This is a genomic window from Mycobacterium sp. 23, assembly GCF_048287075.1.
Classification (GTDB): Bacteria; Actinomycetota; Actinomycetes; order Mycobacteriales; family Mycobacteriaceae; genus Mycobacterium; species Mycobacterium gordonae_B.
Genome location: NZ_JBLVUX010000005.1, coordinates 6,741,656 through 6,855,772, shown reverse-complemented (window position 1 = coordinate 6,855,772; position 114,117 = coordinate 6,741,656). Strand labels below are relative to the sequence as shown.

Here is a 114,117-nt window from a genome sequence, read left to right as displayed (position 1 = left end):
GGTTTCAGGCACCCCGAGCAGAACGCTCACCACGCACTCGCGGCACCCGGGGCCGCGGACCGCGCAATCGTCGCAGTCAATCACCACCGGCTCCCCCGGCCTGGCCGCCGCGCCACCGGCCCTTTCGGTTCCGCTGCTGTGTGCCATCTGGCTGGGTCCTCTCCCTAGCGCTTCAACTCTTAAGTCGAACTGCACCGCACGGTAACGCCGGGCACCGACAACAGCTCCCGGCGTGGGAACCGATGGGTGTCAGTGCGGATGCCTAACGTCACCGCCATGGGTGCGACCGGCGGGACTCAACTCAGCTTCGCCGGGCTGGACGACCTGCGCGCCCCCGACGAAACGCAGCTACGCGAGACCACTTTCGTCGTCGTCGACCTCGAAACCACCGGCGGCCGCGCCAAGGGCCGGGAAGGCGTGACCCCGGACGCGATCACCGAGATCGGTGCGGTCAAGGTGTGTGGTGGCGCGGTCCTCGGTGAGTTCGCGACCCTGGTGGACCCGCAACGCAGCATCCCCCCGCAGATCGTCCGCCTGACCGGGATCACCACGGCGATGGTCTGCGACGCCCCGACCATCGAGGTCGTCCTGCCGATGTTTCTCGAGTTCGCCGGCGACTCGGTGCTGGTGGCCCACAACGCCGGCTTCGATATCGGCTTCCTGCGCGCCGCCGCCGAGCGGTGCCGCATACAGTGGCCGCGACCCCGGGTGTTGTGCACGGTCCGGCTGGCTCGCCGGGTGCTGAGTCGCGAAGAAGCTCCCAGCGTGCGGCTGGCCGAGCTGGCACGCATCTTCGCCGTGGCGACCCAGCCCACACACCGCGCTCTCGACGATGCCCGCGCCACCGTCGACGTCTTGCACGCGCTCATCGAGCGGGTCGGCAACCAGGGCATCCACACCTACGCCGACCTGCGCTCGTATCTGCCCGACGTCACACCCGCTCAGCGCCGCAAGCGTGTCCTGGCCGACGGGCTACCGCGCCGGCCGGGCGTTTACCTGTTCCGCGGGCCGGCGGGTGAAGTCCTCTACGTGGGCACCGCGGTGGACCTGCGCCGCCGGGTGAGCCAGTACTTCAACGGCAGCGACCCACGTGGCCGGATGAAGGAAATGGTGGGCCTCGCGACCGGCGTGGACCACGTCGAGTGCGCGCACGCGCTGGAAGCCGGCGTGCGCGAGTTACGACTGCTGGCCGCGCACGCCCCGCCCTACAACCGCCGCTCGAAGTTCCCGCACCGCTGGTGGTGGGTGGTGCTGACCGACGAGGCGTTCCCCCGGTTCTCGGTGATCCGAAATCCACGCCACGAACGCGCCATCGGCCCGTTCCGGTCGCGTACCGACGCAGCGGACACCGCGGCACTGCTGGCCCGCTTCACCGGTGTACGGACGTGCACCAGACGGCTGGCCCGGTCGGCGCTGCACGGTCCGGTCTGCCCCGAGGTGGAGCTGGCACCCTGCCCCGCGCCGCGCGACGTGACGGCCGCGCAGTACGGCGACGCGACGCGGCGTGCCCAGGCGTTGATCGACGGGTCGGACAACTCACCGCTGGGCGCCGCCGTCGACGAGGTCGCGGCCCTGGCCGCGCGGCACCTCTACGAGAGCGCGGCCCGGCTGCGCGACCACGTCGCCACCGCGGTCGAGGCGTTGTGGCGGGGGCAGCGCCTGCGGGCCCTGAGCGCGCTGCCCGAGCTGATCGCCGCGGCACCCGACGGAGAGGGCGGCTACCAGTTCGCGGTCATCCGGCACGGCCGGCTCTCGGCCGCGGGCGGCGCCCGGCGCGCCGTGCCCCCGATGCCGGTGGTGGAGGCGCTGCAGGCCGGTGCCCAGACGGTCCTGCCGGCGCAGGCCCCGCTGGGTGGTGCACTGGTCGAGGAAACGGCGCTCATCGCGCGCTGGCTGGCCGCACCCGGGGTGCGCATCGTGCGGGTGAGCGCCGGCGACACGGGCTGGGCGTCGCCGCTGGGCGCGGCGGGCGCGTGGGCGGAGTGGGCGGCCACCGCAAGGTCCGCGCGGCTGGCCGGCCGTCAGGCCGAAAAGCAGTCAGACCTGCTGGCTGAACCGCACCCATCGCGCGAGCAGGTGTTCGGCCGCGCCGCTGTCGATCGCGGCGGCGGCCCGCCGCAGCCCGTCCTCCCACGCCGGCAACCATTCAGCGCGGCTGGATAGCCCGGCGTGTGCGACGAGTGCCCCTGCGGCGTTGAGCACGACCGCGTCGCGCACCGGCCCCTGAGTGCCGGCCAGCACCGCGTGCACCTCAGCGGCGTTGGCCGCGGCGTCACCGCCGCGCAGCTCGTCGAGCTCAGCGCGCGCGAACCCGAATCCGGCGGGGTCGAACTTCAGCTTGTCCACGGTGCCCGCCTGCACCCGCCAGATGGTGCTCGTCGTGGTGGTGGTGAGCTCGTCGAGTCCGTCGTCGCCATGCACCACCAGCACGCTGGACCGGCGTGCAGCAAACACCCCGGCCATCACCTCAGCCAGGTCGGCGAACGCGCAACCGATCAGTCCAGCTCGCGGCCTGGCCGGATTCGTCAGCGGCCCAAGCAGATTGAACACCGTGGGCACCCCGATCTCACGGCGCACCACCGACGCGTGGCGGTAGGACGGATGAAACTGTGGCGCGAAGCAAAACCCGATCCCCACCTCGGCGAGGCTGCGCGCGACCTCCTCGGGTCCCAGGTCGATGCGCACCCCGAGCGCCTCGAGGGTGTCCGCACCGCCGGACAACGAGGACGCCGCCCGGTTGCCATGTTTGACCACCGGCACGCCGGCGGCCGCCACCACGATGGAAGCCATGGTGGACAGATTCACCGTGTTCACCCCGTCGCCACCGGTTCCGACGATGTCGACCGCGTCGTCGGGGATGGCGCCGGCCGGCATCGCACGGGCATGGTCGAGCATCACGCCGGCCAGTTCGCTGACTTCGTCGGACGTCGGCCCCTTCATCTTCATCGCCACCGCGAACGCCGCGATCTGGGCCGGTTGCGCCGCGCCGGTCATGATCTGGTCCATCGCCCAGGCAGCCTGACCCCGCAGCAAGTTCTGCCGGTCCGTCAGCCGCCCCAGCACCCGCGGCCAGGACGGCGCGGCGGGCGAACAATCCTCAGACGACGCAGCCACGTCGCCGATGGTCCCACGAGAATCTCCCCTGCTCCCAACCACGCGCCCGGAAGCGCCGAAGACCCCACGCGACACGAAATCTCAGAAATTTGTGACCCGGGTAGTCTTCGACAACTACAAAGCGTCATACTTGCGGATGTGACGAGTGCTGTAGGGACCTCGGGTACTGCGATTACGTCGCGAGTCCATTCGCTGAACCGCCCCAACATGGTCAGTGTTGGCACCATAGTGTGGCTTTCCAGCGAGCTAATGTTCTTTGCTGGCCTGTTCGCGTTCTACTTCACGGCGCGAGCGCAGGCCGGCGGGAACTGGCCTCCGCCGCCGACCGAGCTGAATCTGTATCAGGCGGTGCCGGTGACGCTGGTGCTGATCGCGTCGTCGTTCACCTGCCAGATGGGCGTGTTCGCAGCCGAGCGCGGCGACGTTTTCGGCCTGCGCCGCTGGTACGTGATCACCTTCCTGATGGGGCTGTTCTTCATCTGCGGCCAGGCATACGAGTACGTGCACCTGGTGACGCACGGGACGACCATTCCCGGCAGCGCCTACGGCAGCGTGTTCTATCTGGCCACCGGGTTCCACGGCCTGCACGTGACCGGCGGTCTGATCGCGTTCATCTTCCTGCTGGTGCGCACCACGATGAGCAAGTTCACTCCGGCCCAGGCCACCGCGAGCATCGTCGTCTCGTACTACTGGCACTTCGTCGACATCGTGTGGATTGCGTTGTTCGCCGTGATCTATTTCATCCGATGAGCCCGCGGCTCCGAATACACCAATGAACAGGAGTGCTCGGTTGAAGAAAATGGGGTTCACCCGATTCGGTGCCGGTAAGAGCGACCGGTCCCGGCGGCGTCTGCACCGTCGGTTGTCCGGCGGACTCTTGCTGCTGATCGCGCTCACCATCGCCGGTGGGCTGGCGGCCGTACTGACGCCGACGCCGCAGGTTGCGGTCGCCGACGAGTCGGGCTCGGCGTTGCTGCGGACCGGCAAGCAGCTCTTCGACACGTCATGCGTGTCCTGCCACGGCGCCAACCTGCAGGGCGTGCCCGACCACGGGCCCAGCCTGATCGGCGTCGGCGAGGCGGCCGTCTACTTCCAGGTGTCGACCGGCCGGATGCCCGCCATGCGCGGCGAGGCTCAGGCACCGCGCAAGGAGCCGATCTTCGACGAGGCTCAGATCGACGCGATCGGTGCCTTCGTGCAGTCCAACGGTGGCGGCCCCACCGTCGTACGCAACCCCGACGGCAGCCTGGCGATGCAGTCGCTGCGCGGCTCAGACCTGGGGCGCGGCGGCGACCTGTTCCGGCTCAACTGCGCTTCCTGCCACAACTTCACCGGTAAGGGCGGGGCCCTGTCGTCCGGCAAGTACGCGCCCGACCTGGGCGAGGCCAACGAGCAGCAGATCCTGACCGCGATGCTGACCGGCCCGCAGAACATGCCGAAGTTCGCCGACCGCCAGCTGTCCTTCGAGTCGAAGAAAGACATCATCGCCTACGTTCGGACCGCCGCCGAGGAACGCTCCCCGGGCGGCTACGGACTGGGTGGATTCGGACCCGCACCTGAGGGCATGGCGATGTGGATCATCGGCATGGTCTCGGCGATCGGGCTGGCACTGTGGATTGGGGCGCGCGCATGAGCGACGAGTCTGAAGTGACACAAACCGCGAAGACCGGTTCCGACACCGACACCACCACGCACGCGGGCCGGACCGAGCCCGACGACGCGGCGCTGGCGGGCATGTCCCGCGAGGAACTGCTCGCGCTCGGCAGCGAGATGGACGGCGTCCAGATCGTCTACAAGGAGCCGCGCTGGCCCGTCGAGGGCACCAAGGCCGAGAAGCGCGCCGCGCGCGGCGTCGCCACCTGGCTTTTGCTGGGCGGCTTCTTCGGGCTGGCCCTGTTGCTGGTCTTCCTGTTCTGGCCGTGGGAGTACAAGCCGAACGGCAGCTCGGGCAACTTCCTGTACTCGCTGGCCACCCCGCTGTACGGCTTCACCTTCGGAATGTCGATCCTGTCGATCGCCATCGGCGCAGTGCTGCTGCAGAAACGCTTTATCCCCGAAGAGATCACGATTCAGGACCGCCACGACGGCGCCTCCCGGGAGATCGACCGCAAGACGGTGGTGGCCAACTTGGCCGACGCCTACGAGGGATCGACGGTCGGTCGCCGCAAGCTGATCGGCGCGTCGCTGGGGATCGGCCTGGGCGCGTTCGGCCTTGGCACCCTGGTCGCGTTTGCCGGCGGCCTGATAAAGAACCCGTGGAAGCCGGTCGTTCCCACCGCTGAGGGTATGAAGGCGGTGCTGTGGACCTCGGGTTGGACCCCGCGCTTCAAGGGCGAGACGATCTACTTGGCGCGCGCGACCGGGGCCCACGACGGGCCTCCGTACACCAAGATGCGCCCCGAGGACATGGACGCCGGCGGGATGGAGACCGTCTTCCCCTGGCGCGAGTCCGACGGCGACGGGACCACCGTCGAGTCGCACGAGAAGTTGTCGGCGATCTCGCTGGGTGTGCGCAACCCCGTGATGCTCATCCGGATCAAGCCCGGCGACGTGGACCGCGTGGTCAAGCGTCAGGGCCAGGAGAGCTTCAACTTCGGCGAGTTCTTCGCCTACACCAAGGTGTGCTCGCACTTGGGTTGCCCCGCATCGCTTTACGAGCAGCAGTCCTACCGGATTCTGTGCCCGTGTCACCAGTCGCAGTTCGACGCACTGCACTTCGCCAAGCCGATCTTCGGCCCGGCGGCCCGTGCGTTGGCGCAGCTGCCCATCACAATCGACTCCGACGGGTATTTCGTCGCCAACGGTGACTTCATCGAACCCGTGGGACCGGCATTCTGGGAGCGCACAACAACATGAGTCCAAAATTGAGTCCCCCGAAGATCGGCGATGTCCTGGCGCGCCAGGGCAATGACATCGACTCCCGCTACCACCCGTCAGCGGCGGTGCGTCGTCAGCTCAACAAGGTGTTCCCCACGCACTGGTCGTTCCTGTTGGGTGAGATCGCGCTGTACAGCTTCATCGTGCTGCTGATCACCGGCGTGTACCTGACGTTGTTCTTCGACCCGTCGATGGCCGAGGTCACCTACAACGGCGTCTATCAGCCGCTGCGCGGCGTCGAGATGTCGCGGGCCTACGAGACGGCACTGAACATCTCCTTCGAAGTCCGCGGTGGCCTGTTCGTCCGGCAGATCCACCACTGGGCGGCGTTGATGTTCTCGGCCTCGATCATGGTGCACCTGGCCCGCATCTTCTTCACCGGCGCGTTCCGCCGGCCGCGTGAGGCCAACTGGGTGATCGGGTCGCTGCTGCTGATCCTGTCGATGTTCGAGGGCTACTTCGGCTACTCGCTGCCTGACGACCTGCTCTCCGGTATCGGACTGCGCGCGGCACTGTCGTCGATCACGCTCGGCATGCCGATCATCGGTACCTGGCTGCACTGGGCGCTGTTCGGCGGCGACTTCCCCGGCACGATCCTCATCCCCCGCCTCTACGCCCTGCACATCCTGTTGATTCCGGGCATCATCCTGGCCCTGATCGGCGCACACATGGCGCTGGTGTGGTTCCAGAAGCACACCCAGTTCCCCGGCCCGGGCCGCACCGAGCACAACGTGGTCGGCGTGCGCGTCATGCCGACGTTCGCGGTCAAGTCCGGCGCGTTCTTCGCCTGCATCGTCGGTGTGCTGGGCCTGATGGGCGGGCTGCTGCAGATCAACCCGATCTGGAACCTGGGTCCCTACAAGCCATCTCAGGTGTCGGCGGGCTCGCAGCCGGACTTCTACATGATGTGGACGGAGGGCCTGGCCCGTATCTGGCCGCCATGGGAGTTCTACTTCTGGCACCACACCATTCCGGCCGTCGTGTGGGTCGCGATCATCATGGGGCTGGTGTTCGGCCTGCTGGTCGTCTACCCGTTCCTGGAGAAGCGGTTCACCAAGGACTACGCGCACCACAACCTGCTGGTGCGGCCGCGGGACGCTCCGGTGCGCACCGCGATCGGCTCGATGGCGATCACGTTCTACATGGTGCTGACGCTGTGCGCGATGAACGACATCATCGCGTTCAAGTTCCACATCTCGCTGAACGCGACGACATGGATCGGGCGTATCGGCATGGTGATCCTGCCGCCGCTGGTCTACTTCATCGCCTACCGGTGGGCCGTGGGGCTGCAGCGCAGTGACCGTTCGGTGCTCGAGCACGGCATCGAGACCGGCATCATCAAGCGGCTGCCGCACGGTGCCTACATCGAGCTGCACCAGCCGCTGGGACCGGTCGACGACCACGGCCACCCGCTGCCGCTGGAGTACCAGGGCGCGGCACTGCCCAAGAAGATGAACAAGCTGGGCTCGGCCGGCTCACCGGGCAGCGGTAGCTTCCTGCGCGCCGACCCGGCTTCGGAGGACGCGGCACTGCGCGAGGCGAGCCACGCCTCTGAGGTACGCGCCCTGACCGCCCTGCGGGAGCACCAGGAGGGCTCTAACGGCTCCTCTAACGGCTCCAACGGGCACTCCAATGGGCACGGGTAAAGCTCCCAGCTGAGCGCAAAAGACGCCGTCTCCGGATTCCGGAGGCGGCGTCTTTGCTTATGGTCGCTACGGGTGTGCGCCCAGGGCGTCGGGTGTGCGCCCCGGGCGTCGGGTGTGCGCCCAAGGCAGCCTCGCGTTAGGAATCCCGCCATCGCTGCACACTCGAAGCCGTCGACGCACACCAGAACGCGCGCACCACCCCAAGAGCGCCGCGAAACTCAGTGCGCTACCTGGCCGCGACGGAGCTGACGCACATAGAGGATCTCGATCGCCGGCAGACCCGCGGCGATCACCCCCGCGAACCCGTAACTGACCCACGACGCGCCCTCGTGTCCGGCGGCCATCAGATATGTCGCCACCGCGACGGCGATCAGCGACGTCCCGATAGCGCTGGTCAGTGCCAGTGCCCCGCGCAGCCAGATCCGGTCCACTACCGCACCGGACCATTCATCAAGCGCGCCATAGGCTTTGACCGACTCGCGGCGTGACTGCTCGATCGGGATGCGCGACCCGGAGCGACTGACCTGCTTGGCGGGCCTGACGGCGCCGCCCTGCAGGGCTCGCGAGCGCACCACCGGTTCGGCCTGCGTCATCCGGCGGGCCCGCAACAACACCGGGATAGCTCCGGCGATGATCAGCGCCGAGACGACGATGACGGCATAGAGCACCCAGGTGGTGTGTGGGGTGCGCGCCATCTTATGAAAGCCCCGACCCAGATCGGCCAGCGCGACCGCCGCCGCGACGCTGACGCCGACAAGCACCAGCCAGATCGCGGCGCAGGCGCCGATCATGACGCGGTCGATGATATTCGGATTGACCACGGGGTCCGGGCCACGCCGGTATGCCGAATACTTGCTGACCATCAGCAGCTCGTCTGCGGTGAGTCGTTGGTGTTGGAGGACAACACCGTTCCGTCACTGGTGATGATCGAGCAGTTGAGTCGGCTGACGCGGAAGAGACTGGACGCCTCCACCGAACCCACATCCGACTGCGAGATCGGTGTGACGGTCATCGACCACGGGATGTAGACGTTGTGCTGCGTCCGCCGGCGGCCGGAGGCGTCGACGTAGGTCACCGAGATGATGTCGCCGGGGGCTTTGGTGCCGGTCACCGAGTAGGTGACCTGCCGTGGCCCGGCCGGCGTCGTGGTTGCCGGGGGTGGTGCCGCGGCGGTGGTGCTGCTCGCAGGAGGCGGCGCGGCCGTGGTCGCGGGCGGCGGCGGTGGTGGTGGCGGCGGGGGCGTCACGGTTACTGTCTGCGTCTCCGTTGGAGGTGGTGTTTCGGGCGGCGGGGGCGGCGGGGGTGGCTCCGAGGACGGCGGTGGCGGCTCCGACGAGGGTGGCGGCTTGGTGGTGGTGATCTGGTCCTGCACCGGCGGCGCCGACGAGGTGGTGGTGGTCGCCGGGTTGGCCAGCTGACTGGTCCCCGTGCGCGTAACCAGCAGCGACACCGCCACCACCAGTGAGATCGCCGCCAGGATCGCGGCCACCCCGACGACCCACGGCCAACGCGGGGACCGCTCGTCGTCGCGGTCGGCCTCGTCGTAACTGTCGTAGTCGTACAGGGCCAGATCGCCGGGCATATACGGGCTGCTGAACAGTTCGGACTCGGGCGCCGAGTAGGCCCGGGAGTAGGCGTCCGTCTCGGCTGGCGGCTCCACGTCGCCGCCGTCGAGCGGCTCGAGGCCATCGCCGTCGCTCAACTCATCGCTGCCGGATTCCAGGTCGTCAGGCTCGCTGACAGGGTCGGGTTCGTCTGGATCCCGTCCCGGCGGATTCGGCCCGCTCATGTCTGCCTACCCTGTCCAACTGCCCAGCCAGCGCGCGGGGATCCGCGGCTGCATCCGTGCACTCCGTGAGTACTCATCGTGCCTCGGCAAACCCTACCCAACCGGCCGGTGCACAGGTCCCACGGCAAACTGACCACCGGTCAACTGGTGACCAGATTGTGACCTTTGCGGATGCAATCAGTGCTTTTCGGGTCCGACGTAGTACTCGAAGACAAGCCCGGCCGCCGAGGAAAGGATGAAGACGACGCCCGCGACGATCAGCCACGGCAGCCACAGAGCGATACCGACGGCACACACCGATCCGGACAGGGCGATCATGATCGGCCACCAGCTGTGCGGGCTGAAGAAACCCAATTCCCCTGCGCCGTCACTGATTTCAGCGCCTTCGTAGTCCTCGGGGCGGGTGTCGAGGCGGCGCGCCACGAACCGGAAGAAGGTGGCGACGATCAGCGCCAGCCCACCGGTCAGCGCCAGCGCGGTGGTCCCGGCCCACTCGACGCCGCCGTTCGCGAAGATGGCGGTCAGAATCGCGTACAGCACCGTCACCAAGACGAAGAAGGCGGCGATGAACTCGAACAACCTGGCTTCGATATGCATGAACTGTCCTAACCTCTTGGGCTCGGGGCCAATTCGCCGCGGCGGGTTTCGAACGGATGGGTGGTGGTCGCCAGCGGTGGCTGGTTGATGGCCTGCAGCGCTTCGGCATTCGTCTTGCCGGCGATGCGCTGCTGCAGGAAGGCCACGAAGTCGTTCGGCTCCACCACCCGGACCTCGAAGTTCATCATCGCGTGGTACGTGCCGCACAACTCGGCGCAGTGGCCGACGAACGCGCCGGTCTGGGTGATCTCCTCAACCTGGAAACGGTTCTCCGAGTGGTTGGCTTCGGGGTTGGGTATCACGTCGCGCTTGAACAGGAACTCCGGCACCCACCAGTCGTGGATCACGTCGGCCGAGGCCATCTGGAACTCGATGCGCTTGTGGGCAGGCAACACCAGGACCGGAATCTCGGTGCTGGTGCCCAGGATCTCGACCTTGTCGAAGTTCAGGTAGGTGCGGTCTTCGGTGTTGAGACCACGGATCGGTCCGACCAGTTCTTCCCCGTGGCGGTCCTTACCCTCCGGCTTGGAGGTCATCGCCTTCTTCTTGGCGGCGTCGGCGCCCTCGTAGTTGAACGTGTTGTCCTTGAAGGCCACCCGCTGGTAGCCGAACTTCCAGTTCCACTGGAACGAGGTGATGTCGATGACGACTTCGGGATCGCTGGCCAGGTGCGTCATCTTCTCCTGCACCACGACGGTGAAGTAGAACAGCACCGAGATGATCAGGAAGGGTGTGACGGTCAGCACCAGCTCCAGCGGCATGTTGTAGCCGAACTGACGGGGGAACTCGTCGTCGCCCTTCTTCTTCCGGTGGAAGGTGCAGGCCCAGAAGATCAGAGCCCAGACGATGACGCCGACGACCAGCGAGGCGATGACGGCGCCGATCCACAGCTCGCGGTTGAGGTGGCCTTCGTGGGTGATGCCCTTCGGCCAGCCGAGCGCGAGCGCGTCCTCCCACGAGCAGCCGCTCAGGGTGACCGCCAGCACGCCCAGCGTCACTGCCATAGCGATCGGGCGGAGACGACGGGACAGGCCCCGCGCCTCTCCGGAACGGTGCCGAGACCTGCTCTGCGACAAGCTCTGCGAACTATCGTGCCCGCGACGTGCCACGTTGACGCCTCCTGTATCGCAAGCTGGGCCGGCCGGCTTTCGGCCGAGTCGGCTAACTCGGATGTCGAATACTACGCAGCGTAGACCACACCGCTTCCCGGGCGACTGCCTGGTCACCGCGACCCGCCGGGCGCGGCGCGCACGGCGACCCGACATGGTCTTCCGGACTGCGGCATACTGGGGCGCCGTGTGTGGATTGTTGGCCTTCGTCGCCGCTCCGCCGGGCCCGGACGGGCCTGCCGGAGCCGATGCCGCGGCAGCGCATGCCGCCGAGGCCGACGGCGCGATCGCGCGGGCATCGCACCTGATGCGCCATCGCGGACCCGACGAACCGGGCACCTGGGCCGACCCTGACGCGGACGGTTCGGTGGTCTTCGGTTTCAACCGCCTCTCCATCATCGACCTCGCGCATTCCCATCAGCCGCTGAGCTGGGGACCGCCTGAGGCGCCGGGCCGCTACGTGCTGGTGTTCAACGGCGAGATCTACAACTACCTGGAGCTGCGCGAGGAACTGCGCACCCGGCACGGGGTCGTATTCGCCACCGACGGCGACGGCGAAGCCATCGTCGCGGGCTTCCATCATTGGGGCACTGACCTGCTCAAGCGGTTGCGCGGCATGTTCGCGTTCGCGCTGTGGGACACCGTCACCCGGGAACTCTTCTGCGCCCGCGACCCGTTCGGCATCAAGCCGCTGTTCATGGCGACCGGCGCCGGCGGCACCGCGGTGGCCAGCGAGAAGAAATGCCTGCTCGACCTGGCTGACTTGATCGGCTTCGACGCCGGGGGCTCCGGGATCGATGAACGCGCGGTGCAGCACTACACCGTCCTGCAGTACGTGCCCGAACCCGAGACGTTGCACCGCGGCGTGCGCCGGCTCGAGTCGGGCTGCTACGCCCGGATCCGGCCGGGGTCTGCGCCGGCGGTCACGCGATATTTCGTTCCGCGGTTTGCCGCGGTGCCGATTACGTCGGGCACCGAACAGGCCCGCTACGACGAGATCACCGCGGTGCTCGAGGACTCGGTGGCCAAGCACATGCGCGCCGACGTCACGGTCGGGTCGTTTCTGTCCGGCGGCATCGACTCAACGGCCATCGCGGCCCTGGCGATCCGGCACAACCCGCGCCTGATCACGTTCACCACCGGCTTCGAACGCGAGGGCTTCTCCGAACTCGACGTCGCGGTGGCATCGGCGGAGGCGATCGGGGCCCGGCATATCGCGAAGGTGGTGAGCGCCGAGGAGTTCGTGGGCGCGCTGCCCGAGATCGTCTGGTACCTCGACGAGCCGGTCGCCGACCCGGCGCTGGTGCCGCTGTTCTTCGTCGCCCGCGAGGCGCGCAAGCACGTCAAGGTGGTGCTGTCCGGCGAAGGCGCCGACGAGTTGTTCGGCGGCTACACGATCTACCGCGAGCCGCTGTCGCTCAAGCCGTTCGACTACCTGCCGCGGTCGCTGCGACGGTCGATGGGCAAGGTGTCCAAGCCGCTACCGGAGGGGATGCGCGGCAAGAGCCTGCTGCACCGGGGCTCGCTGACGCTGGAAGAGCGCTACTACGGCAACGCCCGCAGCTTCTCCGACGCGCAGCTGCGCGACGTGCTGCCCCGATTCCGGGAGGACTGGACCCATACCGACGTCACGGCGCCGGTGTACGCCGAGTCGGCGGGCTGGGACCCGGTGGCGCGGATGCAGCACATCGACCTCTTCACCTGGCTGCGCGGCGACATCCTGGTCAAGGCCGACAAGATGACGATGGCCAACTCACTGGAGCTGCGGGTGCCGTTCCTGGACCCCGAAGTGTTCGCTGTGGCCTCGCGGCTGCCCTACCAGTCCAAGATCACCCGCACCACGACCAAGTACGCGCTGCGGCGCGCGCTGGAGCCGATCGTGCCGGCGCACGTGCTCAACCGCCCCAAACTCGGGTTCCCGGTGCCGATCCGGCACTGGCTGCGCGCCGGCGAACTGCTGGAGTGGGGCTACGAGATGGTCGACAAATCGCAGGCCGGCCACCTCGTCGACCTGGCCGCAGTGCGGCGGATGCTCGACGAGCACCGGGTGGGCACCAGCGATCACAGCCGCCGGCTATGGACGATGCTGATTTTCATGCTGTGGCACGCGATCTTCGTCGAGCACAGCGTGGTGCCGCAGATCAGCGAGCCGGTCTACCCGGTCGAGCTCTGACGAGCAGACGCAAAATCGCCCCGGAGCATATGCTCCAAGGCGATTTTGCGTCTGCTCGCGGAACTCAGGCGAGCACTGCGGCGATCTCGGAAGCCGCCTCGTCGCCGTAGGCGCCGGCCAACCGCGCAACCGCGCTCGCCCGGTCCCACTCCCAGTTCTGGGTCCCGACCGACTCCAGCACCAGCACGGCGACCAGCGAACCCAGCTGCGCCGACCGCTCCAGGCTCAGGCCGGCGCTGCGTCCGGTCAGGAAGCCGGCACGGAACGCGTCGCCGACGCCGGTGGGGTCGGTCTGGCTGGTCTCCGGCACCACGCCGACGTGCACCTTGGCGCCGTCGCGCTCAAAGATGTCGACTCCGTCGGCGCCGAGCGTGGTGACCCGCAGGTCCACCTGGGCCATCACGTCGGCCTCGGTCCAGCCGGTCTTGGACAGCAGCAGGTCCCACTCGTAGTCGTTGGTGAACAGGATGGCGGCGCCGTCGATGAGCTGCTTGATCTCCTCACCCGACAGTCGGGCCAGCTGCTGGGACGGGTCGGCGGCGAAGGCCAGGCCGAGTTTGCGGCACTCCTCGGTGTGCAGGAACATCGCCTCGGGGTCGTTGGCGCCGACGATCACCAGCTCCGGGGTACCGACAGCCGTCACCACGTCCGCCAGCTTGATGTCGCGGGCCTCGGACATGGCGCCGGGGTAGAACGACGCGATCTGGGCCATGTCGACGTCAGTGGTGCAGGTGAAGCGCGCCGTGTGCGCGGTGTCGGAGAGCAGGACGTGGTCGCAGTTGACGCCGTGGGACTTCAGCCAGTCCCGGTAGTCGGCGAAGTCGGCACCCGCGGCACCGATCAGCGCAACGTCACCGCCCAGCACTCCGATGGCGAAGGCCATGTTGCCGGCCACTCCCCCGCGATGGACCACCAGGTCGTCGACCAGGAAGCTCAACGACACCTTGTGCAGGTGCTCGGGCAGCAGTTGCTCGGAAAACTTGCCGGGAAAGCGCATCAGATGGTCTGTGGCAATAGAACCGGTCACCGCGATGGTCACGAAAAATCCACCCTTCGTTTGTCAGTCGTCTAGCCTCTCACGAACGTCAGCCGGCGCCGAACGGTGCCGACGTTCGAGGCGGCCCGCTCCCCTTGCGCTAGCCTGCCTAGAGACTTACCCGGTTGCCGCGGCTGGACATTCGTACTCGTACGGCAACCCGCTCGTCGCCTCGTCCCCCAGCGTAGGAGAACAACGATGGCCGGTCCGCACCCACCGAACCCTGCCGTGGGTGCCGATGGGCCTCAACCATCGCAGCCGTATCCCGAAGCCGGGCCCAACGCAACCGTGGACTTCCCGCACACCGAACCGGCCTTCGGACCCGGCAACGCCGCTGGACCGCCGGCCGGCTACCCCGGTCCCCCGCCCCGCCCGAAGCGAGGGCACAAGCGCCTGCTGATCGGCGTGCTGCTGGCGGTAGCCCTGGTGGCCGCGCTGACCACCGCCATCGTGTACGGGGTGCGCACCAACGGCGCCAACACCGGCAGCGCGGTCTCGGAGACCTCGGCCAAGACGGCGGTCCAGAGCTACCTCAACGCGCTGGCGCACAAAGACCTCGACAACATCATGCGGAACACGCTGTGCGGCCTCTATGACGCCGTCAAGGACAAGCGCTCCGACCAGGCACTGGCCAAACTCAGCAGCGACGCGTTCCGCAAACAGTTCTCCGAGGTCGAGGTGACGGCGATCGACAAGATCGTCTACCTCTCGCAGTACCAGGCTCAGGTGCTGTTCAGCATGCAGGTGACGCCGGCCGCCGGCGGCCCGTCACGCGGGCAGGTCCAAGGCATTGCCCAGCTGTTGTTCCAGCGTGGACAGATCTTGGTGTGTTCCTACGTGCTGCGCACCGCGGGTCAGTACTGACCGATCAGTTGAACGAGTCCCCGCACGCGCACGAACCGGTGGCGTTGGGGTTGTCGATGGTGAAGCCCTGCTTCTCGATCGTGTCGACGAAGTCGATCGACGCACCTTCGACATAGGGGGCGCTCATCCGATCCACCGTCAGCGTCACACCGCCGAATTCCACGGTCAGGTCGCCGTCCAGGGTGCGGTCGTCGAAGAACAGGTTGTAACGCAGGCCGGCACATCCGCCCGGTTGCACGGCGATCCGCAGTGCCAGGTCGTCGCGTCCCTCCTGGTCCAGCAGGGACTTCGCCTTCGCAGCGGCGGCCTCGGTCAGGATTACGCCGTGCGTCGAGGTGGTCGGCTCGTTCTGCACCGTCATTGCTTCTCCTACATGCTCATTGTCCGGGTGGGCCTGTCCAGCTGTGATCCTGGGGCCTGCTCAGGGGAACCCACTACGTCAACGGTACCCCGGCGGGCCGCTATTCCCGAGTCGCGCCGCAGTCTCCGAGGCCAGTCCCATCAGCTGATTGGCGGCGTCAGCCAGTGCCAGCCGCACCGAACCTGCATATTCGCTCATGGCCAGGGCGGACATGATGCCGGACACCCGGGTGGTGGACTTATCCACCGACACCTGCCCGGCCAGCACGATCACCGGGATACCGAGGTGGCGGGCGGCGGCCGCGATCTCGCCGACCACCTTTCCGTGTAGCGACTGTTCGTCGAAGTGGCCTTCACCGGTGACGATCATGTCCGCGTCCTCCAGGTCATCGCCGAAGTTGGTCAGTTCGGCGAAGATGGCCGCGCCGGATTCACACCGCCCGCCCAGCGCCAGCAGGCCGGCCCCGATCCCACCGGCGGCGCCCGCGCCGGGTTCGGCACTCACGTCCCGTCCGGCGACAGTGTCCAGCACCTGCGCCCAAGCCTCGAGTCGTTCTTCCAGCTTGGCGATCGTCGCGGTGTCGGCCCCTTTCTGCCGCGCGAACACCCGGGCCGCCCCCCATGGCCCCAGCAGCGGATATTCCACATCTGAGGCGGCGATGAGGTCGATCCCCGACATCCACTGCCGGGCCGTGTCCAGGCCGCCCAGCTCGTGGATCATCCCCTGCCCCCCGTCGGTGCAGGCGCTGCCGCCCAACCCGACCACGATGCGCACCGCGCCGGCCTTCAGAGCGGCGGCGATGAGTTGACCGACGCCCCTGCTGTGCGCGGCCATCGCGGTCTCGGGCGTCGGCGGGCCCTCCAGCAGTGCCAGACCGCAGGCCTGTGCGCATTCCAGGTACGCGGTCCGGGACCGCTCGTCGTACACCCACCGGGCGTCGACCTCGGCGTCCAGCGGGCCGGACACGCGCAGCCGCCGCAGTCCCCCGATCCGGCTGGCCAGCACCTCGACGAACCCGGGTCCGCCGTCGGATTGCGGCGCGACGATGAAGGAGTCACCGGGCCGGGACCGGGTCCAGCCGGTCGCGATCGCGGCGGCCGCCTCCACCGCGGACAGGCTGTCGCCGTAGCAGTCCGGAGCCACCAGCACCCGCATCGCAGGCAGCTGCAGCCTGCCGGGCCCGAAGCCACCGGCAGCACCACCCCCCGCCTGCGCCCCGTTCATCACTGGCCAGCGTAGGTGTACACGCAGTTCGCCGTACGCAATACAGCCGCAATTAAGCAGGCTCACATAAGCGAAGTAACCTGACGACTGTGAAGCTGCTGGGCCGCAACAAGGGTCATGACGAGGGTGACGACGCTCCGGCCACGCCGGAGCAGAGTTCCGTGGCGGCCGAGACGGCGGCCCGTGGGGCGCGGACCGGCCCCAAGGGCCGTCCCACGCCCAAGCGCAACGAGGCTCGCGGCAGGAAGGGGCCGGTCGCGCCGGCGCCGATGACGGCATCGGAGGCCCGGGCCCGACGCAAGTCGATGGCCAAAGCGAAGCTCAGCCGCGAAGAACGCCGCGCCGATCGCACGGCCAGCCGCGCCCGGATGTCGGAGCGCCGGGAACGGATGATGGCCGGCGAAGAGGGATACCTGCTGCCGCGCGATCAGGGGCCGGTCCGCCGTTACGTCCGCGACGTGGTGGACGCCCGACGCAATGTGCTCGGCCTGTTCATGCCCTCGGCCCTGGCGTTGCTCGCCTTCATGTTCGCGTTGCCGCAGTTGCAGTTCTATATGTCCCCGATCATGCTGGCGCTGATGGCGCTGATGACCATCGACGGGATCATCCTGGGCCGCAAGGTGGGCCGGCTGGTGGACGCGAAGTTCCCAAAGAACACCGAAAGTCATTGGAAGCTGGGCATTTACGCCGCTGGGCGCGCCTCCCAGATGCGCCGGATGCGCGCTCCGCGGCCTCAGGTCGAACGTGGCGCCCATGTCGAATGACCCGTTGATCTGACGTGCGCACGCTGGTGCTCGGCGGTATCAGGTCGGGCAAGTCCCGGTGGGCGGAGGACGCAATCGCAAACGCGTTGGCACCAGATCAGCCGGTCCGTTACCTCGCCGCCGGCCCGCTGGACCGGGCGGACCCGGACTGGATGGCGCGGATCGCCAAGCACCGCGACCGTCGTCCCGGGCACTGGACGACGGAGGAAACCGGTGATGTGGCCCGCGTTCTGCAGCAGCCGCCCGCCGTCCCGACCCTGGTCGACGACCTGGGCACCTGGCTGACCGGGGCGCTGGATCGAAACCACTGCTGGGACGGCGGCTCGGTGGACGAACCGGTGTCGCAGCTGCTGGGCGCGGTGCGCGCGTTCGAGTCGACGCTGATGCTGGTCAGTCCGGAGGTGGGGCTGACCGTCGTGCCCGCGACCGCAGCCGGACGCCGGTTCGCCGACGAGCTCGGCAGTCTCAACCAGCGGGTGGCGGCACTGTGTGAGCAGGTGGTACTGGTGGTCGCCGGGCAACCCCTGACGATCAAGGCACCGGCGTGACCGGGTTTGCGCCGGTGCCGGCGCCCGACGCGGACGCCGAGGCGGCGGCCCGTGCCCGGCAGGACACCCTGACCAAGCCACGCGGCGCGCTGGGCCGGCTGGAGGATCTGTCGGTGTGGGTCGCGGCCTGCCAGGGGCAGTGCCCGCCCCGCCAGTTCGGCCGGGCACGGGTGGTGGTCTTCGCCGGTGACCACGGTGTGGCCAGGTCAGGGGTCTCGGCGTACCCACCCGAGGTGACCGCGCAGATGGTCGTCAACATCACCGCCGGCGGAGCTGCGATCAATGCGCTGGCTGACGTCGCCGGTGTGACGGTGCGGGTGGTCGATCTGGCGGTGGACTGCGACGAGCATCTGATCGCGGTGTCCGACAAATTCAGCGACAAGGTCCGTCGCGGCAGCGGCGACATCGCGGTCGAGGACGCGCTGTCCGAGGAGGAGACGGCGAGGGCTATCGCGGCCGGTCAGCAGATCGCCGACGAGGAGGTCGACGCCGGCGCCGACCTGCTCATCGCCGGCGACATGGGCATCGGCAACACCACCCCGGCCGCGGTCCTGGTGGCCGCGCTGACGAACAATGAACCGGTCGCGGTGATCGGCTTCGGAACCGGTATCGACGATTCCGCGTGGTCGCGCAAAACCGCTGTGGTCCGCGATGCGCTGTACCGGGCGCAGCCGATCGCCGGTGACCCGGTGGCGCTGCTGCGCTGCTGCGGCGGCGCGGACTTCGCGGCGATGGCCGGCTTCTGCGCGCAGGCCGCCGTCCGGCGTACGCCCGTGCTGCTGGACGGCATGGCGGTAACGGCCGCCGCGCTGGTCGCCGAACGGCTGGCGCCGGGCGCGCGGCAGTGGTGGCAGGCCGGCCACCGGTCGACCGAGCCCGGCCACACGCTGGCGCTGGCGGCGCTGGAATTAGAGCCGATAGTGGACCTGCGCATGCGGTTGGGCGAGGGCACCGGCGCCGTGGTGGCATTGCCGGTGCTGCGGGCCGCGGTGGCCACCTTGTCCTCGATGTCGACGTTCACCGAGGCCGGAGTGTCGGGCGCGATCACCCCGCCGGACCCCGCTACCCCGTGATCCGGTCACTGGCAACAGCTTTCGCCTTCGGCACGGTGCTGCCGGTCCCCCACTCGCGAACCGGCCCGATGGGTCGCGGCGCCCTGACCGCGCTACCGGTGGTCGGCGCCGCGCTCGGCGTGCTGGCGGCCGCCGTGACGTGGGGCGCCGCGGCGGCGTTCGGCCACCTCAGCGTGCTGCCGGGCCTGCTCGCCGTGGCCGCCCTGCTGCTGGCCACCCGCGGCCTGCACATCGACGGTGTGGCAGACACGGCCGACGGGCTGGGTTGCTACGGACCGCCGCAGCGGGCGCTGGCGGTGATGCGCGACGGTTCGTCCGGCCCGTTCGGGGTCGCGGCCGTCGTCCTGGTGATCGCCCTGCAGGGCACTGCGTTCACGGCGGTGAGCCCGCCGGCGATTGTGCTGGCGGTTTTCGCCGGCCGGGTCAGCGCGGTACTGGCCGCCCGGCGCTCGGTCCCGGCGGCCGACGGCAGCACGCTCGGCGTCCAGGTCGCGGGTTCCCAGCCGGCGTTTGCGGTGGTGGCATGGCTGGCCGTGCTGCTCGCCGTCTCAGTGCCGGCCGGCCCGCGGCCCTGGCAGGGACCGGTCGCCGTGGCGGTGGCGGTCTGCAGCGGGGCGGTGCTGGTGCGGCATTGTGTGCGCCGGTTCGGCGGCATCACCGGCGACGTGCTGGGTGCCGCCATCGAGCTGACGACGACGGTGTGCGCGGTGACGCTGGCCGGGTTGGTGCGCCTCTGACGTCGGGCGCTACTAGCAACTAGCGACTAGCGACTAGCCGAGCCGCGACATCCAGCCGTGCGTGTCGGCGAATGTGCCCCGCTGAATCCCGGTCAACGTGTCGCGCAGCGCCATGGTCACCTCGCCGGATTCGCCGTCGGCGATGGTGAACTCGCCGTCGCCGTACTTCACCCGTGAGACGGGGGTGATGACGGCGGCGGTGCCACAGGCGAACACCTCGGTGATCTCACCGGAGGCGGCCTTCTTCTCCCACTCCTCGATATCGATCTTGCGTTCCTCGACCGCAAAACCGGCGTCGATCGCCAACTGCAACAACGAGTCCCGGGTGATCCCGGGAAGCAGCGAACCGGACAGCTCGGGGGTGACCAGGCGAGCCGAGCCGCCGCTGCCCAGCACGAAGAACAGGTTCATCCCGCCCATCTCTTCGACGAAGCGGCGTTCCACGCCGTCCAGCCACACCACCTGGTCGCAACCGTGCTCGGTGGCCTCAGCCTGGGCGAGCAGCGAGGCGGCGTAGTTTCCACCGAATTTGGCGGCTCCGGTGCCGCCCGGGCTGGCCCGCACGTACTCGGTGGACACCCAGACCGTGACGGGACTGATGCCGCCCTTGAAATACGCTCCGGCCGGCGATGCGATCAACAGGTAGCGGTACTCCTTGGCGGGCCGCACGCCCAGGCCGGGCTCGGTGGCAATCATGAAGGGCCGCAAGTAAAGTGCCTCTTCGCCGCCGGCCCTGGGCACCCACTGGTTGTCGACGGCGATGAGCTGGCGCAACGACTCGAGAAACAGGTCGTCCGGGAGCTCTGGCATCGCCAGCCGCCGCGCCGACGACCGCATCCGGGCCGCGTTGGCGTCGGCCCGGAACGCGACCACGGAACCGTCGGCCCATCGGTATGCCTTGAGCCCCTCGAACACTTCCTGCGCGTAGTGCAACACGATGGCCGACGGGTCCAGCTCGATCGGGCCGTATCCGAGGACGCGCGCGTTGTGCCAGCCCTCACCCTCGACGTAATCGATCGAGACCATGTGGTCGGTGTGGTACTTGCCGAAACCGGGGTCCGCCAGGATCGCTACCCGCTCGGCCTCGGTGGCGGGGTGCGCCGCGCGCGAAACCGTGAACTCGAGAGGGCCGCTGGTCATGGGGCTGATTCTATAACCTTGCGCGAACGGGTTTTTGCCACGCGCATGGGCGGCTAACGCGTTTTCAGTTCGACAAACGGCGGACGTACCACTTCGCACTGCACCGCGCGGCCCCGGACATCGACCGTGATTTGCTGGCCGTCCTGCACCCCGGCGTCGGAGTCGATCAGTGCCAGCGCAATGCCCAGTTGCAGGGTCGGCGAAAAGGTGCCCGACGTGGTGGTACCCACCGGCTTATCGCCGTCGAGCACCGTGAGCCCCGCCCGCAGGACCCCGCGGCCGGTGGTCCGCAGTCCGCGCAGCAGCCGTCGCGGGCCGGCTTCCTTCTCGGCCAGCAGCGCATCGCGGCCGAAGAACGCGTCCTTCTTCCAGCCGATGGCCCAACCGCAGCGGGCCTGCAGCGGTGAGATGTCCAGCGACAGCTCGTGGCCGTGCAGCGGGTAACCCATTTCGGTGCGCAGGGTGTCGCGCGCGCCCAGACCCGCGGGCTGCCCGCCGGCTTCGGAGACCGCCGCCACCAGCGCGTCGAACACGACGCCCGCCGAATCCCAGGACGGCAGCAGTTCGTAGCCGTGCTCTCCGGTGTAACCCGTGCGGCAGACCCGCACCGGCACACCGGAATACGTTGCGTCCGCGTAGCCCATGTAGTCCATCTCGGTCGGCAACCCGAGTGCCGCGAGCACCTCGGTGGAGCGGGGTCCCTGGACGGCCAGCACGGCATAGTCGCGGTGCAGGTCGGTGATCGTCAGGCCGGCCGGGGCGGCTGCCTGCAGAGCCGCCACCACCGCGGCGGTGTTGGCTGCGTTGGGCACCAGGAAGATCTCGTCGTCGCCGACGTAATAGGCGATGAGATCGTCGATGACGCCGCCGGATTCGGTGCAGCACAACGTGTACTGCGCCTTGCCCGGGCCGATGCGGCGCAGGTCGTTGGTCAGCGCGGAGTTCACGAATTCCGACGCGCCCGGACCGCGCACCAGGGCCTTGCCCAGGTGGCTCACGTCGAACAGTCCGACCGCGGTGCGGGTGGCGTTGTGTTCTCCGACGGTTCCGGCGTACGACACCGGCATCAGCCAGCCGCCGAACTCGGCGAAACTCGCACCCAGTTCGCGGTGGCGGTCTTCCAGTGGGCCCTTGAGCAACTCCGGAGCATCGGTCACGGCGTCCCACCCTAATGCTCGTTGCGGCTGGCACACTTGGGCAGGTGTTCGATTGGGATGCGATGGAGGCCGCCGGAATCGCCAACCCGCGCGAGCGCGCCGACCTGATCAAGTACCTGGACGACCTCGGCTTCACCCTCGACCAGATGGCGGAGGCCGAACGGCGAGGCCGGCTGTTCGGACTGGCCGGGGACGTTCTGCAATGGTCGGGCGCCCCGATCTACACAGTGGCGGCCGCGGCCGAGCAACTCGGGCTGACCGCCGAGCAGGTCGCCCATGCCTGGGGGCTGCTAGGGCTGACCTTCGCCGGTCCCGACGTTCCGGCTTTCAGCCAGGCCGATGTCGACGCCCTGGCGACCTGGGTGGCGCTGAAGGCGGTGGTCGGCGAGGAGGGCGCGTTGGGTTTGTTGCGAGTCCTTGGCGCCGCGATGGCCCGGCTGGCCGAGGCCGAGTCGACGCTGATCCGGGCCGGCACGCCCGATATCCAGATGACCCACACCCACGACGAGTTCGCCACGGCGCAGGCCTATCGCTCGGTCGCCGAGTTCGTCCCGCGGATCGGGGCGCTGATCGACATCGTGCACCGTCACCACCTGACCAGCGCGCGCACCCACTTCGAGGGCGTCATCCGCGACACATCGTCGAGTGTGGTGTGCGGCATCGGTTTTGCCGACCTGTCGGGTTTCACCGCGCTCACCCAGGCGCTGAACCCCGCCCAGTTGTCGGAGTTGCTCAACGAGTTCGCCGGAGCCGTTTCGGACGTGGTCCATGCCGACGGCGGCCGGGTGGTGAAGTTCATCGGCGACGAGGTGATGTGGGTCAGCGCGGCCCCCGTGCAATTGGCCCAGGCAGCCGTCGACCTCGTCGAGCATCCGCAAGCGCGGGAGGAGGGACTGCAGGTCCGTGCCGGCCTTGCTTACGGCACCGTCCTGGCGATCAATGGCGACTACTTCGGCAACGCGGTCAACCTGGCCGCGCGCCTGGTCTCGGCCGCGGCGCCGGGTCAGATCCTGATGGATGAGACGCTGCGCGAGCAGCTGCCGACCTGGCCCGCAAAACCGCACGGCCCGTTGGTGTTGAAGGGTTTTGACGAGCCGGTGCCGGCGTTCGAGTTGCGCGCCGGCGGCGCCGCTCAGGACGCCGGCCTGTCCGGGCTGCGCTGCGGTAGTTAGCCAGATCGTCGTCCGACTAGGGTTGGTCGTCGTGACCACCACTTCCTCGGGCTACCAGGCTCCCACCGTCAATGTCGCGACCTCCCTGCCCAAACGCGGTGTGGGTTCCTCGGTCCTGCTGGTACCGGTCGTGTCGTCCGGTGACAAGGACGCACCGGGCGCCACCGTCGCCGCCGGTACCGTGCCGCTGCCCGCCGAGGCCGTGGCCGAAATCGAGGCCGGCCTGCAGGCGTTGGGCGCCACCGGTGGGACCGAGCAGGTGCACCGATTGGTGGTGTCGTCGCTGCCGGTGGCCAGCGTGCTGACCGTCGGCCTGGGCAAGCAGCGCGACGAATGGCCGAGTGACTCGATCCGCAAGGCGGCCGGGGTCGCGGCGCGGTCGCTCGGCACCGCCGAAGCCGTGATCACCACGCTGGGGAACCTGCCTGGCGAGGGCACCTGTGAGGCCGCGGTCGAAGGCCTCATCCTGGGCAGCTACCGGTTCAGCGCCTTCCGCAGCGCAAAGACCGCCCCCAAGGACGCCGGGCTCCGCAAGCTCACCGTGCTGTCGGCCGCCCGGGATGCCAAGAAGCAGAGCGCGCACGGGGCGGCGGTAGCGACTGCGGTGGCCACCGCGCGCGACTTCGTCAACACCCCGCCGAGTCATCTTTTTCCGGCCGAATTCGCCACGCGCGCAAAGGCTTTGGGAGAATCGGCGGGCCTTGAAGTCGAAGTGCTCGACGACAAGGCGCTGAAGAAGGCGGGCTTCGGCGGGGTGATCGGGGTGGGCCAGGGGTCCTCGCGGCCGCCGCGGCTGGTGCGCTTGATCCACCGGGGGTCACGGCTGGCCAAGAACCCGAAGCGGGCGAAGAAGGTCGCCCTGGTCGGCAAGGGCGTCACCTTCGACACGGGCGGAATCTCGATCAAGCCGGCCGCGTCGATGCACCACATGACCTCGGACATGGGCGGGGCGGCCGCCGTGATCGCGACGGTGACGCTGGCCGCCCAGCTGCAGTTGCCGATCGATGTGATCGCCACGGTGCCGATGGCCGAGAACATGCCGTCCGGGACGGCGCAGCGGCCCGGCGACGTGCTGACCCAGTACGGCGGCATCACCGTCGAGGTGCAGAACACCGACGCCGAGGGCCGGCTCATCCTGGCCGACGCCATTGTGCGGGCGTGTGAGGACAATCCGGATTACCTGATCGAGACGTCCACCCTCACCGGCGCGCAGACGGTGGCGCTGGGTGCGCGCATCCCGGGGGTGATGGGTAGCGAGGAGTTCCGCGATCGCGTCGCCGCGATCTCGCAGCGGGTGGGCGAGAACGGCTGGCCGATGCCGCTACCCGACGAGCTCAAGGACGACCTCAAGTCAACGGTGGCCGACCTGTCCAATATCAGCGGTCAGCGGTTCGCCGGAATGTTGGTGGCCGGGGTGTTCCTGCGCGAGTTCGTCGCCGAGTCGGTGCAGTGGGCGCACATCGACGTCGCCGGCCCGGCATACAACACCGGTAGCCCCTGGGGATGCACGCCCAAAGGCGCCACCGGCGTACCCACCCGCACCATGTTCGCGGTGCTCGAAGACATCGTCAGCAACGGGTAGCCGCCGACGCCGCCCGAGCTTCAGCTCGTCAGCAACGACCGCACAACTCGGTTCGCCTGGCGACGGGGCCACCCGTGCCAGCCGTCGGCCGCCAGCGCCGCCTTGGCCGCGTTGCGCCCACACGCGCCGTGCACCGAACCGCCCGGCGTCGCCGACGCACTGCCCAGGTAGAGCCGTTCGACCGGTGTTTCGGCCCGGCCCATACCAGGAGCGGGCCGGAAGAACAGCATCTGCTGCAACTGCGCGGTGCCGCCGTTGAGCGCACCCATGTGCAGATTGGCATCGCTGGCCTCCAGGTCCGAGGGCCGCTGCACGAACCGGTGCAGGACCCGCGCCCCGAAGCCGGGCGCGTGGTCCTCGATGACGTCGTCCATCGTCTGGGCTAGCCGCTCGGCCGAGTCGTCGTTGTCGACGTTGCGCGGCAAATGCGTGTAGGCCCAAACACTTTCGGTTCCCTCGGGCGACCGGCTCGGGTCCGCTGTAGTGGTCTGACCCAGCAGTATGAACGGGCGCCGCGGCACCACCCGGGTATTGATGTCGGCCATCCAGCGGATAAGGCCGTGCCCGTCGGCGCCCAGGTGCACCGTGCCCACGTCCTGCAGGTTCCCGGCTCGCCATGGAATCAGGCCGTCCAGCGCGTAATTGGCCTTCACCACCGGTGGATCCCAGACGAAGTGCTCCAGGTCGCTCAACAACGTACGTGGCAGCGCGTCGGCGGGCAGCATGTCGCAGAACAACCGCGGCGCACTCACGTCGGCGATGACCGCCCGGCGGGCGCTGACCGTACGCCCCTCGGCCGTAATCACCCCCACTGCCCGGCCCCCGCGTACCTGAATACGGGAAACATTGTGGCCGTATTCGATTCGGGCACCCGCCGAACATGCGCGACTCACCAGAGCCGCGGTCAGCTGACCGGAACCGCCGACGGGTACCGGCCAGCCGCTGTCCTGGGCCAGCATGCACATCAGGAAACCCATCATGCCGCTACCGGGTGCATCCAGCGGAATATCGGCGTGCAGCGCGTTGCCCAGCAACATGGTCTTCGGGGCCGCACCGCTGAAAAGCCGATCGACCATCGTATTGGCGGGCTGCACAAGCAGATTCGCGAGCCGGATCGCCTCGGCGGTACCCAGCTTGGCGAGCAGTTGAGCAATGGGCAGCATCGGCGGGAAGGGCGCCAGCAGCGCTTTCATCAGCGGCGTTTTGATCTGGTCCCACAACGCGACGGCCCGCCACCAGTTGTCGCCGTCGACGCGCTCCCGGCGCTCGAACTCCGCCGCGGTGCGGGCCGGGTCATGGTAAATGACCGCGGGGTCCTCATCGGACCCAGCGAGCGGATGACCCACCACCGCGGGCGCGTGCGACCACCGCAACCCGTGGTCTTCCAACTGCAGGGCCGCGATGGCCGGTGAGGCCACCGTCATCGGATAGAACGAGCTGAACAGGTCGGTGATGTAGCCCGGCGTCAGTTCGGCGCTACGCACCGCCCCGCCGGGCTGCTGCTGCGCTTCCAGCACCAGCACATCCCAGCCGACATCGGCCAGCATCGACGCGGCGACCAGGCCGTGGTGTCCGGCGCCGATAACCACCGCATCGACCGCGTCCATTGCTACTTGACCTGGCTGGGCTTGAGTCGTTCGGCCAGGGCCCCGAGGCGCCATAGGCACTCACGATTGCGGGGGTAGACCGCCGCCAGCGCCATCCGGTCGGGCAGCAGGCGGGCCGGCCCGGTGACCGGCACCTCGATCATCTCGATCCGGCACCCGTCCGGAATATCGCTGAGCCGCAGAGTTATTCGCGCGGCCCCGAACAAGCCGACCCGGGCTTTCAACACCAGTTCCGCACCCGGTGTGCAGCTTTCGACCTCTGTCTTGTCGTCGATCACCAGGGGCCACACCCCGACCGAGTGCTTGATCGCCGAGCCGGGCTCCGGCCAGTTCGAGTCGACGGCCCGGGTCCGGCTGTTTCCGACCACCCACTGCGTGTAGGTCCAGCCGTTGGCCATGACGTCCCACACCGCCTGGCGCGACGCCGACACGTCTCGGATAGTGGTCAATTCCTTCGTCAAAGTCATGACAAGTCCTTCCGCGTTGGAATCATCAACGCGGAGTACCCCGGCCGCCGGAAAGTACCGCTTAATGGGTTCTGGCAAACATTGCAGCGTTTAGCTCGAAACCGTCGCGGCTACTACAGCAGCAGCAAGATCCTCCTCGGGAAAGGCCGAAAAGTGACTGTACGACGGTTAATCATCGCGGTGAGTGCCGTGCTGTTGGTAGCCGGCGTGATCGGGTTGCTGGTGCCCGTCCAGGTGTCCAACAGCAACGGCGGAACGGTGTCTTGCGGCAACGGGCTGGCCACGGATCTCTCCGGAGCCCGGGCCGCCAATGACCGCAATGGCGCCAACATCCCGATCCTTAACCAGATCATTCCGCACACCGACTTCGTGGCTCAGTGTGAGTCCGCGGTGTCGAGCCGGCGGATGTGGACGATCCCGTTGACGGTGATCGGCATCGTCGGTGTCGCCGGGGCGCTGCTGGTACGGCGCACCCGGGGCGCGCCGGTCGACGTTTAGATCACCTTCATCCGCGCTGTGCTGCGCAGTGCCTGCGGCAGCACCCGCGACACCCCATAGAGCGCGTAGGCCTCGAAAGTGACCGGCCGGATCGGCTTGTTCTTCTTGACGGCGGACACGATCGCGTTGGCGACCTTGTCCGGCCCGTAGCTGCGCAGGTCGAACATCTTGTCCAGCTGTCCGCGCCGGCCGTCGACGACTTCGTCGTCCTTGCCGCCGGCACTGAACTGGGTGGTGGCGATGATGTTGGTGTCGATGACGCCGGGGCAGATCGTGGTCAGGCCGACGTCGGCGGCGTCGAGTTCGGCCCGCAGGCAATCGGAGAACATGAACGTCGCCGCCTTGGACGTGCAGTACGCGCTCAGCGACTGCAGCGGGGCGTAGGCCGCCATCGACGACACGTTGACGATGTGCCCCCCGGTGCCGCGCTCGACCAGACGCTTGCCGAACGCCCGGCAACCGTTGACGACCCCGCCGAGGTTGACGTCGAGCACCCGGTCGAACTGCTCGGGCGGGGTGTCGAGAAATCCGCCCGCCTGGCCGATGCCGGCGTTGTTGACGACGATGTCGGGCAGGCCGTGCTCGGCGCAGACCCGCTCGGCGAACGACTCGACGGCGTCGGCGTCGGAGACGTCGAGCACATAGGCATGGGCAGTGCCACCAAAGGCGGTTATCTGGGCGGCGGTCTCCTTGACGGTGGCCTCGTCGATGTCACTGATCACCAGCTCAGCGCCCTCGCGCGAGAACGCGATCGCGGTTTCGCGGCCGATGCCGCTGCCTGCCCCGGTCACCGATACCAGCGTGTCGCCGAAGTAGCCGCGGGGGCGGCCCACCTGCGCCCGCAGCATCGCCCGGCTCGGCTGTTTGCCCTCGATCACATCGGCGAAGTCGTGCACGGCGGCGGCCATCACCTGTGGGTGCGACATCGGTGAGAAATGACCGGCCCGGATGTCGCGCCGCCACAGCCGTGGTACCCAGCGGCCGGTCTCGTCGTACCCGTGCGGCCGCACGTACTTGTCTCTGGTGTTGACGACGAGCTGCACCGGTGTGTCGATGACGCGCACACCCTGCCGGCGGAACTTCCCGGAAAACGAGCGCCAGTAGTTGGCGGGGTAGGTCTTCACCGACGTGGCCGCGTCGCTGGGCAACTTCTCGGAATGGTGAATCTGCTCGACGGGGATGTTGTCGACGATGCTGCGCCGCACCGCCGAACTCGACAGCGCCAACCGCAGCAACAGCGGCGCCAGCAACGGGATCGAGAAGAAAGCCATGTAGGTCAACCGAAGCACCTGGCTGATCGCCTGTGCCAGTTTCCGGACCCGCCACGGCTGGCGCAGCGCACCGAAGATGAACCCGACCAGCTGATCCTGGGCCGGGCCCGACACCGAGGTGAACGACGCGACCCGATCTGCGGCGCCGGGCCGGCTCAGGTACCCCCAGACCGCCACCGAGCCCCAGTCGTGGGCCAGCACGTGAACCGGCTGTCCGGGGCTCAACTCGCCGATGACGGCTGCGAAGTCGTCGGCCATCCGGGCGGTGCTGTACGCGGACACCGGCTTGGGCGCCGAGGACAGGCCGACGCCGCGGTTGTCGAACCTCAGCACCCGGAACCGCTGTGCCAGCAACGGCACCACGCCGTCCCACAGCACATGGGAGTCCGGCCAGCCGTGCATCAGCACGACGGTCGGTCCTTCGCGGTTGCCCTCCTCGTAGACGGCGATCCGGACACCGTCCGCGCTGTCGACGAACTGCTGGGGTGCATGTTGTGTTGCCGGCATCAAACCTCCGCCACCTGCGACTCGTCGTCGGGAATTAGTGGCCACACCGTAGCAAGCGCAACCGTCACGACACGCAACCGAAGTCGCCGCGCCCTGAATGTGGGTGGCCGGTGGCAGAGTGAAAGGATAAGTTTTGACCTCGACATGGGTTGCCCACCCGGTTCCTGACGGTGTGGTAAGCCAGAGGTCGACCTGCGCCGATCCGACGACCGTTCGAGGAGTCAACTCAGATGGCCTTCTCCGTCCAGATGCCGGCACTTGGTGAGAGCGTCACCGAGGGAACGGTCACCCGCTGGCTCAAGCACGAAGGCGACACGGTCGAAGTCGACGAGCCACTTGTCGAGGTCTCAACCGACAAGGTGGACACCGAGATCCCGTCGCCGGCCGCGGGCGTGCTCACCAAGATCATCGCCCAGGAAGACGACACCGTAGAGGTCGGCGGTGATCTGGCCGTCATCGGCGACTCGGACGACAGCCCGGACGACGATGAGGGCCAAGACGACGCCCAGGACTCCTCCGAGCCCGCCCAGCAGGAAGCCCAGGAGGAGCCCTCCGAAGCCGAAGAGCCGGCGCAGGAGGAATCCGAGCCCGAGCCTGAGCCTGAGCAGGAGAAGTCCAGCGGCGGGGACGGCGGCGACGCAACCCCGGTGCTGATGCCGGAGTTGGGCGAGTCGGTGACCGAAGGCACCGTGACGCGGTGGCTCAAGAAGGTCGGCGACTCCGTCCAGGTGGACGAGCCGCTGGTGGAGGTGTCCACCGACAAGGTGGACACCGAGATCCCCTCACCCGTGGCGGGCGTGCTGGTCAGCATCACGGCCGAAGAAGACGACGTGGTTCAGGTGGGCGGGGAACTGGCCAAGGTCGGCAGTTCCGATTCCGGCGGGTCCTCCAGTTCCAAGCCCAGAGCTCAACCCAGCGAGGAAAAGGCGGAGGCCGAGCCCGAGCCGAAGAAAGAGCCCGAACCCGAACCCGAGCCTGAGGCCAAGAAGGAACCCGAACCCAAGCCCGAGCCCGAGGAAGAACCCAAGCCCGAGCCCAAGAAGGCTGAGCCGCAACCCGAACCCGAAGCGGCGTCGGACGGCGGCCCGTACGTGACGCCGCTGGTCCGCAAACTGGCCGCCGAACACAACGTCGACCTGTCCGAGGTGAGCGGCACCGGCGTCGGCGGCCGGATCCGCAAGCAGGACGTCCTGGCCTTTGCTGAAAAGGAAGCTGAGAAGAAGCAGCAACCGAAGGAGGAGGCCAAGCCGGCCGCCCAGCCCTCGGCTCCCGCGGCCAAGCCCGCCGCCGCGGCCGCTCCGGCCCCGTCACTGGCACATCTGCGCGGAACCAAGCAGAAGGCGAACCGGATCCGCCAGATCACCGCCAAGAAAACGCGCGAATCGCTGCAGCTGACGGCGCAGCTCACCCAGACCCACGAGGTCGACATGACCAAGATCGTGGCGCTGCGCAACCGCGCCAAGGCCGCGTTCGCCGAGCGTGAGGGGGTGAACCTGACCTTCCTACCGTTCATCGCGCGGGCGGCCATCGACGCCCTCAAGATCCACCCGAACGTCAACGCCAGCTACGACGAGGAAACCAAGGAGATCACCTACTACGACGCCGAGCACCTCGGGTTCGCCGTCGACACCGAGCAGGGCCTACTCTCCCCCGTCATCCACAACGCCGGCGACTTGTCCCTGGCCGGACTGGCGCGCGCGATCGCCGACATCGCCGCCCGGGCACGGTCGGGCAACTTGAAACCCGACGAGTTGTCGGGCGGAACCTTCACCATCACCAACATCGGCAGCCAGGGCGCGCTGTTCGACACCCCGATCCTGGTGCCGCCGCAGGCCGCCATGCTGGGCACGGGTGCCATCGTCAAACGTCCCCGAGTCATCGTCGACGAGTTCGGCAACGAGTCCATCGGCGTCCGGTCGATCAGCTATCTGCCGCTGACCTATGACCACCGACTCATCGACGGCGCGGACGCCGGACGATTCGTGAGCACAATCAAGCACCGACTCGAAGAGGGAGCCTTCGAGGCCGACCTGGGGCTGTAAGGAGGACTCCCGAACCGTGGCCAAAGCGGTGATCGCGATTGCGGGTTCGTCTGGCTTGATCGGTTCGGCGCTGACTGCCGCGCTGCGCGCGGCGGACCATGAGGTGCTGCGCATCGTGCGTCGCGCCCCGGCGAATTCCGAAGAGCTGCACTGGAATCCGGAGAGCGGCGAATTCGACCCGGACGCGCTGGCCGACGTCGACGTGGTGGTCAACCTGTGTGGCGTGAACGTCGGCCAGCGCCGGTGGTCGGGTGCGTTCAAACAGAGCTTGCGCGACAGCCGGCTGGCGCCGACGGAAGTGCTGGCGGCCGCGGTCGCCGACGCCGGTGTCGGCACACTCATCAACGCCAGCGCGGTGGGCTACTACGGCGACACCAGAGAACGCGTGGTCGACGAAACCGACGCCGCCGGACGGGGCTTTCTGGCCCAGTTGTGTGTGGACTGGGAGGCCGCCACGTTGCCGGCACAGTACGAAGGCGTCCGGGTGGTGCTGGCCCGGACCGGTTTGGTGCTGGCCCCCTCGGGCGGTGCGCTGCGGATGATGCGGCCGGTGTTCTCGGTGGGACTCGGCGCGCGATTGGGCAGCGGCCGTCAGTACATGTCCTGGATCAGTCTGGAGGACGAGGTCCGCGCGCTACTTTTCGCCATCTCCCACCCGACGTTGTCGGGACCGGTGAACCTGACCGGACCGGCACCGGTGACCAACGCGGAGTTCACCACCGCCTTCGGCCGGGCGGTCAACCGCCCGACGCCGATGGCCGTTCCGGGTTTCGCGGTGCGCGCGGCGCTCGGGGAATTCGCCGACGAGGGTCTGCTCACGGGTCAGCGCGCCATTCCGACGGCCCTGGAGCAAGCGGGTTTTCAATTCCACCACAACACAATTGGCGAGGCACTCGGGTACGCCACGGCCCGTCGTGAGCAGGATTGAATACCCTAACGGAACCCATTTCGCACCAGCGACTTCTGCGGTATCTTGCTTCCGGCGCTTATGTGCCGGCACCACGAACCAAGTGAGACCAATGGAGACCAGTGACTGCCTCGGTTTTTCATGACGTGAAAAAGGAGGGGCCGCTGTATGCACTCTTCCTCAACTGCACCCTGAAGAAGGGGCCGGAGGTTTCCAACACCGAGGCACTGTGCAATCTGCTCATCGAACGCCTGCGAGCCCACGAACCCGACATCGAAACCGAGATCGTCCGCGTGGTCGATTACGACGTGAAACCCGGCATCGGCAACGACGAAGGTGACGGCGATGAATGGCCGGTCATCCTGGAAAAAGTCAAGCGCTGCAACATCATCGTCCCTGCCATGCCGATCTGGATGGGGGTGCGCTCCTCGGTGATGCAGCGGGTGATCGAGCGACTGGACGGCACCACCAAGACGGTGATGTGCGAGCGCACCGGCCAGTTTCCGCTCTACGGAACGGTGGCCGGGTGTGTGGTCACCGGCAATGAGGACGGCAGCCACGACTGCGTCGCCAACACCTTCGCCAACCTGCTGCACTTCGGGGTGACGGTGCCGCCCAACACCGATCTCTACTGGGTCGGGGATGCCGGGCCGGGAGCCAGCTATATCGAGGCCGGCGGCGAACTGTCGCCGTATGTGCGGCGCAACGCCGAATTGACCGCGCTCAATTTGCTCTTCGGCGCGAAGCTGCTGCGGGACAATCCGTACCCGATCAACATCGCACGGCACAACGCGATAATGATGCAGCGCAACGAAGTCAAGGCGGCCGCGATGAACCTTGCCATCAGCTACATGCGCGACAACATGCCGGATTGATCGCGCGTCGGCTCAGCGACACAGCCATGCAGGGCGATCCCCTCCCCAGTATCAGCGAGGCCGAAGCGACCGGGCACATCGCCGAACTCTATGAAGACATCCGCCAGACGCTCGGGATGTCGTTCGTCAACCTGGTGTGGCGACACCTCGCCTCGATCCCAGGCGCCCTGGCCTGGACCTGGGCGACGATGAAGCCGCTGTACGCCAACGGCTCCTTGTACTCGGAGGCCGACGCGCTGCGCGCCACACCGGATCTGCCATCGGTCCCGAGGTTGCCCGCCGTGGCGCTGCGCTCGATCGGGATTGACGCTGATCACGAAAACATAATCAGGGAAACGCTTTTCGGATACGACCGGGGCAACCCGTTGAACACCGTGGCGTTCTGCGCGGTCCTGGCCCGCCTGCACGGAGCGGCACCACCGCCATGCCCGCCGTCGCATCCACCGTCGCGTCCACCGTCAGCGCAGCCCGTCCCGGGCCCGCTGAGTTTCGACCAGATGCCGCCCCATGTGGCCGAACTGGTGCGCAGGGTCAACCTGATCGGAGGCCGGGAGCAGGGCCAGACCCTGCAGGTGAGCCTGCCCAGAAATCTGGCCCGCTGGCCGGGCATGCTGGTGCTCTACTACGCGGCCCTGCAGCCGCTGCACGACAGCGGGGCGCTGCTGGCCGCCGTCGACTCCGTAGTTGCAGACGGCAGACGGCGGGGCGCCGCCGTCAGCGGCGCGCTGGGCGGCACCGGCCTTCCCGATGCCACTACGGCGGCGGCCGTGCGGGCTTCGCTCGAGCGGCTGATACCCCACGCGATGGGGCGCATGATTCCGATTGTCACTCTGCTGCTTCGGATGCTGCCCGATGGTCCCCGAGAAGATATCCGTTGAGTCGAGAGGTGAAAGCATGAATCTGACCGAGTTGGTAGCCGGTCTCGGAGTCGCCGATGTGGTCGACGCGATGACGATGACGCATGCGCACCGCGCCCACATCATCGAACTCGACAGCCCCGATCCCAGCCGGATACTCGTAGGCCCGGCAGTGACGATTTCGTATCTGCCGGTGCGCAAGGACCTGATGGATCCCGAAAAGCACAGCCTCGGGCCGGCCATATACCGGGCCGTCGCCGGACATGATCCCGCCGGAGCGGTGCTGGTGATGGCCTCCAACGGCTACCCGCACACGTCCCTGGGCGGGGGCACCAAACTCTCTCGGGTGGAAAACCTGGGCATGGCGGGCATCCTCGCCGATGGCAAGCTGCGCGACTACGAAGAGCTGAACACTTACCGGTTCGCCACCTACAGCCGCGGCGAAACAGTGCGCGCGGGCGGCAACGAGGTCCAGCCCTACCTGGCCGACGTCCCGATCGCCGTCGGCGGCGTCACTGTCGTACCCGGCGATGTCATCTTTGCCAAAGGGTCTACAGCCGTGGTGATTCCGGGTGCGGAGGCCGAAGCCATCCTGACCAAGGCGCGCAACATCATGCACAAGATGGATGCCGCCAAGGAAAGCCTGAAGAACGAAGACCCCGAGACCGTGCTCAGTCAGGGCAGCGGCGAACTGTGAGCGCGCCGGCCAACACCAGCGAACAATTGGTCAGTGCGCTGGCCGCCGAAGGCGTCGAATACGTCTTCGGCATTCCGGGCGATGAGAACCTGCACTTCATGGAGGCGCTGCGCAAAGACGGCCGGATCACCTTCATCCTGTTCCGGCACGAACAGGCCGCGGGTTTCGCCGCGGCCGCCTACGGGCGGCTCACCGGAAAACTCGCCGTCGCCATGTCGACACTGGGCGCCGGGGCGATGAACCTGACCACACCGGTGGCGCACGCGTATCTGGCCGCCATGCCGATGCTGGTGATCACCGGCCAGAAGGCGATGCACGACAACAGGATGGGCCAGTACCAACTGGTCGACGTGGTCGATGTGATGCGCCCCATCACCAAGTTCGCGGCCAAGATCCCATCCGGCCCGATGGCCGGGTCGCTGGTGCGTCAGGCGATGATGTCGGCGCTCGAGGACCGTCAGGGCCCGGCGCACCTGGAGCTGCCCGACGACGTGGCCCGCGACACCGACCTCGGTCCGTCGGTTCCATGTCGACACAGCGCCATCCCCCTCGCAACCCAACAGAGCATCGACGTCGCGGCGGATCTGATCCGGCATGCCGGCCGCCCGCTGATCATGGTCGGCGGCGGCACCCGTGCCAACCGGCCGGAGGTCGCCGCGGCCGTGCGCGCGCTGATCGACCGGACCCGGATCCCCTTTGTGGCAACGATGATGGGCAAGGGCGTCGCGGACGAGGACCACCCGCTCTACGTGGGGTGTTCGATCATGCCCGCCGACTATCCGAACTGCGCCATCCAGGCGGCCGACGTGATCCTCAATGTCGGCCATGACGTCATGGAGAAACCCACGTTTTTCATGCGGGCCGACGGCACCCAAGTCGTCATTCACCTGAATCCCTTTGCCGCCCGTGGCGACAACAGCTACTTCCCGCAGGCACAGATCGTCGGCGAGATGGCCGACGCACTGCGCCGGCTCACCGAGCAATTGGACCCGAATCCCGCCTGGGATCACGACGGTTTCCGGCGATTGGCTGAGCAGATGCGGTACAGCATCGCCCGATCGGCCACCGACACGTCGTTCCCGGCCAAGCAGGGCCATCTCATCGCGACGCTGCGCGACTTCATGGCCGACGACGACATCCTGTCCCTGGACAATGGAATCCACATGATGTGGGCGACAAGGAATTTCAACGCCCGCCAGCCCAACACCATGCTGATCGACCACGCGCTGGGATCGATGGGGATCAGCCTGCCCGCCGCCATCGCGGCCAAGCTCGTGCATCCCGAACGCAGAGTCGTGGTGCTGACCGGCGACGGTGGATTCGCGATGAACATCCAGGATCTCGAGACGGCGGTGCGGCTGCGCCTGGATCTGATCGTGGTGGTGTTCAACGACAAGAGTCTGGGCATGATCGCGATGAAGCAGGTCGCCGACGGCTACCCACGGTATGGCGTCGATTTCGACAACCCCGATTTCGTTGCGCTGGCGTGCAGTTACGGCGCCACCGGGCATCGCCTGGCAGACCCGGCACACTTCCGCGCCCTGCTCGAGGAGGCTGCCGCGGCGGGCGGAGTGCACATCATCGACGCACCGGTGGACCCGCACGCGAACATGGCGCTGATGCAGGAGATGCGATCGGTCGACTGTTCGCGCAGCGGCGGTTAGCTCACGCGGCCGCCGCCTTCGAGTCGGCTTCCCGCCACGGCCATTTCCCGGTCATTTCCACGGTCAGCGAGAGGCTGAGGAAGGTCCGGATGGCCACCAACCCGGCCAGCGCGGCGACGTGCTGCGTGTTGGGCGTGACGACGATCGTCTTGACGATGTCGCCGGCAACCAGGAATTCCAGTCCGATCAGAATCGCGCGTCCCAGGTTGTTGCGCAGGTCGCGATAGGCCTGGGCCGCGTCGCGCGCTACATGAAGGAGAAACAGCGAACAGGCGATGAGGCAGCCGACCACGATCACCGAAACACCTGCGACATCGATGGCCGAGCCGACGTGGTCCACGATCTGCAGCAGATTCATGGCAGGCAGATTAGCGGCTGGTGGGACCGTCGGACCGGTGCTTCGCGTAACGTCGCTGACGTGACGGGTTCAATCCGGTCCAGCCCCGCATCGATCGACGTACGGCAGCTCGGCACCATCGACTACCAGGACGCCTGGCAGCTGCAGCGTGAGCTGGCCGACGCCCGGGTCGCGGGCGGATCCGACACACTGCTGCTGCTCGAGCATCCCGCCGTCTACACCGCCGGCCGCCGCACCGAACCGCACGAGCGGCCGCTGGACGGAACTCCCGTCGTCGACACCGATCGCGGCGGCAAGATCACCTGGCACGGCCCCGGGCAGCTGGTGGGCTATCCCGTCATCGGGCTGGCCGAGCCCCTCGACGTCGTCAACTACGTGCGGCGGCTCGAGGAGGCGCTGATCAAAGTGTGTGGCGATCTGGGCCTGGAAACCGCGCGGGTGGACGGACGCTCCGGGGTCTGGGCCCCGGGCCAGCCGGCCCGCAAGGTCGCCGCGATTGGAGTGCGGGTGGCTCGCTCGACGACGTTGCACGGGTTCGCCCTCAACTGCGACTGCGACCTGGCGTCATTCTCGGCGATTGTGCCGTGCGGCATCACCGACGCCGGAGTCACGTCGCTGTCCGCCGAACTCGGCCGGCATGTCGCGGTGGACGACGTGCGTGCCGCCGTCGCCGATGCCGTGTGCGACGCCCTGGACGGGTTGCTGCCGGTACGGGATCACTTGGCCGGCCGCGTAGCATCGAATACGTGACTGTCGCTCCTCAGGGTCGGAAACTGCTGCGCCTCGAGGTGCGCAACGCCCAGACTCCGATCGAGCGCAAGCCGCCCTGGATCAAGACGCGGGCCCGGATGGGACCGGAGTACACCGAACTCAAGAGTCTGGTCCGGCGCGAGGGTTTGCACACCGTCTGCGAAGAAGCCGGCTGCCCCAACATCTTCGAATGCTGGGAGGACCGGGAGGCGACCTTCCTCATCGGCGGTGACCAGTGCACCCGGCGCTGCGATTTCTGCCAGATCGACACCGGCAAGCCCGCCGAGCTCGACCGCGACGAGCCGCGCCGGGTGGCCGAGAGCGTGCAGACTATGGGCCTGCGCTACGCCACGGTGACCGGCGTTGCCCGCGATGACCTGCCCGACGGCGGCGCCTGGCTGTACGCCGAGACGGTGCGGGCCATCAAGGAACTCAACCCGTCCACCGGCGTCGAGCTGTTGGTTCCGGACTTCAACGGTGAGCCCGACCGACTCGACGAGGTCTTCGAGACCCGCCCAGAAGTGTTGGCGCACAACGTCGAAACGGTGCCGCGCATCTTCAAGCGGATCCGCCCGGCGTTCACCTACCAGCGCAGTCTCGATGTGCTGACCGCGGCGCGCGAATTCGGCCTGGTCACCAAGAGCAACCTGATCCTCGGTCTGGGTGAGACGCCTGAGGAAGTGCACACCGCGCTGGCCGACCTGCACGCCGCGGGCTGCGACATCGTCACCATCACCCAGTACCTGCGGCCGACAGCGCGTCATCATCCGGTCGAACGGTGGGTGACCCCGGATGAGTTCGTCGAGTTCGCCGGGTTCGCCGAAGGGTTGGGCTTCGCCGGGGTGCTGGCCGGGCCGCTGGTTCGCTCCTCCTACCGGGCCGGTCGGCTGTATGAGCAGGCCCGCGCGGCGCGAACCTCGGCGCCCGGATAACCCGCGCATACGTATTCTTAGTGACTATGGCGAAATCCCGAACTGCTGCGGAGAACAAGGCCGCCAAGGCCGAGGCGGCGGCGGCCCGCAAGGCTGCTTCCAAACAACGCCGCGCTCAGCTTTGGCAGGCGTTCAACATGCAGCGCAAGCAGGACAAGCGCCTGCTGCCGTACATGATCGGCGCGTTCGTGCTGATCGTGGCGGTCAGCGTGGCGGTCGGGGTGTGGGCCGGCGGGCTGACCATGATCATGATGATCCCGATCGGTCTGCTGCTGGGCGCGCTGGTGGCGTTCATCATCTTCGGCCGCCGGGCCCAGCGCAGCGTCTTCCAGCAGGCCGAGGGCCAGACCGGCGCCGCCGCGTGGGTGCTGGACAATCTGCGGGGCAAGTGGCGGGTGACCCCCGGGGTGGCCGCGACCGGACACTTCGATGCGGTGCACCGGGTGATCGGCCGGCCCGGCGTCATCCTGGTCGGCGAGGGTTCGGCGACCCGGGTCAAACCGCTGCTCGCCCAGGAGAAGAAGCGCACGGCGCGAGTGGTCGGTGAGGTGCCGATCTACGACATCATCGTCGGCAACGGCGACGGTGAGGTCGCGTTGGCCAAGCTGGAGCGCCATTTGAATCGCCTGCCGGCCAACATCACCGTCAAGCAGATGGACACATTGGAATCGCGACTGGCCGCCCTCGGTTCGCGAGCCGGGGCCGCCATGATGCCCAAAGGCCCGCTGCCCAATTCCGGCAAGATGCGTGGTGTCCAGCGGACCGTACGCCGCCGTTAATTAGCGCCGCTCCGACGACAGCCCCGCAATTCGGGTATTTGAATTCAATAAGCCGCGCCTGGCGGAGATACGGCAGCGCGGTTCGGTTTCTGCATCAGCGCCAGTGCTGCTTGGGCGCCTAAACTGCGCTGCCAGCATGTTCCGCGCGGTCCGATAATGATCGCGTTGTAAAGCCAATTTACAAGGACTCCGGATAATTGCAATATCCGCCATTCTGTATAGCCGCTTAACATTGACGCCACCGCAAAAACATTTGTTTATAACGTTTTGATAAATATGTGTGAATCGCGTCATAATTCCCGTACGTTTGCGCCTGATATTTCGGGCAATTCGAAGCGACCCGTCGGTTAGCCGGGTCTCGACGGTGGGAGGACAGCAGTGTCGTTTGTGATCGTGTCGACGGAGACTGTGGCGGCGGCGGCGTCGAATCTGGCGGGCATCGGGTCGGCGGTCAGCGCGGCGAACAACGCGGCGGCCACTTCGACGACGGAGCTGTTGGCCGCAGGCGCCGACGAGGTGTCGGCCGCCGTCGCGGCGCTGTTCAACGGGCACGGCGAGATGTATCGCGCCGTCAGCGCCCAGGCGACGGCATTCCACGACGAGTTCGTGCGGGCCTTGACCGCGGGCGGCGTCTCCTACGCCAGCGCTGATGCGGTCAGCGCGACATTGCAGACGATCGAGCAGAACCTGCTCGGCGCCATCAACACCCCCACCCAGACCCTGCTGGGCCGCCCGCTGATCGGCAACGGCGCCAACGGGTTGCCTGGTACCGGCCAGAACGGCGGAGCCGGCGGCCTGCTGTTCGGCAACGGCGGCAACGGCGGATCCGGAGCGGCCGGCCAGAATGGCGGCAGCGGCGGAGCCGCCGGACTGTTCGGCAACGGTGGCGCCGGCGGCGCCGGCGGAACCGGCGCGAACGGCGGCGCCGGAGGTACTGGCGGGTGGCTGTACGGCAACGGCGGATCCGGCGGAATCGGCGGGCTCGGCCTGCCCGGGGCCGGCGGCACGGGCGGCGCAGGCGGCAACGCGACCGGGCTCATCGGGACCGGCGGTGCCGGCGGAACCGGCGGACTCGGCAACGTCGGCGGTGCGGGTGGCCGCGGGGGCAGCGGCGGTGTGCTGTTCGGGGTCGGCGGCAACGGCGGCGCCGGCGGAGTGGGCGCCGGCGGCGTCGGAGGGGCCGGCGGTCACGGCGGCGACGTCTTCGGGCTCATCGGCAACGGCGGAGCCGGCGGCTACGGCGGCCAGACCGCCGACGGGGCCGCAGCGGCACCCGCCGGCGGCAACGGCGGCACCGGCGGGTGGCTGTTCGGCAACGGCGGGGCCGGTGGCGCCGGCGGATACAACATCTTCGGTGGCCCGGGCGGCGCCGGCGGCGCAGGTGGCAACGTGCTCGGCCTCATCGGCGACGGCGGGGCCGGTGGCGCCGGCGGGTACACCACGACCGGGATCGCCGGGGCGGGAGGCGCCGGCGGCGGCAGCGGACACCTGCTGGGCAACGGCGGAATCGGCGGCAACGGCGGCATGGCGACCGCAGCCGGAGGCACCGGCGGGGCCGGCGGCGCCGGCGGCAACGCGCTCACCGTCATCGGCAACGGCGGGTCCGGCGGACTTGGCGGCAACGGTGTCGCCGGCAACGGCGGAGCCGGTGGCAGCGGCGGCAACGGCGGTCTGGTGATCGGCTTCGGCGGTAACGGTGCGGCCGGCGGCCTGGGCGCCGCGGGAATCGGTGGAGCCGGGGGCAGCGGCGGCAACGCCATCGGCCTGATCGGCGACGGCGGCGCCGGCGGCGTCGGCGGACAGAGCGCTTCCGCGCTCGCCCAGGCGGCGGCCGGCGGCAGTGGCGGCACCGGTGGCCTGCTGTTCGGCAACGGCGGAGCCGGTGCGGCCGGCGGATACAACACCCTCGGCGGCGCGGGCGGCGCCGGCGGTCGCGGCGGCAGCGTGCTGGGGCTCATCGGCGACGGTGGAGCGGGCGGCGCCGGCGGGGCCACCACCACCGGTACCGGTGGCACCGGCGGCGGCGGAGGCGTCAGCGGGCGCCTGTTCGGCAACGGCGGCCTGGCCGGCAACGGCGGCACCGCCACCAGCCCCGGTGGCACCGGCGGGGCGGGCGGGGCCGGCGGAAACTCGGTCGCGCTCGTCGGCAACGGCGGAGCGGGTGGGGTCGGCGGCTACGGCGTGTTCGGCAGCGGCGGTGCCGGTGGTAACGGCGGCACCAGCGGTCTGCTCTTCGGCTTCGGCGGCAACGGCGGACTCGGCGGACTCGCGGGCGGTGCGGCTGGTGTGGGCGGCGCCGGCGGCAACGGCGGCAGCGCGGTCGGGCTGATCGGCAACGGCGGCAACGGCGGGCTGGGCGGCTTCGGCTTCACCGGCGGAGCGCACGGCGGTAACGGCGGCAACGGCGGCACGCTGTGGGGCAACGGGGGTGACGGCGGTGGCGGCGGCCAGCTCGGCGGGGCTGGCGGCAACGGCGGCAACGCCGGGATGTGGTTCGGCAATGGCGGGGCCGGCGGTGACGGTTTTGCCGGTGACGCCGGCGTCATCAAGGGCGGCAACGGCGGCAACGGCGGTCGCGCTGCCTCCGGCATCGGTTTCGGCGGCAACGGCGGCAGCGGTGGTCTCAACGCGGGCGCGGGTGGCGGCACCGGGGGTGCCGGCGGCCAGGGCAGCGCGCTGGCCGGCACCGCCGGCAGCGCCGGAGCCAACGGCTGAGCGTCAGCGGCGTAGTACCGCGGTCCTGGTCAACCGGTCCTGCAAACCTCGCCCGTCGGTATCGGTGAACAACGGCGGGACCACCAGGAAGATCAACAAACCGCGAGCCAGGGCACGGCCTATGCCGATCGGCAGACGGCCGTCCACCGCCGCCACCTGCAACCGCAGTGCGAGCTGACCCGGCGAGAACCCGAACAGTCGCACCGACACCGCACCGATCACCAGCCAGATCACCGCTTGCACCGTTGATAACAACGTGTCGGAGATCGCGCCGAAGGTCAGCGCCAGCAGCGCCAGCCCGGCGGCGATCAACCAGTCGATCAGCAACGCCAGCAGACGGCGGCCCATCGGCGCCACCGAACCCGGACCGGTCCGCGGCAGGCCGAGCGTTTCACCGGGGTAACCGGCTGGTGATTGCGGTGTCATCGGCGATGTCCGGTGACCGCGGGCACGCGCCGTTGGCATCGGCCATTCAGCGTCGGCGGTCGACCAGTTACGATCTTGCGGGCCATGGTCTTCACAATAGGGCTCGGTGATCAGCCGGGTGCTGTTGCGGCCGCTGTGGTACGTAACCTCTGCGCAACACGGGGTTGACCGACGGGCAACAAGAGCTTTCTAGCGTCGGCCGCGAATCACCAAGTAAAGGAGCCTTCTGTGACGGATAAGACGCCCGACGACGTCTTCAAACTTGCCAAAGACGAAAACGTCGAGTTTGTCGACGTCCGTTTCTGCGACCTGCCCGGCATCATGCAGCACTTCACCATTCCGATCTCGTTCTTCGACGAGAGCGTGTTCGAAGACGGCCTGGCCTTCGACGGGTCGTCGATCCGTGGTTTCCAGTCGATCCACGAGTCCGACATGCTGCTGCTGCCGGACCCGGAAACCGCGCAGGTCGACCTGTTCACGCAGGCCAAGACGCTGAACCTGAACTTCTTCGTGCACGACCCCTTCACCCTCGAGCCCTACTCCCGCGACCCGCGTAACGTCGCCCGCAAGGCCGAGAACTACCTGATCAGCACCGGCATCGCCGACACCGCGTACTTCGGTGCCGAGGCCGAGTTCTACATCTTCGACTCGGTGGCCTTCGACTCGCGCACCAACGGCTCGTTCTACGAGGTCGACGCGATCTCCGGCTGGTGGAACACCGGCTCGGCGACCGAGGCCGACGGCAGCCCCAACCGCGGGTACAAGGTGCGCCCCAAGGGCGGCTACTTCCCGGTGGCCCCCGTCGACCACTACGTCGACCTGCGCAGCAAGATGCTGCAGAACCTGATCGCGGCCGGGTTCAGCCTGGAAAAGGGCCACCACGAGGTGGGTACCGGCGGGCAGGCCGAGATCAACTACAAGTTCAACACGCTGCTGCACGCGGCGGACGACATGCAGCTGTACAAGTACATCGTCAAGAACACCGCGTGGGCCAACGGCAAGACCGTCACGTTCATGCCCAAGCCGCTGTTCGGTGACAACGGGTCCGGCATGCACACCCACCAGTCGCTGTGGAAGGACGGCAGCCCGCTCATGTACGACGAGACCGGCTACGCCGGCCTGTCGGACACCGCTCGCCACTACATCGGCGGCCTGCTGCACCACGCCCCGTCGCTGCTGGCGTTCACCAACCCGACGGTGAACTCCTACAAGCGTCTAGTGCCCGGCTACGAGGCCCCGATCAACCTGGTCTACAGCCAGCGCAACCGGTCGGCGTGCGTGCGTATCCCGATCACCGGCAGCAACCCGAAGGCCAAGCGCCTGGAGTTCCGCTGCCCCGACTCCTCGGGTAACCCGTACCTGGCGTTCGCCGCGATGCTGATGGCCGGCCTGGACGGCATCAAGAACAAGATCGAGCCGCAGGCGCCGGTGGACAAGGACCTTTACGAGCTGCCCCCGGAGGAGGCCGCGAACATCCCGCAGGCACCGGTTCAGCTCTCCGCGGTGATCGACAAGCTCGAGGAGGACCACGAGTACCTCACCGAGGGCGGCGTGTTCACGCCCGACCTGATCGAGACGTGGATCAATTTCAAGCGGGAGAACGAGATCCTGCCGGTCCAGATCCGGCCTCACCCGTACGAGTTCGCGCTGTACTACGACGTTTAAAAGACGTCTGAAGGCCGAGTAGCCCCGGACAGATCCGAGCCACCCGCGCCGCGATCACATCGCTGATCGCTGCGCGGGTGGTTTCTGTCGGGGCGTCGGTTGTGAGATTCTGCCGATGTGTCACCGGCGGCTGCTCCCTCGGGGGTGGTGACTTTTCTTTTCACCGACGTGGAGGGCTCCACACGTCGGTGGGAGGACGACGCCGACGCGATGCGGGCCGCTCTGGCCGCCCACGACGAGGTGTTGCGCGGGACGATCGAGGCACACGGCGGCTACCTGTTCAAGCACACCGGTGACGGCGTGTGCGCGGCCTTCGCCTCGCCCCGCGCGGCCGTGGATGCCGCGGTGGCGGCACAACTCCGGGTGGAGCTGCCGATCCGGATGGGTCTGGCGACCGGCGAGGCCGAACTGCGGCAGGCCGATTACTTCGGGACGGTACTCAACCGTGCGGCCAGGGTGATGGCCGCCGGCCATGGCGGTCAGATCCTGCTGGCCGAGTCGACGGCAGGTCTGCTGAGCGGAGTGGATCTGCTCGATCTCGGGCCGCGACGGTTGCGGGACATCCCTGTGCCGGTCGGGGTGTTCCAGGTTCGGGCCGCTGGTCTGCGCACGGCGTTTCCGCCGTTGCGGGCGCTCGATACGAGTCCGGGAAACCTGCGGTCTGTCGGCACCCGGCTGGTCGGCCGCGGCGCCGAGGTGGCCGCGATCGAGGCGGCGGTCAAGTCGCACCGGGTGGTGACGCTGACCGGCGTGGGCGGGGTCGGTAAGACGCGCCTCGCGGTGGACGTCGCGACACACCTGGCCGAGGCGTTCCCGGACGGGGTCTGGCTCTTCGAGCTGGCCGCGGTCACCGATCCCCTGGCGGTACCCGACGCGGTGGCGTCGGCGCTCGGCATCACCCAGCAACCGGGTAAGAGCGTCACCGAGTCGGTGGCTGACGCCTTGGAGGGACGGATCCGGTTGCTGGTCTTCGACAACTGCGAGCACGTTCTTGACGCCGCCGCCGACCTGATCGAAGCCATACTCGCCATTTCGGCGACGATACGAATCCTCGCCACCAGCCGCGAGGGCCTCGGTGTCCCCGACGAGCAGGTGTTGCCGGTGCGCCCCCTGGACACCGCAGCGGGACTCGAATCGGCGGCGGTGACCCTGTTCGTCGAACGTGCGCGAAGCATTGCGTCGGACTTCTCGATGGCCGACCTTGGCGAGGCCGCCGCGGTGAGTGAGATCTGCCGGCGCCTCGACGGCATTCCACTGGCCATCGAACTCGCGGCCTCCCGGATGGCGTCCATGACCGCCGGCGAGGTGCGTGACCGTCTCGATCACCGCTTCCAGCTGCTGGTCGGCTTCCGTCGGGGCCTGGAACGTCACCACACGCTGCGACACGCCGTGGCCTGGTCTTACGACCTTCTCGACGACGCCGAGAGGTCGGTGCTGAACCGCTGTTCGGTCTTCGCGGGCGGTTTCGACCTGCGCAGCGCCTGCGCGGTAGCCGGATCCGGCGACCTCGACGAGTACGCCGTTCTCGAGCTACTCGACGCGCTGGTACGCAAGTCGCTGCTCATCGCTGACCACGCTGCTTCTCGCACCCGCTTCTCGATGCTGGAGACGATCCGCCAGTTCGCCGAGGAGCACCTGGTCGCCGGCGGAACGTCCGTCGCGATCCGGGCCGCCCACTCCCGGTATTTCGCCGGACGGGAAACCGACATCATGGCCCTGTGGGACAGCCCGAACCAGCGCGCGGCGTACGACTGGTTCACGGTCGAGCTGGCCAATCTGCGCACTGCCTTCCGGTGGGCCACCGAACACGGCGACCTGGACACGGCAGCTGCCATCGCGGCCTACGCGGCGCTGCTCGGCCCTTTCCTCGAGAACTACGAACCGATCACCTGGGCCGAAGAACTCGTCGCAAGACTCCGCGACCTCGCACATCCCCGACTCGCGGCGATCTGTGTGGGGGCATCGCTGTGCGTGCTCGTCGGACGTTTCGAAGATGCTGTGCGCTACAGCGAGATCGGCCAGCAGGTCATCGCGACCGCCGGCGACGCCGTCGCGTACTTCGGTGAGCCCTGGCTCGGCAGTGCGTATCTGTTTATCGGCCGGCCCGATCGGTATGTGGAGCTGTGTCGCTCGCAGCTGGCACGGACCGGCGACGCGAACACCTTCGCGAGAGCCAACCTGGTCTTCGCATTGGCCGCGTCCGGTTCGCCGGACGAAGCGACAGTGGCCGCGACGGGCCTCATCGATGCCGCTGAAGCGACGGGCAATCCCTGGGTGCTGGCCTACGCCCTCTTCGCGTGGGGTTTTGCCTTCCGCGATATCGACTCGGGTCGCGCGATCGACGCATTTCGCCGGGGCGTCCTCGTCTCGCACGACAGCGGTAACCGATTCTTTGAATCACAATTCTCGTATTGGAGGTGCGGCGTCGAGGCCGAGCACGGGGACCCGGTGACGACGTTGGGCTACCTCGCCGTGGCCATCCGTACCAACCACGAATCCGGCAACATCGGCATGATGCACAACCCCATGGCCACCCTTGCCCTGGTTCTCGACCGGCTCGGACGCTACGAACCGGCGGCCACCATCGCCGGTTTCGCAGCGGGCAATCCCATGGTTGCGGTGTCCTTGCCCGAGCTCGCGGCGCTGACCAGACATCTGCGTGAGTTCCTCGGCGAACAAGCCTTCGAATCGCTCGCCCGGACGGGTGAACTGATGGCCGTCGCCGCCATGGTGACGTACGCCTGCGACCAAATCGACCTTGTGCGAAGAGAACTCGAACACGGCACCTGAACTGCGCCCGTCGCGGGTTTGACCGCGCCCCTGCGCGGTTATCTGATGGGCGACCAGTGTCAGCATCCGGTCGCGTCTGTCCCGATGCGGTCGGTGCTCTGCCGGGGAGCGAGACGACGAGATGACCGCGAGCCAACCCAACGCGTCGGAAGTCGCGACGGCACACATCCCCTATCTGTGGACCGAGCCGCGTTCGCCGAGCGGCGCAGCGAACCCACTCATCGCCGGCGCCACCATTGCCAGCGGCCGGATCCGGCTGCTGCTGTTCTACGGCGAGTTGACGCACCTCCAGTTCTGGCAGGCCGCTGACACGGTGACCGGGCAGCACCTGGCTGTCACGGTCGTCGACGCCGAGAACGCGCTGCCGACGGCGACCGTCGACGCAATCCTTTCCCGCACCGCACGTCTGCGCGGCATCGACTCACCGTCGGTGGCGACGGTCATCGACGTGGGCCGTGATTACTGCGGCGGTGTGGTGGTCTCGGAGTGGGTTCGTGGCGCCACGCTGAAAGAGGTGGCCAACAGCGGTCCGTCGCCCATCGGGGTTGCCGACGCGGTGCTGTCGCTGGCCGAGGCGGCAGAAGCGGGTCACCGGGCGGGCCTGACATTGTCGATCGACCACCCTGCCCGGATCAGGGTCAGCCTCGACGGGCGCGCCGTCCTGGCCTTCCCGGCGACCTTGCCGGACGCGACTGCAAGCGATGACTTACGGGGCATCGGCGCGGTGATGTATGCGCTGCTGCTCAACCGCTGGCCCTTCGAAAACCAAGCGGTGCGGAAGGATTGGCACAACGCCGAGACCGACGCCCGGGGCCGGATCCAGGAGCCGGCGGCTTTCGACCCGCGCATTCCGTTCCTCGTGTCGTCCACTGCGGCAGCCCTGGTCCGCGATGGCGAGAACATTCGCAGCGCCAAGACCATTACGACGTTGCTGCGCGAGGCGAGCGGGGAGGCGAAGAACTCCGCGGATCCGCACCGAACCCGTGAGCTGCCCGCTCTGCCGCCCCCCGGCCAGTACGCCGCCTTCCGCAATTTCGGACCCGCGGAGCGGGAGTACGCGCGCCGTCAGCTCGTCAAGACATGTCTGGGAAGTGCGGCGGCAGTGGTCCTGGTCCTGCTGACCACCTTCGCGACGACGATCAGCCACGTGGTCGGCACCTTCGACACCAAGGTGGCGATGAACGGCGACAAGCTCGGACTTCAGCCGGCTGCGACCTCACCGAGTCCGTCGCTGGTGGCCGCCAATCCCGCAACGGTCAAGGTGCTCCGAGCCGCGGTATTCTCGCCGGGCGGTGCGCCGGACAACCCCGGCTCGGCCGGACTGGCGATCGACGGTGACCCCGGCACCGCCTGGTCGACCGACACCTACTTCGACCCCGCACCGTTCCCGAAGTTCAAGGACGGTGTGGGACTCCTGTTGCAGCTGGCCGAGCCCACGTCGCTGAGCGCGGTCGCCGTCGACCTGAACAGCTCCGGCACGGTGGTGCAGATCCGGGCATCAGCAAGCGCGACGCCGGCAAGGCTCAGCGACACCACCGAACTCAGCGCGCCTGCCGCGTTGCCACCCGGTCACCGCGTGATCCCCATAACATCTTCTACGCCAACAACTTTCGTGCTTTTCTGGATCAGCACCCTGGGCACCACCGGCGGGAAGAGCCATTCCGACATTTCCGAGCTGACACTGCAGAGCGCAGTACAGTTCAGGTAAGGGCGCCGGCGGCCAGTGGGTCGCCACATCCCAAGCGTGTTTGGAACGGACCTGCGGATGCCTGAGGACGTCTTCTTCGAATCCGGCGGCGTGTGCTGCGCCGCTGACTTCTACCCCCCGGATGCCGATGACGTACTGATGCCTTGCGTAGTGATGGGACATGGTGGAAGCGGGACCAAGCGCCTGGGACTGCCGAAGTACGCCGAACGGTTCGCCGCGGCCGGTTTGGCGGTCTTGGCGTTCGACTACCGCGGCTTCGGCGCGAGCGCGGGCGAACCCCGGCAGGTCATCAGCTGTGCCGGGCAGCACGATGACTATCGGGCGGCGTTGCGCTATGTGCGGAGCCGTTCCGGCATCGACCCACAGCGGATCGCTTTATGGGGTACCTCCCTCAGCGGCGGCCATGTCCTGGCGGTGGCCGCTGAGGATCCGGCCGTAGCTGCTGTGGTCGCGCAAGTGCCCCTGATAGACGGCTGGCATCGTGGCCGTGGGTTACGCGAGCGACTCCACTGGGACATAGCCTGGCGCACCGCGCAATTCACCGCTGCGGCGCTGCGGGATGTGATTCACGAGCGGGCCGGATGGGCACCCTACCTGGTGCCGGTGGTCGCCGAGCCCGGCCGTATCGCGGTGTTCACCGAGCCGGACGCCAAAGCGGCGTTCGAGGCACTCGGCGGCGAATCCACCGGCTGGCGAAACGCTTTGGCGCCTCGGATGATCTTCGACCTACCTCACTATCGCAAAGGCACCGCGGAAGCCCTGCACATGCCGGTCCTGATGTGTCTCGCCGATAGAGACTTGCAGGCCTCGGCCTCGTTTGCCGCCAAAGTGTCAACGCGCATGCCGAACGTGGAGATCCAGCACTACCCGGTCGGGCACTTCGACGTCTACCTCGGATCGAGGTTTGACGAAATCGCTTCCGCCCAAACCGAATTCCTGTGCAGGAAACTACTGACTAACAGCGCCGCCGGATAGGAGCTAATAGGTCCTAGCCAACTCGTCAGCCGGTTCCGACAGCGCATCCTGAGGCGCAGCCAACCAGCCGGCGTATCCAAGGGCAACGCCGATGGTGGTGTAGAGAGCGGCCTCGGTCCACATGTACCCGACACCCCACCGTCTTCCGAGGAAAGTCGGCTCGTTGACGATGCCAACCGAGGTTGCCACCGCATACCCCGCGTGCGCCCAGCCCAATGCCCCGAAGAAGCCCGATAAGAATTTGCACACTTCACGATTCATTGGCCACTCCTCCCGCCAAAAATGTTCCAGCCGGGTTCCAACCGGCAGATCAATCGTCCGCGGGCGTGCAAGGCTCGCAAAGAGTCCAAAGTCACGCACTGGACCCCGCACAGGTTTTGCACAGCGGCGGCTGACAGGATCTGGGGCAGCCACACCCTAGCGCCAGGAGTCCCATGACCGTCTTCAGCGGGTTGCCGACGCACGTCCTGTTCGTGCATTTCCTGGTCGTCCTGGTACCGCTGACCGCGCTGCTCGAAATCCTCTGCGCAGTGTGGCCGGCCGTACGCCGCGGACAAATCGTCTGGCTCACGCTCGCCTTGGCGACCGTGATCATGGTGCTGACCCCGATCACCGTCGAAGCCGGCGAGTGGCTCTACGATCTGCGCCGCAACCCCGATCCGATCCTGCAGCAGCATGCCGAACGGGGCGGCTGGATGACCTATTTCGCGGTGGCCCTGCTGGTGGTGGCCGTCGCACTGGCCGCACTGCACGTCGTCGAACGCCGTTCGGACGAGCCGCGGCGGGGCGCCAATGCCGTCGTCGCGGTCCTCGCGGTAGCGGTGGGTGTCGCGTCGATGATTCAGATCTACCGGATCGGTGACTCAGGCGCACGCTCGGTGTGGGGCAACGAGATTGCGCACTTGAGGCAAGTCACGAAGAAGTGAGTGCGCGCATCAGCTGACCGAGATGGTCCAGTGCGCCGGCGTATTCGTGTTCCGCCGGCGTTCCGTAGCCGACGACGATTCCTGCGCTGCGCCGAGCGGTGCCGTGCCAGAACGGAGCCAGACCGGTAAGCGCGAGGTTGCGGTCGCGCGCGAGGCTCAGGACATCGGCCTCAGTGCGGTCGTCAGGAAGCGACACCACGGCGTGTAGTCCCGCGGAAATGCCCTGAACCGAAACCTCGGGTGCATAGCGATCCAGCGTCTCTACCAGCGCATCGCGACGACCGCGGTAGCGGCGCCGCATCCGCCGGACGTGCCGGTCCAGGCCCCCTGACTCGATCAGTTCCGCCAGCGCCAACTGCGCCAACACATCGGTGCCGCGGTCGGCCCGCCGCTTGGCCTCGACCACCTCGTCGACCAAACCGGGTGGTACGGCCAACCAGCCGAGCCGCAGACCAGGAGCCAGGCTCTTACTGGCGCTCCCGGCGTAGATGACCCGCTCGGGCGCCAGGCCCTGCAACGCCCCGACGGGATGGCGGTCATAGCGGAACTCCCCGTCGTAGTCGTCCTCGATCAGATACGAGCCGCGCGCGGCCGCGACCCGGGTGAACTCGGTGCGCCGGTGGGCATCCAGCGTCATGCCGAGCGGAGCTTGATGCGCCGGCGTGAGAACCGCCGCGACCGACGTCGACGGCCATCGGTCCGGCCGGGCACCACCGGCATCGACGTCCAGCGAATGAACCGTGAGCCCGGCAGCTTCGACGATCGCCCGGTGGTCGGGAAGGCACGGATTCTCCAGGGCTGTCGGACCGGCCGAGCCGGCGGCCAGCGCGTCGCAGACCAGCCGCAAACCTTGGGTGAATCCGCTGCAGATCACGATGTGCTCGCTGTTGGTGAGCACGCCGCGCACCCGGCCCAGATAGTCCGCGAGCACCGCGCGCAGGCGCGGCGACCCCCGTGGATCGCCGGGTCCGAGTTCGGCGTGCGCGGTCACCTGCAGCGCCCGCCGCAGCGCGCGCAGCCATTCCTGGCGGGGGAACATGCTCAGGTCCGGACGGCCCAACCGGAAATCCGCGACGACGCGTGCGGTGGCGCCCTGGGCGGAGACGCGGGGCGGCATCAGTGGCCCATGCGCCACTTCGGTCGCAGCGCCCGGCCGGGTTCGCAGGTATCCCTCGGCCGCCAACTGGGAGTACACCTCCACGACGGTGCCGCGGGCCATCTGGAATTGCGCCGCCAGCGCCCGCGATGACGGCAACCACTGCCCCGGCGCCAATCGACCGTCGCGGATCGCCTGCCGCAGAGCACTTTCCAGTGCCGCTCGACGTCCACGACCGGGCGGGAGCTCCAGGTGCAGATCCAGACCGGCACCGTCACTGGTACACGAAACAATCATCGAATTGGACCTTATCTATGAACTGGTTTCTTCGTAAGGTCGGAAAAATGACGGCCCCCACCGCGACACACCGGCGTCTTGACCGCACCGCGAGCTTGACGGCGCAGGTCAACGCCGCCCAACGCGCCGCGGAATCCATGCGCCCACCAGATCGGCGACTGCTCGACGACCCGCAGTCCCGCCACTTCGTCGAGCACCCGGCGCTGCGGGCTGTCTTGTCTCACCCCTGGTCGGCCGACGCCGCGCTACGGGTATTCGACCGGGTGTGGGGTGGGCTGCACGCACACATCGCGCTGCGGGTGCGCTACGCAGACGACGCCTGCGCTGCGGCCATCGCTGCGGGCGTCGACCAACTGGTGCTGCTCGGCGCCGGCTTCGACACCTCCAGCCTGCGGATCGGCGATCCGGCGGTGACGGTGTTCGAGGTGGATGCGCCCACCACCCAGGCGCACAAACGCCCGGTGGTCGAGCGGCTTGCGACGAGAAACCGAACCGTCTGGGTGCCTTGTGATTTCGAGCATGACAGGTTGCGGGACCGGCTACTCGGGGCGAGTTTCGACCCGGCCGGACCCAGCCTGGTCGTCTGGCTCGGCGTCAGCATGTACCTCACCCGCGACGCCATCGACGCGACGCTGGCCGACCTCGCGCAACTCTGCGCGCCGGGCAGCCGCCTGGTGGTCGACTACATCCGCGACGGTGTCGTCGCGGCCCGCACACCGTGGCCGGGCGCCGACCGGATCGCCCGGCTGGTGGCCAGGCGCGGGGAGCCCTATCGCAGCGACTTCACCGGGCAAGGGATCGACGCCGTCCTCACCGCTCACGGTTTTGAGCCCGTCGAACACCTGGGCGTAGCAGCACTTCTCAACCGCTACGACCCGACGAACACCAGCCGGCTCGCCAACGACGACTGGCTGGCCGTCGCGACCGCGATTCGGCGGGAATGACCTCAGAACTTAGGCCGGTGCGCGATGATTCCGCGCGACATCCGCACCGGCGTCCCGTCCACCACCTCGACGACCTCCAGCCAGGCGCTCGGCGCTACGAAGTGCCGGCTTATGTCTTCCCGCTTCATCGAGATAATCAGGACCCCGGCGTCGGTCACCTCGAACGCGTCTAGCGCGCCATAGTCACGGGCCTCTCCGTTGGCGAAAACGACCGTGAAAGCCATGCTGGAATTATCGCGTGCAGCCTCAGGCGTCGAGCGCGAGGTCCTTGCGGAAACGCCGCAGCCCGTCGATCTTCTCGGCCAGGGTGGCATCCGGGCCGGCGTAGAACATCCACGGCATCGTGATGATGCCGGTGATGCCGGCCTCCTCGGCGCGCCGGTAGTGCTCGACGGTGAACGCGTCGGTCAGCGGCGTCAGGATGGTGAAACCGTCCATGGACAACCCGTTTTCGGCGCGCAGCTTCCGCAGCTTGTCCACCGCCTCGATCGCGCGTTCGGTATTGATCAGGTCTCCGATCCACCCGTCGTAGCGGGCCGCGCGACGCAACGCGATGTCACTGAGCCCGCCGACGTACACCGGGATCGGGGGCGGCGTCGGCTGCATCTCCAGGCGCGGCGCGTGGTAGAAGGTGCCGTCGAATTCCGTCCAGCCAGGCGACCACAGCTCCCGCATCAGGTCGATCATTTCCTCGGTGCGCTTGCCGCGGGCCGCGAACTGCTCCCCCATCAACTCGAACTCCTCGCGGCACCAGCCCACGCCGATGCCGAGTTCGATGCGGCCCGAGGCCAGAAGCGCCGCGGTGCCAATCGCTTTCGCCGCCGAATACGGATTGCGCATCGCCGGGATGTAAACCGTGGTCACGAACTTCAGCCGTGTAGTGACCTGGGCGAGGGCGCCGACGAGTACCCACGGATCCGGCCAGTCCGTGAAGGGCTGCCATCGACGCGACCCGTCCTTGGTGTACGGGTAGGGCGTTTGCAGCGTCTCCAGGTTGACGACGTGGTCGGGTATCCCGAGCCCGTCGTAGCCGAGTTCGTCCGCGGCCCTGGCGATCTCGATGATGTCCGGGGTGTTCAGAAAGGCGCTGCTGACGTAGAACTTCACTGTCCGTTCCCGCCGTCGCGCGCCCAGGCCGGTTCGATGAAGACTCCCTCGGATTCGACCGTGATCCCGTCGGCGTCCGAAATAAAGCCGCGCGCAAACACTTTGACGCCCTCCCTGCGGTCAATCCAGGCCTCGGAGCGCAGCGGGCCCAACGGAGTGCCACGCAGGTACTTCACCGTGATCGTTCCGGTGAACCGCGCCTTGGAGAGCCCCTCGCTGGCCGCCTCGCCGAGCATGTGGTCGAGCACCAGCGCACTGACGCCGCCGTGCACCAGCTTCGGCGGACCCTCGTACGCCGAGCCGAGGACGAAGTCGGCCCAGCACCGTCCGCCGTCGTGGTGCACGACCACGGGCGGGGCGATCGGATTGCACGCGCCGACAACAGCGTTGCCCAGCGGCAAGGGACGGCCGTCGACGCGATAGCTCACCCCGACGGGCCGGGTGCGTTGCCGCAACGACTCGGTGACGCTCTGGATCGCGGCTCGTGCCTGCGCGATCACAACGTCGTCGACCTCGGTGCGTACGGTCGCGTCGATCAGGTCGCGGACGGCGTCGGCGAGCGGTGCGTACAGGGCGGTCACCCGATCAGCTTCGGGCGCGCTCAACACTTCGAACAGGGCGCCCAGCGCACCGGCATCCTGAGTCAACTTCCGAACACCTTGCGCACCACAGCTTTCGCCCGCCTTGTCACCCGTAGATAGTTGTCCAGGAATTCCCCACCGTCGTCGTTGTGCCAGCCCGCCGCGACGGCGACCGCGTTGAGTTGGCGCCCCGGCCCGGGCAACTGGTCGGTGGGCTTACCGCGGACCAGCACCAGCGCATTGCGGGCCCGGGTCGCGGTCAGCCATGCCTGGCGCAGCAGGTCGACCTCCTCCTGGTCGGCCAGTCCCGTTTCGGCGATGACGTCCAGCGACTCGAGTGTCGAGGTGTTGTGCAGGGCCTGGATCTCGTGGGCGTGCCGCAGCTGTAGCAACTGCACAGTCCATTCGATATCGGCCAGTCCCCCGCGGCCGAGCTTGGTGTGGGTGTTGGGGTCAGCGCCCCGCGGCAGCCGTTCGGACTCGATGCGCGCCTTGATGCGGCGGATCTCCTGCACGGCTTCGGCCGAGACGCCGTCGGGCGGATAGCGGGTTTTGTCGATGGTGAGCAGGAAGCGCTGACCCAGCACCGGGTCGCCGGCCACCGCGTGCGCGCGCAGCAGCGCCTGGATCTCCCACGGCTGCGCCCACTGCGTGTAGTACGCCTCGTAGGAGGCCAGGGTGCGGACCAGCGGACCGTTGCGCCCCTCGGGACGCAGATTGGCGTCGACCTCAAGCGGCGGATCGACACTGGGCTGCCCCAGCTGCTTTCGGACCTGCTCGGCGATGGTGTTCGCCCATTTCACCGCCTGGGAGTCGGTGGCGCCGTTGGCCGTCTCGCAGACGAACATCACGTCGGCGTCCGAGCCATAGCCCAGCTCGGCGCCACCGAGGCGGCCCATCCCGATCACGGCGATGACCGCGGGGGCACGCCCGTCCTCAGGAAGATTGGCCCGGATAGTCGCATCCAGGGCGGCCTGCAGCACCGCCACCCAGATCGAGGTGAGCGCGGCGCACACGTCGGTGACCTCGAGCATGCCCAGCAGGTCGGCGGATCCGACGCGGGCGAGTTCGCGACGGCGCAGGGTGCGCGCGGCGGCGATGGCCCGGGCGGGATCGGCGTGGCGGCCCGCCGATGCGACCAGTGCCCGCGCCACCGCTGCGGGTTCGGCCTCCAGCAGCATGGGCCCGCTCGAGCGGTCGCCGTAGTTCTGGATCACCTCGGGTGCGCGCATCAGCAGGTCCGGCACATAGGCCGAGGTGCCGAGCACATGCATGAGGCGCTTGCCCACCGTCGGCTTGTCGCGCAGCGTCGCCAGGTACCAGCTCTGGGAGGACAGCGCCTCGCTGAGGCGCCGGTAGGCCAACAGACCGGTGTCGGGATCCGGCGCATAGGACAGCCAGTCCAGCAGTCGCGGCAGCAGCACCGACTGCACCCGGCCACGCCGGCCACTCTGATTGACCAGCGCGGACATGTGCTTCAGCGCCGTCTGCGGGCCCTCGTAACCGAGTGCGGCCAGCTGTCGCTCGGCCGCCTCCGAGGTCATGCGACCGCCGACGATCTCCAGGCCGGCGGGGCCGACGGACTCCAGCAGCGGCTGGTAGAACAGCTTGGCGTGCAACCGGGACACCCGGACGTTCTGGTGTTTGAGCTCCTCGCGCAGCACCCCGGCCGCGTCGTGGCGGCCGTCGGGCCGGATGTGGGCGGCTCGGGCCAGCCAGCGCACCGCCTCATCGTCGTCCGGCTCGGGCAGCAGATGGGTGCGCTTGAGGCGCTGCAGCTGCAGCCGATGCTCGAGCAGACGCAGGAATTCGTAGGAGGCGATCATGTTCGCCGCATCCTCGCGCCCGATGTAACCGCCCTCGCCTAGCGCGGCCAGCGCATCGACCGTCGACGCGACATGCAGTGACTCGTCACCGCGTCCATGCACCAGCTGCAGCAACTGCGCGGCGAACTCCACGTCGCGCAGGCCGCCGCTGCCGAGTTTGAGTTCGCGGCCGCGGATGTCGGCGGGCACCAGTTGCTCCACCCGGCGCCGCATGGCCTGCACCTCGGTGACGAAATCCTCACGCTCGCAAGCCGTCCACACCATCGGCGCCAGCGCCTCGAGATAACGCCGGCCCAGTTCGGCGTCACCCACAGCGGCGCGCGCCTTCATCAGCGCCTGGAACTCCCACGTCTTCGCCCAACGCTGGTAGTAGGCGACGTGCGATTCGACCGTCCGGACCAGCTCCCCATGGCGTCCCTCGGGGCGCAGCGCGGCGTCCACCTCGAAGAACGCCGACGATGCCAACCGCATCATCTCGCTGGCCACCCTGGTGGTGATGGCGTCGGCGCGCTCCCCGACGAAGATCACGTCGACGTCGCTGACGTAGTTCAGTTCGCGCGCACCGCATTTGCCCATCGCGATCACGGCCAGCCGGGGTGGGGTGCGATCGCCGCATACCGACTCCTCAGCCACCCGCAACGCGGCCGCCAGCGCGGCGTCCGCGGTGTCCGCCAGCTGGGCGCCCACCGTTGCGAAGGGCAGCACCGGCTCGTCTTCGACCGTCGGAGCCAGATCGAGTGCCGCCAGCACCAGCAGCTGGTCGCGGTAGACCGCTTTAAGCCGGTGCACGATGGTGCCCGCGGCGCCCGAACATTCCTCCACGCAGCGCATGAAGCTCTGCTGCAACTGCTCGCGGGTAGGCAGTTTGACCTTGCCCCGCAGCAACTTCCACGACTGTGGGTTGGCGATCAGGTGGTCCCCCAGGGCCAGGGAGGAACCCAGCACGGCGAACAGCCGCCCGCGCAGGCTGCGTTCGGTGAGCAGTGCCGCGTTCAACTCACGCCAACCGGAGTCGAGGCTCTCGGACAGCCGGACCAGCGCGCGTAGTGCGGCATCGGCATCCGGAGCGCGCGACAGGGACCAGAGCAGGTCGACGTGTGCCTGGTCGTCGTGCTGATCCCAACCCAGCTGTGCGAGCCGGTCGCCGGCGGGTGGATCCATCAAGCCGAGCCGGCCGACGCTGGGCAACTTGGGTCGCTGCGTGGCGGGCTTGGTCACGCTACTGACGGTAGCGCAACGGCTCCGGCCCGCTGGCCGCCCGGGTTACAGCGACAGGTAGGAGCGCAGCTCGAACGGCGTCACGTGGCTGCGGTAGTTCTCCCACTCGGTGCGCTTGTTGCGCAGGAAGAAGTCAAAGACGTGCTCTCCCAACGCCTCCGCGACCAGTTCCGAAGCCTCCATGGCGCGCAGCGCGTTGTCCAGACTCGACGGCAACTCGCGGTAGCCCATCGTGCGGCGTTCCTCGGGGGTGAGATCCCAGACGTTGTCTTCGGCCTGCGGCCCCAGCACGTAGCCCTTCTCCACCCCGCGCAGTCCGGCGGCCAGCAGCACCGCGAACGTCAGATACGGGTTGCAGGCCGAGTCCGGGCTGCGGACCTCGATGCGTCGAGACGACGTCTTGTGCGGTGTGTACATCGGCACCCGGACCAGAGCCGAGCGGTTGGCCGCGCCCCAGGACGCGGCGGTGGGCGCCTCGCCGCCGTGCACGAGCCGCTTGTAGGAGTTCACCCACTGGTTGGTGACGGCGCTGATCTCCGACGCGTGCTCGAGGATCCCGGCGATGAAAGACTTGCCGACCTCCGACAGCTGCAACGGGTCGTCGTCGCTGTGGAAGGCGTTGACGTCGCCCTCGAACAGGCTCATGTGGGTGTGCATCGCCGAACCCGCGTGCTGGCCAAAGGGCTTGGGCATGAACGTCGCCCGCACACCCTCTTCCAGCGCAACCTCTTTCATGATGTACCGGAAGGTCATCACGTTGTCCGCCATCGACAGCGCGTCGGCGAACCGCAGGTCGATCTCCTGCTGACCGGGCGCGCCCTCGTGGTGGCTGAACTCCACCGAGATGCCCATGAACTCCAGCGCCTCGATCGCGTGGCGACGGAACTTGGACGCGGACTCGTGTACCGCCTGGTCGAAGTAGCCGGCGTTGTCGATCGGAACCGGTTCGCCACCGTCCTCGGCGCCGGGCTTGAGCAGGAAGAATTCGATTTCCGGGTGCACGTAGCAGGAGAAGCCGAGGTCGTTGGCCTTCTGCAGCTGGCGCCGCAGCACGTGCCGCGGGTCGGCCCAGGACGGTGAACCATCGGGCATGGTGATGTCGCAGAACATCCGCGCGGAGTGGTGGTGGCCGGCCCGGGTGGCCCAGGGCAGCACCTGGAAGGTCGAGGGGTCAGGGTGTGCGACGGTGTCGGACTCCGAAACCCGTGCGAAGCCCTCGATCGACGAGCCGTCGAAGCCGATGCCCTCCTCGAACGCGCCTTCGAGTTCGGCCGGCGCGATCGCGACGGACTTGAGGAACCCGAGCACATCCGTGAACCACAGCCGGACGAAACGGATGTCGCGCTCTTCCAGCGTGCGGAGGACGAATTCCTTCTGCCGATCCATACCCGCACACTAGGCACGCTCTGTTAAATCCGTGTTACCGATGCTTGCCAGGCTTGGGCCAGACACGTTGCGGATGTCAAGCCTGACAACGCAGGTTCGGCGGCGGCAGGGTCAGATCCACGAAATAGCGCACGATCGCGGTGTCCACACACTGATTGCCGTCGAACACGACGGTGTGTTGCGTCCCGTCGAAGGACATCAGCGAACCGCCCAGTTGGCGGGCCAGGTCCACCCCGGCCTGATACGGAGTGGCCGGATCGTGGGTGGTGGAGACCACGACCACCCTGCCTGCGGGGGCGGGAGCGGCGGCATGCGGTGTCGAGGTCGGCGGCACCGGCCACAGCGCACAGATGTCGCGCGGAGCGGCGCCGGTGAACTGCCCGTAGCTCAGAAACGGAGCCACCTGCCGGATCCGTTGATCGGCGGAAACCCAGGAAGCCGGATCTGTCGGCGTCGGCGCGTCGACACATCGAATCGCGTTGAACGCATCCTGACCGTTGTCGTAGTGGCCCTGTTTGTCACGCCCGTTGTAGTCGTCGGCCAGCAGCAGGAGGTCGCCCGCGTCGGTTCCGCGTTGCAGGCCCAGTAGTCCGCTGGTCAGGTATTTCCAGTGCTGAGGGGTGTAGAGCGCGTTGATGGTGCCGGTGGTCGCGTCGGCGTAGCTCAGGCCGCGCGGGTCCGACGTCTTGCCCGGCCGGGTCACCAGCGGGTCGATCAGGGTGTGGTAGCGGGTGATCCACTGGGCCGGGTCGGTGCCCAGCGGGCAGGCCGTCGATCTGGCGCAGTCGGCCGCGTAATCGTTGAAAGCCGTTTGGAATCCGGCCATCTGGTTGACCGTCTCGTCGATCGGGCCGATCGTCGGGTCGATGGCACCGTCGAGCACCATGGCCCGCACGTGGGGGGCGAACCGCTCGATGTAGGCGGTTCCCAGCTCGGTGCCGTAGCTGTAGCCGAGGTAGTTGATCTGCTCGTCGCCCAGGGCCTGCCGGATCATGTCCATGTCGCGCGCGGCCGACGCGGTGCCGGTGTTGGCCAGAAACGGCAGTCCCATCCGCTCGGCGCAGTGCTGGGCTAACTCGCGGTACACCTGCTCGATGTGGGCGACCCCGGTCGGGCTGTAATCGACCATCGGATCGCGCCGGTAGGCGTCGAACTCCGCGTCCGAGCGGCAGCGCAGCGCCGGTGTCGAATGCCCCACTCCCCTGGGGTCGAATCCCACCAGATCGAAGTGCTGGCTGATCTCGGAGTTCTTGAGGTCGGGGGCCATGCCGGCCACCATGTCGACGGCCGATGCCCCGGGCCCGCCCGGATTGACCAGCAGCGAGCCGATCCGCTGCCCGGTCGCGGGGACGCGGATCACCGCCAACTTCGCCTGTGCGCCAGTGGGTTTGTCGTAGTCGACAGGGACCGACACCGTGGTGCAGCGAGCGGTGGGAATGTCGGTGGTGTCGCTGATGAAGCCGTTGCAGGGAACCCAGCTCTGGGGCGTCGCGACGGACGCCGCGGGGACCTGGGTCCCCCCGGTGCCGGTGTCGGGTTCGGGGGTCGCGGCGGCGAGCGGGAGTGCCGCCGACTGCAGAAGCACCAGTCCCGACGACAACAGCGCCGAGCTCACCAGTCTCAGGCGCAACATGGCGGAAATCGTCTCACTTCAAATTGCCGGGTTGGACGCGGAAGGATTACGCCTTGGTCACTAATCGGTACGGACGGCGCGTCGCGCCGACTGTGAATCCCACGACGGGACACGCCGACGGGCAAGTCACACCGGGCAGGTCAGCAGGTGGCGCCGCTGGGCGGCGTGGTCCCGTTGATCAGATAGGACGTGATGTAGTCGTCCACGCAGTTGTCACCCTGGAAGACGACCGTGTGCTGGGTTCCGTTGTAGGTGAGCAGTGAACCCTTGAGTTGATTGGCCAGGTCGACGCCCGCCTGATACGGCGTGGCCGGGTCGTGGGTAGTCGACACGACGATCATCGGCGCCAGTCCCGGCGCGGAGACGACGTGCGGGCGGCTGGTGGGTGGCACCGGCCAGAATGCGCAGGTGCCCAGCGGAGCATCGCCGGTGAACTTGCCGTAGCTCATGAACGGCGCCAGCTCACGCGACCGGCGATCTTCGTCGATGATCTTGGCGCGATCGGTGATCGGTGGCTGGTCAACGCAATTGATCGCCACGCGGGCGTCGGTGGAGTTGTTGTAGTGGCCCTTGGAATCGCGACGCATGTACATGTCGGCCAAAGCCAGCATCGTGTCGCCGCGCTGCTCGTCGGCCAGTTCTTTGAGACCGTCGGTCAGGTGATGCCACAGGTTCGGTGAGTACAGCGCCATGATGGTGCCGACGATCGCGTCGCTGTAGCTCAGGCCACGCGGGTCTTTAGTCTTCGCCGGCCTGCTCACGGCCAGGTTGTCCGGGTCGACCAGCGGGTCGACCAGGTTGTGGTAGGCCTCCACGGCTTTGTTCGGGTCGTTGCCAAGCGGACAGCTGGAATCTTTGGCGCAGTCGGCGGCATAGTCGTTGAACGCGTCTTGAAATCCCTTGGCCTGCCGCAGGTCCGCTTCGATCGGGTCGGCGTTGGGGTCCACCGCGCCGTCCAGGATCATCGACCGCACGTTCTGCGGGAACGCTTCGGCGTAGGCCGATCCGATGCGGGTTCCGTAGGAATAGCCGAGATAGGTCAGTTTCGCGTCACCGAGCGCCTTGCGGATAGCGTCCAAATCCTTTGCGACGCTGACGGTTCCCACGTTGGCCAGGAAGTTCTTGCCCACTTTGTCCACACAGCGCTGCACGAACTGCTTGGTCTCGTTTTCCATCCGCGCCACGCCCGCCTGGCTGTAGTCGACCTGAGGCTCGGCCCGCAGGCGGTCGTTGTCGGCATCGGAGTTGCACCAGATAGCCGGCCGGGAACTGGACACGCCACGCGGGTCGAACCCGACCAGGTCGAACCGTTCGTGCACCCGCTTGGGCAGGCTCTGGAACACGCCGAGTGCGGCCTCGATACCGGACTCGCCGGGACCGCCGGGGTTGATGACCAGCGAGCCGATCTTCTCGCCGCTGGCCGGGAACCGGATCAACGCCAGCGACGCCACGTCGCCGTCGGGATGGTCATAGTCGACCGGGACGGCGAGCTTGCCACACATGGCGTGCCCGGGAATCTTCGCGTTGGGATTGGAGCTGCGGCACGGTGTCCACACCACCGGTTGACCCAGGCGCGGCTCGGACATGAGCGCCTTGCCCGCGACGACGCGCACGCAGCCCGCCAGGACCAGTACCACGGCGGACAGCGCGGTCCAGATCAGCAGCATGCGCGCGAACTTGTCGCGGCGAGTCAGGCACATGGCACCATATGCTGCCAGAGCCGACACAAGACGCAGGTTAGCGGCCGATTAGCAAGTCGCGATCCACGTCACAGACGACCGGCCGCTAGCCGCACACAGCCAGCAATTCCTCCATGACGACTTCAAACTCGTCGGCCATCTCCCACAGGTCCGGCACCAGATCCGGGCACCCGATCAGGCCGATGTCCAGGCGGCCGGTCAGCGACATCACCGTGATGTTGAGCCCCGAGCCGTGAAAGATCGGGCCCAGCGGATACATGGCCCTGACCTCGCAGCCCAACAGGTAAAGCGGGATCTGCGGCCCCGGCACGTTGGAAACGACGAGATTGTGCACGGGCAGCGTTTCGGTCAACCGGGTCATCGCGTAGACGCGCATCGCCGCGCAGAAGACCGCCGGCGCGGCGAATTGCGACCAATCTTGCAGCAGCGTCGCGCCGATCGCCGAACTATGTTGCTTGGCAACCGAGTTCGCTTCCGCGATAGCCTTCAGCCGGTGCAGCGGGTCGGCGATCTCGGTGTGCAGGCTGGCGAACATCGCCGAGACCTGGTTGCGCCCGGATCGCGGGGACTTGCCGTGCACCGAGACCGGCACGGACGCCACCAGCGACGTCGCCGGCAACACGTTGCGATCGGCCAGATACTGCCGGAGCACCCCGGACACCAGTGCCATCACCACGTCGTTGACCTTGATGCCGAAGTGGTCTTTGACGGTCTTGACATCGTCGAGGTTCAACTCGGCGTAGGCGATCGTGCGACGGCCACTGACCGTAGCGTTGAACACCGTGCGCGGCGCGGCAAACGGGCGGGCCATCGTCAGCCCGTCGCGAGCCCGCTGCAGGGTGTCGAGCACGGAGTTGACGGTGTCGGGAACCACGCTGGCCAGCTGCAGAGGTCTGGTGGCGAACCGAAGCAACCCGCCCGCGGCGATCTGCCATCCGCTGGCGTCGCCGACCCCGCGCACCGGATCCGGCGCGGGCGCATCGGCCTCGGTGGTGCACAGCTGAGACATCAGGCTGGCGCCGGTCACCCCGTCCACGCCGGCATGGTGCACCTTGATCATCACCGCGAGACGGCCGGCCCGGTGGCAGTCAGTGCCCGCAACGCCCTCGATCACCCACATCTCCCACAGCGGTCGCCTACGGTCCAGCGGCAACGACGCGATGTGACCGCAGATCTCCGAGAGTTCGGCACGCCCGCCCGGAGGCGGCAACCCGATGCGGTGCACGTGGCGATCCACATCGAAGTTCTTGTCATCCACCCAGACCGGATGGTCCAGGTTCAGCGGGCTGTCAGCAAGCTTCTCGCGGAACTCCGGCATCGCGGCCAGCCGCAACGACAACGCGTCCCGCAGCCGGTCAAAGGTGTAGCCGCCGGGCATGGTGGAGGTATCGAGCTCCAGGATCGAGCAAACATGCATCGGCTGGGTGTCGGTCTCCAGATACAGGAAGCTGGCGTCGAGCCCACTGAGCCGCTGCATCCGAGGATGGTAAGTCCGTGGCGAACCACACGGTGCATCTGCCTGGACAAGATGGCAGACTGGGAAAGTCAGACGAACCCGGGGACCCCTGCTGTGGGCCACGAGGATCGACCCGACCATCACTGAGGACAATGATGTCTGAGAACGTTTACGGTTCCAGCCCTGCCGCCGAGTCGGCGCCACGGCCCAAAATCCGCACCCATCACCTGCAGAAGTGGAAGGCCGAAGGCCACCGGTGGGGCATGCTCACGGCCTACGACTATTCGACCGCGCGAGTGTTCGACGAAGCCGGCATTCCGGTGTTGCTGGTCGGCGACTCGGCGGCCAACGTCGTCTACGGCTACGACACCACGGTGCCGGTCTCAATCGACGAGCTCATCCCGCTGGTCCGTGGCGTGGTGCGGGGCGCGCCGCACGCACTGGTGGTCGCCGACCTGCCCTTCGGCAGTTACGAAGCGGGACCGGCGGCCGCACTGGCCGCCGCCACCCGGTTCATGAAGGAAGGCGGCGCCCACGCCGTCAAGCTCGAGGGCGGCGAGCGCGTCGCCGATCAGATCGCCTGCCTCAGCGCAGCCGGGATCCCGGTCATGGCGCACATCGGCTTCACCCCGCAGAGCGTCAACACCTTGGGCGGTTTCAAGGTTCAGGGGCGCGGCGACGCCGCCGAGCAGACCATCGCCGACGCCATCGCCGTCGCCGAGGCCGGCGCGTTCTCCGTGGTGATGGAGATGGTGCCGGCCGAACTGGCCACCCAGATCACCGGCAAGCTCACCATCCCGACGATCGGGATCGGCGCGGGGCCCAACTGTGACGGTCAGGTTCTGGTCTGGCAGGACATGGCCGGAATGAGTAGCGGCAAGTCCGCCCGTTTCGTCAAGCGGTTCGCCGCCGTCGGTGCCGAATTAGGCCGTGCCGCAAGGCAATACGCAGAAGAAGTGGCCACTGGGGCATTCCCGGCCGAAGAGCACTGCTTCTGAGTTAGGGCGTGGGCGCCGGAGCCCCGCACCGAGCCCGGAAGTCAGTCACCGGTTGGCGAATACCCTGCAGATCCGCGTGCACGTCCGGATTGGCGTCCATGTACTGCTGCAACCGGTTGCCCATCTCTTCGCGGCTCAGCCCTTTCAGACTCGTGAAGAAGTCGTTGACGTCCGGGTGGGCGAACAGATAAGCGGAGGTCGCCGCGGCCACGCCGGAGGAAATGCCGGCCAGGTCAGCCGCGGTACAGTTCGGCGGCGCCGGCTCCGGGTCCGCCCCGGCCGGTACCGCGGCACCGAAAAGCGTTGCGCCGCTTACCGCGCCTGCGACAACTGCACCGGCGATCACGCGGATTTTCAACATGGATGACTCCTTCGCACTCCGGACCGGCGCCCCGAGAGCCGGTACCACATCGCACACCATAAGTGGTGCGACCGGCACGTTCGATACGAACATGCCGTAGGCGGGCCGGTAACCCCGGTGTGGCACGCTATGGGGGCTTACCGTTCGACGCCGACAAACCACCCTGCTCGGCAGCGATGCGCTCTCACGGAGAAGAAAATGCCTGCTAAAGCGCCAAAAACGGCGCGACATCTGGAGGTCGAGCGCAAGTTCGACGTGGTCGAGTCGACGGTGTCACCCTCGTTCGAAGGCATCGCGGCAGTGGCCCGCGTCGACGCGTCCCCCGTCCAGGAGTTGGACGCGGTCTACTTCGACACCGCGACCCAGGACCTGGCCCGAAACCGGATCACCCTGCGCCGCCGCACCGGCGGACACGACGCCGGCTGGCACCTGAAGCTGCCCGCCGGGGCCGACACCCGCACCGAGATCCATGCCGCGATCGACGCGTCCGCCGCCGACGACGCGGTGCCGGGCGAGCTACTGGACGTGATACTCGCGATCGTCCGCGACCGTCCCGTCGAGCCCGTCGCACGCATCACCACCCGGCGCGAAAGCCAGGGCCTCTACGACGCCGAGGGCCGCGCGCTCGCGGAGTTCTCCAACGACCACGTCACCGCGTGGTCGGCGTCAAGCGGATCCGACGAGCAGCGCTGGCGGGAGTGGGAAGTCGAGGTTCTCGACATCGACTCCGACAAGAAACACAAGGCCGGCCATGAACTGCTGAACCGGCTGAGCAACCGGCTGCTCGACGCCGGTGCCTCGCCCGCCGGACACGGCTCGAAGCTGAGCCGGGTGCTGCACTCCGACGGTCCGGCCAAGCAGGCACCTGCTCCCCCGGCTGACCCGGTACACCGCGCGGTGGCCCAGCAAGTCGAGGAGCTGCTCAGCTGGGACCGTGCCGTGCGCGCGGACGCCCACGACTCCGTGCACCAGATGCGGGTCACCATCCGCAAGATCCGCAGCCTGCTCAAAGACTCCCAGGACTCCTTCGGATTGGCCGACGGCGCATGGGTTCTCGACGAACTGCGCGAGCTGGCCGGGATCCTGGGCGTGGCGCGCGACGCCGAAGTGCTCGCCGAGCGCTACGAGCGCGAGCTGAGACAGTTGGCCCCCGAGCTGGTTCGTGGCCCGGTGACCGAACGTCTCGTCACCGGGGCTCAGCGCCGTTACCAGCTCGGCCTGCGACGCTCGCTGGCCGCCATGCGGTCCAAGCGCTATTTCCGCCTGCTGGACGCACTCGATGCGATGGTGGCGGAGCCACCCGTCACCGCGTTGGGTCAGGAACCGCGCCCGGTCACCATAGATGCCGCCTACAAGCGCGTCCGCAAGGCCGCCAAGGCCGCACGCGCGGCGGAAGCGGCGCATGCCGAAGATGCCGACGAGACGCTGCACGTGATCCGCAAGCGCGCCAAGCGACTGCGCTACACCGCGGCGGCCACCGGTGCGAGCGGGGTGGCGCAGCAGGCGAAGGCCATTCAGACCCTGCTCGGCGATCACCAGGACAGCGTGGTCAGCCGCGAACACCTGCTGGCGCAGGCCCAGGCGGCACACCTGGCTGGGGAAGACACCTTCACCTACGGGCTGCTCTACCAACAGGAGAATGAGATCGCCGAAACCAGCCGGCAGCAACTGGATTCGGCGCTGCGCAAACTCGACAAGGCGGTGCGCAAAAGCCGCTGAGAGCAGAAGGCGGACGAGTTGGCCTGTAAGCCGGATTCTGTTCCCCACCGCCGCGGCTTTAATCCACGGCGGCACGGCGACGACCATCCATCTGGACACACCGTTGCCGGGTGCCTCGAGCGGCCTACCCGCAGACTCGGGCGAGCAGCCCTCGAACGTCTGCGCGGCCGCACTTTCGGTGCGGCCTTCTTGGCCTTGCTTCGGGTGGGGTTTGCCGAGCCACCCCGGTCACCCGGGATGCTGGTGCGCTCTTACCGCACCGTTTCACCCTTACCACCACACGGGTGGCGGTCTGCTTTCTGTGGCACTTTCCCGCGAGTCGCCTCGGATTGCCGTTAGCAATCACCCTGCTCTGTGAAGTCCGGACTTTCCTCGACTCAAGTCGGCACCTCTCGGACCCACTCGAGCCGCGGCCGTCCAGCCAACTCGTCCGCGACGAACACGGTACCCGCACAACAGGGCACAAGCCAGGTCCGGTCTCCTATCGTGGACAGCGCCACGCACTGACGGGAGGCCGCGGAATGACCCGGTGGGATGCCCGCGTCGGCTCGGGAGACTGGGGCGCGATCACCGCCGAACTCGACGAGTACGGCGGTGCGCTGCTGCCACGGCTGGTCACCGCCGGCGAAGCGGCCCGGCTGCGCGGTCTTTACGCCGACAACAGCCTGTTCCGCAAGACGATCGACATGGCCCCCAAACGCTACGGCTCCGGGCAGTACCGCTACTTCAGCGCTCCCTATCCCGAGCCGATCGAAGGACTCAAGCAGGCCCTCTATCCGCGGTTACTGCCGATCGCCCGCGCCTGGTGGTCCAAGCTGGGCCGCACCACGCCGTGGCCGGACAGCCTCGACGAGTGGCTGACAGCGTGCCACCGCGCCGGCCAGACGCGCTCCACCGCGCTGATGTTGCGCTACGGCGCCGACGACTGGAATGCCATGCATCAAGATCTGTACGGTGACCTGGTTTTTCCGCTTCAGGTGGTGATCAACCTGAGTGACCCCGGTGTCGACTACACCGGCGGTGAATTCCTGCTCGTCGAACAGCGATTTCGGGCGCAATCCCGCGGCACCGCAACGCAATTGCCGCAGGGCCACGGCTACGTCTTCACCACCCGCGACCGGCCGGTGCACTCCAGCCACGGCTGGTCGGTTGCGCCTGTGCGCCATGGCATTTCGACGGTGCGTACCGGCGAACGGTATGCCCTGGGCCTGATCTTTCACGACGCTACCTAGTTCACTTGAGCTGTCGAACCGCAGCAGTCAGACGCTGCAATACATTTCGTGCCGTCCGGATGTCGTCGGCCTCGATGTCCGCGGTGAGCGACCGCTGCGCGGCGGAGGCCCGGTCGGTGATGGAAGACAACGCCCGCCGACCGGTGGCGGTCAGCTGCAGCAACGGCGATGAGCGGTGGTCGGGGTTGGACCGCCACTGCGCCAGACCGTCGTCGACCAGGTTGTTGGCAATGCGTTGCACGCCTTGCCGGGAGACACCCAGCCGGCGGGCGGCGCGCGGGACTGACGTCGCATCCCCGGAGATCACGCTGAGCAGCTGCCAGCGGGCCTGGGTCTGTCCTTCGGTCTTGGCGACAGCCTCTCCGGACTTGCGTAGCGCACCGGCGGCCTCGTAGATATCGGCAACCAGCAGGGCGATGTCGTCGGCCATCGAGCTCCTTTGACAATATGTTGTCGTTTTAGCAATATGGTGTCAGAACTAGATTGGAGCACAACCGTGAGCAGCGCAATCGAAAAGCTTCAGGCCGCGCACGAACGGGCGGCGCAACTACGACCCCGGACGCACGGCTTTCCCCTGGTGGCCGAGGTGTTACGCCAGGCGGGGGTGAACAGGTACCACCACTCGATCCCGTCGGGTACCACGCTCTATCTCACCGACGCCGGAGCCGTGGTCATGCAGGCCGACCCGGTCGTCTCAGGCATGACCGACGTCGCGCGGTGGAACCGGGATGCCCTCATCACCGCGATCCGCACCGACCAGGCCGGCGACACCAGCTATTCGCAGTTCACCCGATCCTGCTGGGAGGCCGGCGTGGTGAACTACGACGTCGATCTGTCGGGGCGCACCTGCACCTACGCGGGCGCGGCGGGTGAGCAGTACGTCGAGCCCTACCCGCAGGTCGAGGTCGATCAGAGGTAACCCGTCTGATTGACCAGGCGCACCGACGATGCGCCGTCCGGATAGAACTCGGCGATGCTCAGCGACGCCAGGTCCAGGTGCAGCCGGTACAGAATCCCCGATCCGGCGTCCAGTGCCATCCGCAGCATCGACTTGATCGGCGTGACGTGGGACACCACCAGCACATTGGCGCCGGGGTGGTTGGCGATGATGCGGTCGCGGCCGCGCCGCACCCGCCGCAGCACGTCGTCGAAGCTTTCGCCCCCCGGCGGCAGCGCACCGGTGTCGTACAGCCAGCGACGGTGCAGTTCCGGGTCGCGGGTGGCGGCCTCGGTGAAGGTGAGGCCTTCCCAGGCTCCGAAGTCGGTCTCGATCAGGTCCTCGTCGACGGTGACTTCCAAGCCCAAAGCCCGGGCCGCGGTCGTCGCCGTGTCATAGGCACGTTGCAGTGGCGATGAGATCACCGCCGCGATCCCGCGCCGCTGGGTAAGGTACCGTGCCGCCAAACCGGCCTGCCGCCAACCGATTTCGTTCAACGGCGGGTTGCCCCGCCCGGAGTAGCGACGCTGCGCCGAGAACTCGGTCTGTCCGTGCCGCAACAGCAGAAACCGGGTGGGGTTGCCACTGGCGCCGGTCCAGCCCGGCCCCTTGTTGGGGTCGGACACCACCTCCTCCGCCGCGGCCTTGCGCGCGGACTCGGTGACCGGGACGGCGACCTTGTCGACCCGGCGATCGGTCTGTGCCGCGGCGTCCATCGCCTCGTTGGCCAGCCGGTCGGCGTAGGCATTCTGCTCGCGCGGGATCCAGGAGAAACTGATCCGGCGAAACTGCGCCGCCAGCGAACGGGCCTGGCCGTGCAACTCCACCAGGTCGGGGTGTTTGACGCGCCAGCGCCCCGACATCTGCTCGATCACCAGCTTGGAGTCCATCAACACCTGAACCTCGACGGCGCCCAGGTTCAGGGCGTCATCCAGGGCGGCGATCAGACCGCGGTACTCGGCGACATTGTTGGTGGCGCGTCCGATGGCCTGTTTGGTCTCGGCCAGCACGGTCCGGCGGTCCGCGCTCCACACCACCGCCCCATACCCGGCGGGTCCCGGGTTACCCCGCGACCCGCCGTCGGCCTCGATGACGACTTTCATTGCTCAAAACTCTTGACGCGCAACAAAATCGCGCCGCACTCCGGGCACCGCAGTACCTCATCTTCAGCCGCCGCGGTGATGCGGGCCAATTCGCCGCGCCCGATCTCGATGCGGCACGCGCCGCACCGGTGACCCTGCAGTTGCCCGGCTCCCGGCCCTCCCCCGGCGCGCAGCCGCTCGTAGAGCGCCGACAAATCGGGGTTCAGCCCGGCGGCCAAGGTGTCGCGCCGCGACGCGTGTTCCGCTCGGACCGTCTCCAGCTCGGCGAGCGCGGTGTCGAGAGCCTGCTGCGCGGTGGTCAGTTCGGCCTGCAAGGCATCGGCGGCCCCGGACTCGGCGTCCTGCTGCGCCTGCAATTCCTCGCGGCGCTCCATCACCTCCAGCAACGAGTCCTCCAGGCTGGCCTGGCGGCGTTGCAGGGTTTCCAGTTCGTGCTGCAGGTCGGCCTGATGCTTGGCGTCGGTGGCCCCCGAACTGAGCAGCGAGCGGTCCCGGTCTTCCCGCTTGCGCACCGCGTCGATCTCGGCCTCCAGCCGCGTTATCTGAGCGTCCAGGTCCTCCAATGCGATTTGTACGGCACCCAACCGGTCACTGGCGGCGGTGTGCTCGCCGCGCACCCGGTCGCACGCGGCGCGCTCAGGCAGATGACTGCTGCGGTGCGCGAGCCGCGACAGCTCAGCATCGACCGTCGCCAGTTCCAGTAGCGAACGCTGCTGTGCTACATCGGCCTTCATCACTGCTCTCCAGGTCTCTTTCTCAGCACTCAGTTCTCAGGTTCCAGGGGTCGGTGCGGACGGTGGATACCCGCACCGGCAGCGATCCGAATCGGGACCGCAGCACATCCGCCGCCTGGGCACACCACGGGAATTCGCTGGCCCAGTGCGCGACGTCGATCAGCGCCACCGGTGAGGCCCGCAGATGCTCGTCGGCGGGATGGTGCCGCAGGTCGGATGTGACATAAGCCTGCACGTCCGACGCGGCTACCGCACCCAGGAACGAGTCCCCCGCCCCGCCACAGACCGCAACCCGCGATACCGGCAGGTCCGGGTCACCCCCGGCGCGCACCCCCCACGACGTTCGGGGTAAGGCGGCGCTGACGCGTGCGACGAAGTCGCGCAACGGCTCGGGGCGCCTCAGCGTGCCGATACGGCCCAGTCCGGTCCCGGCCGGGGGCGGCTCCAGCGCGAGGATGTCGAAGGCGGGCTCTTCGTAGGGATGCGCGGCACGCATCGCGGCCAGGACGGCACCGCGCGCCCGGGCGGGCGCGATGACTTCGACCCGGTCCTCGGTGACGTGCTCGACCGCACCGACACTGCCGATTGCCGGAGCAGCGCCTTCGTGGGGCAGAAACTGGCCGGTGCCGGTGACGCTCCAGCTGCAGTGCGAGTAGTCGCCGATGTGCCCGGCGCCGGCGGCGAAGACCGCTTCCCGCACCGCTTCCACGTTCTGCATCGGGACGTAGATGACCCACTTGTCCAGATCGGAAACGCTGGGCGAGGTGTCCAGAACGGCCTCGACCGTCAGGCCGAGGGCGTCGGCCAGCGCGTCGGACACGCCCGGCCTGGCCGAGTCAGCGTTGGTGTGGGCGGTGAACAGGGCACGGCCGGACCGGATCAAGCGGTGGATCAACGCACCCTTGGGCGTACTGGCCGCGACGGTGTCGACGCCGCGCAGCAGCAGCGGGTGATGGGCCAGCAGCAGACCGTTGTCGGGCACCTCGTCGACCACGTCGGCCGTCGCGTCGATCGCGATGGTGACCGACTCGACTTCATCGGCAGGATCACCGCACACCAGGCCCACCGAGTCCCACGACTCGGCCAGCCGCGGCGGGTACGCCTCGTCCAGCACCTCGATGATGTCGGCCAGTCGCACGCTCATCGCAGGCTCCCGCCGTGGACGCCTTCCAGGGCAATCGACTCGACGAGTCGCGGCCACTCGGGTCGCACCGCCGCCCGCAGATAACGCTCGTCCAGGCCGACGAAGGTATCGCACCGCCGAACCGCAATTCCTTTGTCGCGCAATCGCTTTCTGGTCAGATCAGCATCGGGGCAGGCGAACAGGACGAAGGGGGCCCGGCCGTCGACCACATCGAGGCCCACCGATTCCAGGCCCGCGACCATGGCTGAGCGCATGGCCACCGACCGGGCGGCATCCGCGGCGGCCTCGGTTACCGCCCGTTCGGTGCAGCAGGCGGCGATGGCGGTCAGTTGCAGCGTGCCCACCGGCCAGTGCGCACGCTGTGCTGTCAACCGGGCCAGCAAATCGGGCGCGCCGAGCGCGTAGCCGACCCGCAACCCGGCCAGTCCCCAGGTCTTGGTCAGGCTGCGCAGCACCAGCACGTCCGGCGGCGCGTCACCGGCCAGCGAATGCGGCTCGCCGGGAACGGAGTCGGCGAACGCCTCGTCGACCACCACGATCCGTCCCGGCCGGCGCAGCGCCAACACCTGCTCACGCGTGTGCAGCACCGCCGTCGGGTTGGTCGGGTTCCCGATCACCACCAGGTCGGCATCCTCGGGCACCTCCACCGCCTCGAGGGTGAACGGGGGTCGCAGGACGACGTGCTGCACGGCAATACCGGCCGAGCTCAGCACCGCCTCGGGTTCGGTGAAGGACGGCGCGATGATCGCGGCGCGTCGCGGACGCAGGTTGCTCAGCAACGCGAAACCCTCGGCCGCTCCGGCCAGCGGCAACACCTCGTCGCGGGCCCGGCCATGCCGTGCGGCCACGGCTTCCTGCGCCGCGCGCACGTCGGCGGCGCTCGGGTAGCGGGCCAGGTCGGGAAGCCGGGCGCTCAGCTCCTGGACCAACCACGAGGGCGGTTGGGCGCGACGGACGTTGACGGCGAAATCCAGCATGCCGGGCATCGCGGCCTGATCGCCGTGATAACGCGCGCGCACAATGCGACTCGACGCGCTCGGATCAAGACCCGCCATCACAGAAACACTAGTGCTGTGCAGGTATCGCCCAAGCGCCGAGTACCTCCTGCAGGACCGCACGCCCTGTCGTCCGGGCGCACAAACCGGTGCCTGCCATGCCCGAACTTCGCAATCAACGACAATGAACACGTGACAGGCTCGATTACCGGCGCGAAGGCCGAACTGGTCATCTTCGATCTCGACGGCACCCTGACCGATTCGGCCGACGGCATCGTGGCGAGCTTCCGCCATGCGCTCACCCACATCGGCGCCCCGATTCCCGACGGCGATCTCGCCGCCCGCATCGTCGGCCCCCCGATGGACGAGACGTTCCACGCCATGGAACTCGACGGGCGCGCTGACGAGGCGTTCTCTGCTTTCCGGGCCGAGTACGGCAGCCGGGGCTGGGCGATGAACAGCCTGTTCGACGGCATCGCGCCGCTGCTGGCCGACCTGCAGGCCGCCGGGGTGCGCCTGGCGGTGGCGACCTCCAAGTTGGAGCCGACGGCCCGGCGCATCCTCGCGCACTTCGACCTCGATCAGCACTTCGAGGTCATCGCCGGCGCCAGTCCCGACGGCACCCGCAAGTCCAAGACCGACGTCCTGGCGCACGCGCTGGCGCAGCTTCAGCCACTGCCCGAGCGTGTCCTGATGGTCGGCGACCGCAGTCACGACGTCCACGGGGCGGCCGCGCACGGGATCGACACGGTGGTGGTCGGCTGGGGTTACGGGCGTGGCGACTTCACCGAACCGATCGCGTTGACCGGGGTGACCCATGTCGAGACGATCGACGAATTGCGGAGGGCGCTAGGTGTCTGATCCACGGCTGCATGTGACGTTCGTGTGCTCCGGCAACATCTGCCGTTCGCCGATGGCCGAGAAAATGTTCGCCCATCAGATCTCCGAACGCGGTCTCGGCGACCTCGTGCGCGTCACCAGCGCCGGCACCGGCGGCTGGCATGCCGGTGAGGGAGCCGACGTGCGGGCCAAGCGGGTACTGCGCGACCACGGCTACCCCACCGCCCACCGCGCGGCTCAGGTCGACGACGACCACCTGGCCGCGGACCTGGTCATCGCCCTGGGGCGCAATCATCAACGTCTGCTCCGGCAACTCGGGGTCGAGGACGACCGGTTGCGGATGCTGCGCTCGTTCGACCCCCGCTCAGGCGCCCACACCCCCGACGTCGAGGATCCGTACTACGGGGACCACGGCGATTTCGAGACGGCGTTCGTCGTGATCGAGGCCGCGCTGCCGGGTCTGCACGACTGGGTCGACGAGAGACTCGCGCAGAACGGGTACGGCTGATGGCCAGGCGTTTGCGGTTCCTGCTGCGGCCGGGCTGGGTGGCGCTGATTCTGGTGTGCGTCGCGTTCACCTATCTGTGTTTCACCGTGCTCGCGCCCTGGCAGCTGGGAAAGAACACCAGGACCTCGCGGGAAAACCAGCAGATCGCCGACTCCCTGAACACGCCGCCCGTTGCTCTGAAAACCTTTCTGCCTCAGCAGGATTCGTCTGCGCCCGGCGCCCAGTGGCGGCAGGTGACCGCCACCGGGCACTACCTGCCGGAGGTCCGGGTGCTGGCCCGGCTGCGGGTGGTGGACGGCGAGCAGGCGTTCGAGGTGCTGATGCCGTTCGTGGTCGACGACGGGCCGACCGTGCTGGTCGACCGCGGCTACGTGCGGCCCGAGCAGGGTTCGCACGTGCCGCCGATCCCGGCGCCGCCCACCCAGCCCGTGACGATCACCGCGCGGCTGCGCGACTCCGAGCCGGTGGTGCAGGGCAAGGACCCGTTCACCAGGGACGGCTATCAGCAGGTGTATTCGGTGAGCACCGGCCAGGTCGCGGCCCTGACCGGTGTGCCGCTGGCGGGGTCCTATCTGCAGCTGGTCGAGAACCAGCCGGGTGGCCTCGGCGTCATCGGGGTGCCACACCTGGACGCCGGACCGTATCTCTCCTACGGCATCCAGTGGGTGCTGTTCGGCGTGCTGGCGCCGATCGCGCTGGGCTATTTCGTGTACTCCGAGGTGCGTGCGCGGCGCCGGGACAAGCAGGGCCCGCCGGCGCCTGCCGAGCAGAAGCCGCCCACGATGACCGTCGAGGACAAGCTCGCCGACCGATACGGCCGCCGCCGTTAGAACCTGGCCGACGAGCGTGATCTGTGGGCGGAAAAACCGCGAAAATCCCGCCCTGAGAACACGTTCGGTGCCACGCACACCAACCCGGCCAGCGTGACGGCGGCCGCCTGCACCGTCCGCGACAGCCGCACCGCGCGGCGCAGGTCGCCCACGGCGGGCGTCCGGCCGTCGCCCAGCGTCGGCCGGATCTGCAGTTCGTGACGGTACTGGGTGGGACCGCCGAGCCGTACCCCGAGCGCCCCGGCGAACGCGGCCTCGACGACGCCGGCGTTGGGGCTGGGATGCCGGCCCGCGTCGCGTCGCCATGCCCGCACCGCACCGCAGGGTGAGCCCCCGATCAGCGGGGCGCACCCCACGACCAGCCCGGCGGTCACCCGCGCGCCGACGTAGTTCGCCAGATCGTCCAATCGTGCTGCTGCCCAACCGAATCGGAGGTAGCGCGGGGACCGGTAGCCGACCATGGCGTCCAAGGTGTTGATCGCCCGGTACGCCAACACCGCGGGCGCGCCGCCGGCTGCGGCCCACAGCACGGGCGCCACCTGCGCGTCGGAGGTGTTCTCGGCGACTGACTCCAGCGCAGCGCGCGTCAATCCCACCTCATCGAGGGCGGCCGGATCGCGCCCGCACAGTGACGGCAGCAGGGCTCGGGCACCTTCGACGTCGCCGTCGTCCAGCAGCGAGGCCATGCGACTTCCGGTACGGGCCAGCGAGGTTCCACCCAATGACACCCAAGTCGCCAGCGCAGTGGCCAGGACCGGGCCGGCGCGATGTTGCAGCGCCACGCCGAGCCATCCGGCCCCGCCCACCAGCAGGCCGACGTGCACCGCTCCCGCGGCCTTGCCGTCTCGATAGCTGACCCGTTCTACCTCGGTTGCCGCCCTGCCGAACAGGGCAACGGGATGGCCTCGCGCCGGGTCCGCGAACGTGAGGTCGGCGAGATAACCGGCGACAACGCCGAGAAATCGGGCCTGCCCCGCCGTCGAAAACACCCGGGCAGCGTCTCACACCGGCGGTGGCCGGCGGCTAAATGACCACCACGACGACGAGCAACGCGATCAGGACGATGAACTGTGCTGCCAGCATCCACCACATTTCGGGGACGTAGTTGTAGGCGGCCTGCGAGCGTCCGATTTGAAACAGATTGGTCAACTTCGCCGCTGAGACATCGGGCTCGCCGACAGACGGTTCGATTGACATGTGTCCAAAATGCCCATTTCTAGCCGGTCTAACCTTCATCTGCGGTGAAGTCGGTCACATGTGATGTGGTCTACTCGGACCATGACACGAGAACCGCGATGAAGCGGCCGGTCACCGGGGTCGCCGACTTGCTGAACCCGGCGGCGTTGTTACTGCCGGCTGCGAACGTGATCATGCAGCTGTCGTTGCCGGGGGTCGGCTACGGCGTGCTGGAAAGCCCGGTGGACAGCGGCAACGTCTACAAGCACCCCTTCAAGCGAGCCCGCACCACCGGCACTTACCTGGCGGTCGCCACCATCGGCACGGAGGCCGACCGCAAACTGATCCGGAAGGCGGTCGACGTCGCGCACCGTCAGGTCCGCTCGACTGCGTCGAGTCCGGTGGCCTACCGCGCCTTCGATCCCGCGCTGCAGTTGTGGGTCGCCGGCTGCCTGTACCGCTACTACGTCGAGCAGCACGAGTTTCTGCACGGACCGCTCGAGGACGCGGCGGCCGACGCCGTCTACCAGGACGCAAAACGGCTGGGCACCACCCTGCAGGTGCCCGAGCGGATGTGGCCGCCCGACCGCGTCGCCTTCGACGAGTATTGGAAGAGATCCCTGGACGAACTGCGGATCGACCCGCCGGTTCGGGAGCACCTGCGCGGCGTGGCTTCGATGGCGTTCCTGCCCCGGCCGCTACGAGTGCTGGCCGGCCCGTTCAACCTGTTCGCGACGACAGGGTTTCTCGCGCCGGAATTCCGCGCGATGATGCGGCTGGACTGGTCGGAGTCCCAACAGACCCGGTTCGAGTTGCTGCTTTCGGCGCTGCGGGTGGCCGACCGGCTGATACCGCACCGAACCTGGCTGCTGATCTATCGAATATACTTGTGGGACATGCGGTTTCGCGCACGCCGCGGCTGGCGGGTGGTTTAGCGGGCATCCCGTCCTGTTGTACCGTCGACGGCAAACCCGCGTCAGCGCACCGTCGCGAAGAACTTCCGGACGTCCGCCACGAACAGCTCGGGTTGCTCGAACGCCGCGAAATGCCCGCCCCGCGGCATGGTCGTCCAATGGGTGATGTTGAAGTTCGGCTCGCACCAGCGTCGCGGCGCCCGCAGGATCTCCTTCGGGAAAGACGCGACGCCCGTGGGCAATTCGACCCGGGTGGTGTCGCCCCACTTCTTGAAACTCTCCCAGTACAGCCGCGCGGAGGACGCCGCGGTTTCGGTCACCCAGTACATCATCACGTTGTCCAGCAACTCGTCTCGCGTGAGCACGTTCTCCGGGTGGCCGTCACAGTCCATCCAGGCGTGAAACTTCTCAACGATCCAGGCGAGCTGACCCACCGGGGAATCGACCAGCCCGTAGCCCACCGTCTGAGGGCGGGTGGACTGCTGCTTGGAGTACCCGGTTCCGTTCTTGCGGTGCTCGGCCAGCGCGGCCAGGGCCGCCTGCTCCTCGGCGGTGGGATCGGCCATCGTTTCCGCGGTGGGCATGCCCAGCGGCATGTTGAGGTGGATGGCCACGCAGTTACCTTCGTTGCGGCCGATCTGGCTGGTGACCGCCGCGCCCCAGTCCCCGCCCTGGGCGCCGTAGCGGTCGTAGCCCAGGCGGGTCATCAGCTCCTCCCACACCAGCGCGATCTTCTCCACACCCCATCCGGTGCGGCCCGGTTTGCCGGAGAATCCGTAGCCCGGCAACGAAGGGCACACCACATGGAAGGCGTCCTGCGCCCGCCCGCCGTGTGCGGTGGGGTTGGTCAGCGGCTCGATGATCTTGTGGAATTCCACGATCGATCCGGGCCAGCCGTGGGTGATCAGCAGCGGGAAGGCGTCGTCATGCGGGGAGCGCTGATGGATGAAGTGGATGTCCAGGCCGTCGAACTGGTCCGTGAAGTGGTTGAAGCGGTTCAACGCCGCTTCACGGGCCCGCCAGTCGTAGTCGTCGGCCCAGTAGGCGGCCAGATCGCGGGTGTAGCGCAACGGGATGCCCTGGCTCCAGTCGTCCACGCACTCGGCTTCCGGCCACCGGGTGCGCGCCAGGCGCGCGCGCAGGTCGTCGAGTACGTCGTCGGGAACGTCGATCCGAAACGGCTTCACCCGCTCGACCCTACTTCTGCGTCGCGTCCTTGATCAGCGTGCTGATCTGCTCGAGCAGTTCACGCATGTCGGCGCGCATGGCATCCACCGCGGCATACAGGTCGGCCTTGGTGGCCGGCTGCTGGTCCGACGACAACGGCCGCACCGGCGGCCCTGATGTCTTCCGTGCTGCGCTGTCGCTCTGAGAACCAGGTAGGTCACCCACGGTGTCGAGCGTGCCATACCAGGCTGAACACGTCCAAAAGGGGCGCTGCTAGTCGCGGGTCACTGCCCCGGGCGCAGCTGCTCGCGAAGCTCCGCGTTCTCGGCCTGCAGCGCTGACAGTTGTTGGCGCAACGCGGCCAGATGCGGTTCGAGCTCGGCGGCGGTGAAGCGCGGGGTGATGTGCTGGTGACAGTTCCAGTCGTAGGCCTCGACGTCGACGACGACGGCGCGCTCCACCACCGCGTCATAACCGCCTTCGGCGAGATCGGCCATCAGGGCGGGGTCGTCGGCGGCGGCGACGACCCGGGCCCGGCCGAAGATCTTCAGGCGCCGCTTGTGCGCGTAATCCAGTGCGATGATCGCGACCCTGTTGTCGCCGGCGAGATTGCCGGTGCTGATGTACTGCAGGTTGCCGCGAAAGTCGGCCCAGCCGATGGTGTGGTCGTCGATGACGCGCAGGAAGCCGGGGGGCCCGCCGCGGTACTGGACGTACGGCCAGCCCGTTGCTCCGACGCTGGCCAGAAAGAAGTTGTCGCGTTCCGCGAGATACTCCCGCTCGTCGTCGGTCAGCGGGTCGGAGCCCGAAACAGCCTTGGCCTGAACGCGTTTCCGATCGTAGAAGGCGTCGCTGCCGTACTGATGCTGGACAGCTCGAACGTCGTCGGTGAACGCGATCAGGCCGTAGTGTTTGCTCATCGGGCACCAGCCTCTTCAGTGTGGCCTCGGGAGGGCGTTCGTTCACGCGGCCGGAGTCGGCCCAACAACCCATGCGGGGCATCGGTAATGCTAACCGCGGCGAGTGGGGTTGGCACGTCGGTCTGCTTCCTGACGTGAGCCGAGCGGCCCTGTCACCGTTGCCCTTGGTGAGGCTGACCTAACTCCGGATACTCTTGGATATCACCCACGTGCGGGCGTGGCGGCGATGCGGAGGTACCAGCGATGCCCAACAGCCGGTTGGAACGATCAGCGCCGGAGTCCCGGCCTGGTCAGGACGGCCGGTCGACGCTGGCCGACCTGGCTCCGGGCACCGGCGCACAGATCGTCGCATTCGCTCCGGCCATCTCGGCTGACGTTGCAAACCGATTGCGCCACTTGGGTTTCCGTCCCGGAATCCGGGTCACCAAACTACGCACCGCCCCACTGGGCGACCCTTCGGTGTACCGCCTGCTGGGCTACGACACCTGCCTCCGCAAAAACGAAGCCGCCCAGATCGAGGTTGCCGAGCAGTCATGACCGCGTCCTGCCATGACGACGGGGGCGCGGTCGCCGCGCCACCCGGCCAGCCGCGCACGGCCCTGATCGGCAGCCCCAACGCCGGCAAAACCACCGTGTTCAACCACCTCACCGGCATGCGGGCGCGCACGGGAAACTATCCCGGTGTCACCGTCGCCCGACGGGTAGGCACCGGACGGTTCCGCACCGACGACGAGACGAAGACGTTCATCATCGAGGACGTCCCGGGGTGCTACAGCCTGCAGCCGGTCAGCCCGGACGAACAGGTGGTGGCTGACCTGTTGCGCGGCGAATTGCCCGACATCCCCGCGCCCGAAGCCCTCGCGGTGGTGGTCGATGTCACCGTGCTGGAGCGGTCGCTGTCTCTGGTGTCTCAGGTCCTGGCGCTGGGCAAGCCCACGATGGTCATCCTCACCATGGGAGACGAACTGACGGCCCGCGGCGGACAGCTGGACACCGAGCAGTTCGCCGCCGCACTCGGGGTCCCGGTGGTCAGCGTCATCGGTAGCCGTGGCAAAGGTTTCGAACCGCTGCGCGCCCTGCTGGCGGCGCCGCAGACCTGGCAGCGCGTCGCCATCCCACCGCCCTCGGATGATGCCGAATACAACAGCTGGATCGCGTCAATCCTGCATGCCGGACGGTACCGGGCGCCCGAACCGGACCTGCGCAGCGCGCGGATCGACCGGGTGCTGTTGCACCCGGTATGGGGATCGCTGTTCTTCATCGTGGTCATGTTCGCGTTCTTCCAGATCATCTTCACCCTGGCGGCACCCCTGCAGGATGCGATCGAGAAGTCGTTCAGCTGGCTGGGCGCCCTGGTGGACGACAACGTCAGCAACGGTGCGGTCGCCGGTCTGCTCGGGCACGGGGTGATCGGCGGCGTGGGCGCCGTGCTGGTGTTCATCCCGCAGATCGTGCTGATGTTCCTGCTGATCTCACTGCTGGAGAACATCGGCTACATGACGCGCGCCGCTTTCCTGGTGGACCGCGTCATGGCGACCACCGGTCTCGACGGGCGGGCCTTCGTGGCGATGCTGTCGTCGCTGGCCTGCGCGGTGCCCGCGATCATGGCCACCCGCACCATCCCGTCGTCGCGCGACCGGCTCGCCACCTGCATGGCCGCCCCGCTGATGACCTGTTCGGCCCGCCTGCCGGTGTACATCCTGCTGATCGGGATGCTGGTCAGCCCACAGGACCGGTGGGGACCGGTCTCGCTGCAGGGCGTGGTCATGTTCGGGATGTATCTGCTGGGCGGCGTCTCGGCGATGCTGACCGCCTGGCTGTTCAAATCGGTGGTGCTGGGCGGCGATCTGCTGCCCTTCTACATGGAGATGCCGCCCTACCGCTTCCCGTCGGTCAAGTCGGTGGTGATGACCGTGTGGGACTCGGCAAAGGTGTTCCTGCGCAAGGCCGGAACGATCATCCTGGGCACCTCCGTCGTGCTGTGGTTCCTGCTCAACCTGCCGGCGCGCACCGCGGAGACCGCCGGCATGGACCAGCCCGCCGCCACGGCCTACGTCGTCAACCACTCCTTCGCCGCCGGCCTGGGCAAGATTCTGGAGCCGGTGTTCGCGCCGCTGGGTTTCGACTGGCGGGTCTGCGTCGGCTTGATCGGGGCGATGGCCGCGCGCGAGGTGTTCGTGGCCACTCTGGGACAGATCTTCGCGACCGGCGAATCGGGTGACCTGGTGTCGGCCACCCATTCGGCGGTGTTCACGTCCGGCCCGCACCACGGCGAGCTGGTGTTCACGGCGCCGACGATCATGGCGTTGCTGGTGTTCTTCGCTTACGCCCTGCAATGCATGTCCACCATCGCCACGCTGCGCCGCGAGACCAACTCGTGGCGCTGGCCGCTGACGGCGTGGGGGTACATGTTCGCGCTCGCCTGGGTGGCGGCTTTCGCGGCGCGGCACATCACGATGTGGCTGACGAGTTGAGCATGCCGGTTCCGCTGCTGCACCCGCAGGCCACCGATGACCCCCGCCTGATGCGGTGGCTGATCGGGACCCGGCAACTGTCCGGTGTGCCGCCGCAACTGCACGCCCTGATCGATGAGGGTGTGCTGGAACGGGCGCAAGTGGGGCCGGGCGAGGTGCGAACATGGTTGGGCGCCAACCGATCCTGGGATGTCGACGGACCCCGGGTGCGCTCGGCGCTGTTCGATGCGCTGTCTGCTCAGGCCGTCGACGTCAGCGATCAGGAGTTGCGTGACGGGATCGACGAGATTCTCACTCGGGAGGTGTCGCCGGTAGCCGCCTCACACGGGGGTGCGATCACGGTGCACTCCGTGCACGACGGAGTTCTCACCGTGGAGCTGACCGGAGCCTGCCTGGGCTGCCCGCTGAGCGGCCGGACCCTCGGCGACCTGATCACCCGCAGCGTGCAGGCCCGCTACCCGCAGATCCGCGAGGTCAAGGCCGCACAGCCGCGCCGCGCGTGGCTGAAATTGAAACGACGGTAGCGCGACCGTGAGGTCAGCCGGCCGGGCAACCCTGGCGGTTGGCCTCGTCGATCGCCTTGGGCGCGTCTTCGATCGCCTTGTTCAGCGTGTCCAGCACCTGTGGGTCCCACGTGAGCGCGGTGTTCCAGTCCAGCTTGGCTTCGTTGGAGACGTAGATGCTGTGGGTGTCCTCGAAGGTGTAACAGCGCCGGTGCGGCAACACCGGATCGCTGATGTCCTTGGCCAGCGCGCTCTGCAGCGCAACCAGGCCGTCGTTGGGCCACACCGCCGGGTTGACCTGACCTGGTTTGGCGAATTTCCTGCCGCCGATCAGCACCACTGGGATCTTGTCGAGGACACCCGACTGGAAGTCGTTCCAGCCGTTCTTGCCCATCAGGAAAGCCTGGTTGACCTCCCGGCCGGAGCCGGCCATCAGGCGCAGGACCTCGTCCTTGAATCCCTTCATCGCGTTTTCGCAGAACGTGTCACCGACGCAGTCGGTCAGCGGAACGATGCCGTTGGCGTAGTCGGACAGATATGAGCCCTGCCAAGGGGTGCCGATCGTGGTCAGCGAGCGGACGTGCACCGGCGCGTTGGTGGTGGCCAGCACGCGGATGGCGGCACGTGAGTACAGTCCGCCCATGGAGTGGGCGACGAGGTCGACGTCGGTGACGCCCTTGTCGGTGTGCAGGTAGTTGAGGAACCGGGCGAGGTGCTCACCGGCGGTGTCGATGCTTCCGGTGGAGTCAACGGTCATGTTCTCCGGCAGCGTGACCGGGCAGACGCCGAATGGGCCGAAACCGGTCTGGTCGGCCACCTGCCCCCGTCCGGCCATCGCCGGTGAGGTGTAGGCGGTGTAGCCCCGCTTGAGCAGGTATTCGCGGATCGCGGTGTCGGTGTTGCCGGCGGCCAAACCGGTGGCGCACGCCTGGTCCGGAGTGGTGAACGGGCTGGTCGCGTCTCCACCGGACACGATCACCACTGCCTGAGAGGCCGGGCGTTTCTCAGGTGTTGCATCCTTGCTTCCGCATCCCGCCACCGTCGTCGCCAGTGCCAACACCGCGGTCAGCGCCAGAAGTCGTCGCACGTCACAGGATGTTAGACCGGCCGGGCCGGCTCAGACAGTGTCAGATCCCGGCACCCGCGACGCCGCGGAGCCGACGTGATTCATCCGCCGGATGATCGCGTACTTGTGCACCTCCGTGGGCCCGTCGTAGAGCCGGAATCCGCGGATGTCCCGGAAGATCATCTCGATCGGTGTCTCGTCGGTGACGCCGATCCCACCCATCACCTGTATGCAACGGTCGACGACCTTGAACAGCTCCTCGGACACAAAGGCCTTGCTGATCGAACTCTCGTGTCGCGCCTTGTGCCCCTGGTCCAGGACCCAGGCCGTGTACCAGATCGCCAAGCGGCACTGGGTGAGCGCAATTTCGTTGTCCGCCAGCAGGAATCCGACGCCCTGGTGGTCGACGATCGGGGCGCCGAACGCGGTGCGGGTTTTCGCATGCTCCAAGGCGATGTGCTGGGCGCGGGATGCCGCACCCAACCAGCGCATGGCATGGGTGAGACGCGCGGGCGCCAAACGCATCTGTGCGTAACGCATGGCCTCGCCGACTTGGCCGAGCACGTTGGACGCAGGCACCCGCAGGTCGTCAAAGACGACGACGCCGTGTCCTTCGACATAGTTGCGGTCCATGGAGTTCATCACCCGCTCGATGACAATGCCGTCATCGCCGCCCTTGGCAAGGAAAAGCGTTGGACCGCCGGGATTTTCGTCGCCGACCACGTTGGCCATGACGATCCAGGTGCCCGCTCCGTTGGCGCCCGTGATGAGCCACTTGCGGCCGCTGATGACATAGGAGTCGCCGTCGCGTCGCGCCTCGGTGAGTAGTTGCGACGGATCCGAACCCGCTCCCCCGGGCTCGGTCATCGCGAAGACCGAGCGCACGGTGCCGTCGAGAACGGGCTTCAGGAAGACGTCGGCCTGCTCGTCGGTGGTCAGCTTGTCGAGCAGGAACATGTTCCCCTCGTCCGGCGCGGCGCAGTTCATCGCGACGGGCCCGAGAGTGGACCATCCGGCCGCCTCGTAGATCACGGACTGCTCGATGTGCGAAATGCCCTTGCCGCCGAACCGGGTAGACGCCTGCGGGGTCAACAACCCTTCCTTGCGGGCCAACCCGACGAGCTCCTGCCGCAACTCGTCGTTGGGGCCGTGCTGAGTGAGTCGGGGATCGCGCTCGTAAGGGATGATGGCGTCGATAACGAATCTGCGGACCCGTTCGCCGAGGGCCGTCAGTTCCGGGGGTACGGAGAAGTCGATCACGGAGCCATCCTTTGGGTAGTGGGTGATCAGATGTGTTCTGTCGAGAGGGAATCGGCGGTGGCCACCAGGACCGCCGTCGCGATGCGGTTGAACGCGGCGTACTTGGGGCCGACGAGCGCCCCGCGTTGATGCAGCACGTACAACTGTTGCCAGGCGATGGCGAGCCGCAGCCGCCCCAGCGCCAGATAGAAACCCACCGGCACCGCTTTGCGTCCAGCCGCGGCAAAGTACTTGGCCGCGAGCTCTTTTCGGTCCGGGAAACCCGGCTGCAGGGACGGGGACAATCCGAGTTCGCGAATGACGTCCGCGTCGTCGGCCTGCGCCCAGTAGGACAACGTGACGCCCAGATCAAAGAGTGGATCCCCCAGCGTCGACATGTCCCAGTCGATCACGGCGGTGGCCGCGCCGGTGGCATCGAAGATCACGTTGTCGAACTTGAAATCGTTGTGCAGCACGGCCGGTTTCGTTGACGGGTCGGGTGCGGTGGCACTCAGCCAGGACACGATGTGCTCGACCGTCGACGGCGGTGATCCGTCGAAAGCGTTGTGCGCGCGCCGATTCCAGCCGGCAATCTGTCGTGCGATGAATCCGCCGGGCCGCCCGAGCTCGGCGAGCTCGGGATGCGCGTCGAGGTCTATCGAGTGCAGGTCCGCCAGGGCCGACACGAATTCGTCGGCGAGCCGGGCGGTCGGGATGGCGGCGAGTTGCTCGGGAATGGTGTCCGACACGACTGTGCCGGGCCGGTATTCGATCAGCTGGAAGGGGCTGCCCAGTACCGAGGGGTCCTCGCAGAAGGCCACCGCGCGCGGGGCGCGGGGGTAATGCGCGTGCAGTCGGCCCAGCACCCGGAATTCGCGTGCCATGTCGCTGGCCCCCTCGGCCAACTGTCCCCCCGGTGGCCGGCGTAGCACCACGGGCCGGCCGTCGACCGAGATCAGGTAATTCAGATTCGCCAGACCGTTCGCGAACTGGCGCGGCTCATCGGCTTCGAGCACCATCCCGCGACCACCCAGCCAGACGCTCAGCGCGTCCCAGTTCTGCGGCGAGCAGTCGGCACGAAAAGTCTGCTGTTCAAGGGCGGCACCAGCGTCACCGTGATCGTGGCGTGTGGTCATCGGGCTCCTTCGAGACATATCGCGTCATCCGGACATTACGGCCGCCGCCGATGAGCGTGAACATGCCCCGAGGCATCCGTTGATCAGATCCCCAGCCCACGCCCGTTGGAGCCGGGGCGAATCAGGTACGAGCTGACCGCAGGTCAAGCCGGCTCACGTCCCTCGCGAAGCCAAGGTTCTTGCGCCGGGAGGAGAGAGTCCCGAATACGAGGGTCGAAAGACACTAGCCAGAGCAGTTTTCGACTCCTGAGACTGACTAGTGAGGATCGGACCGTTGGCGACCGCTGCTAATCCAGCCGATGGCGCCCGACCCGTCGAAAACTATTGGCGCCACGACGAAGTCGGAGTGTTATTTTGAGTAATCTCATTATTAACGAGAAGATATTTTCGGTGCGTGGCGAATTCTGGGTGGCGGACGAGGCCGGATACCCTCGCTATCAGGTTAAAGGTAGTTTTTTCAAAATCCCAAAGGAATTTCGCATCTACGACGCGCAGGGTCACGACCTGGCCAGGGTGACTCACACTATTATTTCGTTGATGCCGCGCTTTTCTCTGGAAATAGGCGGCGTGCAGGTGGCGACCATTCAGAAAAAGTTCAGCTTTTTCAAGCCCAAGTACAGCATCGATGCTTACGGCGTCGAAGTCGTGGGCAATGTGTGGGGCATGAATTTTGAAATCCGGCGAGGTGGTGCCGTCATCGGGCGAATCGACAAGCGATGGTCTGTCCGTGACACGTACAGGGTTGAGGTGCCGGATCCCCGCTACGAGATCCTGGTGCTGGGCCTGGTGCTCGCCATCGACTACGTCAAACGGCAAGAGGCCGGACGACGATCGGCAACTCCCGGACTGCCTTCGGCTGGAATGACATGGCACCCAGGCTGATCGACACCACCATTGCAGCTACACCCGTAACCGACATCAAGTCGGCGATTTCGGCACTGCGCTGGATTTTCTGGGGTGCCCTGATCTGTCTCGTTGACCTCACCTACAGCCAGACGGTGAATGGTGTCGGATGGAAGTTTGATTTCGCCAACGATGCGGTCGGGGTGTTGATTATCCTGCGGGGAATATCCCGATTGGCCAGAATTCGGGTCCACGACCGATACCGATCTGCCCTGAGATTCGCAAAAATCACGGCGGTTTTTTCGCTTGCGGATGCGGTCCACGCGCATTTCATTTATGACACTCCTGCGGCAATTGCGCTGTTCTTCTCGTTGGTGGATGCCGCGGAGATGATCGCCACGGTGGTGTTCTGTGTCGCGATGCGCTGGCTGAGCGAAGCGGCGGGCCTGCGGCGTTCAGCGAAGAGCTGGAAAATCACCACTTTGCTGTTCGTAATCATTTATCTGATTCCGTTGGGAGTGCTTTCCTGCGCGGTAGCGATCTCAATCGCGCTGCGATCGCCTTTCCACATCGATTTGGGCCCGCCCGGGCTGCTGCTCCTGCCGGTGTTCGCCGCGCCGTTGATTCACTTCTTCGTCTCCACCACGCGGATGAAGGCTGAAGCCCAATTGCCGGCGCACGAGCCTCCCCCGCAACGACCACAAGCCAGTCAGCAACCCGACCGAAACAGAAGACGCCCGCTCGTGCGCATTCTGGCGGTGGCGGGCGTGGTCGCGGTCGTGGGGCTGTTCGCTCTGCTCTATTACCGGACCCAGGCGACAAAGCCCGTCATACCGCCCACCGTGCAGGTCGACAACGGCCCGTACGCGGTGGCAGTGGATCCGGGCACCCGCACCGTCTACGTCACCAACACGAAGGACAACACGGTGTCGGTGATCGACGGGAAGACGCGCACCGTCACCGCCACCGTGTTCGTCGGCGATTATCCGACCAGTGTGGCGGTAGATCCGAACACCCGCACCGTCTACGTCGCCAACCTTCACGACGGCACGGTATCGGTAATCGACGGGAACACGAATGCCGTCACCGCCACCGTCGATGCCGGCAAGAATCCGGTCGCCGTGGCAGTGGATCCGGCCACCCACACCGTCTACGTCGCCAACTATCACGACGTCACGGTGTCAGTGATCGACGGGAACACGAATGCCGTCACCGGCACGGTGAAAGTCGGCCGCCGCCCGAACGGGGTGGCGGTCGATCCCGGCACCCACACGGTCTTCGTCACCAACAGCTATGACAACACGGTGTCGGTGATCGACGGGTCGACGCGCACGGTCACCGCTACCGTGCCCGTCGGCGGCTGGAACGAGACCCAGTTCAACCCGGTGGCAGTGGATCCGGGTACGCACAACGTCTATGTCACCAACACGAGGGCCAGCTCGGTGTCCGTGATCAACGGATCGACGCACACCGTCACCACCGAGTTCGGCGCCGGCAGGTACCCCAACGGCGTGGCGGTGGACCCGGGCACCCACACCGTCTACGTGACCAACAGCGTGGACGACAAGGTGTCGGTGATCGACGAATCGACGCACACGGTCACCACGACCATTCCCGTTGGGGGGTGGCCGGACGGCGTGGCAGTGGATCCGGCCACCCACACCGTCTATGTCGCTAACAACAGCGATGCCACGGTGTCGGTGATCGAACGTCGATAGGGGTTCGGCACCGCTCATCGTTATGACTGAACGCGCCAAACCTCATCGTGATCCCTTCGGCAGCTTCACCACCCGGTCGTTGCGGGCGTCGGCGACGTACACGGTGCCCGCGCCGTCCACCGCCACCCCGGCCGGGTCGTCGAGGCCATGGAACCGCAACCGGGTCTGCGTGCTGGACCCGGGCGGCAGCGTCAGGACCTGATTGTGCAGGCTGTCGATGACGTACACGGTGCCCGCGCTGTCGACCGCCACCCCGGAGGGGTATTCGAGGCCGGTGAAAGGCAGCGCGGTCTGGTTGCTGGATCCGGCCGCCAGCTTCAGCACCCGACCGTGATAGTGGTCGGCGACGTACAAGGTGCCCGCGCCGTCCACCGCCACCCCGGCGGGGTCGCTGAGGCCATGGAACCGCAATCGGGTCTGCGTGCTGGATCCGGCCGCCAGCGTCAGGGCCTGATCCCGAAGCCTGTCGACGACGTATACGGTGCCCGCGCCGTCCACCACCACCCCGGTGGGGTCTTCGAGATCGGTGAACGGCAGCACGGTCTGGGAACTGTCTCCCGCTGCCAACTTCACCACCCGACCGCTGTCGTTGTCGGTATCGGTGACGTACACGGTGCCCGCGCCGTCCACCGCCACCGCGGCGGGGTGTTTGAGCTCGGTGAAGGGCAGCACGATCTGGGCGCGAGATCCGGCCGCCAACTTCACCACCCGTCGGTTGTCCCGGTCGGTGACGTAAACCGTGCCCGCGCCGTCCACCGCCACCCCGGCGGGGTGTTTGAGGCCGGTGAACGCCAGCACTGACTGCGCATCGGACGAAGGCTCCGTGGTGCTGATGATCAGCCTGGTGACGGCAGCGATGATGGCGACGGTCAGCACGACGGCCGGGATCAAAACGGCCTTGCGCCGCCACCACCGGCGGGGGGCATCCGCCCCGTTCTCCACCACGACCCTCCCAAGCTCGCCCCTCAAAGCACAGTCTTCTTTGCCAGACCCGGCGACAGCTACCGGCTTGATTGACCGCTACGTGCGGTAATGGCATTGCTTATGCGACGTCAATCATCTCGTCGGGGGTGGCGCGTACATCAGGGTATTTCGACCCGTAACTGTGTGGTCCTTGGTAGCCCAAGACCCCTGCGCTCAGAACGAATACACATTCTCGGAGCTCACGAACATGCCGTGGCTGGTGCGGTCGTTGACGAACCGGATGCCGGTCTCGGCGGGGTAGATCGGGGGACGACGCCCGCTAACCCTGCGCGAGCAGACGCAAAGTCACCTCATTTCGGCACGAAATGGGTGACTTTGCGTCTGCTCGCCATTGGAAAAGTGGGCGCGGACGGTATCGAACCGCCGACCGCTGGTGTGTAAAACCAGAGCTCTACCACTGAGCTACGCGCCCTTGTGCCCCGGCGCAGGCTACACGCCGAAAGCCCAACCACCCAAAATTAAACGCGCAACGCCTCCAGCGCCTGGGTCCACACCGCACGATCCCGCGCCTCGCCCGGCTGCTTCATCTCGGCGAACCGGATGAACCCCTCCTTGTCGACCACGAAGGTGCCACGGTTGGAGATGCCGGCCACCTCGTTGAACACCCCGTAGGCCTGGCTGACCTCCCCGTGCGGCCAGAAGTCCGACAGCACCGGGAACAGGAAACCGCTCTGCACCGCCCAGATCTTGTGCGACGGCGGCGGCCCTACCGAGATGGTCAACACCGCACTGTCGTCGTTCTCGAACTCCGGCAGGTTGTCCCGCAGCTGGTCGAGCTCGCCCTGGCAGATCCCGGTGAACGCCAGCGGGAAGAACACCAACAGCACGTTCTTGTGGCCGCGATAGCTGCTGAGCGTGACGGGCTGCTGGTTCTGGTCGCGCAGCGTGAAGTCGGGGGCAGTGGCTCCGACGTCGAGCATCAGCGCTTACCGGCCCGCGACTTCGGCTGCACCAACCGGCTGGCCGCCCAGTTGCCCAGGTTGACCGATGAGGTCGGCATCAGGCCCGCGGTGGGGGCCGCCTCCGCGATGTCGGCGGGCAGGACGTGACCTGGCCGGCCCGTCTTGGGCGTCAGCACCCAGATGACGCCGTCCTCGGCGAGCGGGCTGATCGCGTCCATCAGCAGGTCCACCAGGTCGCCGTCACCGTCGCGGTACCACATCAGGACGACGTCAACGACCTCGTCGGTGTCCTCGTCAAGTAATTCGCTGCCGCAGGCATCCTCGACATCAGCGCGGATGTCGTCGTCGGTGTCTTCGTCCCAGCCCCATTCCTGGACGACCTGGTCCCGTTGGATGCCCAGTTTGCGAGCGTGATCCGCCGCGACCACCGTGGAACCTCCTAAACAACCGAACGCAAGACAACCGAGAGCGACGAACGTAATCGTCGCACAGGCACTACTAGCTTCATACGGCTAACCCACGCACATTTTCAACGCCTTGGTCTTGGCGTCGTTGAGCCGGTCGACCCGCCTGTTGAACTCACCGGTGGACGCGTGGGTGCCGATCGCGTTCGCAACCTGCCGGGCAGCGTCGTTGTAGGTGTTCATCGCGTCGCGCATCTGGCCCGGCAGCGCGTCGCTGTAGCTGTTCTCCACCGCCGACGCGCTGGCGTTGAGCGCGTCGATGGCCGGACCTTCGGCGGGTCCGGTGTTCTTGCCGCCGTTGAAGGCCGCGACGAAGGCGTTGACCTTGTCGATGGCTTCCTTGCTGGTGGTGGCGAGGGTGTCGCACGAGGTGCGGATCGCCCGAGTGGTCACCGACGCGATGCGCTGGGATTCCCGAACGCTGGACGTCACCGACGACGCCGACACCGATGCGGACACCGAGGACCGGTACGCGGGGGCGACGTTGGTGTCCGGCGCTCCGGACCCTTCTGTCACCTTGGTACAGCCGACAATGCCGATCGCCACGACAGCGATGGACCCGAGAGCCAGGGCGCCTCGCCTGGGGAACGCCCCCACGCTCCTGCGCGGGACGGCACGCCATCCGATGAGCACGGGATCTGACGTTACCGGGTGCCGATCCCATCTGCCCCACTAGCACCGACTTCGGTGTGGCATCCGCGAGTGGAACACGGGTACCCGCCGGAGACGCCGGTGCGGCACGATAGAGGGACGATCCCTCGAGCATCACCCATGCCGACTACAGGAGCGGAAGTTGACCACCGAGTTCGCCCGCAACGATCTGGCCAAAACCTCAAGCAGCACAAGCGAACCCGATCGCGTTCGGGTGATCCGGGAGGGTGTCGCGTCGTATCTGCCCGACATCGATCCGGAGGAAACCTCCGAGTGGCTGGAGTCGTTCGACGACCTGCTGGCGCGCTCGGGGCCCGCGCGGGCGCGTTATCTGATGCTGCGCATGCTGGAGCGGGCCAGCGAGCAGCGGGTCTCGATCCCCGCGCTGACGTCGACCGATTACGTCAACACCATCCCCACCGAACTGGAACCGTGGTTTCCCGGCGACGAGGACGTGGAGCGGCGCTTTCGCACCTGGATCAGGTGGAACGCGGCCATCATGGTGCACCGCGCCCAACGCCCCGGCGTCGGCGTCGGCGGCCACATCTCGACGTATGCGTCCTCGGCGGCGCTCTATGAGGTCGGCTTCAACCACTTCTTCCGCGGCAAATCGCACCCCGGCGGCGGCGACCAGGTGTTCATTCAGGGGCACGCCTCCCCCGGCATCTATGCCCGCGCCTTCCTCGAGGGCCGGCTGAGCAGCGACCGGATGGACGGCTTCCGCCAGGAGCACAGCCACGCCGGCGGCGGCCTGCCGTCCTACCCGCACCCACGCCTGATGCGCGACTTCTGGGAATTCCCCACGGTGTCGATGGGGCTGGGCCCGATGAACGCCATCTACCAGGCCCGGTTCAACCACTACCTGCATGACCGCGGCATCAAGGACACCTCCGATCAGCACGTGTGGGCCTTTCTGGGCGACGGCGAGATGGACGAGCCGGAAAGCCGCGGACTGATCCAGGTGGCCGCCAACGAAGCACTGGACAACCTGACCTTCGTCATCAACTGCAACCTGCAGCGCCTGGACGGCCCGGTGCGCGGCAACGGCAAGATCATTCAGGAGCTGGAGTCGTTCTTCCGCGGGGCCGGCTGGAACGTCATCAAGGTCGTGTGGGGCCGCGAGTGGGATGCACTGCTGCACGCCGACCGCGACGGCGCGCTGGTGAACCTGATGAACACCACGCCCGACGGTGATTTCCAGACGTACAAGGCCAACGACGGCGCCTACGTGCGCGACCACTTCTTCGGCCGCGACCCGCGCACCAAGGCGCTCGTCGAGAAGATGAGCGACTCCGAAATCTGGAACCTCAAGCGCGGCGGTCACGACTACCGCAAGGTCTACGCCGCCTACCATGCCGCCGTCGCGCACAAGGGCCAGCCCACGGTCATCCTGGCCAAGACCATCAAGGGCTATTCGCTGGGCGCCCACTTCCAGGGCCGCAACGCCACCCACCAGATGAAAAAGCTTGCCGCCGAAGACCTCAAGCACTTCCGCGACGCCATGCGGATTCCCATCACCGACGCGCAACTCGAGGAAGACCCCTACCTGCCGCCGTACTACCACCCGGGCCCGGACGCCCCGGAGATCCGCTACCTGCTGGACCGCCGGCGCACCCTGGGCGGATTCGTCCCCGAACGCCGCACCAAGGCCAAGGCGCTCAAGCTGCCCAGCCGCGATGTGTACAAGGCGCTGAAGAAGGGGTCGGGCAACCAGGAAGTCGCCACCACCATGGCGCTGGTGCGCACCTTCAAGGAACTGTTGCGGGACAAAGAAATCGGCCACCGCATCGTCCCGATCATCCCGGACGAGGCCCGCACCTTCGGGATGGACTCCTGGTTCCCGTCGCTGAAGATCTACAACCGCAACGGCCAGCTCTACACCGCTGTGGACGCCGAACTGATGTTGGCGTATAAGGAAAGCGAAGTCGGGCAGATCCTGCACGAGGGCATCAACGAAGCCGGCTCGGTGGGGTCGTTCACCGCGGTCGGCACCTCGTACGCCACCCACGACGAGCCGATGATCCCGCTCTACATCTTCTATTCGATGTTCGGCTTCCAGCGCACCGGCGACAGCCTGTGGGCCGCGGCCGACCAGATGGCCCGCGGCTTCGTGCTGGGCGCCACCGCGGGACGCACCACGCTGGTCGGCGAGGGCCTGCAGCACGCCGACGGGCATTCGCTGCTGTTGGCGGCCACCAATCCGGCCGTGGTGTCCTACGACCCGGCGTTCGCCTTCGAGATCGCCTACATCGTGGAGAGCGGTCTGGCGCGGATGTTCGGCAAGGACCCGGAGAACGTCTACTTCTACATCACCCTCTACAACGAGCCCTACCCGCAGCCGCCGGAACCGGAGAATTTCGACCCCGAAGGCCTGTTACGCGGCATCTACCGCTATCGCGCGGCCAAGGACAAGCGATCCAGCACGGCCCAGATCCTGGTGTCCGGGGTCGCGATGCCCTCGGCGCTGAAGGCGGCCGAGATGCTCGCCGAGGAGTGGGACGTGGCCGCCGACGTGTGGTCGGTGACCAGCTGGGGCGAGCTCAACCGCGACGGCGTGGAGATCGAGAAGCAGCGGCTGCGTCACCCCGACAAGCCGGCGGGCGAGGCCTACGTGACGAAGGCGCTGAAGGACACGCGCGGCCCGGTGGTGGCTGTGTCGGATTGGATGCGCGCGGTACCTGAGCAGATCCGGCCGTGGGTACCCGGCACGTTCGTGACGTTGGGTACCGACGGGTTCGGCTTCTCCGACACCCGGCCTGCCGCCCGGCGCTACTTCAACACCGACGCCGAATCAACGGTGGTCGCGGTGCTCGCGGCGCTGGCTCGCGACGGCGAGATCGACCCGTCGGTGGCCGCCACCGCCGCCCGTCAGTACAAGATCGACGACGTGCAGGCCGCGCCCGAGCAGACGTCCGACCCCGGCGTGGCGTAGGCCGTCGCTCCTCCCGCCGAGCGTGAAGCTGGCTTCACATTCGGCACCGAGCGTGAAGCTGGCGTCACGCTCGGCCGACGAGCGCGCCGGCGCCCCACAAGCCCCTTTAGCGGACTTCGACAGAAAAAGGGCGTAGCTTTTAGGAGTGAGCGACAACAACCTGGCGCAGCAGCTCGGGCGTCCCCGGTCGCCGCTGGAGCTGCTGGACACCGTGCCGGACTCCCTGCTCCGCAGGTTGAAGCAGTATTCGGGTCGGCTGGCCACCGAAGCGGTCTCGGCCATGCAGGAGCGGCTGCCCTTCTTCGCCGACCTGGAAGCCTCCCAGCGCGCCAGCGTGGCCCTGGTGGTCCAGACGGCCGTGGTCCACTTCGTCGAGTGGATGCAGGACCCGCACAGCGACGTCAGCTACACCGCGCAGGCCTTTGAACTGGTGCCTCAGGACCTCACCCGGCGCATCGCGCTGCGCCACACCGTGGACATGGTGCGGGTCACCATGGAGTTCTTCGAGGAAGTGGTGCCGCTGCTGGCCCGCACCGAAGAGCAGCTGACCGCGCTGACCGTCGGCATCCTCAAGTACAGCCGCGACCTCGCGTTCACCGCCGCCACCGCCTACGCCGACGCCGCCGAGGCGCGGGGCACCTGGGACAGCCGGATGGAGGCCAGCGTCGTCGACGCGGTGGTCCGCGGTGACACCGGCCCGGAACTGCTCTCCCGGGCGGCGGCGCTGAACTGGGACACCACCGCGCCGGCCACCGTCATCGTGGGAACCCCGGCACCCGGACGCGCCGACGGCGAGGCCGGAAGTGAGCGCGCCAGCCAGGATCTCCGCGACATCGCCACCCGACACGGCCGGGCGGCCCTCACCGACGTGCACGGCACCTGGCTGGTCGCCATCGTCTCCGGTCAGCTGTCGCTCACCGACAAGTTCCTCAAGGACGTCCTGGTGGCCTTCGCCGACGAACCGGTGGTGATCGGGCCGACGGCACCCATGCTCACCGCCGCCTATCACAGCGCCAGCGAGGCCATCTCGGGGATGAACGCGGTGGCCGGCTGGCGCGGGGCCCCGCGTCCGGTACTGGCCCGGGAACTGCTTCCGGAACGGGCCCTGATGGGTGACGCGTCGGCAATCGTGGCGCTGCACACCGACGTCATGCGGCCGCTGGCCGACGCCGGGCCGACGCTCGTCGAAACCCTGGACGCTTTCTTAGATTCGGGCGGCGCTATTGAGGCTTGTGCCAGGAAGTTGTTCGTTCATCCAAACACCGTGCGCTACCGGTTGAAGCGGATCACCGATTTCACCGGGCGTGATCCCACCCAGCCAAGGGACGCGTACGTCCTGCGGGTGGCGGCGACGGTGGGCCAGTTGAACTACCCGACGCAGAGTCCCAGCGCCGCCAACAACGCGGTGCCACAGCTTCCGTCGCCGGTCAGAGGGGGTTCCGGAGCCGTTTCCGGCCGATAGTGATTTAGATGACAGGTAGCGGGTGTATCTCAAACACGTAGCTTACGGAGCTATTTTGTAGGAGGTATACAAAAACCTAAGACCAGGTTCATAATCTGTTACACCCCGCAAAACCGTCTTCACAGTGTTCTCTTAGACACGTGATCGCTTTGCTTGCGCCCGGACAGGGCTCTCAAACTGAGGGAATGCTGTCGCCATGGCTGGAACTGCCAGGCGCAGCGGACCAGATCTCGGCATGGTCGACGGCCAGCGGCCTGGACCTGGCGCGCCTGGGCACCACGGCGTCGACCGAGGAGATCACCGACACCGCCATCGCCCAGCCCCTGATCGTTGCGGCCACCCTGCTGGCCCACCAGGAGCTGATCCGGCGCGGGCTGCTGTCCGGTCAGGATTTCATCGTCGCGGGCCACTCCGTCGGCGAGATCGCGGCCTACGCGATCGCCGGTGTGCTGGCCGCCGATGACGCCGTCATGCTGGCCGCCACCCGCGGCGCCGAGATGGCCAAGGCGTGTGCCGCCGAGCCCACCGGCATGTCGGCCGTGCTCGGCGGCGACGAGTCGGAGGTGCTGACCCGGCTCGAGCAACTCGACCTCGTCCCTGCCAACCGCAACGCCGCCGGCCAGATCGTCGCCGCCGGACGGCTGACCGCGCTGGAGAAGCTTGCCGAGGACCCGCCCGCCAAGGCCCGCGTCCGCGCGCTGGGTGTGGCCGGAGCGTTCCACACCGAGTTCATGGCGCCGGCCCTGGACGGCTACGCCGCGGCCGCGGCCGGCATCGCGACCGCCGAGCCCACGGCCACGCTGCTGTCCAACTACGACGGAAAGCCGGTGAGTTCTGCCGCCGCGGCGATGCAGACCCTGGTTTCTCAGCTGACCCGGCCGGTGCGCTGGGATCTGTGCACGGCTTACATCCGTGAGCAGAATGTCTCGGCGATCGTGGAGTTCCCGCCCGCGGGCACCCTCACCGGCATCGCCAAACGCGAACTTCGGGGGGTTCCGACGCGAGCCGTCAAGTCACCCGCAGATCTGGACGAGCTGGCGAATCTCTAACCGCCCGCTTCGCCCCAGAAAACCAAGTACGTCAAATCGGTTTACACACAACACATTACGAAGGGAACTAACTGTGGCCGTCAGTCAGGAAGAAATCATCGCCGGTATCGCCGAGATCATCGAAGAGGTCACCGGTATCGAGCCGTCGGAGGTCACCCCGGAGAAGTCGTTCGTCGACGACCTGGACATCGACTCGCTGTCGATGGTGGAGATCGCCGTGCAGACCGAGGACAAGTACGGCGTGAAGATCCCGGACGAGGACCTCGCCGGCCTGCGCACCGTCGGTGACGTCGTCGCCTACATCCAGAAGCTCGAGGAAGAGAACCCCGAGGCTGCCGAGGCGCTGCGCGCCAAGCTGGAGACGGACAACCCCGAGGCTGCTGCCAACGTCAAGGCGAGGCTGGAAGCGGACAGCAAGTGACCAAGCCTTCCACTGCTAATGGCGGTTACCCCAGCGTTGTGGTAACCGCCGTCGCGGCGACGACATGCCTCGCGCCGGACATCGAGAGCACGTGGAAGGGCTTGTTGGCCGGCGAAAGCGGCATCCACGTTCTCGAAGACGACTTCGTCTCCAAGTGGGACCTGCCGGCCAAGATCGGCGGACACCTCAAGGAACCGGTCGACATCCACATGGGCCGACTGGACATGCGACGCATGTCGTATGTCCAGCGGCTCGCCAAGTGGCTGAGCGGCCAGTTGTGGGAGTCCGCCGGCAGCCCTGAGGTCGATCCCGATCGCTTCAGCGTCGTGGTGGGCACCGGTCTGGGTGGCGCCGAGCGGATCGTCGAGAGCTATGACCTGATGAACGAGGGCGGCCCCCGCAAGGTGTCGCCGCTCGCCGTTCAGATGATCATGCCCAACGGCGCCGCCGCGGTGGTCGGCCTGCAACTCGGTGCCCGCGCCGGCGTGATCACGCCGGTGTCGGCCTGTTCGTCGGGCTCGGAGGCCATCGCCCACGCGTGGCGTCAGATCGTCATGGGTGACGCTGACTTCGCGGTGTGCGGCGGCGTCGAAGGACCTATCGAAGCGCTGCCGATCGCGGCGTTCTCGATGATGCGGGCCATGTCCACGCGCAACGACGAGCCCGAGCGGGCGTCGCGGCCGTTCGACAAGGACCGGGACGGGTTCGTGTTCGGCGAGGCCGGAGCGATGATGATCATCGAGACCGAGGAGCATGCCAAGGCACGTGGCGCCAAGCCGCTGGCCCGCCTGATGGGCGCCGGCATCACGTCGGACGCCTTCCACATGGTCGCCCCTGCCGCCGACGGCACTCGTGCCGGCGGGGCAATGCGACGGGCGATGGAGTTGGCGGGCTTGTCCCCCAGCGACATCGACCATGTCAACGCGCACGGCACCGCGACACCTATCGGTGACACTGCCGAGGCCAACGCGATCCGGGTCGCCGGATGCGAAAACGCCGCCGTCTATGCGCCGAAATCGGCGCTCGGGCACTCGATCGGCGCCGTTGGCGCGCTCGAATCGGCGCTCACGGTGCTGACCCTTCGGGACGGAGTCATACCACCGACGTTGAACTATGAGACCCCGGACCCAGAGATCGATTTGGACGTGGTCGCCGGTGAGCCTCGCTACGGCGAGTACCGCTACGCGATCAACAACTCGTTCGGGTTCGGCGGCCACAACGTGGCGCTCGCTTTTGGACGCTACTGAGTGGCGCTGTTAAGTACGGAAGGAACGTGGCACAAGCCATGACAGAGCTGGTTACCGGGAAAGCCTTCCCGAATATTGTCGTTACCGGCATTGCCATGACGACCGCATTGGCAACCGACGCCGAGAACACGTGGAAGTGTCTGCTCGACGGGCAAAGTGGCATTCGGGTTCTCGAGGACGATTTCGTCGAGGAGTTCGACCTGCCGGTGAAGATCGGCGGGCACCTGCTCGAGGAGTTCGACAGTCAACTGACGCGAATCGAGTTGCGCCGCACGGGTTACCTGCAGCGGATGTCCACCATCCTGGGACGTCGGGTGTGGGAGAACGCCGGCTCGCCGGAGGTCGACACCAACCGGCTGATGGTCTCCATCGGCACCGGGCTGGGTTCGGCCGAAGAGCTGGTCTTCGGGTACGACGAGATGCGGGTGCGCGGTTTCCGTGCGATCTCCCCGCTGACCGTGCAGAAGTACATGCCCAACGGCGCGGCAGCGGCGGTGGGCCTGGAACGCCACGCCAAGGCCGGGGTGATGACCCCGATCTCGGCGTGTGCGTCGGGGGCCGAGGGCATTGCCCGTGCCTGGCAGCAGGTTGCGCTGGGTGAGGCCGACATCGCGATCTGCGGTGGTGTGGAGACCAAGATCGAGGCGGTGCCGATCGCCGGTTTCGCCAACATGCGAATCGTGATGTCCACCAACAACGATGACCCGCAGGGCGCCTGCCGCCCGTTCGACAAGGACCGGGACGGTTTCGTGTTCGGTGAGGCCGCCGCGTTGATGGTGATCGAGACCGAGGAGCACGCCAAGGCCCGGGGTGCCAACATCCTGGCCCGCATCATGGGCGCGAGCATCACCTCGGACGGCTTCCACATGGTGGCGCCCGACCCCAACGGAATCCGGGCCGGGCACGCGATCACGCGGGCAATCCAGCTCGCCGGCCTGCAGCCGAGCGACATCAGCCACGTCAACGCTCACGCCACCGGCACTCAGGTCGGCGACGTGGCCGAGGGCAGGGCGATCAACAACGCGCTCGGCAGCAACCACCCGGCGGTGTTCGCGCCGAAGGGTGCGCTGGGGCACTCGGTGGGTGCGGTCGGCGCGGTCGAGTCGATCCTGACCGTGCTCGCATTGCGGGATCAGGTCATCCCGCCGACACTGAACCTGGTCAACCTCGACCCCGAGATCGACCTGGACGTAGTGGCCGGCAAGCCCCGATCCGGGAATTACGAGTACGCGATCAACAACTCGTTCGGGTTCGGCGGTCACAACGTGGCGATCGCTTTCGGGCGTTACTAGAAAGCTCCAAGGATCACGGGATAAACCCAGAGCACCACAGGCGAACTAGGAGATCTGCGATGACAATCATGGCCCCCGAGGCGGTTGGCGAGTCGCTCGACCCCCGCGATCCGCTGTTGCGTCTGAGCAACTTCCTCGACGACGGCAGCATCGAGCTGCTGCACGAGCGGGACCGCTCGGGCGTGCTGGCCGCGGCCGGGACCGTCAATGGCGTACGGACAGTGGCGTTCTGCACCGACGGCACCGTGATGGGTGGCGCCATGGGCGTCGAGGGTTGTGCGCACATCGTCAACGCCTACGACACCGCCATCGAGGAGCAGTGCCCGATCGTGGGCATCTGGCACTCCGGTGGTGCCCGGCTCGCCGAAGGCGTCAAGGCGCTGCACGCGGTGGGTCTCACCTTCGAGGCCATGATCCGGGCGTCCGGCTACATCCCGCAGATCTCGGTGGTCGTCGGCTTCGCCGCCGGCGGCGCCGCCTACGGGCCGGCCCTGACCGACGTCATCGTGATGGCGCCGGAAAGCCGGGTCTTCGTCACCGGGCCCGACGTGGTTCGTAGCGTCACCGGCGAGGACGTCGACATGGCTTCCCTGGGTGGGCCCGAAACCCACCACAAGAAGTCCGGGGTGTGCCACATCGTCGCCGACGATGAGCTGGACGCCTACGAGCGCGGTCGCCGGCTGGTCGGATTGTTCTGCCAGCAGGGACATTTCGACCGCAGCAAGGCCGAGGCCGGCGACACCGACATCCGGGCGCTGCTGCCGGAGTCGTCGCGACGGGCCTACGACGTGCACCCGATCGTCACCGCGGTGCTCGACGCAGAAGCTCCTTTCGAGGAGTTCCAGGCCAAGTGGGCGCCGTCGATGGTGGTTGGCCTGGGCCGTCTGTCGGGTCGTACGGTCGGCGTGCTGGCCAACAACCCGCTGCGGCTGGGCGGCTGCCTGAACTCCGAAAGTGCGGAGAAGGCAGCGCGTTTCGTGCGCCTGTGCGACGCGTTCGGCATTCCGCTGGTGGTCATCGTCGACGTGCCGGGTTACCTGCCAGGTGTCGACCAGGAGTGGGGCGGTGTGGTGCGACGCGGCGCCAAGCTGCTGCACGCCTTCGGTGAGGCCACGGTTCCGCGGGTCACCCTGGTGACGCGAAAGATCTACGGCGGGGCCTACATTGCGATGAACTCACGTTCGCTCAACGCAACGAAGGTGTTCGCCTGGCCGGACGCCGAGGTTGCGGTCATGGGCGCAAAGGCTGCCGTCGGCATCCTGCACAAGCGCAAGCTGGCCGCCGCCCCGGACCACGAGCGCGAGGCACTGCACGACGAGTTGGCCGCCGAGCACGAGCGCATCGCCGGTGGGGTGGACAGCGCCATCGACATCGGCGTGGTGGACGAGAAGATCGACCCCTCGCACACCCGCAGCAAGCTCACCGAGGCGCTGGCTCAGGCGCCGGCACGCCGCGGCCGCCACAAGAACATCCCGCTGTAACACTTTCCCCCGCGAGCAGTCGCAAAGTCGCACGTTTCCCTTCGGGAACGTGCGACTTTGCGTCTGCTCACCCCCTCACCTCAGCGCCAGGATCCTTCCGAGCGCCTGTTGCAGTGCTGCAGCGGGGTCGGGCGGCAGCTCCTCTGTCCGCCATCCCACGAAATCGTCGGGGCGCACCAGCAGCGCTCCCGTCGCGCCTAGACCATTGACGTGTAACCACTCCGGCTCATCGATGCGGTGCATGGCGACATCGAGACCGGCCGCCGCGGCACGCCACCGCTCGTCGGCCGAGAGCACCGTGAACCGGGGACCCAACAAGTCGAGTGTGGAAACCCGCCGACCGTTGCGGTGCAGCCACACATGGGGGACACGCGTGCCCGGTTGCCCCCGCAATTTCGGTACCAACTGGACGTTGCCGGAGTCCGGGTCGTCGGCCAGCACCGCAGCCGACCGGTACCGGTAGCCGATCAACAGCTCGAACATCGAGCACTCTTGGTCGGGCGCCAATTGCGGCCGCTCGTCGCCCAATTCGAGCGCGGCCAGCGTCGGTCCGCTCAGCGACTGATGGGCCGCGAACCGGCCGACCGGGTGCCGCTCGCGGTGGTAAGTGTCCAGCAGCGCCGGTCCGGCACGTCCGTGCAGCACCGCAGCCAGCTTCCAGGCCAGGTTGTGCGCACTCTGAATGGCGGTGTTGGCTCCCCCGGCCTTGAACGGCGGCATCGTGTGCGCGCTATCGCCGACCAACAGCACTCGCCCACAACGGAACTGGTCGGCCACCTGCTCGTAGGGCTGCCACGACGCGATCTCGACGATCTGCACCTCGACCTGCTCGCCGATCGCCGCGGTCACCAGCTCGGCGCACCGGTCAGGTGTGAATTGTTGGGCTGTTTCGCCTTTGGCGGGAAAGTAAGTCATGATGAACATGCCGCGGTCCTCGTCGATCGCGAGGAAGATTCCCGGCGCGGCCGGGTTGCTGATCTGCACGGCATCGCCGGTGTCGACGTAGGGCGCGAAGGTGCGCCAGGCGGCCCGAAAGTAGATGAAGACGACGAAGATCGGCAGCGCCCCGTACCCGGAAGCCGGGATCGACAACGCCTTGCGGATCGGGCTGTGTACGCCGTCGGCGGCGATCAGATACTCGGCTCGCAAAGTCTGCGTGCTACCCGAATCGCGTTGCGCCAGAACGGCGGTGACACCGTGGCCGTCCGCCTGAAACGAAGCGAGCTCCGTACCGTACCGGACCTCGCTGCCGCGACGTCGCGTCGCTCGCAACAACATCGGCTCGGACTCGCTCTGCGGACAGTACTGTGCGGCAGGTTCGGGACTCACCGCGTCCAGCCCGCCGAAGATTGCGTCCATGTCGATCGCCGGGCGCCCTGGGTCCGTGCTGGCCAGCGTCGGCTTGACCACCATGGTCGACACCCGACCGGCCACCGCGTGTACCTCGTCGCCCAGACCGAGCCCGCGCAGGATTTCCAGGCTCCGAAAGCTCAGATTGCGCGCCTTGGGGTAGATGAACGTCTCACGGCGCCGGTCGATCAGCAGCGAGCGCACGCCGTGCTGGACAAGCAACGCCGACGTCGCCAGGCCACCCACCCCGGCTCCGACGATCAATACCCGAGGGCCCTCCCCCGTCACCGTTACGAAACTACAACTCGCGCACGGATGTCGCGAGAGTCAGCGCAAGGCTCCCAGGAACTCCTCAGCCACGGCGACCACCTTGTCGCGGTCCCGCGGCACCAGCCCGATGCGGGTGCGCCGGTCGAGGATGTCACCGACTTCCAGTGCACCCTCGTGGGTTACCGCGTACTCGAACTCCGCGCGGGTCACGTCGATCCCGTCGGCGACCGGATCGGTGGGCCGCTCACACGTGGCCACCGCGACGACGTTCGCCGCCTCGGCGCCGTACCGCGCCACCATGGAGGCCGGTACGTTACCCGGGCCCGCGGCGGGGCCGGGATTGGCCGCGGCCCCGATCAGCGGGAGGTTACGGGTCCGGCACTCCCCGGCCCGCAGCTGGCGGACCTTGACCGCCCGGTTGAGCACATCCTCTGCCATGTAACGGTATTCGGTGAGCTTGCCCCCCACCACGCTGATCACCCCGGTCGGCGACTCGAAGATGGCGTGATCACGCGAGACGTCGGCGGTGCGCCCTTCGCCGGTGTCGATCAGCGGCCGCAGCCCGGCGTAGGAGCCGATCACATCCGCGGAAGAAACGGTGGTCCCCAGCGCCGTGTTGACCGTGTCGAGCAGGAATGCGATCTCCGCCGAAGACGGCTCCGGCACATCGGGAATCGGACCGGGCGCGTCCTCGTCGGTCAGCCCGAGGTAGATCCGGCCGAGCTGCTCGGGCATCGCGAACACGAACCTGTTCACTTCGCCGGGGATCGGAATGGTAAGCGCCGCAGTCGGATTGCCGAACGCCGCCGCGTCGAACACCAGATGCGTTCCCCGGCTTGGCCGTAACTTCAATGCCGGGTCGATGTCACCACCCCACACGCCCGCGGCGTTGATCACCGCGCCGGACTTCACCTCGAACGACTCCCCGGTCCGCTGGTCGGTCAGCCGCACCGAGGTGGCGGTGGCATCGGAGGCGGTCACGTAGGTGAGGATCCGGGCGCCGTGCTGGGCGGCGGTACGCGCCACCGCCGCCACCAGCCGGGCGTCGTCGATCAACTGCCCGTCGTAGTTGAGCAGCCCGCCCGCCAGGCCGTCACGCTGGACGGTCGGCGCCAACTCCGCCACCCGTTGCGCGGAGATCCGCCGCGACCGGGGCAGCGTCGACGACGACGTTCCCGCCAGCACCCGCAGCGCGTCACCGGCCAGAAAACCGACCCGCACCAGGGCGCGGTTCACATGGTTCATCGCCGGCAGCAGCGGAACCAGTTGCGGCATGGCATGAACAAGGTGAGGGGCGTTGCGCGACATCAGGATTCCGCGCTCGACGGCGCTGCGCCGGGCGATGCCGATGTTGCCGCTGGCCAGATAACGGAGCCCGCCGTGCACCAGTTTGGAGCTCCAGCGGCTGGTGCCGAACGCCAGGTCGTGCTTTTCCACCAGCACCGTGCGCAGGCCCCGGGACGCGGCGTCCAGGGCGATGCCGACGCCGGTGATGCCGCCACCGATAACGACGACGTCGACCTCGGCGCCATCGGCCAGTGCGGTGAGGTCCGCGGTACGACGGGCAGCGTTGAGAGCGCTCAGGTTATCCATCAGGACAGGTATCCGTTCAGTGTGTAGGAGAGTTGGGTGGCCAGGGCCTCGTCGTCGAGGATCGGCTTGACGATGTCGGCGGATTGAATGGTGGACTGGGCGATCAGCAGGATCATGGTCGCGAACTGCCGGGGGTCACCCGGCCGGACGCTGCCCGCACGTTGCGCTTCCGCGAGCCGCTGTGCCAGTCCCTCGATCAGGAACTGCTGGCTGACACCGAGGCGCTCGGTGATGTAGACCCGCGCCAACTCTGAGTGCATGACCGACATGATCAGCTCATCCCGGCGCAACCGGTCGGCGACCGCCACCACCTGCTTGACCAACGCCTCCCGGTCGTTGCCTTCGAACGGCACCTCGCGCATCACGTTGGCGATGTGATCGGTCAGCAGCGTGGACATGATCGACTGGGTGTCCGGCCATCGGCGGTAGACCGTCGGGCGGCTCACCCCCGCCCGGCGGGCGATCTCGGCGAGCGTCACCCGATCCGCGCCGAAATCGACCACGCAGCTCGCCGCGGCAGCTAATATTCGGTCCCCGGTATCCAAATTTGGGTCATTACTCATTGACACCATGTGTAATACTGTAACGCATGACGCACCTCGAGGAACTCCTTCCGCCAATGAAATGGAACGCGTGGGGGGATCCCGCCGCGGCCAAGCCACTCTCCGACGGGATCCGCGGCTTGCTGAAGCAGGTTGTGGGCCTTGCAGATTCGGATGAAGCCGAGCTGCAGCCCGACGAGGTGAAGCTGCGCCCGTGCGCCCTGTCCCAGGCCGACCAGGACGGGCTCGCCAAGATCGTCGGCGGCGAATTCTTGCGCACCGCCGACCGGGACCGGTTGCTGCGCGCCGGCGGCAAGTCCACCCCCGACATGCTGCGCCGCAAAGACCGCGGCGTCCAGGACGCGCCCGACGCGGTGCTGCTGCCCGCCGATGACGACACCGTTCTGGAAATCCTGCGCTACTGCTCCGACCACGGCATCGCGGTCGTCCCGTTCGGCGGCGGCACCAACGTCACCGGCGGACTGGACCCCACCCGCGGCCAGTTCTCCGCGGTGATCTCGCTGGATCTGCGCCGCTTCGACGAACTGCACTCGCTGGACAAGGTGTCCGGGATCGCCGAATTGGGTGGCGGCGTCACCGGTCCGGATGCAGAACGCCTCCTGGGCGAACAGGGCTTCTCCCTGGGGCACTTCCCGCAGAGCTTCGAGTACGCCACCATCGGTGGCTTCGCGGCGACTCGTTCGTCCGGACAGGACTCGGCCGGCTACGGCCGGTTCAACGACATGATCGTGGGACTGCGCATGGTCACCCCGGTCGGCATCTGGGACCTGGGCCGGGTGGCAGCCTCGGCGGCCGGCCCGGATCTGCGCCAGCTGGCGATCGGTTCGGAAGGCACGCTGGGGGTCATCACCAAGGTGCGACTGCGGGTGCACCCGGTCCCGGAGACCACCCGTTACGAGGCGTGGTCGTTCCCGGATTTCGCGACCGGAGTCGCGGCCCTGCGGGCCATCACCCAGACCGGCACCGGACCCACCGTCGTGCGGCTGTCCGATGAGGCGGAGACCGGGGTCAACCTCGCCACCCACGAGACGATCGGCGAAAACCAGAACACCGGAGGATGTTTGGGCCTGACGCTGTTCGAGGGCACCAAGGAGCACGCCGAGAGCCGGCACGCGGAAACCCGCGCGCTACTGGAAGCCAGCGGGGGCACCTCGCTCGGCGAAGGTCCGGCCAGGACCTGGGAACACGGCCGGTTCAGCGCACCCTACCTGCGCGACTCGATGCTGGCCGCCGGTGCGCTGTGCGAGACGCTGGAAACCGCCACCGACTGGTCCAACATCCCCGCCCTCAAGGCCGCTGTCACCGAAGCGCTGACCAGTTCACTCGCCGAGTCGGGCACCCCGGCGCTGGTGATGTGCCACGTGTCGCACGTCTACCCGACCGGCGCCTCGCTGTACTTCACCATCGTGGCCGGGCAGCGCGGCAATCCGCTCGAGCAGTGGTGGGCCGCCAAGAAGGCCGCGTGCGACGCGATCATGGCTACCGGCGGAACCATCACCCACCACCACGCCGTCGGCGCCGACCACCGGGCCTGGATGCGGCAGGAGGTGGGCGACCTCGGTGTGCAGCTGTTGCGTGCGGCGAAGGCCACCCTGGATCCAGCCGGAATTCTCAACCCCGGCAAGCTGATTCCGTGACGCAGCAGTCCCCCGTCCTGAGCCGGCGCGAGATCGCGAAGGTGACCGCGCTGACAAATCCGTTGTCCGGGCACGGCGCCGCGATCGAGGCGGCGCAACGTGCGATCGCCCGTTTCCACAAGCGCGGGATCGAGGTGGTCGAGATCATCGGCGACGGTGCCGAGGACGCCCGCTTTCTGGTCGCCGCGGCATTGGAGAAGGGCACCGACGCCGTCGTCGTCACTGGCGGCGACGGCGTCATCTCAAACGCCCTGCAGGTGCTGGCCCAGACCGATGTGCCGCTGGGCGTCATCCCGGCCGGCACCGGAAACGACCATGCGCGCGAATTCGGGATTCCCACCAAGGATCCGGAGGCCGCCGCGGATGTCGTGGTGGACGGCTGGACGGAAACCATTGACCTGGGCCGCATCAAGGACCAGCACGGCGTCAACAAGTGGTTCGGCACCGTGGCGGCAACGGGATTCGACTCGTTGGTGACCGACCGGGCCAACCGGATGACCTGGCCGCACGGGCGGATGCGGTACTACATCGCGATGCTCGCCGAACTGTCGCAGTTGCGGCTGCTGCCGTTCCGGCTGGTGCTCGACGGGCAGCAGGTGATCGAAACCGACCTGACGATGACCGCCTTCGGCAACACCCGCAGCTACGGCGGCGGAATGCTGATCTGTCCCAACGCCGATCGGTCGGACGGCCTGCTCGACCTCACCATGGTGAGATCGGAGTCGCGGACGAAGCTCATCCGCTTCTTCCCAACCGCATTGAAGGGCACGCACGTCGGACTCGACGAGGTCACCACCGCACGGGCCAAGACCGTCGAAGTCGAATGCCCCGGAATCAACGTGTACGCCGACGGCGACTACGCCTGCCCGCTGCCGGCCGAGATCTCGGCGGTACCGGCCGCGCTGCAGGTGCTGCGGCCGGCCCACAAGGTGTAACAAACCGGTCACGCGATGCGACATGTTCAGCATGTCAGCTTTGGGCAAGGCAGCGTGGGCGGTGGTGGTGGCCGCTGTGCCGCTGTGCGCGGCTCCGGCGGCCCATGCGGGTGAAGTCGCCTCCTGGAACGGCGAATACCTCGTCGTGCTGGGCGCCAATGCTAAGTCCGGTACCAGCGTGGCGGCCGGTCAACCGGAGTTCGCGCACCGTTCCACCGTCTCGTTCACCTCGAACTGCGCCGCGGGTGTCTGCGTCGCCACGGTCGACAACCCTCCCGCGCCGAAGAACGAATCGATGCCTCGCACAATCGAATTCACCTGGAACGGGTCACAGTGGGTGCGCGAGATGACGTGGAAATGGGACTGCCTGCTGCCCGACGGCACCATCGAGTACGACCCCGCGAAGTCGATAACGGTCTACACCCCAGGGCAATACGGCATTCTCACCGGCGTCTTCCACACCGACATCGCCAGCGGCACGTGTCAGGGCAATGTCGATATGCCGGTGTCGGCCAAGCCCATTTCCGGGCCGGTCACCTAGCCCCGCCGAGCAGACGCAAAATCGCCCTGGAGCGTGCGCTCCAAGGGCGATTTTGCGTCTGCTCGCGGGACCTCGCGGGACGGAGGTTAGCCCACTCCGCGGCTCAGCCAGGTGACCTCGCCGGCGTCGCCGCCGTCGCGATACGGCTCGAGGGCCTCATCCCAGGCGGTGCCCAGCACCGAATCCATCTCGGCGGCAAGGGTGTCGGCGCCCTGGGCCATCAGCGTGCGCAACCGCATCTCGCCCACCATGATGTCGCCGTTGGCGCTCATCGGCCCGCTCCACAACCCCAGCTGCGGGGTGTGGCTGAACCGGTGCCCGTCGACGCCGGGGCTGGGATCCTCGGTCACTTCGAACCGCAGCACCGACCACGATCGCAACGCGTTCGCCAAGCGGGCCCCGGTACCGACCGGGCCGACCCAGTTGGTGACCGCGCGCAACTGCCCGGGCATGGCGGGCTGCGGAGTCCACACCAAATTCGCCTTGGCTTGCAAGGTCGACGACAACGCCCACTCGACATGCGGGCACACCGCCGCTGGCGAGGCGTGGACATACACCACACCAGCCGTCACGTCGGCGAACTGATTCGACGCACGCATCTTCTTGCTCCTTCGGTTCCACGAGGGACGTCTTCCCCAACGACCTGGTGAACCCGATCAAGCAGATACTGCGCGATATATTTTCTTGTGTCCTGCGTGTCTATTGTGCCTTGTGATACCTGTGTTGCGCTAGTGTGCATTTTCCTTTCCGGCGTACGCAGCTAAAACCGCGTCCGAAAGCGCCGGCCAGGGCTTCAGCGCCCACTCCCCGAAGTCGCGGTCGGTGAGCACCACCAGCGCCAGGTCCGCATCGGGATCCACCCAGATGAACCCGCCTGACTGGCCGAAATGACCGTAGGTGCGCACCGAGTTGCCCGCGCCCGTCCAGTGCGGTGACTTCGAGTCCCGCAGCTCGAATCCCAGCCCCCAGTCGTTGGGCCGCTGGGACCCGTATCCCGGCAGCACCCCGTCGAGACCCGGGAACTGCACGGTGGTCGCGTCGGCGTGCATCCGCGCCGAAACCGTCGCCGGGCGCAGCAGGTCACCTGCGAACCGGACCAGGTCGTCGACCGTCGAGGTCGCGCCGTAGCCGGCGGTGTCGGCGCCGCCGTCGAGTCGCGTCGAGGTCATCCCCAGCGGCTCGCACACCGCCTCGGTGAGGTAGCGGCTGAACTCAATCCCTGACTCCTGCTCGATGGTCTGGGCCAGCACGGCGAACCCGTAGTTCGAATAGATGCGGCGGGCCCCGGGCCGCGCCAGCACGTCACCGGAAAGCATGGCCAGTCCGGAGGCGTGCGCGAGGAGGTGACGCACGGTGGACCCGGGCGGGCCGGCCTCGGTGTCCAGTTCGACGACGCCTTCCTCGACGGCGATCTGCGCGGCCCGCGCGACGATCGGCTTGGTGACCGACGCCAGCGCGAAGACACCCGCGGTGTCACCGTGGGTGGCCCGCACTCCGTCCGGGCCGACGACCGCGGCGGCGGCGTGGGGGACGGGCCAGTCGTCCAGGACGTCGAGCGCGCTCATCTACTTGCGCGCGATGTAGTAGTTGTTGATCGGGTCCGCCTCGACTTCGGCGACAACCACGTCACCGAAGCCGGCGTCGGCCAGCATCGAGGTGGCCAGTTGCGTCCCCCAGGCCGCTCCCAGCCCGGCGCCGCCGTGGGCCAGCGACACCGTCATGCAGTGCATCAGGGACACCGTGTAGAGATAGGTGCTCATCGGTACATCGACGTTGTCCTCGAGCCGACTCGATGCCTTGATATCTGCCATCAAAAACACGCCGCCCGGCCTCAACGCGCGGTGGATGTTCTCCAGCACGCGCGCCGGTTGGGCTTGGTCGTGGATGGCGTCGAACACCACGATGACGTCGTAGGCCGCCTCCTTGTCCAGCGTGGGCAGGTCGTGGCTTTCGAAGGTCACATTGGACAGACCGAGCCGGGTGGCCTCGTCGCGGCCGGCTGCGATCGCCTCCTCGGAGAAGTCGATACCGGTGAACCGGCTGGCCGGGAACGCCTGAGCCATCACGTTCACGGCATGTCCACTGCCGCAACCGAAGTCGGCGACGTCGGCCCCCGACCGAAGACGTTCCGGCAGGCCGTCCACCAGCGGCAGCACCACATCGACAAGCCCGGCGTCGAACACCACACCACTCTGCTGGGCCATCAACGTGTGGAAGCGGGGATATTCGCTGTAGGGCAGCCCGCCGCCCGCCCGGAAGCAACCGAGGATCTTCTGCTCGACCTCGCTCAGCAGCGGCACGAACTGGGCCACCAGGGCGAGATTGTTCGGCCCGGCCGCACTGGTCAGCACCGCCGCGCGCTGGGCGGGCAACGTGTAGGTCCCACTCTCGGCGTCGTAGTCGACCACGCGGCCGGTTGTCATGCCGCCCAACCACTCTCGGACATAGCGCTCGTCGAGCCCAGCGGCTTCGGCAATCTCCGCGCTGCTGGACGGCGGCAGTGCCGCCATGGTCTCCAGCAGCCCGGTCTGATGTCCCAGGCTCAGCAGCAGCGTGAGGCTCGCGTTGTCGATCGTCGACACCATCCGGTCGGTGAAGGCCTGGACAGTTTCGGTGCCGGTCTCGGGTGCCGTCATGCGAAGCGACGCTACACCGTAGTTTGGAGGCCATGAGTCAGACAGTGCGCGGCGTCATTTCGCGGAGCAAAGGGAAACCCGTCGAGTTGGTCGACATCGTCATCCCCGACCCCGGACCGGGCGAGGCCGTCGTCGACATCACCGCGTGCGGTGTGTGCCACACCGACCTGACCTACCGCGAAGGCGGCATCAACGACGAGTACCCGTTCCTGCTCGGGCACGAGGCCGCCGGCACGGTCGAAGCGGTCGGTCCCGGCGTCACCCACGTCGAACCCGGCGACTTCGTGATCCTGAACTGGCGCGCGGTGTGCGGGCAGTGCCGGGCCTGCCGGAGAGGCCGGCCGCATCTGTGCTTCGACACCTTCAACGCCGAGCAGAAGATGACGCTGACCGACGGCACCGAACTGACGCCCGCACTGGGCATCGGAGCGTTCGCCGACAAGACGCTGGTGGCGGCCGGGCAGTGCACCAAAGTCAATCCGGAGGCCGACCCGGCCGTTGCGGGCCTGCTCGGGTGTGGGGTCATGGCGGGCCTTGGCGCGGCGATCAACACCGGCGGCGTCACGCGTGATGACACGGTCGCGGTGATCGGCTGCGGCGGCGTGGGCGACGCCGCGGTCGCCGGTGCCGCGCTGGTCGGGGCGAAGAAGATCATCGCCGTCGACACCGACAACGCGAAACTTGAGTGGGCCCGCAAGTTCGGCGCCACCCACACCGTCAACGCCCGCGAATTCGATGTCGTGGAGACCATTCAGGACCTCACCGACGGCTTCGGGGTCGACGTGGTGGTCGACGCCGTCGGCCGGCCGGAGACCTGGAAGCAGGCCTTCTACGCCCGCGACCTCGCCGGGACCGTGGTGCTGGTAGGAGTGCCGACGCCGGACATGCGCCTGGACATGCCACTGGTGGACTTCTTCTCCCGCGGCGGCTCGCTGAAGTCGTCCTGGTACGGCGACTGCCTGCCCGAGCGCGACTTCCCCACCTTGATCGACCTCTACCTGCAGGGCCGGCTGCCGCTGGAGAAGTTTGTCTCCGAGCGAATCGGGCTAGACGGCATCGAGGAGGCGTTTCACAAGATGCACGACGGCAAGGTATTGCGTTCGGTGGTGATTCTCTAATGGTGGTCATCGACCGGTTGGTCACCCACGGCACGTTCGAACTTGACGGCGGCAGTTGGGAAGTCGACAACAACATCTGGCTGGTGGGCGACAACTCCAACGTCGTGGTGTTCGACGCGGCGCACGACGCGGCGCCGATCATCGAGGCCGTCGACGGCCGTCACGTGGTGGCGGTGGTGTGCACGCATGGCCACAACGACCACGTGACGGTGGCTCCGGAACTCGGTAAAGAGCTCGACGCGCCGGTGTTGCTACACCCCGCCGACGAAGTGCTGTGGCAGATGACGCACCCGGACAGCAACTTTGAGCCGATCTCCGAAGGGCACGCGCTGAAGGTGGGTGGCACTGAGTTGCGGGCCATCCACACCCCGGGGCACTCACCTGGATCGGTGTGCTGGTACGTCCACGATCTGGGTGTGGTGTTCAGCGGTGACACCCTGTTCTCCGGCGGGCCAGGGGCTACCGGCCGGTCCTACTCGGATTTCCCGACGATCCTGCAGTCGATCTCCGAGCGGTTGGGCAAGCTGCCCGGGGAGACGATAGTGCACACCGGCCACGGCGACAGCACGACGATCGGCGACGAGATCGTGCACTACGAGGAGTGGGTGAAGCGCGGGCACTAAGTCGGTTGCCCGGCTCGCGAGACCCTTGCGGCGCGCTCCGCGCCCCCTCGCGAGCGACCGCGCCCTCTGCTTTCAATCGCGAGCGACCGCAAAATGCCAGCCACAGCGGCGCGTCTGCGGCAACACGCGGGCGCTCGCCCACCTATGCCCACACAGACCCTGCGCGAGCGACCGCAAAATGCCAGCCACAGCGGCGCGTCTTCGGCAACACGCGGGCGCTCGCCCACCTATGCCCACACAGACCCTGCGCGAGCTACAGCCCCTCCATAACCCGCCGCTTCTCCGCCTGGAACTCCTCCTCAGTCAACGCACCCGAGTCCCGCAGCGCGGCAAGAGTTTTCAGGCGCTCGACCCGCACGCCCTCGCCTGAGGGCTCGTACGCCGCCGGCGGCGCGACGACGGCATACCCGCCGCCGACCGAAGGCACCGGCCTCCGGCGCACCCGCGCCAGCCACATGATCGACAACGTCAGGTCGACCAACCCGACCACGAACAGCGCCACGAAAACCCAGACCAGATACCCATACGAGCTCTGATGCCCGAAAGCCAGTCGCGGGTTGATGTATCCGTTGACCTGGCCATCGGTCATGACCTGGTAGGTGCCATCGGCCGGTACCTGGACATTCCACACCCGGATATGTGCGTCATTGTTGACTGTCGTTGTGCTGCCGATACTTTCGGTGACCTCCGGCTGCGGCACGCCGTCCGGCGGGGTGATCGAGATGCGCATCGGCGGCACCGGTAGGCCGCCGCCGTCGGTCCCGCCGATGACCAGGGTATGCAGGCTGACGGTCGCCTGCCCGGCAGGCAGATGCACGCTCCCGGATCCTGGTACGGGCACCTCACCGTAGGCGTCGTAGTCGTCCAGGAAGAAGACGTTGAGCACCAGCGTGGTGATGAAGCCGGCGACCGACACGACCAGCGTCACAATCGCCAGGATCAACGAAGCCTTGGCGACCCGTCTGCTATTCATCCAGGCAGTGTGTCACGCACGGCGGCGACAGGGGACACTGTTTGCGACCACAGACGCAGCAACCGGACAAGGAGTTCTCAGATGGCCAACGATCTCGTCGCCACGGTGCCCGATCTGACCGGCAAGCTGGCGGTTGTCACCGGATCCAACAGCGGCCTCGGCTTCGGCCTGGCCAAGCGCCTGGCCGCGGGCGGCGCCGACGTCGTGATGGCCATCCGCAACCAGGGCAAGGGCGAGGCCGCCATCGAAGAGATCCGCAAGTCGGTCCCCGACGCCAGCCTGACCATCAAGCCACTGGACCTGTCATCGCTGGACTCCGTCCATGCCCTGGGCGCCCAGCTCAACGCCAACGGCCGCCCGATCGACATCCTGATCAACAATGCCGGTGTCATGACGCCACCCGAGCGCGACACCACCGCGGATGGCTTCGAATTGCAGTTCGGCAGTAACCATCTCGGACATTTCGCCCTCACCGGGCAGGTGTTGCCGCTGCTGCGCGCGGCGCGGGCCCCCCGCGTGGTGTCGTTGAGCAGCATCGCCGCGCGCCGTGGCCGCATCCACTTCGACGACCTGCAGTTCGAGAAGTCCTACGCCTCGATGGCGGCCTACGGACAGTCGAAACTGGCGACGCTGATGTTCGCCCGCGAACTGGACCGGCGCAGCCGCCAGGGCGGCTGGGGCATCACGTCCAACGCGGCGCACCCGGGACTCACCAAGACCAACCTGCAGATCAGCGGACCGTCACACGGCCGGGACAAGCCGGCGCTGATGCAGCGTCTGTATACGACGTCCTGGAAGTACGCCCCGTTCCTG

Annotated in this window: 106 protein-coding genes, 1 tRNA gene, 1 other RNA gene and 1 pseudogene (2 of these 109 only partly in view); 56 read left to right on the top strand and 53 right to left on the bottom strand. The window is 67.5% G+C overall.

What is annotated here, in order from left to right; translation table 11 throughout:
- Positions 1-147: the 5' portion of a hypothetical protein gene (locus ACNQS7_RS32375; protein WP_418015779.1), read on the bottom strand. The gene continues 117 nt to the left of window position 1, outside the view; only the first 147 of its 264 coding nucleotides appear in the window; the start codon lies at positions 145-147; its stop codon lies beyond the left edge, outside the window.
- 111 nt (positions 148-258) lie between these two features.
- Here ACNQS7_RS32375 and ACNQS7_RS32370 point away from each other — a divergent pair.
- A pseudogene (locus ACNQS7_RS32370) lies at positions 259-2,100 on the top strand (DEDD exonuclease domain-containing protein); the annotation flags it as partial.
- Here the strand turns inward: ACNQS7_RS32370 and trpD are convergent.
- Positions 2,038-3,123 carry an anthranilate phosphoribosyltransferase gene (gene trpD, locus ACNQS7_RS32365; protein WP_418016246.1) on the bottom strand — a complete coding sequence of 362 codons (1,086 nt, stop codon included), beginning with the start codon at positions 3,121-3,123 and terminating at the stop codon, positions 2,038-2,040. The pseudogene ACNQS7_RS32370 and the gene trpD overlap by 63 nt on opposite strands.
- A gap of 129 nt (positions 3,124-3,252) precedes the next feature.
- Here trpD and ACNQS7_RS32360 point away from each other — a divergent pair, with 129 nt between their 5' ends.
- The 4 genes from ACNQS7_RS32360 to ACNQS7_RS32345 are packed head-to-tail and all read left to right on the top strand — an operon-like array spanning position 3,253 to position 7,637.
- Positions 3,253-3,864 (top strand): cytochrome c oxidase subunit 3, encoded by a 612-nt coding sequence (locus ACNQS7_RS32360; RefSeq protein WP_055578990.1) that lies wholly within the window; start codon positions 3,253-3,255, stop codon positions 3,862-3,864.
- Positions 3,865-3,904: 40 nt separating this feature from the next.
- The gene (locus tag ACNQS7_RS32355; protein ID WP_418015778.1) at positions 3,905-4,747 is read left to right on the top strand and encodes a c-type cytochrome; all 843 of its coding nucleotides are present in this window, start codon (positions 3,905-3,907) and stop codon (positions 4,745-4,747) included.
- Positions 4,744-5,970 (top strand): ubiquinol-cytochrome c reductase iron-sulfur subunit, encoded by a 1,227-nt coding sequence (locus tag ACNQS7_RS32350; protein ID WP_418015777.1) that lies wholly within the window; start codon positions 4,744-4,746, stop codon positions 5,968-5,970. The genes ACNQS7_RS32355 and ACNQS7_RS32350 overlap by 4 nt, the downstream gene beginning before the upstream one ends.
- The gene (locus ACNQS7_RS32345) at positions 5,967-7,637 is read left to right on the top strand and encodes a cytochrome b (protein WP_418015776.1); all 1,671 of its coding nucleotides are present in this window, start codon (positions 5,967-5,969) and stop codon (positions 7,635-7,637) included. Before ACNQS7_RS32350 ends, ACNQS7_RS32345 begins: the two co-directional genes overlap by 4 nt.
- Positions 7,638-7,855: 218 nt before the next feature.
- On the opposite strand, the gene ACNQS7_RS32340 is transcribed toward ACNQS7_RS32345, so the two are convergent.
- The 4 genes from ACNQS7_RS32340 to ACNQS7_RS32325 form a co-directional block, all read right to left on the bottom strand.
- Positions 7,856-8,500 (bottom strand): DUF2561 family protein, encoded by a 645-nt coding sequence (locus ACNQS7_RS32340; protein WP_418015775.1) that lies wholly within the window; start codon positions 8,498-8,500, stop codon positions 7,856-7,858.
- Complete coding sequence (locus tag ACNQS7_RS32335) at positions 8,500-9,426, bottom strand: MmpS family transport accessory protein (protein ID WP_418015774.1); 927 nt, start codon at positions 9,424-9,426, stop codon at positions 8,500-8,502. The genes ACNQS7_RS32340 and ACNQS7_RS32335 overlap by 1 nt, the downstream gene beginning before the upstream one ends.
- Before the next feature lie 177 nt (positions 9,427-9,603).
- Entirely contained in the window at positions 9,604-10,023 is a 420-nt protein-coding gene (locus ACNQS7_RS32330; RefSeq protein WP_055578995.1) for a cytochrome c oxidase subunit 4, read from the bottom strand.
- A gap of 8 nt (positions 10,024-10,031) precedes the next feature.
- A complete protein-coding gene (locus tag ACNQS7_RS32325; protein WP_197419879.1) occupies positions 10,032-11,027 on the bottom strand; it encodes a cytochrome c oxidase subunit II in 996 nt (331 codons plus the stop codon).
- A gap of 292 nt (positions 11,028-11,319) precedes the next feature.
- Between ACNQS7_RS32325 and asnB the strand changes: the two genes are divergently transcribed.
- Complete coding sequence (asnB, locus tag ACNQS7_RS32320; protein ID WP_418016245.1) at positions 11,320-13,305, top strand: asparagine synthase (glutamine-hydrolyzing); 1,986 nt, start codon at positions 11,320-11,322, stop codon at positions 13,303-13,305.
- A 64-nt stretch (positions 13,306-13,369) separates the two neighbouring features.
- Here asnB and ACNQS7_RS32315 read toward each other — a convergent pair whose 3' ends face one another.
- Positions 13,370-14,344 carry a carbohydrate kinase family protein gene (locus ACNQS7_RS32315; protein WP_055578997.1) on the bottom strand — a complete coding sequence of 325 codons (975 nt, stop codon included), beginning with the start codon at positions 14,342-14,344 and terminating at the stop codon, positions 13,370-13,372.
- A gap of 195 nt (positions 14,345-14,539) precedes the next feature.
- Between ACNQS7_RS32315 and ACNQS7_RS32310 the strand changes: the two genes are divergently transcribed.
- Complete coding sequence (locus ACNQS7_RS32310) at positions 14,540-15,205, top strand: hypothetical protein (RefSeq protein WP_418015773.1); 666 nt, start codon at positions 14,540-14,542, stop codon at positions 15,203-15,205.
- A gap of 4 nt (positions 15,206-15,209) precedes the next feature.
- Here ACNQS7_RS32310 and ACNQS7_RS32305 read toward each other — a convergent pair whose 3' ends face one another.
- Positions 15,210-15,566, bottom strand: coding sequence for an iron-sulfur cluster assembly accessory protein (locus ACNQS7_RS32305; protein WP_055578999.1), 357 nt, complete (start codon positions 15,564-15,566; stop codon positions 15,210-15,212).
- Between the two features lie 78 nt (positions 15,567-15,644).
- A complete protein-coding gene (locus tag ACNQS7_RS32300; protein ID WP_418016244.1) occupies positions 15,645-16,721 on the bottom strand; it encodes a glycerate kinase in 1,077 nt (358 codons plus the stop codon).
- 230 nt (positions 16,722-16,951) lie between these two features.
- Here ACNQS7_RS32300 and ACNQS7_RS32295 point away from each other — a divergent pair, with 230 nt between their 5' ends.
- Genes ACNQS7_RS32295 through ACNQS7_RS32280 form a run of 4 tightly spaced genes read left to right on the top strand, consistent with a single transcriptional unit; the run spans position 16,952 to position 19,912 of the window.
- Positions 16,952-17,554, top strand: a complete 603-nt coding sequence (locus ACNQS7_RS32295) for a DUF3043 domain-containing protein (protein ID WP_418016243.1) — start codon at positions 16,952-16,954, stop codon at positions 17,552-17,554.
- Positions 17,555-17,568: 14 nt separating this feature from the next.
- The gene (locus ACNQS7_RS32290) at positions 17,569-18,102 is read left to right on the top strand and encodes a bifunctional adenosylcobinamide kinase/adenosylcobinamide-phosphate guanylyltransferase (RefSeq protein WP_418015772.1); all 534 of its coding nucleotides are present in this window, start codon (positions 17,569-17,571) and stop codon (positions 18,100-18,102) included.
- Entirely contained in the window at positions 18,099-19,175 is a 1,077-nt protein-coding gene (cobT, locus tag ACNQS7_RS32285) for a nicotinate-nucleotide--dimethylbenzimidazole phosphoribosyltransferase (protein ID WP_418015771.1), read from the top strand. The genes ACNQS7_RS32290 and cobT overlap by 4 nt, the downstream gene beginning before the upstream one ends.
- Positions 19,172-19,912, top strand: a complete 741-nt coding sequence (locus tag ACNQS7_RS32280; RefSeq protein WP_418015770.1) for an adenosylcobinamide-GDP ribazoletransferase — start codon at positions 19,172-19,174, stop codon at positions 19,910-19,912. Before cobT ends, ACNQS7_RS32280 begins: the two co-directional genes overlap by 4 nt.
- Positions 19,913-19,945: 33 nt before the next feature.
- Here ACNQS7_RS32280 and ACNQS7_RS32275 read toward each other — a convergent pair whose 3' ends face one another.
- Entirely contained in the window at positions 19,946-21,052 is a 1,107-nt protein-coding gene (locus ACNQS7_RS32275) for a branched-chain amino acid aminotransferase (protein ID WP_418015769.1), read from the bottom strand.
- A 53-nt stretch (positions 21,053-21,105) separates the two neighbouring features.
- The gene (gcvT, locus tag ACNQS7_RS32270; RefSeq protein WP_418015768.1) at positions 21,106-22,209 is read right to left on the bottom strand and encodes a glycine cleavage system aminomethyltransferase GcvT; all 1,104 of its coding nucleotides are present in this window, start codon (positions 22,207-22,209) and stop codon (positions 21,106-21,108) included.
- A gap of 14 nt (positions 22,210-22,223) precedes the next feature.
- Between gcvT and ACNQS7_RS32265 the strand changes: the two genes are divergently transcribed.
- Positions 22,224-23,381, top strand: coding sequence for an adenylate/guanylate cyclase domain-containing protein (locus tag ACNQS7_RS32265; protein ID WP_418015767.1), 1,158 nt, complete (start codon positions 22,224-22,226; stop codon positions 23,379-23,381).
- Between the two features lie 31 nt (positions 23,382-23,412).
- Entirely contained in the window at positions 23,413-24,963 is a 1,551-nt protein-coding gene (locus ACNQS7_RS32260; RefSeq protein ID WP_418015766.1) for a leucyl aminopeptidase, read from the top strand.
- Positions 24,964-24,983: 20 nt separating this feature from the next.
- On the opposite strand, the gene ACNQS7_RS32255 is transcribed toward ACNQS7_RS32260, so the two are convergent.
- Together ACNQS7_RS32255 and ACNQS7_RS32250 are read right to left on the bottom strand one after the other, a co-directional pair.
- Positions 24,984-26,570, bottom strand: a complete 1,587-nt coding sequence (locus ACNQS7_RS32255) for a phytoene desaturase family protein (RefSeq protein WP_418015765.1) — start codon at positions 26,568-26,570, stop codon at positions 24,984-24,986.
- Between the two features lie 2 nt (positions 26,571-26,572).
- Positions 26,573-27,037, bottom strand: a complete 465-nt coding sequence (locus ACNQS7_RS32250; RefSeq protein WP_418015764.1) for an SRPBCC family protein — start codon at positions 27,035-27,037, stop codon at positions 26,573-26,575.
- Positions 27,038-27,190: 153 nt separating this feature from the next.
- Here ACNQS7_RS32250 and ACNQS7_RS32245 point away from each other — a divergent pair, with 153 nt between their 5' ends.
- Positions 27,191-27,535, top strand: coding sequence for an aminopeptidase (locus ACNQS7_RS32245; RefSeq protein WP_310767602.1), 345 nt, complete (start codon positions 27,191-27,193; stop codon positions 27,533-27,535).
- Here ACNQS7_RS32245 and ACNQS7_RS32240 read toward each other — a convergent pair.
- Positions 27,532-29,313 (bottom strand): SDR family oxidoreductase, encoded by a 1,782-nt coding sequence (locus tag ACNQS7_RS32240; protein ID WP_418015763.1) that lies wholly within the window; start codon positions 29,311-29,313, stop codon positions 27,532-27,534. The genes ACNQS7_RS32245 and ACNQS7_RS32240 overlap by 4 nt on opposite strands.
- 230 nt (positions 29,314-29,543) lie before the next feature.
- Between ACNQS7_RS32240 and sucB the strand changes: the two genes are divergently transcribed.
- The 6 genes from sucB (at position 29,544) to ACNQS7_RS32210 (ending at position 36,355) form a co-directional block, all read left to right on the top strand.
- Positions 29,544-31,355 carry a 2-oxoglutarate dehydrogenase, E2 component, dihydrolipoamide succinyltransferase gene (gene sucB / locus ACNQS7_RS32235; RefSeq protein WP_418015762.1) on the top strand — a complete coding sequence of 604 codons (1,812 nt, stop codon included), beginning with the start codon at positions 29,544-29,546 and terminating at the stop codon, positions 31,353-31,355.
- Between the two features lie 16 nt (positions 31,356-31,371).
- The gene (locus ACNQS7_RS32230) at positions 31,372-32,283 is read left to right on the top strand and encodes a TIGR01777 family oxidoreductase (protein WP_418015761.1); all 912 of its coding nucleotides are present in this window, start codon (positions 31,372-31,374) and stop codon (positions 32,281-32,283) included.
- Between the two features lie 101 nt (positions 32,284-32,384).
- A complete protein-coding gene (locus tag ACNQS7_RS32225) occupies positions 32,385-33,137 on the top strand; it encodes a flavodoxin family protein (protein WP_055579013.1) in 753 nt (250 codons plus the stop codon).
- A gap of 26 nt (positions 33,138-33,163) precedes the next feature.
- Positions 33,164-34,015 (top strand): hypothetical protein, encoded by an 852-nt coding sequence (locus ACNQS7_RS32220; protein WP_418015760.1) that lies wholly within the window; start codon positions 33,164-33,166, stop codon positions 34,013-34,015.
- A gap of 16 nt (positions 34,016-34,031) precedes the next feature.
- A complete protein-coding gene (locus ACNQS7_RS32215) occupies positions 34,032-34,691 on the top strand; it encodes an RraA family protein (RefSeq protein ID WP_418015759.1) in 660 nt (219 codons plus the stop codon).
- Positions 34,688-36,355 (top strand): acetolactate synthase large subunit, encoded by a 1,668-nt coding sequence (locus ACNQS7_RS32210; RefSeq protein ID WP_418015758.1) that lies wholly within the window; start codon positions 34,688-34,690, stop codon positions 36,353-36,355. Before ACNQS7_RS32215 ends, ACNQS7_RS32210 begins: the two co-directional genes overlap by 4 nt.
- 1 nt (position 36,356) lies before the next feature.
- Here ACNQS7_RS32210 and ACNQS7_RS32205 read toward each other — a convergent pair whose 3' ends face one another.
- Entirely contained in the window at positions 36,357-36,713 is a 357-nt protein-coding gene (locus tag ACNQS7_RS32205; protein WP_418015757.1) for a DUF1622 domain-containing protein, read from the bottom strand.
- A gap of 60 nt (positions 36,714-36,773) precedes the next feature.
- On the opposite strand from ACNQS7_RS32205, the gene lipB reads away from it, so the two are divergent.
- The 4 genes from lipB (at position 36,774) to ACNQS7_RS32185 (ending at position 41,889) form a co-directional block, all read left to right on the top strand.
- Positions 36,774-37,463 carry a lipoyl(octanoyl) transferase LipB gene (lipB, locus tag ACNQS7_RS32200; protein WP_418015756.1) on the top strand — a complete coding sequence of 230 codons (690 nt, stop codon included), beginning with the start codon at positions 36,774-36,776 and terminating at the stop codon, positions 37,461-37,463.
- Positions 37,460-38,395: a lipoyl synthase gene (gene lipA / locus ACNQS7_RS32195; RefSeq protein ID WP_418015755.1), complete on the top strand. Its 936-nt coding sequence runs from the start codon at positions 37,460-37,462 to the stop codon at positions 38,393-38,395. The genes lipB and lipA overlap by 4 nt, the downstream gene beginning before the upstream one ends.
- 26 nt (positions 38,396-38,421) lie before the next feature.
- On the top strand, positions 38,422-39,174 hold the full coding sequence (locus ACNQS7_RS32190; protein ID WP_065043711.1) for a DUF4191 domain-containing protein: 753 nt from the start codon (positions 38,422-38,424) through the stop codon (positions 39,172-39,174).
- 378 nt (positions 39,175-39,552) lie between these two features.
- A complete protein-coding gene (locus ACNQS7_RS32185; protein WP_418015754.1) occupies positions 39,553-41,889 on the top strand; it encodes a PE family protein in 2,337 nt (778 codons plus the stop codon).
- 3 nt (positions 41,890-41,892) lie between these two features.
- On the opposite strand, the gene ACNQS7_RS32180 is transcribed toward ACNQS7_RS32185, so the two are convergent.
- Positions 41,893-42,315 (bottom strand): RDD family protein, encoded by a 423-nt coding sequence (locus tag ACNQS7_RS32180; protein WP_418015753.1) that lies wholly within the window; start codon positions 42,313-42,315, stop codon positions 41,893-41,895.
- Positions 42,316-42,543: 228 nt separating this feature from the next.
- On the opposite strand from ACNQS7_RS32180, the gene glnA (ACNQS7_RS32175) reads away from it, so the two are divergent.
- The 4 genes from glnA (ACNQS7_RS32175) (at position 42,544) to ACNQS7_RS32160 (ending at position 49,453) form a co-directional block, all read left to right on the top strand.
- The gene (gene glnA / locus ACNQS7_RS32175) at positions 42,544-43,980 is read left to right on the top strand and encodes a type I glutamate--ammonia ligase (RefSeq protein WP_055577234.1); all 1,437 of its coding nucleotides are present in this window, start codon (positions 42,544-42,546) and stop codon (positions 43,978-43,980) included.
- Between the two features lie 147 nt (positions 43,981-44,127).
- A complete protein-coding gene (locus tag ACNQS7_RS32170; protein ID WP_418015752.1) occupies positions 44,128-46,770 on the top strand; it encodes an ATP-binding protein in 2,643 nt (880 codons plus the stop codon).
- Positions 46,771-46,891: 121 nt separating this feature from the next.
- Positions 46,892-48,478, top strand: coding sequence for a protein kinase family protein (locus ACNQS7_RS32165; RefSeq protein ID WP_418015751.1), 1,587 nt, complete (start codon positions 46,892-46,894; stop codon positions 48,476-48,478).
- Positions 48,479-48,535: 57 nt separating this feature from the next.
- The gene (locus ACNQS7_RS32160; protein ID WP_418015750.1) at positions 48,536-49,453 is read left to right on the top strand and encodes an alpha/beta hydrolase; all 918 of its coding nucleotides are present in this window, start codon (positions 48,536-48,538) and stop codon (positions 49,451-49,453) included.
- 3 nt (positions 49,454-49,456) lie between these two features.
- On the opposite strand, the gene ACNQS7_RS32155 is transcribed toward ACNQS7_RS32160, so the two are convergent.
- Complete coding sequence (locus ACNQS7_RS32155; protein WP_418015749.1) at positions 49,457-49,714, bottom strand: hypothetical protein; 258 nt, start codon at positions 49,712-49,714, stop codon at positions 49,457-49,459.
- A gap of 173 nt (positions 49,715-49,887) precedes the next feature.
- On the opposite strand from ACNQS7_RS32155, the gene ACNQS7_RS32150 reads away from it, so the two are divergent.
- On the top strand, positions 49,888-50,379 hold the full coding sequence (locus tag ACNQS7_RS32150; RefSeq protein WP_418015748.1) for a DUF2231 domain-containing protein: 492 nt from the start codon (positions 49,888-49,890) through the stop codon (positions 50,377-50,379).
- Here the strand turns inward: ACNQS7_RS32150 and ACNQS7_RS32145 are convergent.
- Positions 50,366-51,739 carry a PLP-dependent aminotransferase family protein gene (locus ACNQS7_RS32145; RefSeq protein ID WP_418016242.1) on the bottom strand — a complete coding sequence of 458 codons (1,374 nt, stop codon included), beginning with the start codon at positions 51,737-51,739 and terminating at the stop codon, positions 50,366-50,368. The two genes, ACNQS7_RS32150 and ACNQS7_RS32145, sit on opposite strands and share 14 nt — an antisense overlap.
- 80 nt (positions 51,740-51,819) lie before the next feature.
- On the opposite strand from ACNQS7_RS32145, the gene ACNQS7_RS32140 reads away from it, so the two are divergent.
- A complete protein-coding gene (locus ACNQS7_RS32140; protein WP_418015747.1) occupies positions 51,820-52,716 on the top strand; it encodes a class I SAM-dependent methyltransferase in 897 nt (298 codons plus the stop codon).
- Positions 52,717-52,718: 2 nt separating this feature from the next.
- Here ACNQS7_RS32140 and ACNQS7_RS32135 read toward each other — a convergent pair whose 3' ends face one another.
- From ACNQS7_RS32135 to ACNQS7_RS32100, 8 genes are all read right to left on the bottom strand, one after another.
- Positions 52,719-52,940 (bottom strand): hypothetical protein, encoded by a 222-nt coding sequence (locus ACNQS7_RS32135; RefSeq protein WP_418015746.1) that lies wholly within the window; start codon positions 52,938-52,940, stop codon positions 52,719-52,721.
- Positions 52,941-52,962: 22 nt separating this feature from the next.
- Positions 52,963-53,823, bottom strand: coding sequence for a TIGR03619 family F420-dependent LLM class oxidoreductase (locus ACNQS7_RS32130; RefSeq protein WP_418015745.1), 861 nt, complete (start codon positions 53,821-53,823; stop codon positions 52,963-52,965).
- A complete protein-coding gene (locus ACNQS7_RS32125; RefSeq protein ID WP_418015744.1) occupies positions 53,820-54,470 on the bottom strand; it encodes a PaaI family thioesterase in 651 nt (216 codons plus the stop codon). Before ACNQS7_RS32125 ends, ACNQS7_RS32130 begins: the two co-directional genes overlap by 4 nt.
- The gene (locus ACNQS7_RS32120; RefSeq protein WP_418016241.1) at positions 54,467-57,391 is read right to left on the bottom strand and encodes a bifunctional [glutamine synthetase] adenylyltransferase/[glutamine synthetase]-adenylyl-L-tyrosine phosphorylase; all 2,925 of its coding nucleotides are present in this window, start codon (positions 57,389-57,391) and stop codon (positions 54,467-54,469) included. Before ACNQS7_RS32120 ends, ACNQS7_RS32125 begins: the two co-directional genes overlap by 4 nt.
- Positions 57,392-57,493: 102 nt before the next feature.
- Complete coding sequence (glnA, locus tag ACNQS7_RS32115) at positions 57,494-58,834, bottom strand: type I glutamate--ammonia ligase (protein WP_418015743.1); 1,341 nt, start codon at positions 58,832-58,834, stop codon at positions 57,494-57,496.
- Positions 58,835-58,910: 76 nt separating this feature from the next.
- Positions 58,911-60,476: an alpha/beta hydrolase gene (locus ACNQS7_RS32110; protein ID WP_418016240.1), complete on the bottom strand. Its 1,566-nt coding sequence runs from the start codon at positions 60,474-60,476 to the stop codon at positions 58,911-58,913.
- Between the two features lie 131 nt (positions 60,477-60,607).
- Positions 60,608-62,167, bottom strand: coding sequence for an alpha/beta hydrolase (locus ACNQS7_RS32105; RefSeq protein ID WP_310786936.1), 1,560 nt, complete (start codon positions 62,165-62,167; stop codon positions 60,608-60,610).
- An 85-nt stretch (positions 62,168-62,252) separates the two neighbouring features.
- Entirely contained in the window at positions 62,253-63,644 is a 1,392-nt protein-coding gene (locus ACNQS7_RS32100; protein ID WP_418015742.1) for a WS/DGAT/MGAT family O-acyltransferase, read from the bottom strand.
- Between the two features lie 131 nt (positions 63,645-63,775).
- On the opposite strand from ACNQS7_RS32100, the gene panB reads away from it, so the two are divergent.
- Positions 63,776-64,621, top strand: a complete 846-nt coding sequence (panB, locus tag ACNQS7_RS32095) for a 3-methyl-2-oxobutanoate hydroxymethyltransferase (protein ID WP_418015741.1) — start codon at positions 63,776-63,778, stop codon at positions 64,619-64,621.
- 1 nt (position 64,622) lies between these two features.
- On the opposite strand, the gene ACNQS7_RS32090 is transcribed toward panB, so the two are convergent.
- On the bottom strand, positions 64,623-64,982 hold the full coding sequence (locus ACNQS7_RS32090; protein ID WP_418015740.1) for a heme-binding protein: 360 nt from the start codon (positions 64,980-64,982) through the stop codon (positions 64,623-64,625).
- 198 nt (positions 64,983-65,180) lie between these two features.
- On the opposite strand from ACNQS7_RS32090, the gene ACNQS7_RS32085 reads away from it, so the two are divergent.
- Positions 65,181-66,701 carry a CHAD domain-containing protein gene (locus ACNQS7_RS32085; protein ID WP_418015739.1) on the top strand — a complete coding sequence of 507 codons (1,521 nt, stop codon included), beginning with the start codon at positions 65,181-65,183 and terminating at the stop codon, positions 66,699-66,701.
- 10 nt (positions 66,702-66,711) lie between these two features.
- Here ACNQS7_RS32085 and rnpB read toward each other — a convergent pair.
- An RNA gene (gene rnpB / locus ACNQS7_RS32080) (RNase P RNA component class A) lies at positions 66,712-67,130 on the bottom strand.
- 92 nt (positions 67,131-67,222) lie between these two features.
- Here rnpB and ACNQS7_RS32075 point away from each other — a divergent pair.
- Entirely contained in the window at positions 67,223-67,933 is a 711-nt protein-coding gene (locus ACNQS7_RS32075) for a 2OG-Fe(II) oxygenase (RefSeq protein WP_418015738.1), read from the top strand.
- Between the two features lies 1 nt (position 67,934).
- On the opposite strand, the gene ACNQS7_RS32070 is transcribed toward ACNQS7_RS32075, so the two are convergent.
- Positions 67,935-68,363, bottom strand: coding sequence for a MarR family winged helix-turn-helix transcriptional regulator (locus ACNQS7_RS32070; protein ID WP_418015737.1), 429 nt, complete (start codon positions 68,361-68,363; stop codon positions 67,935-67,937).
- 66 nt (positions 68,364-68,429) lie between these two features.
- Here ACNQS7_RS32070 and ACNQS7_RS32065 point away from each other — a divergent pair, with 66 nt between their 5' ends.
- Complete coding sequence (locus tag ACNQS7_RS32065; protein WP_418015736.1) at positions 68,430-68,852, top strand: DUF1398 family protein; 423 nt, start codon at positions 68,430-68,432, stop codon at positions 68,850-68,852.
- Here ACNQS7_RS32065 and ACNQS7_RS32060 read toward each other — a convergent pair.
- The 4 genes from ACNQS7_RS32060 to cobC are packed head-to-tail and all read right to left on the bottom strand — an operon-like array spanning position 68,843 to position 72,906.
- Positions 68,843-69,973 (bottom strand): bifunctional RNase H/acid phosphatase, encoded by a 1,131-nt coding sequence (locus ACNQS7_RS32060; RefSeq protein ID WP_418015735.1) that lies wholly within the window; start codon positions 69,971-69,973, stop codon positions 68,843-68,845. The two genes, ACNQS7_RS32065 and ACNQS7_RS32060, sit on opposite strands and share 10 nt — an antisense overlap.
- Positions 69,970-70,707, bottom strand: coding sequence for a zinc ribbon domain-containing protein (locus ACNQS7_RS32055; RefSeq protein ID WP_418015734.1), 738 nt, complete (start codon positions 70,705-70,707; stop codon positions 69,970-69,972). Before ACNQS7_RS32055 ends, ACNQS7_RS32060 begins: the two co-directional genes overlap by 4 nt.
- Positions 70,708-70,729: 22 nt before the next feature.
- On the bottom strand, positions 70,730-71,851 hold the full coding sequence (locus ACNQS7_RS32050) for a Nif3-like dinuclear metal center hexameric protein (RefSeq protein ID WP_418015733.1): 1,122 nt from the start codon (positions 71,849-71,851) through the stop codon (positions 70,730-70,732).
- Positions 71,848-72,906: an Rv2231c family pyridoxal phosphate-dependent protein CobC gene (cobC, locus tag ACNQS7_RS32045; protein ID WP_418015732.1), complete on the bottom strand. Its 1,059-nt coding sequence runs from the start codon at positions 72,904-72,906 to the stop codon at positions 71,848-71,850. The genes ACNQS7_RS32050 and cobC overlap by 4 nt, the downstream gene beginning before the upstream one ends.
- A gap of 132 nt (positions 72,907-73,038) precedes the next feature.
- Between cobC and ACNQS7_RS32040 the strand changes: the two genes are divergently transcribed.
- Genes ACNQS7_RS32040 through ACNQS7_RS32030 form a run of 3 tightly spaced genes read left to right on the top strand, consistent with a single transcriptional unit; the run spans position 73,039 to position 75,024 of the window.
- A complete protein-coding gene (locus tag ACNQS7_RS32040; protein ID WP_418015731.1) occupies positions 73,039-73,707 on the top strand; it encodes an HAD-IA family hydrolase in 669 nt (222 codons plus the stop codon).
- Positions 73,700-74,194 carry a low molecular weight protein-tyrosine-phosphatase gene (locus tag ACNQS7_RS32035; protein ID WP_418015730.1) on the top strand — a complete coding sequence of 165 codons (495 nt, stop codon included), beginning with the start codon at positions 73,700-73,702 and terminating at the stop codon, positions 74,192-74,194. The genes ACNQS7_RS32040 and ACNQS7_RS32035 overlap by 8 nt, the downstream gene beginning before the upstream one ends.
- Positions 74,194-75,024: an SURF1 family protein gene (locus tag ACNQS7_RS32030; protein ID WP_418015729.1), complete on the top strand. Its 831-nt coding sequence runs from the start codon at positions 74,194-74,196 to the stop codon at positions 75,022-75,024. The genes ACNQS7_RS32035 and ACNQS7_RS32030 overlap by 1 nt, the downstream gene beginning before the upstream one ends.
- Here the strand turns inward: ACNQS7_RS32030 and ACNQS7_RS32025 are convergent.
- Both ACNQS7_RS32025 and ACNQS7_RS32020 read right to left on the bottom strand, forming a co-directional pair.
- Positions 75,021-76,013, bottom strand: coding sequence for a cobalamin biosynthesis protein (locus ACNQS7_RS32025; RefSeq protein WP_418015728.1), 993 nt, complete (start codon positions 76,011-76,013; stop codon positions 75,021-75,023). The two genes, ACNQS7_RS32030 and ACNQS7_RS32025, sit on opposite strands and share 4 nt — an antisense overlap.
- Before the next feature lie 34 nt (positions 76,014-76,047).
- Positions 76,048-76,221 carry a hypothetical protein gene (locus ACNQS7_RS32020; protein WP_418015727.1) on the bottom strand — a complete coding sequence of 58 codons (174 nt, stop codon included), beginning with the start codon at positions 76,219-76,221 and terminating at the stop codon, positions 76,048-76,050.
- A 98-nt stretch (positions 76,222-76,319) separates the two neighbouring features.
- Between ACNQS7_RS32020 and ACNQS7_RS32015 the strand changes: the two genes are divergently transcribed.
- Positions 76,320-77,135 (top strand): oxygenase MpaB family protein, encoded by an 816-nt coding sequence (locus ACNQS7_RS32015; RefSeq protein ID WP_418015726.1) that lies wholly within the window; start codon positions 76,320-76,322, stop codon positions 77,133-77,135.
- Positions 77,136-77,176: 41 nt separating this feature from the next.
- Here ACNQS7_RS32015 and ACNQS7_RS32010 read toward each other — a convergent pair whose 3' ends face one another.
- Genes ACNQS7_RS32010 through ACNQS7_RS32000 form a run of 3 tightly spaced genes read right to left on the bottom strand, consistent with a single transcriptional unit; the run spans position 77,177 to position 79,201 of the window.
- Positions 77,177-78,301, bottom strand: coding sequence for an epoxide hydrolase family protein (locus ACNQS7_RS32010; protein WP_418015725.1), 1,125 nt, complete (start codon positions 78,299-78,301; stop codon positions 77,177-77,179).
- Positions 78,302-78,311: 10 nt separating this feature from the next.
- Positions 78,312-78,506, bottom strand: coding sequence for a hypothetical protein (locus ACNQS7_RS32005; protein ID WP_055577209.1), 195 nt, complete (start codon positions 78,504-78,506; stop codon positions 78,312-78,314).
- Between the two features lie 59 nt (positions 78,507-78,565).
- The gene (locus ACNQS7_RS32000) at positions 78,566-79,201 is read right to left on the bottom strand and encodes a pyridoxamine 5'-phosphate oxidase family protein (protein ID WP_418015724.1); all 636 of its coding nucleotides are present in this window, start codon (positions 79,199-79,201) and stop codon (positions 78,566-78,568) included.
- Positions 79,202-79,444: 243 nt separating this feature from the next.
- On the opposite strand from ACNQS7_RS32000, the gene ACNQS7_RS31995 reads away from it, so the two are divergent.
- From ACNQS7_RS31995 to ACNQS7_RS31985, 3 genes are read left to right on the top strand one after another with little or no spacing between them, the layout of a single operon-like run.
- Positions 79,445-79,738, top strand: coding sequence for a FeoA family protein (locus ACNQS7_RS31995; protein ID WP_418015723.1), 294 nt, complete (start codon positions 79,445-79,447; stop codon positions 79,736-79,738).
- Positions 79,735-81,675, top strand: a complete 1,941-nt coding sequence (gene feoB, locus ACNQS7_RS31990; protein ID WP_418015722.1) for a ferrous iron transporter B — start codon at positions 79,735-79,737, stop codon at positions 81,673-81,675. Before ACNQS7_RS31995 ends, feoB begins: the two co-directional genes overlap by 4 nt.
- A 2-nt stretch (positions 81,676-81,677) precedes the next feature.
- On the top strand, positions 81,678-82,199 hold the full coding sequence (locus ACNQS7_RS31985; protein ID WP_418015721.1) for a NifU family protein: 522 nt from the start codon (positions 81,678-81,680) through the stop codon (positions 82,197-82,199).
- 13 nt (positions 82,200-82,212) lie between these two features.
- On the opposite strand, the gene ACNQS7_RS31980 is transcribed toward ACNQS7_RS31985, so the two are convergent.
- From ACNQS7_RS31980 to ACNQS7_RS31970, 3 genes are read right to left on the bottom strand one after another with little or no spacing between them, the layout of a single operon-like run.
- Positions 82,213-83,265 carry an esterase/lipase family protein gene (locus ACNQS7_RS31980; RefSeq protein WP_418015720.1) on the bottom strand — a complete coding sequence of 351 codons (1,053 nt, stop codon included), beginning with the start codon at positions 83,263-83,265 and terminating at the stop codon, positions 82,213-82,215.
- Positions 83,266-83,295: 30 nt separating this feature from the next.
- Positions 83,296-84,504, bottom strand: coding sequence for an acyl-CoA dehydrogenase family protein (locus tag ACNQS7_RS31975; protein ID WP_418015719.1), 1,209 nt, complete (start codon positions 84,502-84,504; stop codon positions 83,296-83,298).
- A gap of 26 nt (positions 84,505-84,530) precedes the next feature.
- Complete coding sequence (locus tag ACNQS7_RS31970; RefSeq protein ID WP_418015718.1) at positions 84,531-85,619, bottom strand: phosphotransferase family protein; 1,089 nt, start codon at positions 85,617-85,619, stop codon at positions 84,531-84,533.
- 354 nt (positions 85,620-85,973) lie between these two features.
- On the opposite strand from ACNQS7_RS31970, the gene ACNQS7_RS31965 reads away from it, so the two are divergent.
- Together ACNQS7_RS31965 and ACNQS7_RS31960 are read left to right on the top strand one after the other, a co-directional pair.
- A complete protein-coding gene (locus ACNQS7_RS31965; protein WP_418015717.1) occupies positions 85,974-86,501 on the top strand; it encodes an LURP-one-related/scramblase family protein in 528 nt (175 codons plus the stop codon).
- Positions 86,486-88,180: a beta-propeller fold lactonase family protein gene (locus tag ACNQS7_RS31960; RefSeq protein WP_418015716.1), complete on the top strand. Its 1,695-nt coding sequence runs from the start codon at positions 86,486-86,488 to the stop codon at positions 88,178-88,180. Before ACNQS7_RS31965 ends, ACNQS7_RS31960 begins: the two co-directional genes overlap by 16 nt.
- 42 nt (positions 88,181-88,222) lie before the next feature.
- Here the strand turns inward: ACNQS7_RS31960 and ACNQS7_RS31955 are convergent, their stop codons facing one another.
- The 5 genes from ACNQS7_RS31955 to ACNQS7_RS31935 form a co-directional block, all read right to left on the bottom strand.
- A complete protein-coding gene (locus tag ACNQS7_RS31955; protein WP_418015715.1) occupies positions 88,223-89,122 on the bottom strand; it encodes an NHL repeat-containing protein in 900 nt (299 codons plus the stop codon).
- Positions 89,123-89,504: 382 nt separating this feature from the next.
- A tRNA-Val gene (locus ACNQS7_RS31950) sits at positions 89,505-89,576 on the bottom strand.
- A 46-nt stretch (positions 89,577-89,622) separates the two neighbouring features.
- The gene (locus ACNQS7_RS31945; RefSeq protein WP_418015714.1) at positions 89,623-90,084 is read right to left on the bottom strand and encodes a peroxiredoxin; all 462 of its coding nucleotides are present in this window, start codon (positions 90,082-90,084) and stop codon (positions 89,623-89,625) included.
- Positions 90,084-90,494 carry a DUF3052 domain-containing protein gene (locus tag ACNQS7_RS31940; RefSeq protein ID WP_055577200.1) on the bottom strand — a complete coding sequence of 137 codons (411 nt, stop codon included), beginning with the start codon at positions 90,492-90,494 and terminating at the stop codon, positions 90,084-90,086. Before ACNQS7_RS31940 ends, ACNQS7_RS31945 begins: the two co-directional genes overlap by 1 nt.
- A gap of 84 nt (positions 90,495-90,578) precedes the next feature.
- On the bottom strand, positions 90,579-91,163 hold the full coding sequence (locus ACNQS7_RS31935; protein WP_418015713.1) for a hypothetical protein: 585 nt from the start codon (positions 91,161-91,163) through the stop codon (positions 90,579-90,581).
- Between the two features lie 160 nt (positions 91,164-91,323).
- Here ACNQS7_RS31935 and aceE point away from each other — a divergent pair, with 160 nt between their 5' ends.
- The 7 genes from aceE (at position 91,324) to ACNQS7_RS31900 (ending at position 101,065) form a co-directional block, all read left to right on the top strand.
- Positions 91,324-94,113, top strand: a complete 2,790-nt coding sequence (gene aceE, locus ACNQS7_RS31930; RefSeq protein WP_418015712.1) for a pyruvate dehydrogenase (acetyl-transferring), homodimeric type — start codon at positions 91,324-91,326, stop codon at positions 94,111-94,113.
- A gap of 145 nt (positions 94,114-94,258) precedes the next feature.
- Entirely contained in the window at positions 94,259-95,575 is a 1,317-nt protein-coding gene (locus ACNQS7_RS31925; RefSeq protein ID WP_418015711.1) for a PucR family transcriptional regulator, read from the top strand.
- 140 nt (positions 95,576-95,715) lie between these two features.
- Positions 95,716-96,624, top strand: a complete 909-nt coding sequence (locus ACNQS7_RS31920) for an ACP S-malonyltransferase (protein ID WP_418015710.1) — start codon at positions 95,716-95,718, stop codon at positions 96,622-96,624.
- 73 nt (positions 96,625-96,697) lie between these two features.
- Positions 96,698-97,045 carry a meromycolate extension acyl carrier protein AcpM gene (gene acpM / locus ACNQS7_RS31915; RefSeq protein WP_055577195.1) on the top strand — a complete coding sequence of 116 codons (348 nt, stop codon included), beginning with the start codon at positions 96,698-96,700 and terminating at the stop codon, positions 97,043-97,045.
- Entirely contained in the window at positions 97,042-98,292 is a 1,251-nt protein-coding gene (gene kasA / locus ACNQS7_RS31910) for a 3-oxoacyl-ACP synthase KasA (protein WP_055577194.1), read from the top strand. The genes acpM and kasA overlap by 4 nt, the downstream gene beginning before the upstream one ends.
- A gap of 38 nt (positions 98,293-98,330) precedes the next feature.
- Positions 98,331-99,584 carry a 3-oxoacyl-ACP synthase KasB gene (gene kasB / locus ACNQS7_RS31905; protein WP_055577193.1) on the top strand — a complete coding sequence of 418 codons (1,254 nt, stop codon included), beginning with the start codon at positions 98,331-98,333 and terminating at the stop codon, positions 99,582-99,584.
- Between the two features lie 59 nt (positions 99,585-99,643).
- On the top strand, positions 99,644-101,065 hold the full coding sequence (locus tag ACNQS7_RS31900; protein WP_055577192.1) for an acyl-CoA carboxylase subunit beta: 1,422 nt from the start codon (positions 99,644-99,646) through the stop codon (positions 101,063-101,065).
- 75 nt (positions 101,066-101,140) lie between these two features.
- On the opposite strand, the gene ACNQS7_RS31895 is transcribed toward ACNQS7_RS31900, so the two are convergent.
- The 3 genes from ACNQS7_RS31895 to ACNQS7_RS31885 are packed head-to-tail and all read right to left on the bottom strand — an operon-like array spanning position 101,141 to position 104,850.
- The gene (locus ACNQS7_RS31895) at positions 101,141-102,703 is read right to left on the bottom strand and encodes an FAD-dependent monooxygenase (RefSeq protein ID WP_418015709.1); all 1,563 of its coding nucleotides are present in this window, start codon (positions 102,701-102,703) and stop codon (positions 101,141-101,143) included.
- A 39-nt stretch (positions 102,704-102,742) separates the two neighbouring features.
- A complete protein-coding gene (locus tag ACNQS7_RS31890; RefSeq protein ID WP_418015708.1) occupies positions 102,743-104,278 on the bottom strand; it encodes a glycerol-3-phosphate dehydrogenase/oxidase in 1,536 nt (511 codons plus the stop codon).
- Positions 104,278-104,850: a TetR/AcrR family transcriptional regulator gene (locus ACNQS7_RS31885; protein WP_418015707.1), complete on the bottom strand. Its 573-nt coding sequence runs from the start codon at positions 104,848-104,850 to the stop codon at positions 104,278-104,280. Before ACNQS7_RS31885 ends, ACNQS7_RS31890 begins: the two co-directional genes overlap by 1 nt.
- A gap of 47 nt (positions 104,851-104,897) precedes the next feature.
- Between ACNQS7_RS31885 and ACNQS7_RS31880 the strand changes: the two genes are divergently transcribed.
- The 3 genes from ACNQS7_RS31880 to ACNQS7_RS31870 are packed head-to-tail and all read left to right on the top strand — an operon-like array spanning position 104,898 to position 107,954.
- On the top strand, positions 104,898-106,478 hold the full coding sequence (locus ACNQS7_RS31880; RefSeq protein WP_418016239.1) for an FAD-binding oxidoreductase: 1,581 nt from the start codon (positions 104,898-104,900) through the stop codon (positions 106,476-106,478).
- A gap of 17 nt (positions 106,479-106,495) precedes the next feature.
- The gene (locus tag ACNQS7_RS31875; protein WP_418016238.1) at positions 106,496-107,413 is read left to right on the top strand and encodes a diacylglycerol kinase; all 918 of its coding nucleotides are present in this window, start codon (positions 106,496-106,498) and stop codon (positions 107,411-107,413) included.
- A 31-nt stretch (positions 107,414-107,444) separates the two neighbouring features.
- Positions 107,445-107,954, top strand: coding sequence for a hypothetical protein (locus ACNQS7_RS31870; protein ID WP_418015706.1), 510 nt, complete (start codon positions 107,445-107,447; stop codon positions 107,952-107,954).
- 86 nt (positions 107,955-108,040) lie between these two features.
- On the opposite strand, the gene ACNQS7_RS31865 is transcribed toward ACNQS7_RS31870, so the two are convergent.
- From ACNQS7_RS31865 to ACNQS7_RS31855, 3 genes are all read right to left on the bottom strand, one after another.
- On the bottom strand, positions 108,041-108,553 hold the full coding sequence (locus ACNQS7_RS31865) for a DUF3145 domain-containing protein (protein ID WP_055577186.1): 513 nt from the start codon (positions 108,551-108,553) through the stop codon (positions 108,041-108,043).
- A gap of 129 nt (positions 108,554-108,682) precedes the next feature.
- Positions 108,683-109,519 (bottom strand): serine hydrolase domain-containing protein, encoded by an 837-nt coding sequence (locus tag ACNQS7_RS31860; protein ID WP_418015705.1) that lies wholly within the window; start codon positions 109,517-109,519, stop codon positions 108,683-108,685.
- On the bottom strand, positions 109,520-110,590 hold the full coding sequence (locus tag ACNQS7_RS31855) for a class I SAM-dependent methyltransferase (RefSeq protein ID WP_418015704.1): 1,071 nt from the start codon (positions 110,588-110,590) through the stop codon (positions 109,520-109,522). It lies immediately after the preceding gene.
- 32 nt (positions 110,591-110,622) lie between these two features.
- Between ACNQS7_RS31855 and ACNQS7_RS31850 the strand changes: the two genes are divergently transcribed.
- Together ACNQS7_RS31850 and ACNQS7_RS31845 are read left to right on the top strand one after the other, a co-directional pair.
- Entirely contained in the window at positions 110,623-111,708 is a 1,086-nt protein-coding gene (locus ACNQS7_RS31850) for an S-(hydroxymethyl)mycothiol dehydrogenase (protein WP_418015703.1), read from the top strand.
- Positions 111,708-112,331, top strand: coding sequence for an MBL fold metallo-hydrolase (locus ACNQS7_RS31845; RefSeq protein ID WP_418015702.1), 624 nt, complete (start codon positions 111,708-111,710; stop codon positions 112,329-112,331). Before ACNQS7_RS31850 ends, ACNQS7_RS31845 begins: the two co-directional genes overlap by 1 nt.
- A gap of 253 nt (positions 112,332-112,584) precedes the next feature.
- On the opposite strand, the gene ACNQS7_RS31840 is transcribed toward ACNQS7_RS31845, so the two are convergent.
- Positions 112,585-113,304, bottom strand: a complete 720-nt coding sequence (locus ACNQS7_RS31840) for an SHOCT domain-containing protein (protein WP_418015701.1) — start codon at positions 113,302-113,304, stop codon at positions 112,585-112,587.
- Positions 113,305-113,385: 81 nt separating this feature from the next.
- Here ACNQS7_RS31840 and ACNQS7_RS31835 point away from each other — a divergent pair, with 81 nt between their 5' ends.
- Positions 113,386-114,117, top strand: partial view of an SDR family oxidoreductase gene (locus ACNQS7_RS31835; protein WP_418015700.1) — the 5' portion only. The gene runs 222 nt beyond the window's last position; only the first 732 of its 954 coding nucleotides appear in the window; it begins with the start codon at positions 113,386-113,388; its stop codon lies beyond the right edge, outside the window.

Bases quoted from the DNA above. Each gene is read 5' to 3' on its own strand.
- ACNQS7_RS32350 (WP_418015777.1), top strand. From the start codon at position 4,744: ATGAGCGACGAGTCTGAAGTGACACAAACCGCGAAGACCGGTTCCGAC.
- ACNQS7_RS32345 (WP_418015776.1), top strand. From the start codon at position 5,967: ATGAGTCCAAAATTGAGTCCCCCGAAGATCGGCGATGTCCTGGCGCGC.
- ACNQS7_RS32340 (WP_418015775.1), bottom strand. From the start codon at position 8,500: ATGGTCAGCAAGTATTCGGCATACCGGCGTGGCCCGGACCCCGTGGTC.
- ACNQS7_RS32335 (WP_418015774.1), bottom strand. From the start codon at position 9,426: ATGAGCGGGCCGAATCCGCCGGGACGGGATCCAGACGAACCCGACCCT.
- ACNQS7_RS32330 (WP_055578995.1), bottom strand. From the start codon at position 10,023: ATGCATATCGAAGCCAGGTTGTTCGAGTTCATCGCCGCCTTCTTCGTC.
- ACNQS7_RS32325 (WP_197419879.1), bottom strand. From the start codon at position 11,027: ATGGCAGTGACGCTGGGCGTGCTGGCGGTCACCCTGAGCGGCTGCTCG.
- ACNQS7_RS32310 (WP_418015773.1), top strand. From the start codon at position 14,540: ATGGCCGGTCCGCACCCACCGAACCCTGCCGTGGGTGCCGATGGGCCT.
- ACNQS7_RS32305 (WP_055578999.1), bottom strand. From the start codon at position 15,566: ATGACGGTGCAGAACGAGCCGACCACCTCGACGCACGGCGTAATCCTG.
- ACNQS7_RS32300 (WP_418016244.1), bottom strand. From the start codon at position 16,721: ATGCGGGTGCTGGTGGCTCCGGACTGCTACGGCGACAGCCTGTCCGCG.
- ACNQS7_RS32275 (WP_418015769.1), bottom strand. From the start codon at position 21,052: ATGACCAGCGGCCCTCTCGAGTTCACGGTTTCGCGCGCGGCGCACCCC.
- ACNQS7_RS32265 (WP_418015767.1), top strand. From the start codon at position 22,224: ATGCTCGTTGCGGCTGGCACACTTGGGCAGGTGTTCGATTGGGATGCG.
- ACNQS7_RS32255 (WP_418015765.1), bottom strand. From the start codon at position 26,570: ATGGACGCGGTCGATGCGGTGGTTATCGGCGCCGGACACCACGGCCTG.
- ACNQS7_RS32250 (WP_418015764.1), bottom strand. From the start codon at position 27,037: ATGACTTTGACGAAGGAATTGACCACTATCCGAGACGTGTCGGCGTCG.
- ACNQS7_RS32240 (WP_418015763.1), bottom strand. From the start codon at position 29,313: ATGCCGGCAACACAACATGCACCCCAGCAGTTCGTCGACAGCGCGGAC.
- sucB (WP_418015762.1), top strand. From the start codon at position 29,544: ATGGCCTTCTCCGTCCAGATGCCGGCACTTGGTGAGAGCGTCACCGAG.
- ACNQS7_RS32220 (WP_418015760.1), top strand. From the start codon at position 33,164: ATGCAGGGCGATCCCCTCCCCAGTATCAGCGAGGCCGAAGCGACCGGG.
- ACNQS7_RS32215 (WP_418015759.1), top strand. From the start codon at position 34,032: ATGAATCTGACCGAGTTGGTAGCCGGTCTCGGAGTCGCCGATGTGGTC.
- ACNQS7_RS32205 (WP_418015757.1), bottom strand. From the start codon at position 36,713: ATGAATCTGCTGCAGATCGTGGACCACGTCGGCTCGGCCATCGATGTC.
- ACNQS7_RS32190 (WP_065043711.1), top strand. From the start codon at position 38,422: ATGGCGAAATCCCGAACTGCTGCGGAGAACAAGGCCGCCAAGGCCGAG.
- ACNQS7_RS32180 (WP_418015753.1), bottom strand. From the start codon at position 42,315: ATGACACCGCAATCACCAGCCGGTTACCCCGGTGAAACGCTCGGCCTG.
- ACNQS7_RS32165 (WP_418015751.1), top strand. From the start codon at position 46,892: ATGACCGCGAGCCAACCCAACGCGTCGGAAGTCGCGACGGCACACATC.
- ACNQS7_RS32160 (WP_418015750.1), top strand. From the start codon at position 48,536: ATGCCTGAGGACGTCTTCTTCGAATCCGGCGGCGTGTGCTGCGCCGCT.
- ACNQS7_RS32155 (WP_418015749.1), bottom strand. From the start codon at position 49,714: ATGAATCGTGAAGTGTGCAAATTCTTATCGGGCTTCTTCGGGGCATTG.
- ACNQS7_RS32150 (WP_418015748.1), top strand. From the start codon at position 49,888: ATGACCGTCTTCAGCGGGTTGCCGACGCACGTCCTGTTCGTGCATTTC.
- ACNQS7_RS32140 (WP_418015747.1), top strand. From the start codon at position 51,820: ATGACGGCCCCCACCGCGACACACCGGCGTCTTGACCGCACCGCGAGC.
- ACNQS7_RS32135 (WP_418015746.1), bottom strand. From the start codon at position 52,940: ATGGCTTTCACGGTCGTTTTCGCCAACGGAGAGGCCCGTGACTATGGC.
- ACNQS7_RS32120 (WP_418016241.1), bottom strand. From the start codon at position 57,391: ATGGATCCACCCGCCGGCGACCGGCTCGCACAGCTGGGTTGGGATCAG.
- glnA (WP_418015743.1), bottom strand. From the start codon at position 58,834: ATGGATCGGCAGAAGGAATTCGTCCTCCGCACGCTGGAAGAGCGCGAC.
- ACNQS7_RS32105 (WP_310786936.1), bottom strand. From the start codon at position 62,167: ATGTGCCTGACTCGCCGCGACAAGTTCGCGCGCATGCTGCTGATCTGG.
- ACNQS7_RS32100 (WP_418015742.1), bottom strand. From the start codon at position 63,644: ATGCAGCGGCTCAGTGGGCTCGACGCCAGCTTCCTGTATCTGGAGACC.
- panB (WP_418015741.1), top strand. From the start codon at position 63,776: ATGATGTCTGAGAACGTTTACGGTTCCAGCCCTGCCGCCGAGTCGGCG.
- ACNQS7_RS32090 (WP_418015740.1), bottom strand. From the start codon at position 64,982: ATGTTGAAAATCCGCGTGATCGCCGGTGCAGTTGTCGCAGGCGCGGTA.
- ACNQS7_RS32085 (WP_418015739.1), top strand. From the start codon at position 65,181: ATGCCTGCTAAAGCGCCAAAAACGGCGCGACATCTGGAGGTCGAGCGC.
- ACNQS7_RS32075 (WP_418015738.1), top strand. From the start codon at position 67,223: ATGACCCGGTGGGATGCCCGCGTCGGCTCGGGAGACTGGGGCGCGATC.
- ACNQS7_RS32070 (WP_418015737.1), bottom strand. From the start codon at position 68,363: ATGGCCGACGACATCGCCCTGCTGGTTGCCGATATCTACGAGGCCGCC.
- ACNQS7_RS32060 (WP_418015735.1), bottom strand. From the start codon at position 69,973: ATGAAAGTCGTCATCGAGGCCGACGGCGGGTCGCGGGGTAACCCGGGA.
- ACNQS7_RS32055 (WP_418015734.1), bottom strand. From the start codon at position 70,707: ATGAAGGCCGATGTAGCACAGCAGCGTTCGCTACTGGAACTGGCGACG.
- ACNQS7_RS32050 (WP_418015733.1), bottom strand. From the start codon at position 71,851: ATGAGCGTGCGACTGGCCGACATCATCGAGGTGCTGGACGAGGCGTAC.
- cobC (WP_418015732.1), bottom strand. From the start codon at position 72,906: ATGGCGGGTCTTGATCCGAGCGCGTCGAGTCGCATTGTGCGCGCGCGT.
- ACNQS7_RS32030 (WP_418015729.1), top strand. From the start codon at position 74,194: ATGGCCAGGCGTTTGCGGTTCCTGCTGCGGCCGGGCTGGGTGGCGCTG.
- ACNQS7_RS32020 (WP_418015727.1), bottom strand. From the start codon at position 76,221: ATGTCAATCGAACCGTCTGTCGGCGAGCCCGATGTCTCAGCGGCGAAG.
- ACNQS7_RS32015 (WP_418015726.1), top strand. From the start codon at position 76,320: ATGAAGCGGCCGGTCACCGGGGTCGCCGACTTGCTGAACCCGGCGGCG.
- ACNQS7_RS32000 (WP_418015724.1), bottom strand. From the start codon at position 79,201: ATGAGCAAACACTACGGCCTGATCGCGTTCACCGACGACGTTCGAGCT.
- ACNQS7_RS31995 (WP_418015723.1), top strand. From the start codon at position 79,445: ATGCCCAACAGCCGGTTGGAACGATCAGCGCCGGAGTCCCGGCCTGGT.
- feoB (WP_418015722.1), top strand. From the start codon at position 79,735: ATGACCGCGTCCTGCCATGACGACGGGGGCGCGGTCGCCGCGCCACCC.
- ACNQS7_RS31985 (WP_418015721.1), top strand. From the start codon at position 81,678: ATGCCGGTTCCGCTGCTGCACCCGCAGGCCACCGATGACCCCCGCCTG.
- ACNQS7_RS31970 (WP_418015718.1), bottom strand. From the start codon at position 85,619: ATGACCACACGCCACGATCACGGTGACGCTGGTGCCGCCCTTGAACAG.
- ACNQS7_RS31960 (WP_418015716.1), top strand. From the start codon at position 86,486: ATGGCACCCAGGCTGATCGACACCACCATTGCAGCTACACCCGTAACC.
- ACNQS7_RS31945 (WP_418015714.1), bottom strand. From the start codon at position 90,084: ATGCTCGACGTCGGAGCCACTGCCCCCGACTTCACGCTGCGCGACCAG.
- kasB (WP_055577193.1), top strand. From the start codon at position 98,331: ATGACAGAGCTGGTTACCGGGAAAGCCTTCCCGAATATTGTCGTTACC.
- ACNQS7_RS31900 (WP_055577192.1), top strand. From the start codon at position 99,644: ATGACAATCATGGCCCCCGAGGCGGTTGGCGAGTCGCTCGACCCCCGC.
- ACNQS7_RS31890 (WP_418015708.1), bottom strand. From the start codon at position 104,278: ATGGATAACCTGAGCGCTCTCAACGCTGCCCGTCGTACCGCGGACCTC.
- ACNQS7_RS31885 (WP_418015707.1), bottom strand. From the start codon at position 104,850: ATGGTGTCAATGAGTAATGACCCAAATTTGGATACCGGGGACCGAATA.
- ACNQS7_RS31880 (WP_418016239.1), top strand. From the start codon at position 104,898: ATGAAATGGAACGCGTGGGGGGATCCCGCCGCGGCCAAGCCACTCTCC.
- ACNQS7_RS31870 (WP_418015706.1), top strand. From the start codon at position 107,445: ATGTCAGCTTTGGGCAAGGCAGCGTGGGCGGTGGTGGTGGCCGCTGTG.
- ACNQS7_RS31865 (WP_055577186.1), bottom strand. From the start codon at position 108,553: ATGCGTGCGTCGAATCAGTTCGCCGACGTGACGGCTGGTGTGGTGTAT.
- ACNQS7_RS31860 (WP_418015705.1), bottom strand. From the start codon at position 109,519: ATGAGCGCGCTCGACGTCCTGGACGACTGGCCCGTCCCCCACGCCGCC.
- ACNQS7_RS31855 (WP_418015704.1), bottom strand. From the start codon at position 110,590: ATGACGGCACCCGAGACCGGCACCGAAACTGTCCAGGCCTTCACCGAC.
- ACNQS7_RS31850 (WP_418015703.1), top strand. From the start codon at position 110,623: ATGAGTCAGACAGTGCGCGGCGTCATTTCGCGGAGCAAAGGGAAACCC.
- ACNQS7_RS31845 (WP_418015702.1), top strand. From the start codon at position 111,708: ATGGTGGTCATCGACCGGTTGGTCACCCACGGCACGTTCGAACTTGAC.
- ACNQS7_RS31840 (WP_418015701.1), bottom strand. From the start codon at position 113,304: ATGAATAGCAGACGGGTCGCCAAGGCTTCGTTGATCCTGGCGATTGTG.